Below are 109684 nucleotides of genomic sequence, written 5' to 3'. Positions count from 1 at the left end.
ATAGTCTGAAATAGTATCATCTATTACTTTCCTTCGATACTTTACGACTAACACAAGATGGTAATACATCGAGAACACCGAATGGTTATTACTGTCCAACCTCATTATAATATCAACCCCTATACTTTATATGACTGATTATACCATATTGAGCAAAAAGGCAAAAGAAAAAGACTTTGGGCTGTCACCCAACCGAAATTCATCTCCCCCTTACCGTTGGGCTACGCCCTTCACACGCTTGAAGAGGGAGACTTCTTTTGGAAGTACGTTAAAAACCAAAATGTTAATTTGTACGGGAATTTCACGCCACCTGCACGCATCATTTTATATTGATCATATGCTTCTAATACGAGAAGTGTAAGCGGGATAATCTCAAGCGCACTAAAGACCGCACCAATAGCAATCCATGCTTCTGGTGAACCATTATAATAATAGTGGTGCCCAATTCCTAATACTCCCGTACCTAACAATAAGATGATTTGAAAATAAAACATACGTACAACAGATGATTTTGTTACTAGTTTCATATTAACGAGCATATAACCTATCATGACGACAGCAAATACTTCAAAAATACCTTCCACCCAAAGGTGTACTACCCACCAACGCCAGTAATCCGACATTGTAAAACTCACTTCAGGATTAATGAAAAATGCAAATGCATAAAAAGCAGGTACTGCGATAGATGCATAGAACAGTAGGTGAATAAGTCCACCTTTGTCACGTTCCTTTTTCAATCCTGCACGAATACCACGATATAAAATAAATAGCCATATTGCCATTCCAATAAAGAATGCAATTTGCCAAATACGGCCTAACTCTAGGTACTCCCAACCTTGGTGACCAAATAGGAACCAAAGATTTCCCAAATATCCGTTTATTCCTAACCATTCTCCAACCATAGAGCCACCAACAACAATTACCAATGCCCAAAACAGAATATCAACGAGCATCCCTTGTCGTTTTGGTTCGAGTCCTCCTACATTTGGTGCTAAATATATCCCCATTCCAAGCCAAGCTGTTGCAATCCAGAAAATAGCTAACTGTAGGTGATAACTTTTTGCTACTCCAAAAGGTAACAATTCATAGATCCATTTTATACCAAAGAATGAATCAGGTTCTGTATAGTAATGTGCTAGTAATGCGTCAAACATTACTTGGACGAAAAACATTAAAACTACAATTAAGAAGAACTTCGCAGATTTCACTTGGGAAACAGAGACTTTCTTTTTAGCTAAATCGTATACTGGATAGGAATCTTTCGTAAAGGCAGATTTCATTCCAAAGCGATATTTATAAAATATATATAATACAATTGCCATGAATAATCCCAAAATAGTAAAACTTAAACCTGACCATAGCACTGCAGAATAGGACATTGTATTCCCAGCTTCTTCATAAAATGGCCAGTTATTTGTATAAGAAACTGTATCACCAATTCTGTTTGTGCTTGATAGCCAAGCAGACCAAAAGAAGAAATCGGATATTTGCTCTATTTGATCATTGTCTGCTACATAAGCACGATTTGTTTCAGGTAGATGGGATTCCTGGATCAAGCCTGCCTTCAATCCCCAATTATCTCCTTTTTTAAAAATAGAACGGTAATAAGCCTCCACTTGTTCAATGCCATACGCTTGTGCATCTGTTACATATAATTTATTTTCCTTTTCATTAAAGCGATTTTTCGCATTTCCTTTATAACAAAATCTTTTATGACCCCCTCATTATTTTAGACATATAGTATTCATCAATAAATTCGCCATCAATCTGCAATGATTTTCTTTTTGTACCTTCTATTTCAAATCCTGCCTTTTTATATAATGCAATGGCTGGTTCATTCTTCTTCACAACCGTTAACTCTAACCTGGTAAAACCATTCTTAAACGCCCATTGTTCTAATGTACTAAATAATTTTGAGCCTATTCCCTGTCCACGATATTCCTTTAAAATTCCAATAACAATGTAAACTACATGTTTGTTTCTCCGTGCACTTCCACCTTTTGCGAAAAGGTAACCAGCTAACTCTTTATTTTTTTCAGCTACAAAAACTGTAGCATTTCCACTGCTTTGCATACTCTGTATCATCTTTAATAGATCCTCAGCTTGAACATTCCTTTCTCCAGGTTCCCAAAGCATATACTGTGAACTTTCGTCAACCCGGTTCATAAGCTGTGCCAATTTATCAACATCTGATGTTCTTACTTTTCTAACCTCCAATGACTTCTCCTCCATCAAATCACCTATGATTACATGTCCTACACGTTTTTATCTTCACTATTAAAAATCAATTCATTCTTTATATCGATCAATCTTGATTACATCATCAATCGGAGTTAGATACTCCTTTTCACCTACTGAAAAATCCGCACCTTGACGCTTTAATTCTGCATATTGAATAACCTTGTCATCTTGAATGAACACAATTAAATATATATCATCTCTCATGTTCATATTGCTTTTATCCTTAAACGAAACACCTATCTGCTTCTCTATACTTTTTTGATCACTATAGGGAGTTATCAGATAAGCCTTTTCCCAATCGAAATCTGTCAGTGACTTTATATGTATCTCACTTATATCTTCATCCATCATAATTGACTGAACAGACTTCTCTAACCCTGTACGATCTTGCATATCATCTTGATTACATCCGACCAACATTAGAATCAAGCTGATAAAAACCATCAACTTCTTCAAAGTAATTCCCCTTTCACATCATGCTGCATTTTGTAATCTTATTGAATAAATGGTAAGTTAATATCCATTGTTATTCAAAGAATTTAATGAACCGTAATATAAAGGAAAGATATAAAACCTAATAAGACAAACAATTGAATCACAATCCCAACTATACTGCAAACTAATCCAGAAACTGCAAGTGCCCCACCAGTTTCATCTGTCACCTGAATATCTTTTGTACTTTTCAAAGATAAAAGAATTCCGATAATACCTAGTATAAATCCAATAAATGGTATCAAGATGGATAAAATACCAAACGTTAAAGAACTAACTGCTTTCCCGTTAGTTTTACTTTGTTCAACCACTCTTCTCCCTCCATTCGTCATGTTACCTTACGCGTTAAGATTGAAGCATATTCCATATTTTAAGATAAAAGTACCTCACAGATTTTTCACTAAAAAACTAGCAATCATTCCCTCATGCTGATTATTTACATGACATACGTTTATTACGATAAATAGTTTCATTTTTCATATTCCTTTTGCCAGTATAAAGGGACAACAGAGAAGCCATTTCATAGTCCATCCAAAAAAGCTGACTTCTTTTTATACAAGAGTCAGCTTTTTGGTTTTTTATTGTTCTTAACAAAGAGGCGCATCACGTTATTTTTCTACTTTAACAAGTAGTTGCTTATCAAAGAAGTATAAATAAACATCTGTGACTGGTTGTTGCCAAATTTCTTCAATGGCATGACGATATAAATTCATTTGTACTTCATAGCGCTGTTTGAGCTTGATAATCATATCATCTGAAACCTCACCACGAATTGTGTCTGTTTTGTAATCGACGATAATCCAGCCATTTTCCGTTGGTACCACGCAATCAAGAACTCCCTGAATTAATACTTGTTCGGATTGCTCACCTTCCCAATTTGCATATATATCTTTAGCTTGTAAAGTTAAACTAAACGGAACTTCTCGATAAAGTTTATCAACTTCCATCATATATAAAGCAATGTCGGATTTGAAAAAACTAGCGATTGCTTCCGCATCTATTACATCCGCTGCCTCTTGACGTAATATTTCTCTATCTACCAGTGACTGTGTAAATTCCTTTATTTCGTTCATTGTCCATTGTTTTTGAAAAGGAATATGTTGCATAACCGTATGCAGTGCTGTACCTTTTTCAGCCGCTGAAAATGTCTTCTCTTTTTGCATAAAGTTTGGTCTTCTAACGATTGGAGTCCAATCATGGTGAACCATCTGATCACTACTATACGCATCTTTCATTTCCTGCTGTCTTTTAATTTCAGTTACAGTCTGTTTTGCTCGGGAGTGCGTTGCTTGTTCATATCCATACTGAAATTGCAGTCGATGCTCAACATACGCTGCCAGTTCTTCGCTTTCTACTTTCACTTGCTGCCATTTTTCAAGGTTATCTTTTAATTTCTCATCTTTTTCTTTTGATTCATCCGCAATATTTGTTAATTCACTTCCATGCATAATGGTGATTGTCCATTTTGATGGATCTACACGAATCTCATCTAAGACGGTATCACTAAGTTCTTCGGTGCGTAAAGCCTCTGCAGCTTCATGGCGAATTAAAGCTGGACCAACCCAATCTAAGTATGTTTTGGATTCACCTCTAAAATGTGCTGGTAATACCCATTCCGCATGTTCTACCATCGTCTGCCATTTTGTAATTTTCTTTTCGAATGAATTTACATTGCTAATCATGACGAGCTTTTCCTTTGCGCGTGTTAAAGCAACGTATAATACGCGCATTTCTTCAGCAAGTTGTTCGCGTAATGCTTCACTTTTTAATGCTTGAAAATACAATGTTGGGTACGTAATACGTTTTACAGGATCAATATAATGACTTGCAAAGCCCAAATCTTTGTGCAATAGATATCGCTTATTTAAGTCTTGTAAATTAAATTGTTTGTCTAAAGCACCTACAATGACGACAGGAAACTCTAATCCTTTACTTTTATGAATGGTCATAATACGGACAACATCTTCCTGTTCACTTAATGCTTTGGCTGCTCCTAGATCATCACCACGTTCTTCCATTCTTTCAATAAAACGTAAGAAGCGAAATAACCCACGAAATGACGTTGTTTCATACCCTCTAGCTCGATCAAATAGTGCGCGTAAATTTGCTTGACGCTGGCGTCCACCAGGAATACCACCTACATAGTCGTAATAGCCACTTTCACGATATATCTGCCATATCAAATCGGAAAGCGCACCTTGTCTGGCAGCAATACGATACCGTTTTACCGCCTCTAAAAATGTGCTTATTCTTTCAGCTGTATCATTATTTGTCGTTGCGACATATTTTTTTAATGCATCATAATACGAATGTTTCGGATCAGCTAAGCGAATTTTCGCTAATTCATCTTCATTTAGACCGACAATAGGTGATTTTAAAACGGATGCTAACGGAATATCTTGTCGTGGATTGTCGATTGTTTTCAAATAACTAATCATCACTTTAACTTCTATTGCATCAAAATATCCTGTAGATAATTCTGCATAGACTGGGATTCCTTGTTGTTTTAGTTCATCTACAATAACAGGTGCCCATGACATAGAACGTAATAAAATGACGATATCCCGATAACGAATCGAACGCTGGACTTTTGTATCCGCATCAACAACTTGCATCGAAGCTGTTTCATCAGTCCCAATCCACTGTTTAATTTTTTGTGCATATGCTCGCGCTTCAAGTTGTGCCTTTTCCAGATCAAGATAATTTTCATCTTCATCCTCATTTTCTTCGTGAGTATCCGTTTGCTCGCGGTCAATAATAATCAATTCTGGATTTTCATCCGCATACGGTAAAGTATCGTACATCTTATTTGCATAAATTAATTCTGCATCAGTGTCATAATTTATCTCTCCAAGTTTTTCGTCTAAAATTTGCCGGAAGATATAGTTTGCACCGACTAAAACTTGTTCACGACTTCGAAAGTTACGTGCTAAATCAATTCGGACACCAGGATCTTCTTGCATTGCAAAATGCTTATATTTTTCAATGAACAAAGAAGGTTCTGCATGGCGAAAACGGTAAATACTTTGTTTTACATCTCCTACCATGAACATGTTTCCATATTCTTCTTGGTTACTCACTAATTGTAAAATCGTCTCTTGAACTAAGTTTGTATCTTGATACTCGTCTACTAACACTTCCGTAAATTGATTTTGCATCTGCTTTGCAACAGATGATGGGAGTATTTTTTCATTTGTAGATTGTTCATCCATTAATAAGCGTAAACAATAATGCTCCAAATCCGAGAAATCCACGACTGCTTTTTCTGTTTTTAATTTCGTAAAGCGATTTCTAAATTCCTTCACTAATTCGGTTAATTGTTTTATAACAGGTGCAAGTTCACGCATATCTTGCACATGCCCTGCTAAGTTTCTCATAAAGTATGTGCTCGCTAATTTCCCCCAACGGTCTTTATAGCTATTTCGAATTGCCTGCACCCGTTTCTTTTTGTCTTCATTACATTCTGTTCTCTTTCCCGACAATCGGCCAAATTTACTTTTTGCCATAAAAGTTTGCAAGTCATCCCATGAATGGAGGTTGGCACGTGCATCTTTTAGCAATTTCATATCTTCTTCTATCGTATCTACATATTGAAATGGACCATCATTTTCACGTGCCAGTTTCATTGCTACATCCATTTCCTGTTGCATTGCTGAGAATTGATCTACTATTTCACGCTTAATTAAATCTAGCCAAGGAAGATCCTGTTCCTCCCAATCCTCCTGTAACATATAGGCGTCACTTACTTGATCTAACCAAACATCTGGCCATGGATTTTGAATCGAAAATGTATAAATCTTTAAAATTAATTGTTCTACATCAATATCACTACGATCACTTGAAAATCGATCAACAACTGCAAAGAAACGGTCCTGTTCTTCCCCTTCTTTGCCATACCATTCTTCAAATAAATCATCGATAACTTCTTGTTGCATTAAATCTGCTTCCATATTATCTGCTATACGAAAGTTTGGATCGATATCGAGTAGATAGGCATATCGCTTTACAATATCTAAACAAAAGGAGTGCAACGTCGAAATAGATGCACGCTGTAATAACGATAGTTGCCGTTTTAAATGAATCGATGATGGGTCACCGACCAAAGCTTTTTCCAAAGCAACTCCAACCCGATTACGCATCTCTTGTGCTGCCGCATTCGTAAAAGTAACGACAAGTAATGAATCAATATCAACTGGATCTTGCTTATCTAATAACTTTTGAATAATTCTTTCTACAAGAACAGCTGTTTTACCTGACCCTGCAGCCGCTGCTACAAGTACATCGCTGCCCTTTGTATAGATAGCCTTTTCTTGTTCCTTCGTCCATTTAACCAATTAATTTTCCTCCTCTTTACGGAGACTTGCCAAAATCTCATTATCTTTCATATCCTGTAACTTCCGATATTGATTTCCTTCCACAAGCGGGTCAAACTGACAAACAGATAGAAACGGACAAAATGTACATGCTGTTTTATTCTTATATTGATATGGATTTAATTCCACCCCACCTGATGTTATATCTACACCAGCCTGAATCATTAGTTCATGAATATGATGCTGTAAAGTCGCAAATGTTTCAGGACTTGCTACTTTTGAATTGCTATAGAATCCTCCATTTCGTTTTAAACCTACTGGGATCATTTGACTATAGCCACTATCAACAGAAGTATCCATTTGCTTGACAACATCTTCATTTGCTAAAAGTAGTCCTTGCATTTTATATTTTTTAAATAATTCTCGTTCAATCTCTTCTTCCGTTAATTGATATCCTCCGGAGATAAGCGGATTGTGCACATGAAAATATAATACACCAGCAGGAGTAGCGCGTAAGCCTAACCATGTCTCGGATTGTGTCAAGATTACGTCTAAATACGTAAGCATTTGTAAAGCTAATCCATAATATACTTCCACCAAATTCAGCCCATGTGCGCTTGACTTATAATCAATAATTCTTAAAAACAATTGATCTTGATACATCGCTTTGTCGACCCTGTCAATTCTTCCCCCCAACACAAGCTCAAATCCATTAGGGAGCTCTAGACGTACCGGGTCTAATGTTTGATTTTTTCCAAATCCCAGTTCTAAACCAACAGGTGAAAAGTCACTTTTTCTTGCTTGTTCACCTAATACAAATGCCGCTCTTGCGATGACCTCTTGTAATTTCTTTTGTATATATTTATAGCGATTCGAACTATGCAAAATTTGATGTTGTAATACCGGTGCTAACTGTTGTATCGCACGATTTGCATAGTGACGAGCATCTACTTTTGAAAGCTGTGTGAAGTCTCGGCCTTCCTTCTGCACCCATTCCGTAATCATTTTTAACGCTTCATGAAACAGCTGACCAATATCTGGCGCATCTAATTTATATGTTTTACGTTCATTTAATTTTAAACTGTAACTAGCGAAATGTTGATAAGAGCAGCGATAATACGATTCTAGTCGTGAGACACTTGCAGGGATTTCTTTCGGATACATCTTTTCTGCTGTTTGTGTCGACAATGAACTTGGCTTATTTTCATAAAATAAGCTTTGTAGCACATGGTAGGTAGTCCCATGCATAGCATGATTTTTTATATACCAATTCAAGACATGCCACCATACTTCATGCATCGGGTATCCACGTCGATAGCGTGCAAGTTGTGCTGTTAGCGCTGAACGAGTCTTTTGCGGTGTCGTAATGAAGCGTGCAGCATCTTCTAGTTCATCTGGTTCTTGTAATAAAATAAGTTCTTTACGTATTGGAAACATTTCTTCTATCCGATGAATGAGTTGTGAAGGTATTGTTGCCTTTCCTTCCTCATTACTAATTGTGTAGCTTATCCACAAATATTGTTCACTTGAAGTAAATGCAAGATATATATAGAACCAATCATCTAATAATTTCCGTTTACTAGAATCTGCTAATTTCATTCCATGAATCGCTAACAATTCCCGTTCTTCTTCATTTATTACACTATCTGCTGCTGGCTTCATTGGCCAAATCCCATCATTTACACCTAGTAAAAAGGAACACTTAATACCACTTATGCGCGAACGATCTACTGATCCAACGATTGTATGATCGATACTTGGTGGAACATGTGCAAACTTTAATGTTTCAAAACCCGCCTCAAGGGTCACACGAAAAGTCTGGAGGTCTAATGTTTCATCACCTGTAATTTCTACAATTTCTTCAAATAATTGGATTACTGCATTCCATACCTGCTCCTGTTCCCTTCCCTTTTCAAGTTGGCCTTCTTCATCATAAAATGTCCGTAACTGCTCTAATTTTTCAGGAACATGCAGTTTTTCTAACCACGTATATACAATTTTACACTTTGCTTCAATTGTATCTGCTGCTCTTATTTGTTCGTCGAATGTTGCCATTGCTTGTACAATTTGATTACGATATGCGTTAATACGTGCTTGAGTTTCCAACTCCTCATCTGTTTGTGCCGTTTGATCAAATCCATGAAATCGTTGGAATATCCATTTTTCATCTTTTAACCACCGGGATCTAGAACGAATACCGTATTCTAATACATAGTTTTCCAATTCATCAATTGCATCATCTGTTAGTGGATATGTTGCATCTGTTGCAGATATAAATCCTGTTTTCAACATACGAAAAACAGCATCGTACCGCCAATTTCCATCAACCACTTCTAATGCAGAACGAATAAATTCAATGAGTGAATGATTAAGCATCGTTCTCTTTTCATCAATAAAGACAGGTATGTGATAATCTGGAAAAATAGTTTGAATTAAATCGTGATATACTTCTGGCTCTCGTACCAAAATGGCAATATCACGGTAGCGATAACCTTCTTCTCGGACAAGTCTTCGTATCTCTTGTGCAACGCCTTCTATCTCCGCACGTGGATGTACCGCTTCTGCAATTTGAATGTCCGTTTGTTCAGCATATTCCGGTGCTGGACGCGCATCAAAATATTGCTCCAAGTGTAATAAATCTGGCTTATCATGGAACTGACCATGTTCTGGTCGCAACATAATTGACTGTTCAAGCTGTATACCATTTTCCTCCGCCATTTGCTTTAATATGTGGTACGTTTCCGTTGTTTGATAAAATAAGTCTAAATCTGATATATCGTCTGCTTCCGGATCAGCAACGGTTAATGCTACGGTTACTTGCTTACATTTTAATAATAGACTTTGAATAACAGACAACTCTGTCGGCGTAAAACGGTGGAAACCATTTAAATAAATTTCAGCACCCTCTAATAACGTAGACTCCTTAATTTTTTCCGCTAATAATTGAAGTTGATCCTCACTATCGATATAGGAATCTTGTAAAGCGATATTTAGCTTTTCATAGATATAAGATAGGTCACTTAATTTATGGATTAATGATTGTTCCCCAGGTTCTCTATGCTTAAATTGTTCCAATTGATTTTTCTGTATAAAAAGCATCTCTGGTGTAATTAAATATCGTTTAAACTCTGTTATAATCGTTTCTAATTGTGTTAAAAATCCTTGTTTTTCAGTTGCCTTTTGGAAAATCTCCCAATTCCCTTGTTTTTCTTCAATAATTTTTCTCAGCATCATCTGAATCCCGACTGAACTAATAAACTGTCTTGTACTTCCACCAGTTTCTTGGAGTATGTGCCATGCTAAACGAGATAAACTTGCTACCTGTGTACGGATACTACCCTTAAACTCCGGATCGCGGAATAATGTATATTCTTCTTCAAAAGTCATTTGATCTGGAACAAGATAGAAGATTGGTCGACCTTGGGGATGACAGAGAGATTTTTCTTTTATCTTTGAATGAATATATGCATTTTTATTAGCGCCAGCTCTTCCTAAAATAAATTGTAGTCCCACCTATGTGTGCCTCCTTTTTCGAGCAGCAAAAAACGATGTAATAAAAGCTTCTACCTTTTATTTTAACAAAAGTAGAAGCTTCTATATAATTAAATATCCTGTGTTACATCTTCTGAGCTTTTTAATAAAGATTTTTCCTGTAACCGTTTTTCAATAAACTTACCTAAAACCCATAACAATACGATACATACACCTACGACAATTGCACGAGTCGGGTGTTTCGCAAATGAGAATATACTTACTCCAACATAAGCCATTGAAAAAATCATGACAGCTTTTCCTAAAATAATCGCAAGTGCATACTGATAAAAGTTAATTTTAGATATCCCTGAAACGACGTTAATTACCGAAGATGGAGAAAATGGAAAACATAGCAATAAAAAGACCGGACCAAAACCATGTCTGCCAATCCACGTCGTTACTTTTGCCACTTGTTTATTCTCTAAAAGTTTGCGAAATATACGACGGTTTCCCAATCGGCGAATAATCATAAATACACTGATATCCCCAAGTATTGCCCCAATCCATGATAGTAAAAAGCCTTGCCATAACCCGTAAGCTGCGGCATTCGCAAACACAAACGCAAACAGGGGTAAAAATGGTAAAAATGATTCAATAAATGGAAGTAATATTCCTGGTAATGGACCTAAACTACGATATTTCTCAAGCAATTCTAAAATTTGTTCTTCATCTAAAATTCCTTTTAAGTCAGTTAAGATGTTTAAAAAATACATATGTATAATTCTCCCCATATAGCGCAATAATTAGTTCTTTTTTTTGAACGGTAACCATCCTTAGTTTACACTTCTTATCTATTTTAATGTAAACTTTGGAGTCTGTATAGACTTAAATATAAAGTTTTGCCTCTTTCTTTTCAATATACACACTTATATTATTTCTTGCATTTTATTTAGATAATAGCATATAATAAATTAGAACAGATGTTCCTATCTAGGAGGTGTAATGATTGCGCTATCTGGCAGAAAAAGAATTAAACTTAGCTTCTCGTTTTCTCTTCCTTTCCATGGCGATTGTTGTATTAAAACAGGACCTATTACTCATTCAAAAAGGTAACTTTAAAATTAAACAACCTTATCTAAACTTAATTGAACAAATGATTACTTTAGCTTTGACCGAACGAAGACAACTTCGCAAACAAATGGAAGATTTACAGTTAAAAGTAATCTTACTAAATAAAAACGACTCAGTTTCATCCTATTTATTTATTTGCCGAGGACGCGAGGAACAGAGAAATTATTTTAATCCCGCTATTCGCAACAAAGTAGAAGCATTATTGCAAGAGCTTATGTGTAAGATTCCGCAACCATATTCGACACATGTTTCTGCAAGTTTTTAATACGATTGTCAAGTAAGTATCGAAATTGTGCGGTACGCTGAATTTGGTTTAACATTGATCCATATGAAACATCTACTACTACATTCCTTCCAGTTTGAAAAGTAATTTCAGTGCGATTATCTTCGGTTTTATTTATGACGTCAATATGGGAATGTGCAATCCAAATGCAACTTTGGTTTGCGGGTGATGAAGTAGGAAAGAAATACATACCACTTTGAGGATCAATACAAATCGGTGCCTTATGTGTGATACCACATACATCAAATGTACCTTCCTGTCTGCCTTTCAGACTTGCCCCAAAAAACTTACAGGCACGATCGATCAACTTGCTCGGAGTATGTTGGATGATGAAGTGTTCCGTTTCCTCTTCCATAATGATTGAACCTAAATTTCCATATCCATCGAGTTTAGGAATAACGGCCATTGTTAAGGGAGTAATATCTTCAGATGGGGATTCCTGATAAATAATATTCTTTATCAATTCATTCATTCCTTTCAATATGTTTATTTGCATAATCAATTAAAATAATATATTGAAAAGAGAGAGGCTTACAACATAATTTAACAAATTATCAGTTATATGTACAGTAAAAAGACAAAATAGTATCAATAAGCGCGAAAAGTGCATTTTTTACAACGGTTATTATATCTAAATCTACTAAAAAGCGCAGAGAAAACAACTTTTATCTCTGCGCAATCTATTTATTATTGTTATTTTTTTATTAAATCTCGTAAACTTCCACGTAATATTTTCCCTGTTGTATTCTTCGGCAACTCTTCTAAAAAGTCGAGTGAGCTTGGAATTTTATAAGATGCTAAATGTGATTTACAGAAGTCTAAAAGTTCCTCTTTCGTTATTGCATCGTTTTTTGGTACCACAAAAGCATATACTGCTTCACCTGAATTTGGGTCAGGTTTACCAATTACAGCGGCCTCTGCAACTTGTGGATGTGAGAATAATACTTCTTCTACCTCGCGTGGATAAACATTATATCCACCGACTATAATTAAATCCTTTTTACGGTCAACAATATAAAAATACCCTTCATCATCGACACGCGCCATATCACCAGTATATAACCAGCCATCTTTAATTGTCACTGCAGTATCTTCAGGCATTTTATAATACCCTTTCATTACATTTGGCCCACGTACAATTAACTCCCCAACTTCTCCTACCGGTAGTTCTTCCCCAAATTCATCAACTATTTTATTTTCTACACGTACAATACTCGTTCCAATTGAACCTGGTTTACGTGGTCTATCTAATGGATTAAATGTTGTAACTGGGGAAGCCTCTGATAAACCGTATCCTTCAGAAATCATCACATCAAATTCCTGTTCGAAATTTTTCAATAGGGCTACAGGCATAGAAGAACCACCGGAAATACATAAGCGAATAAAGGAAAAATCATCCTTCGTTCCTTTTTTACTTTGTAACAAGTAGTTATACATCGTTGGTACCCCAGCAAAAACAGTAGATTCATATTCCCTTGCTAAACGAAAAACTTCTTGTGGCGAAAATTTAGGCATAATTAATACTGTCCCACCATTCATTAATGGTGCATTTAATGCAACTGTTAGACAAAAAACATGAAACATTGGTAGCGCTGCAATCACGCGATCTTCCCCATTAATCTGTAAATAATCTGCCACGTCTTTTGCATTACAATAAATATTTCGATGTGTTAGCATCGCGCCCTTTGGTTTTCCAGTCGTTCCAGAAGTATAGAGAATTAATGCTAGATTATCTTCATCTAATTCTGGTCCTTGAAACATTGGATTTCCGGCCCGAACGATTTGTTCAAATGATTCCACTTTATCTTCTGTAGAAACTTTTGCTGCCCCTGCTTCCCCTGTTTGACAGACAAAATAATGTTGCACATGTGGTAACTCATCCATAATCTGTTGTATTTTTGGCATCATAACATCCAATGTAATAACTGCTTTTACATCCCCATTTTTTAAAATATATGTTAATTCATTCGGTGTATATAGCGGATTAATCGGTATTACTACTGCCCCTAAACGTAATGCTCCATATAATCCAATGACATAGTGTGGCGTATTGCCAACTATTAACGCAATATGATCCCCCTTTTTATACCCCAGACGTTCAAGCTGAGATGCAAACATATTAACCGCTGCATTTAGTTTTTGATATGATGTTTTATCATCGTTAAAAATAAAGGCGGTTTTATCAGGATGTTCGAGTGCTGTAAGAGATAACTGTTTACTAATATTCATTAAAAAACCCCCTGTTCAATCATGATGAATGAATAGTCATTCATCATATAGCAAAAAAAATACCATAAAAATATAGCAAACGTGTAAGTTATATATTTTCAGTATAAAAGAATATTTATATAATTTCAAGTAAGCGTTACCATTGTATTTGCAATAAAAAGCTTGAAATAAAGTTGTTTCAAGCTTTTTATTATCATTCTAATCGCGTTAACCTACATTTTACATGTTGTAGTTCGTTATTTTATTTAGTATATCAAATCAATAAACTGTTCTTTTGTAATTTTACCTAAATAATAGGATACATCTATATTTGCTAATGCTTCTTCGATTGCATGTTTATCATGGCGGACACCAATTAAGAGATTTTCAAGATCTGTAATTTCACCCAAGCCAAAAAAGTCACCATAAATTTTGCAATTTTCAATTTTACCTTTTTTCACATCAAGCCGAACATCAACTAGTCCTGAATCAAATTTATGAGATTCTTTCACATTAAAAGAAGGTGATTTTCCATAATTCCAATCCCAACTACGATAACGTTTTTCAGCTAGTTCATAAACGTTTTTCCAATCTTCTTCCGTGAGTTCGTATTGTGGAACATCTTTCACATCTTCAACAGCAAAAATATAGCGCAAAATCATATCCTTAAACTGTTCCATCGTCATGCTTTCCTCAAGAAATTCAGTAATATTCGCTACACGACTACGAATGGATTTAATTCCTTTTGATGCGATTTTTGCTTTATTTACATTTAGCGCTGCTACCACATGGTCAATTTCAGAATCAAACATCAATGTTCCATGACTAAACATGCGACCCTTCGTAGCAAACATTGCATTACCCGAAATTTTTCTTTCTCCAACTACAAGGTCATTACGCCCTTTTAATTGGGCAGGTACACCTAATTTATTTAATGCTTGGACAACTGGTTCAGTAAATTTTGCGAAGTTATGGAAACTATCGCCGTCATCTTTCGTTATAAAACTGAAGTTTAAGTTACCTAAATCATGATAAACAGCTCCACCACCTGATAAACGACGTACTACTTTTATGCCATTTTCTTCTACATAATCCGTATTAATTTCTTCAATTGTATTTTGATTTCTACCTATTATAATTGAAGGTTCATTAATGTAGAACAATAAATATGTATCTGTTTCACCAAAATTTTGTAACACATATTCTTCTAAAGCTAGATTAATAGTTGGGTCTGTTATGCCTTTATTGTCTATAAATTTCATCATTTTACCTCCCATTGCCAATTTTCGACACTATCCATAACTAGTGTAATGGATAGTCATATAACTGGCAATATATTTGAAACATAAAACAGTTTTTTATTTTATCCAAACGAGACCTTTTTCTGCAATTTGAATACGATTATGAAATTGCTCGCTTGCCTCCTTTAATAACTGTTGATGATCTCCATAATGAGGTAGGTGACTAAGGATTAATTCTTTTACATTTGCCTCGCTAGCGATGGTCCCTACTTCCTTACTCGTCAAATGCCCCGCACTCGCTCCATCTTGATTCGCATAAAAATTACAATCGGCAATAAGTAAATCAACATCTTTGCAAAAATCAGTCCACTCTTTTTGATAGCTTGTGTCTGCAGTATAAACAATACTTGATTCACCATCCGTAATGCGCATCCCATAACATGGGGCAGGGTGCACGGTCTTTAAAAACGTTATATTAAATGGTCCCACTTCTAATGTTTCTTTTGGATCATAAGCAATCCCTTCCGTGTTTTCTGATGTCAAATTTGAAAACCCCTCTTTATCCTCCGCATGTCCATAGATAGGCAAAATCTCATCTTGTTCACGTAAAATTGATTGTACTAACCATGCATATTGTAAAACACCTATATCCGCAACATGATCATGGTGATAATGTGATAATATAACTGCATCAATATCCATTACATCTACATAATTTTGTACAGATGATAAAGCACCACTTCCCACATCGATTAATAATGTAAAATCATCCTTTTGTAATAAATATGCTGATGTTGCTTCATTCGCAGCTGGATATGCTCCCCATCGTCCAATAATCGTTAATTTCATAAATTACACCTCATTTTATTTTTGTTATAAAACAGTATTGACATTTCAATCTATGTTATAATACAATATACAAAAGTCCTGTTATGTTACAGATTAACCTTTTTTTGACCTGTATTATATCAACACGCATAAATGTTAGCAAAGGGGGAATTTTATGATCAATGTTTTAGAGTTTTTCCGAAATCTTCCTATGAAAAATTGTTACAAATGTGGGGATACCATTACCGAAAAAGCAGACTGCTACGGTAATATATGCGACGATTGTGATCATCCAGCACGCTAGATTTAGTATGTCCAATTAAAGTTTTTCAATCTGTATCTATAACAGTATACTTCCTTTCTACGAATGCTTGTATTCTTTGATGACAGCTAAACCCATTAGCTGTCTTTTTTTATTTCTTTAACCTCTAATTGGTATTCCCACCCAAACTTTTATTTTATTACAATCAACATCCGGTTAATTATACTTTAAACGAAATAAATCATGAATGCTCATAATAAATATTAAATAATTTTTAAAAATAATTTGTGAATTATAATGCGCTTTATTGCAAAATATCATATAATTAATTAGAGTATCGAAATATTATCTAGCAAAAGAAAGGGGTTTTTTTAATGGCTAAACGATTAGATAGAGCCGATGTTCCGGTTATGGAGACGTGGGATCTATCAGACTTATTCCCTTCGCACGCAGATTGGGAAACTGCATTGGTAAATCTTTCAGAAGAGGTAGCAACAATTACGGCATTTAAAGGAAAAATGACAACGCATGCGCGTGTATTATTAGATTGTTTAACTGCCTATGAAAAATTTTCCGAGCAAATGATTCGTGTTAGCACTTATGCAAGTTTACGAGCAAGTGCAGATGGGAGTAATCCTGAAAATCAGCGCGATGCTGCTAAAGTATCTGCAGCAATGGCTAATATTCAAGCAAAACTATCTTTTATCCAATCCGAATTATTAACGTTGACAGAAAAGGAACTTACACAATTTATAAAAGATGTACCTGAACTAGAAAACTATCATAAATTACTATTCGATATTCTGGAGAAAAAGCCTTATACCTTAACTCCAGAAGTAGAAGAAACACTAGCTGCTTTGGGACAAGTCCATGATGCACCATATATGATTTATGAACGAAGCAAATCATCTGATATGGAGTTTGATGCAATTACAGATACGGATGGAAACAAGCTCCCTATGTCTTTTGCTTTGTTTGAAGATCGTTACGAATTTTCGGCTGATACAGACATTCGTCGTGCCGCATACGCTTCGTTTACACGCACATTAGAACGTTATCAAAATACATATGCAGCGACATACGCAACAGAGGTAACAAAACAAGTAACGTTAGCTAAACTTCGTGGCTATGATTCAGTTATAGATATGTTATTACTACCACAGCAAGTGACAAAAGAAATGTATACGAACCAACTGGATGTCATCCAAAAAGAGCTTGCACCACATATGCAGCGGTTCGCAAAATTGAAACAAGAAAAATTAGGTTTGGATAAGATGTATTTCAGCGATTTGCAAGCACCACTAGATCCCGATTTCAATCCTAAAACAACATATGAAGAAGCGAAAGCTACAATATTAGAAGCTTTACAGGTAATGGGGCCAGAATATACAAAGATAATGGAAAAAGGCTTAAATGATCGCTGGGTTGATTACGCAGATAATGTTGGAAAGGCAACTGGGGCATTTTGTTCTAGTCCTTATGGTGTACATCCGTATATTTTAATTACATGGACAGATACAATGCGTGGTGCATTTGTTTTAGCTCACGAGCTTGGGCATGCGGGACACTTTTATTTAGCACAGCAAAACCAATCCTTATTTAACACTCGCCCTAGCATGTATTTCATTGAGGCGCCGTCTACAATGAATGAAATGCTTTTAGCGAATCATTTACTTGAAAAATCATCTGATAAACAAATGAAGCGTTGGGTGATCACACAACTACTCGGCACCTATTACCACAACTTCATCACACATTTACTAGAAGCTGAGTTTCAACGTCGTGTCTATAAATTAGCTGAGGCTGGCACGCCACTTACAGCAAATATATTAACAAAGGAAAAACGTGAAGCATTGACAAGCTTTTGGGGAGATGCTGTCACACTGGATGAAGGCGCAGGATTAACATGGATGAGACAACCACATTATTATATGGGGTTATATCCGTACACGTATTCCGCTGGCCTAACTGTATCTACTGCTGTTAGTCAAAAAATAAAAGAAGAAGGTCAACCAGCGGTCGATCGCTGGCTACATGTTTTAAAAAGTGGCGGGACGATGAAGCCGCTTGAATTAATAAAAAAAGCAGGTGTAGATATGTCTAAACCTGATGCAATTCAAACAGCGGTCGCTTATGTTGGTTCACTAGTAGATGAACTAGAGAAAACATATCAATAAATAAATAACTATAAAATGCAGAGGCTGTGACAAAAGTTGACCCTACTACTATATTTAGAATTAAAAATTCTACTCATTATCGTAGTGAAACAGGGTCAATACCTTTATCACTTGCCTCCTTTTTCATCAAAAATTATGATCTAGTGTTTGAGAAAATCACGTTTTAAATTTATTTTTAGCTTTTAGTAGCGAATCATTGGCATTTCTCGGTTGTACAATAAGTGACGTTGGTGGTCAAATCTCGCCAGCGTCGTTTTCTTGTTTACACGAATTAATTTCATAGGCCAAAAGTAGTTGTTTGAGGATGAATATTAAATGGCGCGTACATACCGTTGTCCTACATGATAATTGACACGCTTTCCGTGGGCACGGCTTCAGCCTCCTCGGAAGCAAAATCCGCTTCCTGTGGGGTCTTCAGACTCGTGCTGTTCCCACAGGAGTCGGTCACTTTTCATTCCGGACAACTAGTATTGTGGGATGATGTTTATGAAAATGATTTATAAATAGAAAACAAGTGAGATTCCCTGTAGAATTAAAGTCATAGAGCCCATTTCTCATGGTGTCAGCATCTCTATCAATTTAAAGATAACTCCACAATCTCTGACGGTTTACCTTCAAGCTTTGTTAGCGGATCATATGGTACAACATAATACATATTTTTCGAAAGTAGTGAGAAATCCCGAATGTCATATTCTGTAATTCCTGTTACTTCCCCAATCATCTCATCTATTTCGTCTTGTTTACGATATATTCGATAAACAACGCGCTCATCATCTGAGCCCGACCAAGTTAGTTTTCCTTTTACAATCGTCATACCACCAAACACGATATTCGCTGTCATGTTTTTAATAGTAGGTAGTTTTATAGGATCTGGTAAATCAACCACATCATCTGGTTTCCTAAAGGTAGTGGTCAAATCTTCTTCCTTATCTAATTCTGTTAATATCTGTTTTGTTAACTCAGTTGGAAAACTACTATTTCCTGTCAAATAATGGTCTTTATCTGAACGGTCATATCCCATCCATGTCACAGCGGTATACGTTGGTGTATACCCAGCAAACCATAGATCTTTACTCTTTCCTTTCACAAATGGGTGTTGCGTTGTTCCAGTTTTTCCTGCTAAATCATGAGGATACGTACCAGCACTTGCAGTACCCTCTTCCACTGTCTTTTGGAGCATTTTTGTCATATTCCAAGCAACTTGATGCGAAAAAACTTCTGTACGATTTTCATTTGATTGGTAAATACGTTCATCATTCGTGTTGTAAATTTGCTTAATAGTGGATGCTTCCATAAAGGTTCCTTCATTTGCGAACGTGGCGTAGGCATTTGCGATTTGGAGTGGTGTAACACCAGATTCCAAGCCCCCTAGTGCTATAGCTAATCCTTCATCAGGTATATTCATTTGCATCTTTTCTAAATATGCTTTTGCATAAGGAATACCTAGTTGCTGTAACAACCAAACGGCTGATGTATTTTTAGACTGCATAAGCGCTTCATACAATGAAATGTTTTTTACGTATTCATTGTTACTATTACTTACCTCATACCCATCAATTGCCATCTTTTCGTCTGGCAGAACGGAAAACGGATCAAAAGAGCCTTTCATGAGTGAAGGTCCATAAACCACTAATGGTTTAAAGATCGACCCTGGCTGTCGTTGTACCAACGTACGATTTAAATCACCTATTTTAAATTCCCTTCCACCTACTGCTGCAACAATTTTCCCAGTATGATGTTCAAGTAATAAAAACGCACCTTCTACTCCTGCCACATTACCTGGGAAATAATCTTCTTTTTTAAATTGATCATAGGCAGTTCGCTGTGCCTTTTCATCAAGATTCACAACAATTCGATAGCCGCCATGTTTTAATTCATCAATCGATAAATCAGCATGTTCCCCCGCTTCTTTTAACACCAAATCAATATAACTATCTAACCATGGGGATTCTTTTACTTCTTGAACTTTTAAACCAAGCTTTCGTCTTTGCTCTCTAACTCTTTCTTCCGTTTGAAGCACACCGGCTTGCTCCATTAATTTTAAAACTGTATTCCGTCGCGTTAATGCTTTATCAGGGTGATTAATCGGCGAATAACCGTTTGGGGCTTTTACAATTCCTACCAGCATTGCACCTTCCGCAACTGTAAGGTCTTGCACGGATTTTGAGAAATATTTATTTGCTGCTGCTTCAATCCCGTATACACCATGACCAAAATAAATGCTATTCATATATAGTTCTAGCAATTCCTTTTTAGAATAATGCCGGTCTAAATAAATCGCAATCATCACTTCTTTTGTCTTTCGCATCCATGTCTTATCATTCGTTAAAAATAAATTTTTCGCAAGTTGTTGTGTAATCGTACTTGCGCCTTCTGTCTTACTACGTGCAATAATATCACGAAATACAGCTCTCGTTACAGATTTCATATCTACTCCAGCATGTTCATAAAATCGTCGATCCTCTGTTGCAACAAATGCATCTTGTACATATGTAGGCACTTCTTTTATCTCTACAGGAAAGCGAAGTTCGTGATATACTTTCGTTACTTCCTTACCATCACTTGTTTCTATAACAGTAGCGGCATTCAAAATTAGCTTTTCTTCATTAACAAGCATTTTTCCGCCATATAATATTACAAAATAACCACTTACACTTAAGCATATAATAGAAATAACAGTAAAAAATAATATTTTTATATATAATGGCCAAGTAAGAATCGTATGTATTACTTTTTTCGCATAGTCTTTCAATTTCTTCACCTCTCATCGATCAATACCATTGCTTATCTCTAGCTATTATACACATTTTTGGTAAAGTAAAAAGCAGTAGAGTTTTTGCTTGTTGTTGATTCCTTACTGATCATTCCCTCAATACCTGCGAACTCTTAAAAAATGGACTCTTACAGCCAGTTAGCCTGCTAATAGGTAAATTAAAATTTTTCATTGCTGGTGTAATAACCATCTATCAAATATATTAAACTAATCATTTGGAAGGCAGGTGATAAGTATGAAAGCATATATGACAAATGGTACGTATTCCTTTTTAAAACAACTAGAACAAAAATACCACCATAAACAATTTCTTTTTATGGAAAATGAAGCGAATACACTTGCTTATTATGAGGGTGAAGGCAAAAGTATTTTTGCTTCTGGGCGAACTTACGATATTTTACAAGGAACTGGGACATGTTTGAAACGAGGATTTGTTGCGATGCACCATATTCCCGTGACAGAGGAAGGACAACCCGTTTTCGAACATCAAATGCAACATCGCGATAACATCCTAGTTACGACCCCTGGCTTTCAAGCTTTTCGATTTCTCAAACCAACAAAAGGGCATGTTTATGTTATCCTTACGCAGTGGAGTACAAAAGCCGCCTATGAAAGCTGGAAGGCCACTGAAACATATACAAAGCTATATCAAAACCATCATGTCAAACTACCTGCTTATTTTGCTGACCGGCCATTTAATGCTTTGTATCATATGGTAAAAGAAGACGATGAAAAACAATAGTAACAATCCTTTTTGTTTTGTAACTGTAAACAAGAAAGAGGCCATGATGCACGATCATGCCTCTTTCCTAAAATTTAAACCACTACATTCTTACGTAATTTCAACTTACTTTTTATCCAATACTTCTTCAGATAAAAATGTTTTGAAGTCTTCCTCTTCTTGTAATCCTACAAGTCGATCTGTTTCTTGTCCATCTTTAAAATGAATTAAAGTTGGTGTACCCTCTATTTTAAACTTACTCGCTTCATCTGGATACTCAAGTAAGTTCAATTGCTGTATATCTACATCCATACTATCTGCCAACGGAAATAATATTGGCGTTGTTTCCATGCAATAAGAACACTCAGGACTAAAGAAATAAACCGTAATATCTTCTTTCTTATCTAATTTTTCTTCTAACTTATTAGGTGTAATAATGTGCTGATATAACGGATTATCTAGTAAATCAATGGTTGATTGTTCTAAATCATCTTTGCCATACGGATTCCCCTCTACCGCACGGTTATTTTTAGCTGATACAACGAAATATAGCGCCACAAATAAGATAACAATGACACCAATAAATGCAATCATTTTCTTCTGCATGCTATTCCCCCTTTCTAGTAAGCAAATATACATGAAGTGAAAAAATCATGATAAAAGCTGTTCCTGCTAAAAATGGAATTGTCACAAACCCAAAATAGTTTACATATTGGGTATGACATGGAACAGTACCACATGTTGCTCCGACTTCACGTAATGCTGGTAATTTTTGTAGTAAATAATGATATGTAGAAATAACCATTCCGATTCCACTTAAAATAATTCCCGGTAATGCAATGGAAAGATTTTTCTTCCATAATGTAACACCATATATCACGACAAGTGGATACATCAATATTCGTTGCACCCAACAAAGTTCACATGGTGTGTATCCCATTACTTCAGAATAAAACAAACTCCCCGCTGTCGCAACAATTGATATTCCCCAAATAACAAAAGCGATATTTTCATTCCATTTTGTTCTACTCATTCATCAATTCCTCTCTAACCAATTACTGATTAAATTATACTAGTATCTATAATAAAAGACAAAAAAGAAACCAGGCTTGCCTTCCATTTACGGTGGTTTCTATATCTACTTCCATACGTGTACGTGAACACGTATATCTATTCATAATCTATTCTGCAAGAACTTCTTAAATGTCCAACTATTGTAGCAACCTATTTTTATGAACATAAACTGCTGCTTGTGTCCGATCATTCACTTCAAGTTTTGCCAAAATATTACTTACATGTGTCTTCACTGTTTTGATTCCAATATATAGTTTTTCACTAATTTCTTGATTCGTCATTCCATTGCCTATACAAAGCAAAACTTCCATTTCTCTCTCTGTTAAATCATCATGCAGCTTTTTCGTTTCACGGCGGAAATTCGTCATCATTTTACTCGCTACTTTTGATTCAATTACATTTTCGCCTATTGCGGCTTTTTTAATTGCCCCAACAATTTCATCTGCTGAAGATGTTTTTAATAAATAACTAAATGCCCCTGCTTCAATAGCTGGAAATACTTGTTCGTCATCATAAAAGCTCGTCAAAATAATGATTTTACATGACGGATATTCTTCCATTATTTTTGCAGTCGCTTCAATTCCATTTCCATTTTCCATCATTAAATCCATTAACACAACATCTGGCTTTTCTTTTATAATAAATGCAGCCCCTTCATTACCACTGCTCGCCTCACCAATTACATCAATTTCATCATCTGTTTGTAAGTATGCTATAATTCCTTTTCTTACAACATCATGGTCATCGACAACAACAACACGAATCATTTCCTTTTCCCCTCTCACAATTTACTTGGTATTCGAATATCGATATACGTACCTTCATCCTTATTCGATCGAATCGTAAATGTACCACCAAGTTCTTGACTTCGCTCTTGCATTGTTTTTAAACCGTAGGAAGCCTTTTTATTTTTATCACGATTTATATCAAAGCCAATTCCATTGTCTCTGATATGGACAAATAATTCCTGATTCCGCTGGCTAATCTCAATTTTTACATCTGTTGCATTAGCATGTCGTAATGTATTGGAAAGTGACTCCTGAACGATGCGAAATATGTGATCTTCCACTACTTCACTTAAAATTAAATCATCCTCAATCAAAACTTGAAAATTAATTTGACATTTTTGTTTTAATTCCGCAATTAATTTATGAATTCCCTTAGCTAAAGGTTCACCAGATAAATGGACTGGCCGTAAATGTAAAAGCAATGCACGCATTTCTGTCTGTGCTTGAAGTGCAGCTTGCGCAACCTCTTTTATTTGTTTTCTAGCAATCTCTGGCTTTTTATCAAATTGCTTCACCGCCGCTTCTGACATCATTGTGAGCGCAAAAAGCTGTTGACTTACCGCATCATGTAAATCACGTGCAAGTCGCTGTCTTTCTTCGATTACAGCAGATTTATGTGCCGTTTTTGCGTATTCAGCTTTTTCATCTGCCATTCGTTGTAATGATTTAACTTGCCTTTGTAATTTTTTTCCTAATTCATTCAATTCTGTTCCAATTCGCGTAATCTCATCATCTTCTACAAAATGAACACTAGATTGATAATTTCCATTTGCATATTGTGTTATTAATACAGACAATGAATCGAGTCTATTTTTCACATTACTACTCGATTGAAAACCGGCATAGAAAGAGACAACTAAACTGATAACAGCATAGAGAATAATAAACACAAAAATATTAATCGTGTTCAACCATGTAGGTTCTAATAAAACATGAATAGATAATAAAATAGCGAGCAATACGACTGTTGTTAGAAATACACCGTACAAATGGGAGCGGATATATACATAACGAATACTATTTAATCGTTTAAACATTGATATCCCCTCCTATACATAATCAACACGGATTGATCCAGCTTTTAAATTGATGAAAAAGTCCAACTTACGTTCTGCTGATGTAAAATGGGGTGTTTCAAATAGTAGTGATCGATTAATTCCATCGACTGACTGCCCCACTACATCAATATCACCGGCTTTTACAGATGCTTCTACTCTAAACTCAATATTTTCTGGAATAAGAATATGCACATCGCCTGCTAATGAATGAATCGATATTGGTATTTTTTTCTCGGGTATATATGCTTTAGAAAAGTCAAAGTAAAAATCCCCCGCCATACTTTTCAATGTCATTGGCTCTACTTTCCAATTCGGTTGATTATATTCATAATTACCTACGGAGAAAAAAGTACCTTTATCATGATATACAGTTTGTTTTTTACCCGTTGAATTCCCTTCATCATGTGGTGATTCATAAATAAAGTCTTTTTCATCTACACGATGAGTAGAAGGTTTGTAAACAGTTATTCGATTGCGTCCAATAAATAAAAAACCAAAATAAATGATTAATAATGGCCACAGTTTAAAGACATCTTTAAAACCAAAAGTCATCATTTCAAACCGATCTAACATGAGCAACGTACCAAAGATAAGGAAAAATGAACCAAATGTCCAGCTTCCTCCACGGTGTCGTAAACGATCTATTATCCATTTTAAACCCATTATGATAAACAGCAGTGGAAAAAGAAATGTCCATCCAAACTTCAATTTGAATTGCACGAGACCAAGATTCTCAAGAACAAGAACTGCCCCTATCGAAATTAGTAAAACTGCTATAAAATAACGGAATACGCCTCTTTCCATTTTCATTCCTCCCAAGCTTAGTAAATGATTGTCCTTGTACTTCTATTTTATAGGGAAGGCAATGATGATAAAACCACCTTGAGCATGCTTTTTACTCCGTCTTAAGTCGGAGCCTTTCACCCCTACCACGCCGTTTTTCAATTTTTTCAAATATGTACACGAGTATAACAAGAAAAGTATAACCTACAAAAAAACCAGTTAAAATATCAGTCAAATAATGCACATTTATAAAAAATCGACTCACTCCGATTAATAAAATGAACGTAATAAAGCTCCATTCAATTATTAGCTTTTCTGCTCTTGTTTTACATTCTCTCGCAATAAAGTAAGCTAATAAACCATAACAAACAATTGATACCATAGCATGTCCAGAAGGAAAACTATATCCTTCCGCATTTGCTTCAACTAATATACGAGGCCTTTCTCTCGCTACAATGTGCTTAATCGAACTATTTAATAAGTGACTTCCTAATGTTCCAACAGCAAAAAAGATTGAAGGTAACCAGTCACGTGTAATCCACACTAGTAAAAAAGCCATAAACACGGTAAATGGTTCCACAAAAGAACGAGAACCAAAATTGGTTATAAAGAAAAATGCATCATAAATAACGGTTCCGTCTACTAGTGGAACAACGAAGCGAGTCCAAGCATCAACAAAAGGTACTTTGTCATGCATGAGTTCAAATATCCATATCGTAATAATAATCGCAAACAGTGCTACTAATAATAAAAAGCGTTTATGTCGACTTAATAGCATATTATGCTCCTTTCTCATTCCAATATAAAGTGCCTGAAGGTTTGATATATTTAAAACACATTCATGATATAATTCATTTATCAAACAAATGGGGGGGAGTTTTTTTGTTACGGAAAATTTGCCAACAAATTGATCAATCCTTTTCTGAAATGGTACAAATTCGTCGCCATTTACATCAGTATCCTGAGCTTTCTTTTCAAGAATACAAGACTGCACAATATATTGCCAACTTTTATGAAGAATTAAATATACCATATCATAAAAATGTCGGTGGAAATGGTGTGATTGCGACATTAACTGGTGGAAAACCTGGAAAAACAGTTGCATTACGTGCCGATTTTGATGCATTACCAATTCAAGATGAAAAAGATGTTACCTACAAATCAACAGTCGATGGCATCATGCATGCATGTGGTCATGATGGTCATACAGCATCCTTACTTATCTTGGCGAAAGTTATGAAACAATTTCAAAGTAAGCTTTCAGGTACGCTCGTTTTTATCCACCAGCACGCGGAAGAATATGCACCAGGTGGAGCAAAACCGATAATTGAATCAGGCCTCTTAGACCATGTAGAGGCTGTGTTTGGCTCACATCTATGGGCAACAGTACCAGTTGGGACGTTGCAGATTTCTAAGGATATTCTTATGGCAGGGACTGATCGATTTGAAATAATAGTTCAAGGTAAAGGTGGTCATGGTGGGTATCCACATGAAACAAAAGATGCCATTGTGATTGGAGCAGCACTCGTTACACATTTACAACATATTGTCAGTCGGCAAATTGATCCATTAGCTACTGCTGTCATTTCTGTTGGGATGTTTCACGGTGGGAATGCTTTTAACATTATTGCTGACAAGGCAACTTTAACAGGTACAGTTCGTTATTTAGATCAGACAATTCAGCAACAAATTATCACGGAAATAGAAAATATCGTCTATGGTGTATGTAAAACTTACGGTGTAACTGCTTCAATTGACTATCAAAAAGGGTATCCTCCACTTATTAACCAACAAGCTGAAGCGGAACTTGTATTAAAAGCGAGTAAACAGATTCCAGAAATAAAAACTGCTGAATTAATTCCCCCTGTTATGGGTGGAGAAGATTTTGCTTATTATATTCAAAATCGTCCTGGAGCCTATTTTTTCACAGGTGCAGAAAAAGAGGGGTATCCACACCATCATCCTTTATTTGATTTCGATGAAAGGGCGATGCCGATTGCTGCCAAAACACTCATTCATGCTTATTTTGCTTTTCAAAAATAGTGATAAAAGCCACTTCAAAACCATGTTCATTTGTAAATAGATTAAATTATTTTCGATGTTCGATTTATATAAAGCACACATTTAAAAAGCCTTTCATGCATGAAAGGCTTAAGATGCTATCGTAACTTTTTTTCTAACGTATCCATTAATAAACAGATAAGTAAATACAATTCCCCCACCAAGTAAAATAACTGCACCTTGATAGTTAAATTGCATTAAAAAAATCAAAGCAAAAATAATTGTTTGTATCATCGATAGTTGTGTCATAAATTGTAATAACGCCTTTTGTCTTTCGGCTAAGCTTACCGGATATAAATCAATCCAAATTAACATGCGATGATGTCTGTACAAAGTCGTCATTTGGAAGATACTCATGTACAAGAACAATAAGCCAAAAATAACTTTTAGCCACATATTTGGAACGAAATATATTGCCAAACCACCGATAATAATTAAGCGAATATACATTCCTAAATAATCTCCACTACGGATGAAAGTAATACGATACAAATATTCATACGTTCTTTGCTTTTCAAGTGGAATACGATTTGTCAACAACGATACAAGCCAATGACGCTTTTTAGTCGTATTGCGTAAATGTGGAACATCTGTAAACAAGTTTGCAATACGATAAAATGTATACATTCTTTTTTGGTCTTTCTCGATTAATAATGTCCAATTTATTCCAGCTCTTTTTCTGGAAATCGTCATCACTCCAAGAAATAACGCAATAAAGAGTATTGTCATTACTCCGGCTAGGAGAAACTCACCTTCTATAATAAAGTAAAACACTGCAAAGTTTAGAATAAAACGAATAACTTGTTCCGCATACCGGGTTTTTTTCTCATGTACTTTTAACATCCACCAATTAGCAATGAGGTTCCAACCTTTAAAAATGAGTAAAGCAACGAGTATCAGTAAGTATGTTCTTCCGCTTATGTTTGGATACGTTGCAAAATAAAGTGGTCCAACAGCAGCGAAAAGAAAAATAACGATATACAATTGCATCAAATAACTGTAAAAAAGCGCATTTCGAAAATATGAAGTCATTTTCTTCTCTGCAGCAATGAGAAAAACGAGGTCAGGTTCTTTCAAATATGTCTGGACAGGACTATATAAAACAACCAAACCAAATAAAATGCCGACGACAAATGCAGTTGGGAAATCTGCTGGTAATGTAGCAAGCCACCCTTGATAATAATAAGAGAGTGCTGCTAGGAAGAATAATAAAGCAACCGCAATATGTCCATTGAATATAAACCGCAAGTAACGACCTGTTTCCTTAAAATATGCCAATAACCGCTGCTTAAATAACTGATTCGCATCAAACATGATCATCTTCCTTTGTCAACTGTACATATAGCTCGTCCAATGCCGCCTTTTCCATCTTAAATGCTGTGCGTAGCTCTTCTAATGTACCTTGTGCACGAATTAATCCATCATGTAAAATAACAAACCGATCACAATAACGTTCTGCTGTTGCTAAAATATGCGTAGACATTAACACTCCCGAACCATTTTCTTTCATTTGGTTCATTAATTGTAAATACGATTGAATCCCTAAAGGATCAAGACCTACAAAAGGTTCATCAACAATATATAAAGGTGGTTCTAATAAAAATGCACACATTATCATGACCTTTTGTCGCATCCCTTTTGAAAAATGAATCGGGAACCATTTTAATTGCCTTTCCAAACGAAATTCTTTTAATAAAGGATGTAAACGAGCTTCAAATACTTCTTCTGTAAGGCCATACGCCATTGCGGTTAGGCGGAGATGCTCGTATAATGTAAGTTCATCATATAAGATGGGAACTTCCGGGATGTATGCTAATTGGGTTCGATAGCCCTCTGGATTTTCACGAAATTTTATTCCATTCACTTCTATTTGTCCTTTTTTAGGTTGCATCACACCAATAATATGTTTAATTGTTGTACTCTTCCCTGCACCATTTAGACCAATTAGACCAACAATTTCTCCAGGATGTACATCAAACGAGATACCATGTAAAACATTTTTATGTGTATATCCACCTTGTAAATTTTCTATATGTAATAACGAATTCAATACTTTCGTCTCCTCTCTTTCAAAGACAACCTTCTTAAAATTTTATCATGTATTCCCATGCAAAGCCAAAAGAATTAAAATAAATCAATCGACAAAATCAAACATTTTGTGCATAAACTTTTTGAAACCGCTCATACTAATTATTGAAGAAAGAGGATGTTGTATCACCACTACAATGAGCGCAATCGCGCAAATGAGGTGTTTGTGATCGAAAACCTAATGATTTAACCCTTTTGTCAGAAAAAATCTCACCGCAAGGGATACTGATAAAACGGTTCCGTGATGTAGTTAAAGTGATTTAACTTCATTTACAAAGTCCCCAACATTAGATTTACCATCCTTTTTCTTCTTATAGCAGGCTGACTCTTAAATGAGTTAGCCTGTTTCCTTTTGTACAAAATGCCTTAAGGACGAAGACACGGTTTGCTTTACATCAGCACCCCTTTCTTCATACAATGAATATAAATGATATAAGGAGTGATGGATGATGGCGCATGAAGATTGTATTTTTTGTAAAATTATAGCTGGAGAAATCCCTGCAGCAAAGGTATATGAGGACGAGCATGTCTTAGCATTTTTAGATATTAGCCAAGTAACAAAAGGACATACTTTAGTCATACCAAAAGAACACACAAAAAACATTTATGAAACCCCTGCTAACATTGCCCAGCAATTATTTGCACGCATACCTAAAATTGCAAATGCAATTAAAGAGGCTTATCGCCCTGCTGGATTAAATTTACTAAATAATAATGAACCAGCAGCTGACCAATCCGTTTTCCATTTGCACATACATCTTATTCCAAGATACGGAGAAGATGATGGTTATTCTGCAAACTGGACAGTCCATAGTGACCAATATAGCTCAGATGATTTACAACAAATTGCAAATGAAATTACACAGAACATAGATTAATTAGAAAATGTTTATGATGTATTTATCGTTTTAGCGTATCTGAAAATTAGTTCTTTTGATTTACCGCTTTCTTTGGTATACTTAAGATACATCTCGCAACTGACGATGAGCGTACAGTTGGAGATAAAAATAGTTGAGAATAGAAGAGGAGAGATGAGTTTTGAAGACGAGAATTTTAGTTATTTTATCATTGTTGGTAGGTATTGGTGCTGTGTTACACGCAGTTGTTCCACCCATTTTATTTGGAATGAAACCTGATATGCTACTGTCTATGATGTTTTTAGGAATACTTTTGTTTCCTAAAATGAATTATGTGTTATTAGTATCGATTGTCACAGGAATTATATCTGCTTTAACAACGGGTATGGCAGGAGGTCAAATTGCTAATATAGTTGACAAACCAGTTACGGCATTATTATTTCTTGGCCTATATCTATTCATTAGAGATAAAGTAAATGGAAATATTAGCGCTCCAATATTAACCGCAATTGGAACAATCATTAGCGGTACTATATTTTTAACGGTTATCCTTTCGATAGGTGCAATGCAAGGTGCATTTATCCCATTATTTATCGGGATAGTGTTACCTACTGCAGTAGTAAATACACTTATTATGATCGTGATTTACCCAGTAGTTAACCAAATTATGAGTAGAATGCAGCCAATATCGATTTCGTGAGTTACGTTAAAGAGTAATACACCATCCTCTGGCAAACGAATAGCTAGAGGATTTTTCTTACATAGCATTCAATTTGACATATATTTCTACACTTTGGGGTAAAGATAAGTAGATAAGCGTAACTATTAGGAATGACATCATTGCAAGCAATGAACATACTAATTCTTAAATAGAATATTTTTATTTTATTCGATACCACTACTGTCCACCCTGTGCTGTAACTTTATATCATTTACAGATTTCAGGTGAAAAGCTTACTTTAAGTCAAACATAATAAGACCTGTACATCGAGACTAGAAAAATAATCAAGTTTAAGAAAGGAGCAAAAATAATGGCAAGAAGTAAATCATTATTACTTGGATTTGTCGTTGGAGGGGTTGTTACGGCAACGACTACGTTGTTAAGTACACCTGCTTCTGGAAAAGATATGCGACTTCGAATGAAACAACAAAGCTTAGAGTGGAAGGAACTATTCGAAAACTTAATGCGTGATAGTTTCAAATTGAAAGATCAACTTACAAAAACGTCAAAAGAAGGTTCATCCCTCATTAAAAATTTAACAAAAGAAATGAAGGTTTCTATTACAGAGTGGAAAGCTTCAGTTCAACCGCATCAAGAAAATATTAAACATTACTTAGAGGAAATTGAATCAAGTTTAAAAGACTTAGAAGATAAAATTAAAAAAGATTAAAGAAAAAGGAAGTAATAGGAGTTAGTCTCCCATTACTTCCTTTTTATATGCTTTACTTAGCTGGTTTTAAATCTTCAATTGAATCAATATCCATGTAAGCTGGTACAACTAAACCAATTTTAGCACCTGCTAAGTTTTCTCCTAGATCTTCAAGGCTATCTTTATATTCTTCATATAAATCACCATGCGTTGCCGGTAACCAAGCAGCTACCATACCATCTGCTTCTCCATTGGCAACTGCTTGCCACATAACAGCATTATCTAATGGTGTTAAAGATACGTCAAAACCTAAATCTTCTAAGACTTTTCCAACTACATGCGTTGATGAGATTTCAGAATCCCACTCCACATACACTAGTTCGATACTCTCACCGTTACCTTTTTCAACACCTTCTGTCCATTCAGCAACTTTATCTGCATTTTCATCTACCCATGCAGCTGCAGCTTCAGCCGGATCTGCACCATCAGAAATTTCTAGCATAACTTCTTCCATATCTTCCGTTGTCCAATGGAATTGATCTAGTAATTTATATGCATTTGGCATATCTTCTTTTAATCCTTCACGAACCATTGTGTTAATTGTTTCTTCATCACCAAACACACCTTTTGGATCTTCTAAATATTTCAAATCATATTTTGCAAATTTCCAGTGTGGTGTCCACCCTGTTACAATAATTGGTTCTTCTTTAGAAACTGCCTCGCCTAAAGCTGTTGCCATTGCTCCACTTGAGGAAGCTAATACTTCCCAACCTTTAAGATTATCATATTCCTCAGTTGCATCTTCTGCAGCTTTAAATACGCCGGCTCCAGCTTCAATTCCTGTAATAGAATAATCGACTTCCTTACTATAATTTACCTCATCTGTGCCATCTGCATTAGAATCAGAGTTTGAATCGGAATCACTTCCACAACCTGCTGCAACTAATGTAAGTGAAAGTCCCGCAATTATACCGAGACGTTTCCAGTTAAATGTAAACATATAATTGAACCTCTCCCTTTTTAATCTTTGTTATATATGGAAACTTTTCGTCAAGAAAAGATACCATCAATCCTCTGCTTTTCTATTTGCACTCTGTGTAAATCGGTCAATAATGATTGCCAAAATCACAATGCTTAAACCGGCCACAAAACCAGCACCGACTTGTGCGCGTTGCAAGGCCGAAATAACTTCTTTACCTAGTCCGGGAGCCCCAATCATCGAAGCAATTACAACCATAGATAAAGCTAACATAACCGTTTGGTTAATCCCTGCCATAATGGTTGCCTTCGCCATTGGTAACTCAACTTTGAACAATTTCTGAGCTCCTGTACTACCAAATGCCTCCGATGCTTCAACTAATTCTTGTGACACCTGTCGAATACCTAGATTTGTAAAGCGAACGGTTGGTGGTGCCGCGAAAATTAATGATGCAAAAATACCTGGTACCATACCGATACCGAAAAATGCAACTGCTGGAATTAAATAAACAAATGCTGGCATAGTTTGCATAAAGTCTAAAATAGGTTTAATAATTGCCTCCGCTGTCCTACTTTTCGACATAAGAATTCCTAATGGAACCCCTATAATAATAGATAGGAGACTTGCAATTAGGACTAATGTAAATGTATCCATTAACTCTTCCCATAAGCCTTGATTATATACAAGCCATAAACCAACTATAGAGAACACTGCTAATCCTAACCTTTTTCGGCTAAGGATAAAAGCAATTACAGCAACTAATATAATCACAATGATTGGTGGGATTGCTGAAAGTTCACCCGAAAAGAATTTCATAAAGGAACCAAAATGTTCTTTTATTGGTGTAAATAAAAATGAAAATGTTGTGGTCAACCAATCAACAAAACGCTTGGTTACATCTGCTATCGGTATTTCTGGAATAAAATCTAATAATTTATTCATCGTCACTCACCTCATGATCTCCGGCAAGTGCAGCAATGACCGCCCCACGGACAATAATCCCTGCTAACTTTCCATTTTCTACTACTGCTACTGGTATTGGTGAACCATTGATGATATTAAAAATATCATTCATTGGTGTATCTTTTTCTACCTTGGGTATGTCAGTTTGCAATATATCATTTAGATTTCGGATATCTTTCTTTCTAGCAGCTGATGCCTCATCTGCTGTAACATATCCGCGTAAATTCCGTTCATTATCAACGACTAAAATACTGGAAATCCCTTCCTCACGCATACGTTCTAACGCAACACGAGGACCATGTCTATCAATATTCACCGTTTCTGGACGTTTCATAATTTGATGTGCTGTTAATACTTTGGAACGATCAACATCCTCAACAAATTTCTCAACGTATTCGTTTGCTGGTGAAATAAGTATTTCTTCTGGTGTTCCTACTTGTACAATACTTCCATCACGCATGAGGGCAATTCGATCACCCAGTTTTAAAGCTTCATTTAGATCATGCGTAATAAAAATAATTGTCTTTTTCATCGTTGCTTGCAATTCAATTAATTCGTCTTGCATTTCTTTCCTAATTAACGGATCCAAGGCAGAAAATGCTTCGTCCATTAGCAATACTTCTGGGTCATTTGCTAATGCCCTGGCAAGTCCAACACGCTGTTGCATTCCTCCTGATAGTTGATCAGGCTTCTGATGAAGATAATTTCCCAATCCTACCATTTCTAATGCTTCTTTTGCCTTCGCTTTTCGTTCATCTTTAGAAACCTTTTGAATTTCTAGACCAAACTCCGCATTTTCTAGAATCGTCCGATGTGGGAATAATGCAAAGCGTTGGAAAACCATGCTTAGTTTTTTACGACGAACATTGAGTAAGTCTTGCTTGTTCATATTCGCTAGATTTTCACCATCAATAAGAATACTACCTTCAGTTGGCTCAATTAATCGATTTAATAGCCGAACAAGCGTCGATTTTCCACTTCCTGATAATCCCATAATTACAAATATCTCGCCAGCATGTACCTCGAATGAAGCCCGATTTACACCAACAGTGCTACCAGTTTCTTGTAATATTTCAGCCTTTGTTGCGCCTTTTTCTAAAAGTTGTATTGCTTGTTTCGGATTTTTCCCGAAAACCTTCGTTAAATTTTTCACTTCAATTATTGGCACACTTTGCCCCCCTCTTTTCTTTTTGTCGTAGCCATTCTTTTATTATACAAGTGCTTGTCATATTTTTTACACCGATCATATCGTATAAAAAAAAGATACATATGATTATTTTTTACTAATACTTCTAAAATAGTTTCATAGAATTTTACTATCCCGAATGGTAACGCCCTTTTAACTATATAACTTATCCTATAATCCACACAAACTTTATATACCGTTAATTTGTTTCATATTTTACGTACAGTTTAAACTGTACAAACTTACACCTGTTTTTTCTTAATAATACTACTTAATCCTCCAATTTCCATAGCAATCCTCAATTTCCATTTCAAATCTATTTATTGTAACCTTTATATAGTAGGGTTTTAGGAGGATTGTATGATCACTCACGAAAAGCAAGTACTGATGAAAAAGATCATGAATGAATTTGCAAAAACAGTGGAACTATTTGGATTAACTCCCCTGGAAGCACGACTCTTTGCTTATTTATATTTAACGGAAGATATTATGACATTGGATGAAATGAGTGAAGCATTAGGGAAAAGCAAAACATCTATGAGTACGAGTATTAGAGGATTAGCCGAATTAAATTTAGTTTCCCGTGTATGGCGTAAAGGTGTTCGAAAGGATTTATATAGAGCAAACACACAATTATTCAAGTTATTTATTACCTCTTATATGAATAAATGGGTAGATGCGACAAATCATCGTAAGGAAGGGTTGTATGAAATTAAAAAATGGTTACAAACGCAGGATAAAGATGCTATTCATTCAGATGACACAGCTCCAGATTTAGACGAAAAACTTGACCAAATTATTACATTCCATAAACAAGTAGCTACATTCTTTAATAATTTACAAAAATGAATGAATGAAGCGATTATCAAAGACCCACTAATTTTACAATTCTATATGAATTTGTTACCTACCAAAAATGTTACAGTCTGTATAAATGGAGAAGGCGGTAAAAATGATTGCGCTTATAGGAATCACTTTTACCGCCTTTTTTTATTTCTGGACAATGCTTGATCCTGTCCTGTAAATTGCATAATGCCTATAAACTCCTCCATGAGTTCTGGGTAATACCCTTCCTTGTGAAGTGCAAAAACAAGCTCATTTGGTTGCAATTTTTCACTTAGCTTCTCGGCAAGCAACATAAGAAGTGAGGAAAAGTCTAGTAGCCCTTCATCTTTTTGTAGTTGATACTTTTCATTTAATATCGCCAAAAGATGCATCAGTTCATCATACTCATTTTTTGACAAATTTGCTTGTATCACCATTCTAATGAATGGATAAGCTTCCATATCAATCACATTTGCTAATAAATGTAGATGAAAGACTGTTGTTTCATTTTCTGAGACACGCTCCACTATTACGTCCCCCCTCTTACTTCTTTGTATTATTTTGTATTTTATTCCACTGGAAAATCATCAATTTAACTATTGCATTTTAGATGGAAACGTACTATTATCATTAAGTATTTTATTACAACTAGATTATCTCATAATATTTGAAGGAGAATAACGTACAATGTATTGTTGGAAGTCCATTAACTTGTCAAAAGACTTTGGTTTATTTCGTATGTATACGATATCTTGCTTTATAAGTATTTTAGCATTTATTCTCATGTATGTCCCTACATCTATATTTCATGGCCTGCATCATGTGAATGAATATGCTTTGCTTGGTTTACTACTTGCCTTATATTTATTACCAACAATTCATACAGCGGCGCATATTTTATCATTAATATTTTTCAAAAAACGTGTGAAAGTAACATATAGTTCAAAATCAAAAGTAATTCCGGCTTTTTCATACATGCCGTATCAATGTTTGCCAAAAGGTATATCAATCGTTGTTGCACTTGCACCAACTTTATTCATCACAGTACCGGCTATCGTTGCAATATATTTATATAGTAGCGCCTATATTCATATTTTGCTTTTCACTTCTATTCATCTTGGGTATTCATTCTATGACTTTTTATACATTAGTCATATTGTCAAAGCACCTAAGTGCGCTTTTGTTGATCACAACAACAGCGCCTTAAATTTTGACATTTTATTAAAGAAAAATTAATAATCTGCTAACGTATAACGTGATTCGTATAAAGTGAAACTTTAATCAGTAGGGATTTTCACACTTCCCCTACTGATTGTTAGTTCTACAAATCAGGAATTTATTGGCTGGTGTTTCCGAACTTATCATGCTCCATCCCCTTGTACGCTTGATGTGGCAGCTTACAACCAGTTAAGCTAGGATAAATTGCCCAACATCTTTTATAAAGATTACGTTTTTTGACTGTTCAGGACTGTTAAGTTTTGATAAAGTTAGTGGTAAGTCTTTTGGGGCTTGAGTTTTACTTCATAGGGGGCTTTATCATGATTATAACTTATTTTATATACAGTGGCATTGTTTTATTTGTATTCAACTTATTAGCAGATCGTTTTTGTACTAAATTTGAATTATCCAGGGAGAAGCAAAAAAACATGTTTTTTTATACAAATACTGCTGTTTTTGTTTTATTAGTCTTATTTTATTTACGGATATTAAATGCAATGGTATAGTATACATACTTGAAAATTATGAGAAAAGAAATGTGAAGCATGCATACAGGAGGAACAAAGGGGTAAACGACATAAAGGTAAGGGAATAGTATTTTCTTACGAACAATGTTATCCTGCCGTACCCTACCTTTGCTTGATGCAATCCCTGTTCTACCACGTACTGTACGCGAAAACTAGATATGGATTTCTCAGAGGACCATACATAACGAGGCAATGTCCTATGTACTCATAACAACCAGTTTCAATTTAGGGAGTTTTTAGGTAGCACTGACTTTGCCGAATATCTATTTTTTTTACGTGTAAAATGTGTTATATTTATCCTTAGTGTATTAAAATTTAGTAATTAGATTAGGAGTGTTCACAAATGAAGAAATTAGCAATTGCAGCTACAGTTTCAATTGGAATATTAGCACTGTCTGGATGTTCATCGAGTAATTCAGATGTTGTTGTCCAAACAAAATCTGGTGATATTACAAAAGACGATTTTTATAATGAGTTAAAAACCCGTTATGGTGATAATCTCATTCAGCAATTAGTTATCTCGAAAGTGTTAGATGATAAATTTGATGTAAGTCAAAAAGAAGTCGATAAAGAGGTTAAAAAATATAAAGACCAAATGGGTGACTCTTTCACCATGTGGATGCAACAAAATGGTTTTAAAGATGAAGCCGACTTTAAAGATCAAGTTCGTGACTCACTACTATATCATGAAGCAGTATTTGGTGATACAAAAGTTACAGATGATGAATTAAAGCAACAATATGACCGTATGAAAACAGAATTAAAAGCTCGACATATACTTGTTGAAGATGAAAAGACTGCAAATGAAGTGAAGAAGAAATTAGATGATGGTGGAGACTTTGCAAAACTTGCTAAAGAATATTCCACTGACGGTACTGCCGAAAAAGGTGGCGAACTAGGTTGGTTCTCTACGGGAGATATGGTCGCACAATTTGAAGATGCAGCTTACAACATGAAAAAAGGTGAAATAAGTGAACCAGTAAAGTCTGACTTTGGCTATCACATTATTTTACTTGAGGACAAGCGTGATAAAGAAGATGACGTTGGTTCGTTCGAAGATAATAAAGAACAAATTGAAACACAAATATTAAATAAAAAAGTTCCACAAGATGAGCAACAAGCTAAAATGGAAAAACTTATGAAAGACGCTAATATCGAAGTAAAAGATAAACAATTTGATGAGTTATTCCAGTTCGATACTGAAAAAGATACGAAAGAAAATAGCAAAGAAGATAAATAATAAAAATGGTGAATGTAGCTTGTATACATTCACCATTTTTTATCCCGCATTAACTGGCTGTAAGACCCCCACTTCAAGAATTCGAGTATAATCCAAGAAATGTAAGTTGGGGATCAACAGCCAGTAAAAGCCCGATTCTGTTTAACTAACATTCAGTGGGGGAGATAGGGAAACCCCCACTGAATGAAGTTTCACTTTATTGACATAGATTCAGTAGCCTACTCATGATCCCGACATTTGCTGATTCGCATTAGACTTTTTTTGACGTTCTGCTTCTATTCGTTCAAGAAATATTTTTCCTTCTCTTTCAATGTACTGTTGTTCCAACTCTCTTTCTGCGCGCATGGCTCGAAACGCCATATAACCAGTCGTGAATATTAATAAAATAATAAGTAATACCCACCAAGGTAGTCCAAATAATACCATCGTTACGCCCCCCTTGTCCTTCTTACCATTCATATATATGAAGAGGGGTTACAATTCATGACTGGATATTTTCGTTAAAATCTATGTCCTATACGCTTTCTTTTATTATCTCTTTTTCAAATAGCGGTTTATAAAAGGCACGATTGTCCATCGCAAATAAGCGTTCAGTAAATTCTCCCGGATTCACATTTTCCAAAGCACGATTTAGCATATTCATTTTAGCATCAATTAAATCAATAAGATGTAATAATTCCGCTTCACGCACAAGTGGTGGTGTAGGACTACCCCATTCCGCCTTTCCGTGATGACTTAATACAAGATGTTGTAATACGGTTACTTCTTCGCCCTCAATTTGTAATTCCCGTGCAACATGGCCGATTTCTTCCACCATCATCGGAATATGACCTAATAATTTACCTTCCACTGTATAAGTTGTCGTTACAACACCAGATAGCTCTCTTATTTTTCCTAAGTCATGTAAAATAACACCTGCATATAAAAGGTCTTTATTTATTTCAGGATACAACATAACAAGTTGACGTGCTAACGCAAGCATGCTGACAACGTGATGGGCAAGACCTGAAGCATAGTTATGATGATTTTTTGCAGCCGCCGGATACGTAAACAAATCATGATCATATTTCGTAGTAAATGCTTGTACGATACGTTGCAATTTTATATTTTCTATTTCATGAACTGCTTCTGTTAACATTTCTTGTAATGTTTCACGTTCTACTGGTGATCTTTCAATAAAGTCAGCAATTTGTACTTGATCTGTCACCTGTGCTGGACGGATAGAATTTATTTTTAATTGGGATTTTCCACGAAATTGAATGACTTCTCCTTGAATCCAGACAATCTGTTCTGCAACAAAAAGTTCCTCATCTTCTTTTGTTACATCCCATAGTTTAGCGTCTATTTCACCAGTTCGATCTCGTAAAATCAATGTTAAAAAAGGACTACCATTTGATGTAGTACCTTTCGATGCTTCTTTAATTAAAATAAAGTTGTGGAACAGATCACCAGTCTGATAGTCTTTAATTCCTCTTTTCATCTCACTACCCCCTTACGAAAATTCCCTTACATTATGATTTGTTTTTCGGTATATAATGAAATATTTCACCAGTTTCGATTACGTTAATAAATTTCATTAACCATTCATAATACGCCTGTGCATATTGAAGGCGTTCTAAATCTTTTTCTATTTTATCACGTAACGTCTCGTCTAATGTACTATTTTTGATTCTCTGTAAATCTATGATTGCTTCGTCTGCTTCTTCTATATTTGTTTCTGTATGTTTTCTCCAACGATTACCAAATAAAGAAGTAAAGGATTTATACCAATCTTCTTCCGATTGATATAAATCTTTTCGAATACCCTTTTTAAAAGTAGACTCTACCATTTTCATATCTGATAATGTGCGTACACCTGTCGACATACTCGTTTTACTCATTTCGAGTGCTTTTCCCATTTCATCTAATGTCATCGGCTCATCCGAAAAATATAATACACCATATAACCGTCCAATGGATGGGGTAATACCGTATAGGTTCATATTTTTAGCAATCGCTTGAATAAACTTTTCAATTGTGTGTTCATAGTTATGCCAATTCATTATTTCATTATTGTCTGCCAACGCTATCCCCCTAACTCTGTTATCATCTTCATCTTTACACTGTTACAACTTGATTTAAATAAATTCCTTTTCCTTTTTGATCACGTACGATATGTTGATGACATGTAAAGACAATAACTTGCTGCCTTTTGGCAACTTCCAACAATATATTCATCATTCGCTTTTGACGAGTTGAATCAAAATGAACAAATCCATCGTCGATAATAAAAGGAAATCGATGTTCTTCATTCATCACTTCACTTATTGCTAAACGCAATGACACATATAACTGATTCATCGTTCCTTGCGACAATTCATTCACAGTATAACGTATTTTATCTTTTCCTTCTACTGTAAATGGTTTGTCACCTTGAGGTGCATGTATTTTTACATAGCCTCCATTCGTCAGCTTATAAAAATAATTCGTTGTCTTTTCAAGGATTTTCGATAAATATTTATTTTTAAATGTCCGAATCGTTTCTTGTAACGTTTCTTTTGCTATTTTATATGTTGCCCATTTTTTAGCCATCTCATTTAGCTCACTCTTCTCTATTTGATAGCGCTGAATAAGTGTAGAATGTGTTTCCGACTTTTCCATCTGTTGTACATTTACTTTTGCTGTCGCATATTGTGCACTTTTTTCTTCTAATTCAACTTGTAATTTTGCTAGATCCGCTTGTAATGTTTCCTCTTTTGCTTGAATAATTGACTTTGTAGGCATTTCCTCTTGTAGTTTTTTCCATTGTTCATCGGTGAATATCATCGCGTATTGTTTGCGCATACGTAATTCAGTAGCAAATAACTGCTCTCTTTCCTCAAGTTGTTTCGCTGTTTTGTAAAATTCATCTTCATTTTCTACTTCTGCTTTAGCAAATAATTTATGCTTCTCCTGTTCATAAGCATGCAATCTTTCCATCATATTTCGTTGCTTTTCTTCTATCTCTATGCTAAGTTTTGTCTCATAATCAATTTGCCCTTGGATTTTTTTATGTTGCTCCGCTTGTTTTTTTATATAAGTAAAAGCATGCAATAAGTCTGTTTGTTGGTTATTCTCTTTTGTCTGGCTCAATATGCGCTGGACAACTTCTTTTATTGCTTGTCTTTGCTCATTTAATTGAACAAGCTTCTTTTCAACATCTGTTTTTCCCTTTAAAAAATGCATCATTTCTTTCAAATCTTGGTAAAGCATCGGCCAATATGCTATCTCATAATCTTTGAAAAATGGATAACTTTCCATATGGATTTGTTGTGTTTGTATATGTTCCTGTTGTTTTTGTTCATGTTGTAGCCGCTTTTCCTCTAATTGTAATAGTTTTACATCAAGCTTTTTTAATCGTTCGAATAGATGCGTTTGTTCTCGTTCATTTTCCTCATTGATCTTTAACTTTTCCTGTATTTTACTCCGTTCCTCATCCGATAAAGTTTCACTTTTTACGTATGGTGTAACGAAATCGGCTATCATTTGCACCGTTTCTCTTTCAGTTGCTCTTCTTAATATCCATTGACCAAAGCCTATCCCGAAACTAACCAAGGCTAGATAATAAAATAGTGGTGCATGTAGTTGCCTTCCTAATATTACCAAAACAATTGTAATCGGAAAGGACAAGAATAAAAATAGCCTACTTTGTTTTTTTCTTAATTGTTGGTTTTGGAAAATTGCACTTTGTTTTTGTTTGGCATCTTTTTGCAGCTTCATTTGTAGTTTCGTATGATCATAGAACGCAAGTCTATCTTCTAATGCTAATTTCTGTTCTTGTGATAGAACTTCCTCAGCCAATTCCTGTAGTTGCGTTTCCACGTGTTCCTGTTCCGTAATTAATTGTCTCTTTTCCAAGTCCAATTGTTTTTTTTCACGATTTATTATTTGGTCCATCTCTTTTATTTCCGTTAAGCTTTGTCCCAAATAAGCGGAAAAATGTGTAGCTTTTAATTCATCTTCCGTTATAGAAACGTTTAACCTATCTAATTCAAATTTAATTTGGTTGGATAACTTTTCTATCCGTTCGTTTAGTTCCTTACGTTCGGCTTCGATTTGGATAAATTTATTTTCATATTCTAAAACGGTCATTGCTTCCTCAAATGGTAATAGTTCTTGGAGTTCCTCTTCCCATTTCTGAATTCTTTCTTTGCCGTTTTGTTGATTCGCTTGTAAAACGGTGAGTTCACTTTGCAAAGGTATAACATAACTATTGATTTGTTCCATTCGCTTTATTCCTTCCTCAGGGAATGGAATTATTTCTGGATAGCTTTCTAATTGTTGTATTACCAATTGATATTCATATAATAAAGGCAATATTTGTCGCCTTTTTTCCAATACAAGTAGTTCTTTACGTATCTTTTCAACTTCAATTTGCTTCACTTCAATCGATTTCTCTATCTCCAATAGTTGTAACTTTAAATCTTTATATTTTTCTTCTTCTCTTTCATATTCCTGCATTTTTTTAGTTATTTCTTGTAACGATGTTATTTGTTGATTAAGAAGAGGCTTTTTTCCAAATGGTTTAAAAAGCTCACCAAGCTTCTGATCTAGTCGTTTATCCACTTCATAAATTTGTGTGGAACCAGTTAATCCAATACCTAATAAGATTTCTCCAATATCGCCTTCTCTTAAATCCTGAATGCCAACAAGGTCTAAAGCCGAAAAGGAATAAATAGATTCATATGTTTTCAATGTCATTCCATGTAAATAATCGCGAAGCCAGTTGTCTTCTTCTATTTCACCATTGGGTAAATAGATTGTTGCTGCGCCATTTTTCACATGATCCATACGTTCTATCGTAAACTCCCCTATTTTGTCATCTTTAATTATTAGCCTTCCACCCATTTTACTACTCGTCTTCGGTCGATAAAACGTCCGCTCTTTTGGATAAAGACCAAATAACATAAACATCATAAATTTTTGTAATGTAGATTTTCCAGACTCATTTTCACCATATATACAAACAAATCCACTGTCATTAAATGCAATCGTTTGATCGACCCATTTTCCAAATCCATAAATATTTGCCTCTTTAATAAACATCCGTTTCACCCCCGGCCGCTTTTCATCAATTCATGTAACAATAATTGCTTCGCCGCTTGCCTTATTTCTCGTTCTTCTTTCACTGCTAATCGTTCCAAATATTTTCTTGCCTCCCGATGTCCATATAATTCCTGGACATGTTTAGATAATGTGATATCACTAATAATCTTATCCAATTCACCAATAAAATGATCGTGTTCATGAATACGATGCTCGTCAACTAAACGTAACGTATAATGATACATATACATCCACGGTTTTCTTTCCATCCATTGTTCATTTATAAATTCAATCATATCCGAAAAATAATGTTGTAATTCCCATTCCAGTATATCCGGGTTGTTACTCGTAAATGTAATGGAAATTAGTCGGGATGTCGTATATTGATCATTTGTGATTTCCTCCATCAACCGTGCTTCCAACCCCCCTGCTTCCGTTACGTCTGAAATATCTATCATATGATTATAAAATTCAATTTCCTGTAATGGTAGAAACTGTATATCATTGTTATTTTTCGTCATATTAATGTAATAACAACCTTTTTTACCTGTTTCTTTCCGGTTTCTTCCCTGTATATTACCCGGATAAATGATGGGAGGATCATTTTTCAAAACTTGCCTTTTATGTATATGTCCTAATGCCCAATAATCAAAAGACTCTTTTACTAAATCTCCAAGATGAAATGGCGCATATTTATCATGCTCTGTATCGTTGGCAATACTACCATGTAGCATTGCAATATGGAACGGAATATGAGATTGCTGAATTGTATATGCATCTGTTTTATTTACAGTTACTGCACGATTTTCATAACTAAATCCATAAATAGCTGCGGCATCTTCACCGTGCTTTTTGTGTATCACATGACGCACTGTTTCATCTGGAAATACATAAACATTGCTTGGATACGTAATCGGATGGATATTTCCATTTATAAAGTCATGATTTCCATATGATACATACACCGAAATTTGATGCTCTTGCAATGTTTCAAACGCCTGTTTCAATCTTAATTGTGCTTTTAGACTTTGTTTTTCATTATCAAATAAATCTCCAACAATGAGGACAAAGTCCACATCTTTTTCTATTGCATATTGCACCATGCGATCTAGTGCACGGAATGTACTATTTTGTATTTCATTAAAAATGTGATCAGGAACTGACGATAATCCAGTAAAAGGACTATCTAAATGTAAATCAGCCACATGAATGAATGATATATTCGTCATCATCATTTCACTCCCTCTTAATATCTTTACATTCAGTTTAACAAAACAAACTTGCGAATGCACGTTCGGAGGTAACTCGCTATACATATTGTTTAAATAGCGCAAAAACAGATAATAGGCTAAAATAAAATTGTATCATGAGATCATGCACGAATCTTGAGGGGGAGAAGATTAATGAAAAAATATGTTTTAACAGTTTTTGATAAAACAGGTGAAAAGCTATTAGAGGAAACTTTTGAAGCTAAAAATGATGCAGATGCAAAAACGATGGGCCAAGCAAAATTAAAAGAGCACCAATATGAAGAACATACCCACCGTTGTGTATCACCTGATGCTAAACTCGTACTTTTCCATCGCTAATAACGAAAGGGAATGAGATAGTCTCACTCCCTTTCCATTTCAATACACTATTTTCCTATAAAAACAGGACTTCTCTTTTCCAAAAATGCCTGTACTCCCTCACGATGGTCGGCAGTATGACATAATAGCCATTGTGTTTTCTTTTCCTCATTTAAATAATATTGTAATTGTTCTTTTCCTTCTCTATGATACATACTTTTTGTTTGTATCATAGATGTGATCGGCGACTGCTTCATTTTCTTAGCAAGGTGTTCAGCAAATGCTACTGCTTGTTGTTCAGTTGAAAAATCAATTAAGCCCATTTGTTTTGCCTCTTCACCTGTCACTTGTTCCATATTCCAAATAAACTGTTTAGCCTGTGGTACACCTAATCGTTCCTTTAACCAGAAGTGTCCGCCACCATCTGGTGCTAAGCCAACTCCTAAAAATAACATACCAAGTTTTGCCTTATTCTCAGCAATTACATAATCCGCTGCAAGTGCTAAACTCAGCCCTAATCCAGCCGCAGATCCTTGAATTGCACTAATGATAATTTTTGGCATTTCATACAATTTCATCATCACATTACTAATTGTATCCATTACCCCGCCAAAATTAGCCTCATCTGCCCAATCATTCATCATACCGATATCCCCACCAGCACAAAAAGCTTTTCCTTTTCCGGCCAAAATAACTACCTGATCTTCATTCTGTCCTACTTCTTCCACTACAAGCAATAGTTGTTGCAAGGCCTCTACATTCAAAGCATTATATCGGTCGGGACGATTCAAATAAATATACGAAACCCCATCTTTTCTTTCATATAAAACAGTACGCATCTTTATCCCCCTATTAAGCAAAATATGTACCAACTCTATTCTATATTTTTTCTAATATTCCTGCAAATACGAATAGATTTTCGTTGCATTCATCGGCAATATAGGTGCAAACAAAAAGCCCACAAATCAATATCGACTTGTGAGCGAAATGTTTTCTCTTATTCTTCTTCCTCTTCAAAACCGCCATATAATTCTTCAAGAGGTTTCGTAATGATACGGCTAATGTCACCAATAATAATATTTAATCTTTGTTCTTTTTCCATCAAGTTGGCAATCCCTTGATGCTGTTGAACATTATTTACAATATTACGCGCCGAATCTAATTCAGCTTCAGTTATTTCCATTCCTTGCATTTGCTTTTCCTGCAAATCTAATTGCACATCACGAAATTCTTCAAACATCGCTTTTGAATTCGGATCATTCATTACCGATTCGTACGCCTCTTGCAATGATTTAAATTCTTCACTTTCGCGAATTGCTTTTTCTAAAACATATGCGCTATCATACATATTAGGCATTATATAATGCCCCTCCTTTTTACACAAGCTTATTTTCTGAACAAATCGTTTATACGATTTATTTCATCCTAAAATCCACTATAACAAAGGATTTATCTTCTGTATAGCCATAAGAAAATGATAAACTAGTATAAATAATTACTTTTATGTGCTCAAATTAAGACAAAATTCATTTATATAAGGGGATACGAGGTTTTCGCCATGTTAAATCAACTAAAAAAAGTATTTTCATCATTTTTAACTTTACAGGAAAATAACAAACATCTTTCACAGGATTACCATTGGTTCAAAACAAAGGAGTCGGAGGAGGTATTTGGTATCGCAAAAGAAGAGCTAACGAAACGTGATTTGGTCATTTTGCATACCTTTCTCGAATCCTATAATCCAATCTTTCCACCGCTCACGTCACAAGAAAAAATGTGGAAAAAATTGATTCATGAAAAAGATCCGATTCCACCGGACATTTTCGATACTTCTTTTCGGTTCGTTTATTTTACAATGCCCGAAAAGACAATGGGCCCAAATGCTTTTAAAGAGGCAATCTATGAAGTTTTTGAATACTCTGTTCCAATTATATGGGAAAATGAACATGAAGGAATTATAATTGAAGACCAATTAAATATCCGCCCACAAATTATGTATTCATCTATAATCGATATTTTAATGAGTGATTTATATATCAAAATCAATTTATTTGTCGGGCCTATTCAGCACAACTTATCCATGATTCACACATATTACCAAACAATCATGAAACATGCACATACTGTATTTGCTATTTCAAAAAATCATGTCATTTCTTACATTGATGCATTTCCTTATTTATTATTACAGCAAAGCGATATCGCGTATAAGGACTTTTTTGTAACATCCACCTTACAAGAATATGCGGACGATAAAGACATGTTACACACATTGCAAACATTTTTCGAATGTAATTTAAACTTATCTGTCACTGCAAAGAAGCTGTACATGCATCGTAATTCGCTACAATATCGTTTAGATAAATTTACAGAGGTAACCGGTATCGACATTCGAAACTTCCAACATGCACTTACCGTTTATTTAGCAATATTAAGCGATAAAATATAACAACGAAAAGATATGTTTTAAGTGAGTTTCTAGGTGAATTGAACAAATTAGCTTATGTTTTTTGTGCATGTTGTCCATTACATTTTGGTAGCGTTTTCTTTATACTATAATCATAAGCTTCTTAAAAATGGAGGGAATTGAATTGGCAGAACTACGACTTGATAATATAAAAAAGGTTTATGACAAAAATGTTGTGGCAGTAGAAGATTTTAATTTACACATACAAGATAAAGAATTTATTGTTTTTGTTGGTCCATCCGGTTGCGGTAAATCAACTACTTTACGTATGATTGCAGGACTAGAGGAGATATCTGACGGAGAGTTATATATTGATGATAAGAAAATGAACGATGTGGCACCAAAAGATCGTGACATTGCAATGGTATTCCAAAACTATGCATTATATCCACATATGAATGTTTATGATAATATGGCTTTTGGATTAAAACTTCGTAAATTTAAAAAAGACGAAATTGAAACGCGTGTTAAGAATGCCGCAAAGATTTTAGGTTTAGAGGCTTATTTAGATCGTAAACCTAAAGCACTTTCAGGTGGACAACGTCAGCGTGTTGCGTTAGGACGTGCTATTGTTCGTGATGCAAAAGTATTTTTAATGGACGAACCGCTTTCTAACCTTGATGCGAAATTACGTGTACAAATGCGTGCAGAAATTCAAAAATTGCACCAAAGACTACAAACAACAACCATTTATGTAACACATGACCAAACTGAGGCTATGACAATGGCTACACGCCTTGTTGTAATGAAAGATGGTATTATTCAACAAGTTGGAGCTCCAAAAGAGGTCTATGATTTTCCTGAAAATATTTTTGTAGGTGGTTTTATCGGATCCCCTTCCATGAACTTCCTAAATGGAAAATTAACTGACGGTTACTTATTAATTGAAGACACTAAAATTAAAGTTCCTGAAGGAAAAATGAAAGTATTACGTGAACAAGGTTATGTCAATCAAGACATTGTATTAGGAATCCGTCCTGAAGATATTCATGATGAACCTGTCTTCATCGATTCGACACCTGAAACAAAAATAACAGCTACAATTGAAGTTGCCGAGTTAATGGGTGCAGAGTCTTACTTATATTCCAAACTACATGGCCAAGATTTTGTAGCTCGCGTTGATTCTAGATCTGACATTCAAGGCGGCACAAAACTCGATTTAGCATTTAATATGAACCATGCACATTTCTTTGACATAAAAACAGAACAAAGAATTCGTTAACGATAAAATGCAGTATACTAAGATTAGTGGGCAAGATCATCGTGAGGTGATTTTACCCACTTTTTTATATGTAAAGGGTGATAAGTGACGGTTCGAATTTTTCCATTTCATATTGGTATTCATCATTTTACAATTGTTTTATTATATTGCATGCAAAATAAATAGAGGGAAAGTCTATAATAGACCTTCCCTCTAATCCTATTCAGAAGAGGCTTCTAACCTCTCATAGCCATATTATTGATGAAATTGTCCACCTAGTTGTTGCTGTGCAGTTGCAACTAAGCGCTTTGTGATTTCTCCACCAACAGAACCGTTAGCGCGAGAAGTTGTATCAGGACCAAGGTTAACACCGAACTCCTGAGCAATTTCCTGTTTCATTTGATCTAGTGCTTGTTGAGCACCTGGTACTACTAACTGATTTGAGTTGTTGTTTGCCATGTCTTATCACCTCCTGTACTAACTATTCTTTGCAAAACGCGAAAACTTATCACAAATATCTACTGGTAATTTGTTCTTGATTTGCTACATTTTTTTTACAAGCTTATTTCAACACTTTTTATTTAAAAAAATGTAACTTCAATCAGAGGAGTTTAAGTACTTCCCTTACTGATTGTTAATTGAACGAATCAGACTTACTGGCTGTTAATCTCACAACTATCTTTCTAAAATCTCCTCGAAAGCTTGGTGGGACACTTACAACACGTTAAACCTGCATGAAAAAAGGCAAAAAAACAGCGCTTACTTTGTGTATCATCATCAAGTAAGCGCTGTTCTTAGTACTTATTTCGGTTGTGTCATTTCCTTTGGTATCACATATTGATCAAATTCCTCTTCTGTTAATAAATTTAAAGCTACTGCGGCCTCTTTTAATGTTGATTGGTCAGCAAAGGCCTTCTTGGCAATTTTTGCAGCATTTTCATAACCAATATGCGGATTTAAAGCTGTAACAAGCATTAATGAATCATTTAAGTTTTGGTCAATTTTTTCACGGTTTGGCTCTAATCCTTGCATGCAGCGCTCATCAAACGAAAGCATGCTATCTGCGAGTAATTGACAAGACTGTAAGAAATTATATGCCATCACTGGCTTAAACACGTTCAATTCAAAATTACCTTGACTTGCCGCAAATCCTATTGTTGCATCATTCCCCATCACTTGCGCTGCAACCATCGTGATTGCTTCACTTTGCGTTGGATTTACTTTTCCTGGCATAATAGAACTTCCCGGCTCATTCGAAGGAATTGTAATTTCACCAATTCCACAACGAGGACCACTTGCAAGCCAACGAACATCATTGGCGATTTTCATTAAATTTGCTGCAAGCGCTTTTAAAGCACCATGTGCGTAAACTAATTCGTCATAACTTGTTAAGGAATGAAATTTATTCTTTGCTGAGATAAATGTTTTTCCAGTAAACTCGCTAATTGCCTTACATACAAGATTAGAAAACTCTGGATGTGCGTTTAATCCTGTACCTACTGCAGTTCCGCCAATTGCTAATTCTTTTAAATGATGTGCACTTTCTGCTACAAATCGTTCAGCTTTGACAAGCATTTCGTACCAACCACTAATTTCTTGCCCTAATGTAAGTGGTGTGGCATCTTGCAAATGTGTTCTACCAATTTTAACGATATCCATATATGCTTCCATTTTTTCTTTTGTTGTTGCTTTTAATTGCTCAATAGCTGGTAATACGATATCTTCCATTTTAAGTACAGCTGATACATGTAAGGCTGTTGGATATGTATCGTTAGAACTTTGTGATTTATTTACATCATCATTTGGATGCAGACGTAACTTGCTTCCTTTTTCTACTAAATACGTATTTCCGACATGCGCCAATACTTCATTTACGTTCATATTTGACTGTGTACCACTTCCAGTTTGCCAGACGACAAGCGGAAAATGGTCATCTAGTTTACCCTCTAACACAAGATCAGCAGCGTAAGCAATAGCGTGATATTTCTCTTCTTCTAATAAGCCAAGCTCACTGTTTGCCTTAGCTGTACTCTTTTTCAAAATAGCAAATGCGCGAATAATCTCTTTCGGCATTTTTTCATTACCAATTGGAAAGTTTTGTTTGCTTCGTTGTGTTTGTGCACCCCAATATTTATCAGCTGGAACTTTTACTTCCCCTAGTGTATCATGTTCAATACGATAATCCATTATCTAATTCCTCCCCATTGTCTATAACTAACTCGTACCCAATACTATTGTATCAAATTTTTAAAATCACGCTATTCGTATGTTTTATATTTTAAAAAATAATCTCGGAATCATATATTCAAAAATTTGTACACATTTGGGCATGCACAAATCGTAATTTCATTTATACTAGTACATGTTCACTATTTTTGATAACATTTAAAAAGGAGGGATGATGCTTGCCATCTGTTTGGACACATATGCTTTTTTGCGAAAATATCATTGATCTTTTAGACAGAAAAGCAATCCCTAATGTTAAAAATGAAACATATTTAAAACTTGGTTCCTTGGGTCCTGATTTATTTTTATATTATCATTTCTGGAGGCCCGCAAAACATAAAACTTATATGGAAAAAATGGACTTTTTACGTAAAAAGAATTACTTGCCATATCTCATCGATCTTGTTGAACAGATGAAAGGCAAAGAATCCCATTTATTAGCCTATACTTTCGGGTTTATTACACATCTTGCTTTGGAACATCGTACGTATTCGTTTATATCCTACTTTGCAAATGAAAGGAAAATACCAGAACGGAAACTCGAAACAATCATCGATACAATTTTGATGAAAAAATATCATAATTTAAATACGTGGAAATCTAAAATAGATAAAGAAATTGATGTTGGCTTCAACTTGGATAAACAGCTTTGTGAAAGCTTTTATCCCTTATTAGCGAATTCCCTTTTGTCTACTCACGATCATGTACTACCTGCTGATTTTATGCAAAGAGCATACCGTGATACGAAATTAGCTTTAAAATTACTTGCCGATCCACATGGTTGGAAAAATACGTTTCTATCCCGGTGGACAGCCGCCTATTCACATCGTCCGGTTATAACGAATCAAGATTATTTAAATTTAAAACAGCGCACATGGCATAATGTGAATACAAACGACACTGCAGATCTTTCCTTTATTCAACTCTTTGAACAAAGTAAAATAGAAGCTGCTTCACTCATGCAATCCATCAACCACTACTGGTCTAATAAAAATAATATGACAATCGATGATATAAAATCTATTATGCATACGTATTTTAAGCAATAAAGCCTATCCTATATATGGATGGCTTTTTTGATGTTCTTTTTGCTACTTGAAATGTGGACGCCCAGTCCTTTTTTTAGTAAAATATGTAAGTTGTCAATTGTAATGGAGGAATGATGATGATTGAGACAAATGCAAAACTAGGGGAAAAAGGTGCTTGGCTAAGCATCATTACATATATTGTATTAGCTTTATCAAAATTAATCATTGGGCATGTTGGCCATTCTGATGCATTACGTGCAGATGGTTTAAATAACTCAACAGACGTCATTGCATCTATTGCGATATTAATCGGATTACGCATTTCCCAAAAACCACCAGATCAGGACCATCGTTATGGTCACTATCGTGCTGAGACAATCGCCTCATTATTTGCTGCATTTATTATGATGTTTGTCGGTATCCAGGTTATGATAGATACATTCCAGAAAGTATTTGCACACGAAATCATGCAACCTAATATGATTACTGCTTGGACGGCACTCGGTTCTTTTATCATGATGCTCCTCGTCTATCGTGTTAATTTAATTTTGTCCAAAAAAGTAAACAGTCGTGCACTTTTTGCAGCTGCCCAAGATAATAAATCTGATGCCTTAGTTAGTATCGGGGCTTTTTTAGGAATTGTTGGGGCCCAGTTTGGTGTTTTTTGGCTCGATCCTTTAACTGGATTAATTGTAGGCTTGATCATTTGTTTTACAGCTTGGAAGATCTTCAAAGAAGCAACCCATACATTAACAGATGGATTTGATGAAACGTTGCTCGAACAGATGAAGGAAACCGTATATACTGTTCCACAAGTTAAAAAGGTAAAAGATATCAAAGGAAGAATACTTGGTAATCAGCAGTTTATTGACATTACCATTTTGGTTGATTATTATCTAAACGTAGAAGAAAGCCATGATATAACAGTTCGAATTGAAAAACTGCTATATGAAAAGCACCATATACCATATGCACATATTCACATCGAACCGTATAAAGAATAATACGTAAACAGCTTACACAAGTCAATTCAATATTATGTATGCAAGATGAATGAAAAAATAATCAGCGAGTAGATAGAAGCTTTCTATCTACTCGAAAACAAGTAATGGTCAAAATATAGAGAATATTCCTATGTACCCGACTTAGTTAAATCAAAAAGATTACATAGGATATTTTTCATCCCTATACATTTGAATATTTTAATTTCTTCACAAGGCCTTCCAAATCTGTCCAACCATATGCTGTTTCCCGATATGTGCCCTCACCTATCGTTGTTTCCTCGTAGCCCACTGGTTTTGCTTCATATCGCTCATAAAATCTGCTAGAGGGATTTTGTTTTAGGATCCAAACCAAAAGGGATTGATGCCCAAATGCCAACATCTTTTTCGAAAAGGCCGCTAAAAGCTGTGCGCCTAATCCCTTTTTTTGGTGTTCATCTAATATGTAAATCGTATAAATTTCCGCATCATAGTTAAATCTCTTTGTACGCTCTGGTCCACCAGAAATAAAACCAATGATTTGTTCATTTTGGTGGATGACAAGTGTAACTCTGTCCTCTGTTTGCGTTTGCAAAATTGTTTGCCATAATACTTTTCTATTTTCATATGTCATATTTGAAATGTCTTTTTCATCAATTAAGTCTTGATATGTATTTTTCCACGTTCGTACATGAATATTAGCAATAGCTGTTGCATCTTCGTAACTTGCTTGACGAATGGTATACATCGCATCGTATCCCCCTATGTTCAGCTTAAGTACAGCTTCACTTTTTAACACTAATTTCATTTTACCATGTTGTAAGGAGGAAAACAGTACAGATTGCTCCTAATACGACAATTATAGTATTCACACCAAAATAAGCTAATGTAATCGCAACCAATCCGCCGATTAAACCAATATATTGTTGTTCGGGAATCACAGTTAAAATACTTGGAAATATTAATGCACCAAGTGCAGCGAAAGGTATCGCACTTAACCAGCGATTTACCCAACTACGAAATATTAATTTATCAACAATAAATGCTGGTATTATCCTTGGAACCATCGTTACGAAGGCCATTCCTATAATGATGAAGTAAATCATTGTATCACCTTAACTTTCCTGTTCTTTCATCAGAAACACACCACTAAATCCGCCTAATATCGTCGCAATAACGATTGCCCAACCAGTACTCAAGTGAAAAACTTCGCTACACAACGTATGAATAAGCATAGCAATGATTGCAATACATGCTAGTTTTAATTCCTTTTTGACTGTTGGCACTAATAACCCGATAAACATTGCATAAAGGGCAATTCCCATACTTTGACTTAGCTTATCAGGTATGATTTCCCCTAATACCCCACCTAAAAAGGAGCCAAAAATCCAGGATAGATAGGCAGTGAAAAACAAAGAAATATAAAACCATTTGCCATGCTTCTTACTTACCGCATCTGTATGCATCGATGAGACTGCAAACGATTCATCTGTTAATGTCAACGTTAACGGAAATCGCCATGCTGTTTTCATATCACGAATTGCATGCATAAATGACAAACTCATCACAAAGTGGCGTGAGTTTAGAATGAATGTAGCAATGATAATTTCCATTGCTCCTACCCCTACCGCAATCATGTTTACTCCCATAAATTGACTTGCTCCGGCATATACCAAAACACTCATCATCGTTAATTCCAAAAGTGATAACCCTGCTTGTTTTGCTAAGACTCCATATGTAATCGCAATAGGAAGGTAGCCGAGTATAATTGGTATTCCAACGGTTAACCCTTGTTTCAACATCATCGTACTCGTTGCACCTTGCTTCTTCTCTACCAGCTCCATCTTTATTTCACCACCTTTGCGGGAAATTTCATTATATTATAACTGTTTTTATTAAAATAACAAAGTATGACGGCTCTGATAAGTGTTACTTTTTTACTTTGAGGAAATACCCTATAAGCAATGAAGGCATTTCGGGTCGGAGAATATGGGAAATGTTTTCGTAATAGGTATGTCTTTTTATTCAAATAAATATGTAGCTTAGGATCACACGATTTTAATCATAGGAAACAGTTGGAATAAAAAAGGATCAGACCCCCTTCAAGCTAATCGAGGGGTCTGATCCTTTTATCCGTGCTAAGCCGCTTCATTATTGTTCATCTTGTTCCGTTAGAATAATCGGTTTATCCTTTGTAATCACGATAGTATGTTCATATTGTACAGAACGCCCACCATCAATTGTTCTTGCTGTCCAACCATTATCATCCATTTGGCTTCTCCAGTCACCTTCATTAATCATCGGCTCAATCGTAATTGTCATTCCTTCTTTTAAACGAACTCCTTTGTTTGGTAAACCGAAGTGTGGGACATGCGGATTTTCGTGAATTGTTGGACCGATGCCATGACCAGTAAAATCACGTACAACGGAAAATCCTTCCCCTTCCGCATACGTTTGGATAGCGTGACCGATATCACCAATTCGCTTTCCGTCTCGTGCTTGTTCAATCCCTCTGTATAGCGCTTCTTTTGTAACTTCCATTAATCGTTTCCCTACTGCATCTACATTTCCAACAGCATAGGTCCAAGCAGAGTCAGCAAGTCCGCCATTTAAGTTTACGACCATATCTATTGTTACGATATCGCCATTCTTTAATTTTTCATTGCGTGGGAAACCATGGCAAATTTCATCATTAATAGAAGCACATGTAGCATATTGATAACCATTATATCCCTTTTGTTCTGCAATCGCACCATGTTCTGCTAGAAATTTATCAACAAAAGTATCGATTTCCATCGTCGTAATTCCTGGTTTTATCATTTCCGCAATTTTTTTATGTGTTAACACTAACAAGTCAGCAGCTTTCTGCATTTGTTCTACTTCGCGTTCACTTTTTCTCGTTATCATTTTATTCTTCCTTTCATCTTCTATAAAACCTAACAATATTATGATATTCTCCAATTTTGTGATTTACGCCTTTTACAAAACTCAATCTAAAGTGTATCACAATCTAATTATTCTTGCAGGTACGAAACGCTAAAGAAGGGAGAAAGGATCGTTTAAAAATAATCTCTTGCATGATAAATAGTTCCATTTTTAATTTGCTCACAATCATTTAAGATGTCAAATAAAATTGTTGCAATTATCTCAGGTTGCTTTAATTTGTTTGTCTCTTTATAATTCCTAAATGACTCAATCTCGATAAATTCTTCATGGGAACGTGTTCTTATTTGCCGTTGCATTTCCGTGTCCATTATTCCAGGACTAAAGGCAATTATTTTATTGTCTGTGTTTAATTCTTCTTGCTCAAGCGCTACTGTTTTTGTATACATATTTAGTGCTGCTTTTGTACTACAATAAGCACTCCAGCCATAGACAGGTCTTTCCGCTGCTCCTGATGTAATAGTAGCAATCTTGAACGGTATTTTTTCTTGGCTAGAAAATTGTAATAAGGCATTTGTCATGAGCATTGGTGCTGTTACATTTACTTGTATATGTGTTGTTAATTCCTTTTCATCAAGTTCACCCGCTTGATGGATAGGTTCTACCATAGCCGCGTTATTGATTAAGAAAACTTCTGTAGGTGCAACGTTCGTCATTTTTTCCTTTATCTTAAATATCGTTGATTGTACCGCAGCAATATCTTTTAAATCACAAGTTATATGTTCATATTTTGTATTGTTTACCTCAGCAATGTTTTCCAATCTATCATTTGTTTTTCTACTTATTCCTATAACTGGAATACGTTGTTTTAAATATAAAATTGCAAGTGCTTCCCCTAGTCCACGTGATGTGCCCGTAATAATGGCTATCTGCATACAGATCCTCCCCTCTATTTTTAGGCCCTCTCGTTTATTTTTCTAATGCTGACCAATAGTGAGCAAGTGTTTCCATCCCTTTATCAAAACTATCTAAAGGAAAGCTTTCATTTGGAGAGTGAAGTCTGTCATCTGGTGTTCCAAAACCCAAAAGGACGATTGGAATATTGTAAATATCGTCAATCCATTCCACAACTGGAATCGATCCACCCATACGGACATATACCGTTTCTTTTCCAAAAGCTTTTGTATAGCTGTCTGCAGCTTTTTGAATTAGGGGATGGTTTGGTTCTACCTTATATGCTTTTGACGACAGTTTTTCTTTTTTCACATCAACCGTCACACCTTTTGGTGCAATACGTTTCATATGTTTTTCTAATAAATCTTGAATATGCTCTGGATCTTGTCCTGGTACTAAACGACAAGTAATTTTCGCTGTTGCAGTTGATGGGATAATTGTTTTCGTTCCTTCTCCTTGATATCCACCATATATTCCATTTACTTCAAATGTTGGGCGCGCCATCGTATGTTCTTTTGCAGTATATCCTTTTTCTGAAACAACTTCACTTACGCCAGTAGTTGCCGCATAATCCTCTCCTTCTACTTGATCAATCAATTGTCTTTCTTCATCAGTTAACGGTTCTACACCGTCATAAAATCCAGGAACCGTAATCACTTCATCTTCATTTTTAATGGAAGCAAGTATATGTGATAAAGCCATGACTGGATTTCGAACTGCTCCACCATACATTCCGGAATGAAGATCATGGTCGGGCCCTTTTACTGTCACTTCAACACCAGTAAATCCTTTCAAACCATATAAAATAGTTGGCTGGTTTTCAGCAACCATACCTGAATCAGAAATTACAGCGAAATCAGCAGCAAACTGTTCTCTTTTATCCTGCAATACTCGATATAAGTTCTCACTGCCTATTTCCTCTTCACCCTCGATACATACTTTTACGTTTAACGGAATGCGCCCATTCGTTTTCATAAATGCTTCAAAAACGGCAAGATGCATAAAAACTTGTCCTTTATCATCACTTGCGCCTCGTGCATATAAACGTCCATTACGAACTTCTGGTTTAAAAGGCTCACTTTCCCATAATTCTAAAGGATCAGCTGGTTGTACATCATAATGTCCATAAAATAATACCGTAGGCGCATCAGGCCCTGCCTGCTTATAATGCGCATAAACTAATGGATGTCCACCTGTTTCCTGTACTTCTACCTCATCAAAACCAATATCCTGTAAATATGTTTCTAAAAATTGCGCAGCTTGTTCGACATCCTGTTTAAAACTACTATCTGTACTTACACTTGGGATTGCCAAAAAGTCATTTAATTTTTTTAAAAGACGTTCACGATTTTCAGTTAAATATGTAATCACCTGATTCTGCATACAAGTCTACCTCCATTTAATTATTAGAATATATACATATTATCATAAAAACAGTAAGCGACGTATACAAACGCATAGATGATTTGGTAAGAGGTCACCGAACAGGGTAAACATTACATTTGGCCTATAAAGGAGAATATATTATAAAAGTGCGATGAAATGAACTTATGTCTTGGAATAAAATTACATTATGATCATTTGTAGTTAAATTAATTTTTACTGTTAAAGCCTTTACATCCATAAAAAAAGAGCAAGTGTAGATATAAAATATATCCACACTCGCCCTTTCATTTGTTACCTATTTTGAGGGAATAAACGCTCAATCATATTACCGAATTGATCAAAGAAGCCACGTACAGGACGGCCTTGATCCATATCGTCTACATAATTGTTTGTTAAATTATAAAAATCCGGGTTTGTTGAAACATATACATTATCTATACGATTGTCCACAGACTTTACAATATCAGATACTTTACGTTTTACACTATCTGTTAATTTATCCCCATTATTATTTTTGTCTTTTACACCATCGCGGTTATCATTTGTGTCAAGTTGTGCTGCTACATATGCATTATTATTTGTAGTTAATACATATGCACGGTCAATTTCTGGAACATCACGAACGATTCGGTCAGCAGCTTCTTTTGCAACATCATAACGCGTATTGTTATTTACATTACCACGATTGTCATTACGAACATCTCGTGTATTGTAATTGTCATCATTGTAACGGTTCGAACCATTAAATCGATCATTACCTCGATAACCGGTTCGTTCCATGTTACGATCAATTACATTATCGTTTGCATTTTGATGGTAACGTGTCGGCTCTGCACCGTTATTTGTACCCTTATTATTTGTCGCTCCATCATTGTTTGCGTTACACCCTGCTAATGCAATTGTAGCTACTGCCGCTAAGCTAATAACTTTTCGTTTCAAAATTAATTCCTCCTTTGCCCGTTTGTTCATTAGTATGGGGTGTTTTAAAAACAATATTCTTTTTTGCGTAAGCCTTTAAATGGCAAACACACCAATTTTGTTTTTGTAAATATATATATACTAGGGGGAAAGCTAAAGGTAGCTTCACTTTTAAGGAGGGGATAAAGATGGATATTCCAGATTACGACAAAGCCTTATATTATACGATGTGGGGGCAATGGGACGACTTACTTGTATTAATGGTACGCACAAAAGACGATATTTTATCAAAAAAGATCCAACACTTTTTACACTCCTTTAACTTTTCATTAGATGAATCGACAATCATCCAATCCCATGATAATTTACTGTATTATATTGACCATGCAATGAAAAACACAATATCTGACAGTGCCGTAAAAATGTAGCGCTACAACTTGAAACAAAGAAAATGAAACAAAAGGGTCTGACCCCCCAAACGACGGGGTCAGACCCCTTCTTTTATTTTTTTATAATAATAATCAATTGGGATAAATAATCCAACCTTTCCATATGATTCATGATCCAAAGTTGCAAAAATAACACCGATAACTTGCCCCGCTTTATTAAATATTGGGCTCCCACTATTCCCTCGATAAACCGGCGCTTGGATCATTAACACAGGTTCTTTCCAATCTCGAAGCTTTGTATATCCCAAAATTGATCCTTCATTGGCAATCCCCTGAAACCTCAAAGGATTACCGATAAATTGGATTTGTTCTCCTTCAACGAATAACGTCTCTTCCGCTAACTCCAATGTAGGTAGCGCGGAGCCCTTTTCCACTTGTAGAACTGCTAAATCAATGTCCGGATAAGATACAATGACATCAGCCATAAATAAACCATGTTCTGGAAAAGCAACTGTTACGCGTTCATTACTTTTAACGACATGCGCATTCGTTATGATTTTTCCATCTTCTGTTATGGAAAATCCCGTCCCTCTACTTTCATCTGTTTCAATCACGACAACTGCTTGTTTATGCGATTGAATGATTTCTTGTTTCGAAAGCTTCGCAGATGTCGTTAAAAAGTCAATGGCCGGTATAGATAACGTTTGAGGTAACAGTGCAATCACTTGAAGAAACATTGCAAATGAAATGAGCCAAAATGCCCATTTGGGAAATGGACGTTTTGGCTTTCCTTCTTGCTGTTTGGCTTCAATTTCCTTTTTTGCTTGTTGAAGAAGTTCATACATTTCTTCTTCATCAATGTCTTCAAACAAATCTTCATCTATTATGTCTCTATCTTCGCTCACCTATGTCACCACACTTTATCAATTTAACTAACGTGTGCTGTCTTCCCTAGCTGCATTTGATACATTTGATAATAAATTCCCTTTTGCGATAATAAATGTTCATGATTTCCACTTTCTTTGATTTTACCATGTTCCAACACAAAAATCGTGTCTGCTTGCTGAATCGTAGATAATCGATGTGCGATAACGAGTGTCGTTCGTCCCTTTTTCAACACGTCTAATGCACTTTGGATTATACTTTCTGTTTCTGTATCGATATTTGCGGTTGCTTCATCCAATATTAGAATTGCAGGGTCAAAAGCTAATGCACGCGCAAAAGATATGAGTTGTCTTTCTCCTAGTGAAAAAGTCGTTCCACCTTCTGTCACTGGTTCATCAAAGGAATGGGGAAGTTTTTCAATAAAACGCTCAGCTCCAACAGCCTTTAATGCATGAATTGCTTGTTCACGAGATATCTTAGAATCATTCATTGTCACATTCGAAATGATTGTTCCGGAAAATAAAAACGGATCTTGTAAAACAATTCCCATATGACTTCTTACTTGTTGGCGTGACCAACCTAAAGTATCTTGCCCATCAATCGTAATCGTTCCATATTGCGGATCATAAAAGCGAAAAAGCAAATTCATAATCGAACTTTTACCAGAACCAGTATGACCGACAAATGCTGCCGTCTGTCCAGCTTCTACTTGAAACGTTATATTTTTTAGTACAATATCTTCATTATTATATGAAAATGTCACATTTTGAAAAGCTAGTGCCCCATTATATCGTGGAATCAACGTATGATTCATTTCTTCCCCTTCATGATCCATTAACTCAAACACTCTCCCACCTGCTACACGCGCCTGTTCAAGTAATGGTAGTTGATTCACAATATCTGTCACCGGTTCAAAAAGTCTCGTTAAATAATCGACAAATGCATAAAGCATACCGATTGAAATAATTCCACTAGGTTCCAAAGACTGCGAACCAAAATACCAAATGAAAACAACAAATGTCATATTTCTAAAAAATGTAACGAGATTATAAGATGTTAATGCACTCAGTTTAATTAATTTTCTTTGATACGTAAAATGACGTTTATTTAATACTTCAAAATCGTCATTTGTTTTCTTTTCACGACGAAATGCTTGAATAATCGGCATTCCTTGAATTGCTTCATTTATATTCCCATTAATTTCACTAACTGTAGCACGAATGACTTTATTATATTTTGAACCGAAATATTTATATACTTTCATCCATCCTAAAATAAGTGGAATAACTAATAAGCAAAATGCCGCTAATTTTGCGTCTAAAATAAATAGTGCAACGAAAATCCCTAGCATATAGATAGCACTTGTAATGATAATAGATAGAACCCGTTCATATAAGTCGCGGATTGCTTCTGTATCATTGGTAACTCGTGCAACTATTCTTCCAGCAGGTTGATCTACAAAATAATTAATTGGTACTGTATGTGTATGGGAAAATATATCATTCCGCATCTTTTTAACAATTTGATTTGAAGCTTTTTGTAAGCTAAAAGTTTGATAAAATTGGAAAACTCCAGCGATTATTAGGAGCAAAACATACAGTCCTAATAGTAAGAGAATTGGGCGTTGTTCTGGTTGAAAAAACGGATATAATTCCTTTAGGTCCATCTTAACAGCTTGAAACGTAGCCCTTGTATCAGATGTTACTATCGATATCATGCCGTTTTGAACTGATCGTTTCCCTTTTAGTGGTACATCATCATTTACAAAGTAATAACTTTTTCCAACTTGAAGTAATGTTGCTGTTCCTAATTTCTCTTCATCTTCTTTTACTCTATCTGCACGCTTATAAAAGCTACCTTGATATGATACAGTGTAACGATCTATCTCTTCCGGAACCTCTTGCCAAATACCTTCAATGCCAACAATATGCTCATCAATTACCTTTTTGGCAATTAACGGACCTGCAAGTTCTAACGTTGTTGCAATCATTAAACAAATAATTCCAATCATGATCCCGCGTTTAAATTTCAGCGCATATTGAAACAATCTTTTTTCTGTTGACCCTTTCATTAGGAAATCCCCTCCTCATGCTGCAGCTGTTGTAACTCGTATTGTTCTTTATACCAACCACCTTGTTGCACTAATGAATCGTGGGTACCATGTTCAACAATTTTACCATCCGCTAATACAATTATTTGATCGGCATGCATAACAGCAGACATCCGATGCGCAGCTATAAATGTCGTTTTATTTTTACGTTCCTTTCGTAAATGTTCCAAAATTTTTGATTCTGTTTTTCCATCCACCGCTGACATCGAATCATCCAAGATTAAAATTTCTGGCTTCTTAATAAACGCACGTGCCAATGCAACCCGTTGTTTTTGTCCCCCTGATAAAGTGACACCGCTCTCACCAACTTGTGTATCAAGCCCTTTTGGTAATTGTTTCATGTCATCTAAAAAGTGTGCTAATTCCATCACACGGTAAATTTCTTCATCCGTTGCATCAGCTTTTCCAAACTGGATATTTTCACGTATTGTTTTAGAAAATAATATTTGATCTTGAGGGACATATCCTATAAACTCCCGTAATTTTTGTAAATCCAGGTTATTAATGTTCACATTTCCAAATGAAATGGAACCATCCATCCCCGGATATTGTCGTAGCATCAATTTAAATAGTGTCGTCTTACCCGCACCAGTTTTTCCTACAATCCCAATTGTTTCTCCTTTTTTAACTTGTAGCGAAAAGTCTTCCATTCGTATCATGCTACTTGTTGGATATTTAAAAGAAATGCGGTTGAAATCTATTTGGTCAACCGTTTTTAATTGTTTCGGTTGTTTTGGACTTTTAACATCTGGCTGATAGTCGAGAATTTCATGAACACGATCTAATGACGCATTTCCGCGCTGTAAAATATTAATTAATTCTCCTACAGCAAACATCGGCCAAATGAGCATTCCTAAATAAACGTTAAAACTAACTAGTTCACCTAGTGTAATGATATTGTTAAATACGAGCATAGCGCCGTATCCTAAGCCAATCGTATAGGACATGCCTACAAGAATTTTCATCGTCGGCTCGAATAATGCATCGATTTTCGCAACCGCCATATTTTTCTCATAAACATCTTCTGTCATCTGAGCAAATCGCTGTTCATCTTGTTTCTCCTGCACAAAAGCACGGATAACGCGTACACCACGAATGGACTCCAATACTTCATTATTTAAATCACCAAAAGCTGCCTGTGCTTTTGTAAAACGAGCATGAATCGCCGCACCATACTTATTCATCACAATCGCCATAATAGGAAGCGGGATTAACGCTGCGAGTGTTAACTTCCAACTAATTGTAAAACCCATCACTGCAATAATCATTAGCATAAAAATACTTGAATCAACAAGTGTTAATACACCAAATCCAGCTGTTAATGCGATTGCCTTTAGATCATTTGTGCTCCTTGCCATTAGATCTCCTGTTTTAAACTTTCCAAAAAATGTTGGCGTCATTTTCAAATAATGGCCCATTAACTTACTACGAATCCATCTTTCTAAAATGACCGCTCCACCAAACAATGTATAATCCCATAAAAAGGAAATGATATAATGCATAAGCGCTAATACAACATAAGCTGATATAAGCATGACTAAAATTCGCGTCGTTAATGTTTCAAATTGAATCTGATCTATCACAAAACCAACAAATTTCGGTGGAATTAGTGCTAAGGTACTTGCACAGATTAATGCAATAATTGCAAATAAATATCGCTTCCAATAATGCTTAAAAAACCAATCTAACTTTTTAAAAACTTGGAACATGCATTCACCTTCTCTTCTCTCTATTGGTAAAATTTATTTAACCTTTTTCAAACTATTACAAGCAGGTCATCAACCCTTTTTTACATGTTCATAACTCCTCCCAAACGAATATGATTCGTTTTTATCAAATAAAAAAAGCACACGTCTATGCGTATGCGATCAAACAAAAACAAAAATGTTCACAAAAAAAGCACAGACAAGCTGTGACCATTTCTCTTTTGTTAAATGTATTCCATTGCATCAATCGTTACAATCAGAACCCATAAACTGTATAGAAATTAAACCTAAAAAACCCGATAGGAGGTCACAATAAATATTGAATTGTTAGTAAATACCTGATCCTTAAACACTTTCATCATCATCATGACCTCCCTTCTCCTACTCATTATTGATAATTATATTATTTGAAATTTTAAAAGTCAACAACTATTTTTGAAACACTGAAACATGGGTGAAACATGGGGACGGTTCTCTTGTGTCAGTAACCTTCCCAACAAATAGGTATAACGATAGTAACCGCACAATCTCTGGTAATGACACATGCTCTATTCCATTAGGCTATTTAAGCTTTTCCTATGATTGGAAAAACTGTTATACTTATAAAACATAAAAATTCACACTAGTAGGAGACGATATGAATGCGTTTAGATGAAATGCTAGCTTTTAACAAACAGTTTGTTGCCGACAAAAAGTACGAGCCGTACAAAACGGACAGTATCCCGAACAAACGAATGGTCGTTTTTACCTGTATGGAGTCACGTTTAGTGGAACTTCTCCCTAGAGCATTAAACATCCATAATGGCGATGTTAAGATGTTGAAAAATGCCGGGGCGATTATTCGGAAACCTTTTGATACAATGGTAAAAAGTATTCTTGTTGCAATTTATGAGCTACAAGCAGAGGAAGTAACTGTAATCGGTCACCATGATTGTGGTATGTCTCATATTGACCCCAAAAGTTTTACAAACAAGATGATAGAAAAAGGAATTGACGAACAAATAATTAAAACATTAGAAAATGGCGGTATCAATTTCCACGAAGAATTTCACGGCTTTGAAACAGTAGAAGAATCTGTTATGCAAAGTGTAAATATTATTCGAAACCATCCATTGCTTCCGAGCTATGTGAAAGTTCATGGGCTTGTCATTGATCCAGCCACTGGAAAAGTAGATGTTGTTACAAGACAAGATTAAAGTTTAGAGGGGGCAGATTCCAAAAGGGTCTACCCCTTCTTCATTTTCCCACACATATTCTTCCCGCATTGTCACATACTACCATTATGATTCTTTTTTCGTGGAGGCTCCAACTGTGATAAGAAGGCGTGCAACCAAACAAGGCAAAGAAATTTTCCCAATTAAAATAGATGAATTAAAAAAAATATTACAGTCCCATTTCGAAATGAACAAGGATGATTTATCTTTTACAACATATGAAAAACAAGGAAAAAAAATTGCAGTTTTCTTTATTGCAACTGTGGTGAATTCAGATAAAATAGATCAGTCTTTATTGCAACCTCTTTTACAAATGAAAGAGAGCTGGACCGCAAATTCCATAGCAAATAACATTCCGATTGAGTCTAGCCAAAAATTGAACTCTTTTGAACATATTCTAGAAATGATTACGTATGGAACCGTAGTTGTATATGTAGAAGATGATCCAGAAGCTATCACTTATCTACTACTTGAAAAGGAAAAAAGAGGATTAGCTGAAGCTGAAACTGAATCACTCGTAGTTGGCCCTAAAATTGCATTTACAGAGTCTATTAATACTAATATGAATATCGTCCGTTGGCGGATTCGCTCTACAGATCTTGTCATGGAAGAATTACACATTGGAAAAACAGTTCCAAGAGAAGTTAGACTCGTTTATATGAAATCAATTGCGAATGAAGCTGATGTAAATACGATGCGGCAGCGATTACAAGACTTAGACGTTGGTGAAATAGAAGATGCTTTTGTTCTTACTCAATACATAGAGGATGACCAACTGAACTTATTCCCACAGTTTGATACTACGGAATTACCTGACCGTTTTACATATGCAATTACAAAAGGTAAAGTTGGTGTTCTTGTAGAAAATAGCCCAACAGGATTTACCGGGCCGACAACTTTTTTTAGTCTTCTTGAATCTACAGAAGATTTATATATGCGTTGGCAAGCTGGTACATTTTTACGTCTATTACGATTTATAGCTGTCTTTTTTTCCATCGTGGTAACGCCATTGTACGTTGCTATTATTACGTATCAGTCCAACATATTACCTGTCGAATTACTCGTTTCAATTGGGCAATCAAGAGCCGCAGTACCATTTCCACCGCTAATCGAAGCATTGATTTTAGAATTATTAATTGAGTTTCTTCGTGAAGCCGGGGCAAGACTCCCAACAAAAGTTGGACAAACAATGGGGATTGTCGGTGGTATTGTAATTGGTCAGGCTGCTGTTGAAGCTGGTTTAACGAGTAATATTTTAATAATTGTTGTAGCAATGAGTGCATTGGCTTCTTTTACAACACCAGACTACTTAATGGGCACAACCATTCGCATTGTACGTTTTCCATTAATCCTCTTATCTGGATTTTTTGGCCTAGTTGGACTGATGTTTGGGTTATGTTTTTTAGTCATTCATCTCGTCCGGTTAACGTCAATGGGACGCCCTTTTTTGACACCGCTATATCCATTACAAATAAGTGATTTTAATAAAGTGTTTTATCGTACACCACCAAACGTTGATGGCAAACGTGCAAAATCATATCGACCTAAATTTATGTTTCGATATGGGAGTAAAGAAGCAGAAGAAAAACATGATGTCGATGAGTAGGTGAGGGAATTTGGACGTTAATCTTACAGTTAATAAAAATGCCACCATTCGAGCCTCTTACATTTTTTTTATCATGGCGACGGTTCAGTTAGGTGTAGGAATTTTGGGAGGCCCAGCTTACGTCTTTCAAGTAGTAAAACAAGATGCATGGCTATCAATTATAATCGCCACTGTAGCAATAATGCTCAATTTAACCATCATGTTTTTTATTTTAAAACAGTATAAAAATGCAGATATATTTGGCATTCACATCGATATATTTGGAAAATGGCTAGGTAAATTAATAGGCTCCATTTATATCGCCTATTTTATGCTTAGTATCATATCTGTATTATTAACCTATTTAGAAGTTGTCAATATTTTCCTTTACCCAACGTTGTCCCCATTTATCATTGGGTTACTCATCATCACTTTGATCGTTTATAGTGTTAGTGGCGGTTTACGAGCTACTGTTGGCACATGTGTAATTTTCTTTTTTCTTACGCAGGGGGTGTTATTATTTTTATATGATCCTATTCAGAGAATTGAGTGGGACCATTTCTTCCCGATGTTTCAAGCCTCCTTTCCAGAATTATTAAAAGGGGCACAAAAATCTACTTACACCTTACTTGGCTTTGAGTTTATCCTTTTAATATATCCTTTTATTGATAATAAAAAGCATATAAAATTACCGACTTACTTAGGTGTACTATATTCTTCTATTATCACTTTAGCATCAGCAGTAATTATTATCGGTTATTTTAGTTTAAAAAGAGTAACTGTCGTTGAATGGCCTTTTTTAACTGCATTTAAAAGTGTTTCCCTACCATTTGCTGAACGATTAGATTTTATCGTCGTTATGCTTTGGATGATGGTTGTCTTACCAACTTGTGTACTTCTTACGTGGATGATTAGTCAAGGATTACACCGTGTGTTTGCAATCAATTTAAAAATGGCAGTATATGGCGTCTCTATCATCTTATTATTAATCGTGAGCTTTTTGAAATACGATTATATTATTTTAAAAGTTACCGATTACGTAGCAAAAATTGGCTTTTGGCTTATTTTCGTCTATCCTTTTATATTATTACCAATTGTTTTATTGAAAAATAAAATAAGGGGGAACAAAAAATGAGACTCCTTAAACTAACATTATTATCTACATTATTACTTCTCACGGCATGTCTTGAAAGTCGTCAAATAGAAGATTTAGGTGTGATTATCGCAAGAGGTACTGATAAAGCAGAAGATGATAAAATTGAAACCTCATTAGTTATTTTTCAATTTGAATCTCAATCACAAGAAATAGCGAAAGTTGTCACCGGTAAAGGACATACTTTTAAAGGTGCCATGGTAAACGCCAACTATGAAACAAATTTTTTATTAGATGAAGGTAAAATTCAAGTTGAATTATATGAAAAAGAGTTAGCCAAGCAAGGCCTAACGCCATATATCGATATGATTAGTCGCGATCCGAATACACCTGATACGCTCTACCTAGCAATAAGTGATAAAAAGGCAAAGGATATTATTAATTTACAATACCAAGGTATTTCCGTAAATATCGGACAATATTTACATGGTGTTATTGAGCAAAATTCAAATCAAGAATCACTATTCCCAAAAACTACACTTGTATCGTTTACACGAATATTAAACGATGTTGGAATTGACCCCGTCCTTCCTGTCTTTTCCTTTGATAGTGAAGGTGGCATACCAAAAATTACACATATCGGTTTACTAAAAAATGATAAATTTGTTGGTCAAATACCAATTGAGAATAAAACAATGATAAATTTAATTAATAATAAACTAAAAGATGTAATGATTGAGTTTACGATACCTGCTGAACCATTTAAAAATAAAATAAAACATCGCAATCTGGATAGTGAGAAACTTTACGTATCTTTCATGATTTTAAAAAGCAAGGGGGATATCGAAGTAATCGATAAGGAACAACTTCGCTTTAGAATTAATTTAAAAGCTAAGTTAGTGCTTTTGGAAATATTAGAGGAATTGGATCTATCCGACAACGAAACATTGCATTTAATAGAAAAGGAAATTGAGAAGCGCCTTCAGCAAAGATACAAAAGGCTATTAACTTATTTCAAAGAACTAAATGTCGATCCATTAGGTTTTGGTACAGAATATCGTAAAGTATATCGTAAAGGTGAATTAACTGATAAACAATGGCGTGCAAAGTACCCTAATATCAACGTAGATTACAATTTTGACGTGAATATCATCCGTCATGGTGAAACGTATTAAGGAGTATACTACGCTTTCCAAATTTTAACGATGCGTACTTATGCATTTCATGAAATCCACCCATCTGATAATTTTCGGACAAACCGCGGGATCTTTCTATAAAGCTTTTCACAATATCACATTTCCATCAATTTTTCACCATATGCCAATAATTAAAAGACAGCCTCTAACGAACATAGGCTGTCTTCCTTGTTTATTATATTAAAGCAGTTAAGCCATTTTCGTAATGTAGCGGATACCCATGATAAATATCACTTTCACTAACATCATCTGATACGAGGCCCGATAAGACATGTACGCGTAAAATAAAGCCAATTAATCGTTCATCTTCATTCACAACCGCTAATGGATATTTAGACTCTAACGCTTTTGGAATTAAATCATTAATATATTCCTCTTTGTCTACCACCATATAATCTTGACACAACACATCTTCAAGAGATTTCTTTTCCTTAATACCTTTAATTGCATCATCAATTGTTAATATTCCTTGGATTTTTCGACTTCGATCTACAGCAAACACACTTGAAATCCCATTTTGCTCCATTTCCTTTATCGCAACATTTAAACCATCTTTTGTTGAAACTAATGCATTTGGTTTAATCATGATATGTTCTGCTTTAAACACCTTTGAGCGATCAATATCTTTGATAAACTCAGAAATATAATCGTTTGCTGGTTGCTCAATAATTTCCTCTGGCGTACCAACTTGCACAACATGGCCATCTTTCATTACAGCAACACGGTCACCAAGCTTGAATGCTTCATTCACATCATGCGTAATAAAGACAATTGTTTTTTGTAAACGCTCTTGAATATCAAGAAGTTCTAACTGCATTTCACGACGAATAAGTGGATCAAGGGCACTAAATGGCTCATCCATGAGCAATATATCAGGATCATTTGCAAGTGCACGCGCCAATCCTACACGCTGTTGCATACCACCTGATAATTCATCAGGATATTTATCTTCATAACCCTTTAAACCAACAATTTCGATATTCTCCAAAGCTATCTTACGACGTTTCACTTTGTCAATATTACGAATTTCTAATCCATATTCCACATTTTCCAAAATTGTTCGATGACTAAATAAGCCAAAATGCTGAAATACCATTGCTATTTTTTCTTGGCGGATTTTTTTTAGCTCTGTTTGATTATACTGTACAATATTCTCGTCATCTATATAAATTGCGCCTGCAGTCGGTTTATTCAATAAGTTAAAACAGCGAATAAGTGTTGATTTCCCACTACCAGATAAACCCATTATTACAAAAATCTCACCTTTATTAATATGAAAAGAAGCATCATAAACACCAACGGTATGGTTTGTCTTTGCTAGTATTTCCTCTTTCGTTTTTCCATCTTTAATTAACGGAATAACAGATTTCGGTTTTGAACCAAAAATCTTTGAAACATGTTCTAATCTTATTTGCGTTGTCATTCCAACTCCCCCTTCACTCGTTGAAATTTACCTGCGATTCCATTTGTTATCCGATCAATAATAATTGCCAAAAATACGATACTAATACCAGCCTCAAAGCCTAGCGCGATATCAATACGATTTATTGAAACAAGAACTTGTTCTCCTAATCCTTTCGCACCTACCATGGAAGCAATAACAACCATTGCCAATGCCATCATTGTCGTTTGGTTAACTCCAGTCATAATGGTCGGCATTGCTTGTGGCAATTGTACTTTACGAAGCATTTGAAATTTTGATGAACCAAATGATAAAGCAGATTCGACTACTTCTTTGTCAACACCACGAATAGCTAATTCTGTAAGACGAATAACAGGAGGCAATGCATAGATTAACGTCGCAAAAATAGCTGACACGTTACCAAGTCCGAAGAAAAATATCGCGGGAATCAAATAAACAAAACTTGGCATTGTCTGCATCGCATCTAGTAATGGGCGCATGACACTTGAAAATCCTTTACTAAATGCCATCCAAACTCCAAGTGGAATACCAATAATCAAACAAATAATGACTGCAAAAGTTATAATCGCAATCGTTGTCATCATATCTTCCCATAATCCAAACGTTCCAATTAGAAAAATAAAAACTCCAAATAACAATCCTGACCAAATCGATTTAAAATACCATCCTAATCCAATAATAATTAAAATAAACAACCACCATGGTAACCATACTAAAAAATCATCAATACTATTAATCATTCGAGAAGTTATAAAAAATATAAATTGAAAAAACCCTTCTAGTGAACGATCTAAAAATCCAACAAAATCTTTTACATATTCTCCTATATTCGTTGATATATCAGGAAAACTCCCCATAGGCAGACTGCGAATCGCAGTCCTTTCACCTCTCTTATTAAATTTTTTTGACACATAAAGTAAGCTTTTTTATAAATGTTGCACCAATTTCTTATACTACTCTCTGAATAGTAGATACATAAGCAGCTAACCGCTGAAGGTCAGCCGCCTATCTCACTTTATATTTTATTTCAATGTGTCCTTAACTTTTTCAGCAATATCATCTGAAACCCATGCTGTCCAGACATCTTCATGCTCTTTCATCCACCAAATAGCTGCTTCTTCTGCAGATGCATCATGTTCTTCCATATAATTTAAAGCTTCCTCTGTTAAATCATTACTAGTTTCATATTTTTCTAGAAACTCAACTACCTCTGGTGCTTGTTCTGGCATATCTTTATGAACAGCAACGACTACATCATTCGGTGGGAATGTAGTACCACGATTTTCATCCCAAATCTCCTGGTCAAATGCTGGCTCTTCCAATAATGTTAAATCATATTTCGCTGTAACCCATGTCGGAGACCAATAGTATCCTACCCATGCTTTTCCACTTTCATAAGCTTTTACTAGATCTGCAACAGCCGCAGAGTCTGATCCTGGGATAAAATTCTCCATTGTTTCTCCCAAACCATATGTTTCAAATTTTTGTGTTATTGTTTCTTCAACAGCCCATCCACTTGGACCATTAATAATACGACCTCTACCTGGCTTTTCAGGATCTGGGAAAATATCAGGATATTTTTTCAAATCTTCCACTGTACGTAAATCTGGCGCCATTGGCTCAATGCCACGTTCAGGATCTCCTTCTATCACATATGTAGGTACGTATAACCCTTGGTCATTATCCGCAAAGTTCGTAGATGTCCTCACAATATCTCCACTATCAATTGCCTCTTCATAAACTTCCTTTATATTATCGGTCCAAATTTCCATGTAGACATTAATGTCGCCTTCACGTAATCCTTGGACAGTTGCTGCTGTTGACCCTGCTGTAACATCTGTATCATATCCGAATCCTTCTTCAATAATTTTCCCTGCAATAAAATTATGCACACGAATACTATCCCACCCTGCATCCGCAAATATAATTTTATCCAACTTTCCGTCCGCATCCGAACTACAAGCTGCAAGAAAAATAAGCAATGTTGAAAAAATAATCATTGTAAGTTTTCTCATAAACTAATATAACTCCCCTTTTTTGAAATAATGTCGTTTTCTACTAAAAATGAGCACAGAAATCCGTTTAATGGTTTTTCATCCCCTTTTACTAACGGCAATGCACATTCCGAAACAGTACGATCCTGAGCTTAAATATAAGCTATCCTTCAACCAATTCATACAAAGTTAAAAATAAATTCTTTTGAATTTGACAGTGTGGAAATAACAACAGCAAATATGAAGTAGTAATGTTAGGAAGATAACCAAGCAATCAAACCATACCTTATTAATGCTATCGAACAGGCTTTTATTTCGCAAATCGAATAATTGGCTATATCTCAAGGTATAACGCGATTAATCGTCCTAGCGTGGATATAATTCATTAATATGTCATAATAGAATGATATTCTCGTAATTTCATCTATTTCTAACATTTCTTTCTAAATAAACTCTCCTGATATACCCCAACTTTCCTTCTAAATATTCCAATAATTGATTACCCAAAATAGCGTCCATGTAAACATTATTTCTGTAAATACACGACATTCTTTTCTTTACACCTATTCCATTCTTTATGTTAAAATTGATTCATCCCGTGAACTATTCACGAATTAAACTACTTTCCCCATGGAGGTGAAATGATAAATGGAACTTAAAGTATTAGCAGATCGGTATCAAGTGGCGATGAATACTGTATTTCGTGGTGTCAATCACATTATGAAAGAAAAAGTTCACTCCGATATTACGACAGATCAATTTGCCACTTTACAATATATTCAACAACATGATCAATGCACAAGCACTGAAATTTCCCATGCATTTGGCGTTGGCAAAAGCGCCGTTACAAATCAAGTGAACCGATTAGTGAACAAGGGGCTTGTTTATAGAACACGTGATGAAAGTGATAGACGTAATGTCTATTTACATATTACCGAGAAAGGTTCTGAACTTGTTCAGTATACAGAAAAAGAATTATATACAGTCCTTGAACCATTACTCGGGCACTTTTCTAATGAGGAAATACTCACCTTTATCGAAGCTTTAGAAAGACTTGCATTATTAATGGAAGACTATGACAAACGAAATTAAAGGGAAATTTTAAACGAAGAGAAAGGGGAACATGTATGAAGCAAATTATTCGTTTACGGTGGACTGTCGCAGTAATTTGGATCATTATTGCAGTAGGTTTATTTATTTTTGCACCAAACTTACAAGAACTCGTTCGTGAAAAAGGGCAAATTAGTGCACCAGAAGGTTCAGCCTCTATGGAAGCCAGCAAATTACTAAAGAAAATGTCAACCGAATACGATGAACATACCCATGGTGCTGTTCTCGTTTTCCATGAAGATAAAAAAATGACAGGTAACCAAAGAGCTGAAGTTGAATCAGCCATTGATGCTTTAAAAAACAACAACAAAGAATTAGCTGTAACAAACATTTTAGATTTCCGTGATGACCCTGCCATTGCATCACAAACTGTTGCAGAAGATGGTAAAACGATTATTGTTCCGTTCGATGTTTCATTTAAAAATCAGGACATTGAAGAATCTAAAGCTAAAATTAACTCTGTCTTGAAAGATATTGAAGTGCAACACTTCCTAACTGGAGAAGAATATATAAACCAAGACATCATTACAAACTCAGAAGAAGGATTGAAAAAAACAGAGATTATTACAGTAGGGCTCATTCTTATCATTTTATTTGCTGTATTCCGTTCAGTTGTCGCACCATTTATTCCATTATTAACGGTCGGGATTAGCTATCTTGCAGCACAAGGAATCGTTTCTATTTTAGCCGATACAGTAGACTTCCCTCTTTCTACGTTTACACAAATATTTATGGTTGCAGTTATGTTTGGAATTGGGACTGATTATTGCATACTAATCATTAGTAGATTTAAAGAGGAACTTACCGAAACTGACTCAGTTAAAGAAGCTGTAATTGCAACTTATCAAGGGGCAGGGAAAACCATTATTTATGCATCACTAGCTGTCTTAATCGGTTTTTCAACAATCGGATTGTCTACATTCTCTCTCTATCAATCTGCTGTTGCTGTAGCAGTTGGTGTAGCAGTTGTGCTTCTTGCATTATTAACACTTGTACCATTTTTCCTTGCTGTATTGGGCAAAAAAATATTTTGGCCATTTAATAAGCAGGTTGAACATAAGGAAAGTAAAATTTGGGGTGCTGCAGGACATTATGCTTGGACACGACCAATCATCGCAATTGTGATAATTTTAGTCATTACCTTACCCACACTCTTAACTTATGATGCTAGCAAATCATATGACTCGTTGGCAGAAATTGGTGATAATTATGATTCAGTTAAAGGCTTTAACGCTGTAGCAGATAGTTTTGGACCTGGGCAAACAATGCCTACTTCCGTTGTTCTAAAAACTAATAATAAAATGGAACGTACAAAGGACTTTCAAGATATTGAAAAGATATCTGCTGAAATAGCAAAAATGAAAGGCGTCAAAGAAGTGCGTAGTGCTACCCGCCCTGCAGGAGAGGTCATTGAAGATTTCCTCATGGATAATCAAACTGAGCTATTAGCGGATGGGATTGGCAAAAGTGCTGATGGACTAAAAGAAATTCAGATGGGGCTACATGAAGCTGCTACTGAACTAGAAAAATCTAATCCACAGCTTGACGAAGCAAAAGATGGCGTGAATCAGCTCATGTCTGGTACAAATGATGCAAAAGAAGGCATTGGCGATCTCAAAAGTGCGCTAACCGAAATTCAGAAAGGTATCCAAGCAGGTTCAGCTGGCGCTGGAGAAGTAAAGAAAAATCTACAAACAATAAAAACGAACTTAGATAAAACTATTACAGGAAACAAGCAGTTACTTGGTGGCTACAAGGCAATTACAAAAGGTTTAGAGGGATTCGGAAATATTGATGTAAACTTTGACAAACTAGGTAATACCGAGGAATTAGATCAACTAATCGCTACGCTAGAAGGCGCAATAGAAAACGTTGAATTCGTTCATAAAAAAGCCATCGATTCTGATCCAAGCTTACAAACTAATCAAGCATATATGACCGCTTACCAAACTGCTCACGCTCAAATTAGCGGTTCTATAAAAGGAGTTACAGAACTAAAAAAACAACTCGATACAATTACAAAACAGGTTGGAAAACTTGGAGATGTAACAACACAATTAAAAACTGAAGTCGTTGTTCCTTTAAATGAACTAAACAAGAACTTTGCTACGACTATTTCTGGTCAAGAAGAACTTGCAAATGGAATTGGCCAGCTTATTTCCGGCATAGATGAACTACAAGGGGGCTTAAACGAGGCAGCCAATGGGCAAGGTCAAGTTGCAGGAAGTTTACCTAGCTTACAAGAAGGCCTAGCGCAAATATATGGCGGACAAAAAGAATTGAAAACAGCATTTTCCGAGATGCAAGACCAACTCACTGAATTAAGTGATGGCTTAAGTGCTAGTTCAGTCGGTCTAAGTCAAATACATGACGGATTAAATGAGGTAAAAAACTATCTCGGCGAATTTGATATAGACACCACGAATCCAATCGTCGTTATTCCCGATGAAGCACTAGAAAACGAGGATTTCATCGAAGGTATTAAACCATATTTATCTGATGATAAAACAATTACAAAACTTGATGTCGTACTTGATATTAATCCATATTCAACCACAGCAATTAAACTTATGGATCAAATTTCGCAAAAAGTTGATGACGTAAAACAAGGAACTACATTTGAAAATAGCACACCAAAACTTGGTGGTGTAACAAGTACGAATAACGACTTGCAAAAAGTTTCGGATGAAGATTATTCCCGTACAGCCATTCTAATGATTATCGGTATCTTCATTATTTTAGTTATATTACTAAAATCAATCACGATGCCACTTTATTTAATTGGCTCTTTGCTCGTAACATATTTTACGTCAATGGCATTTGCTGAATTTATTTTTGTAACAATTGGTGGTCACGATGGATTAACATGGGCAGTTCCATTCTTCGCGTTTGTTATCTTAATGGCGCTTGGTATCGACTACAGTATTTTCCTAATGGACCGTTTTAATGAATATCGTAACGGTGACATGAAAGTAGCATTACTGTCCGCTATGAAAAATATGGGAACGGTTATTATTTCAGCAGCTGTTATTCTCGGTGGTACATTCTCAGCAATGCTCCCATCAGGTGTATTATCAATTTTACAAATTGCTACGGTAGTTATAACAGGCCTATTCTTATACGCATTTATTATGCTGCCTTTATTTATTCCAGTCATGGTAAGACTATTTGGTAAAGCAAACTGGTGGCCGTTTATAAGGAAAAGCTGAAGGGCCTGGTCAGACCCCGACAAGCTTAAGTAAGAACTCCTTAGTGTGTAGTTAGACCCACAAATAGCACAAAGTGAAACTTCAACCAGTAGGAGTTTTTGTACTTCCTCCTACTGGTTGTAAGTTGAACGAATCTGACTTTTACTCTTTACTGATGCCCGCTTATCAGCCTGAAATTCCCTCTATTTCTTAAAGTGGAGGTAATAATGCCAGTTATCCAGCGATAAGATTAATATTATATATTAGCTTTTCGCAAAATCCTTAATCAATCTCATCACATGATCACGTGCATCTTCACTTTTATACGACTCCATTGCTTTTTTAATGGTAGCTTCATCATTTTTTAACTTTAACAATTCTTCTACAAGTGAATCTTTTGTTACTTTCTCTTCCTCTAATACATTTGCATAACCTTTTTCTTTAAAAGACCGCGCATTTAAAATTTGGTCCCCTCTACTTGCAGCTTTTGATAAAGGTATTAATAGCATCGGCATACGTAATGCTAAAAATTCAAATATCGCATTTGCACCAGCACGGGATAAAACAAAATCAGTGATTGCAAATAAATCATTCAATCCTTCGTTTACATATTCAAATTGCACATACCCTTTTTGGTTCATTGATTCGTCAGTTTTTCCATGACCACAAATATGAACTATTTGGAATACTGCTAATAAGTCATCTAAACTTTCACGAACAGCACGATTTATGTTTTCAGATCCACCACTACCACCCATAATAAGCAACACAGGTTTTTCTTGGTGAAATCCGCATGTTGCCCGACCTTTAACGGGATCCCCCTGAAACAGCTCATCCCGAATAACTGCACCAACAAACTCCGCCTTCTTTTCAGGTAAATATTGCATCGTCTCATTAAATGTTGCCAACACTTTTTTGGCAAAAGGGAAAGCAATTTTATTAGCGAGTCCTGGTGTGTAGTCTGACTCATGAATAAGGGCTGGGACACCACGTAGTTTCGCTGCTAACACTACTGGAACAGATACGAATCCACCTTTTGAAAAGATGACATCCGGCTTTCTTTTTCCAATGATCCGCCATGCTTGCATTGTACCTTTTAATACTCTGAATGGATCTTTCATATTTTCAATCGACATATACCTACGTAATTTCCCGGTACTAATCGGATAATATGTTACATTTTCTAACTCCTCTATTAATTTTCGTTCGATTCCATTATGCGAACCAATATAATTTATCTCCCATCCTTCTTTTTGAAAAATTGGGATTAACGCCATATTTACAATCACATGGCCAGCAGTTCCACCGCCGGTAAATAATATGCTTCTTTTTTTCATGACTATAATTTTCCCCTCTATCGCTGTTATTCACTTTATATCGTGCACTTTTTATCAATCATAAACTTTATCATAAAATCCATTATTTTTCATGTGAAACTTTCTTAATTAAGCACAGATGAACTTCACATGAATATCTTATGAAGAATCCTAACCATTTTTAGTATAGACACAAACTCCATAGCATAGAACAGTCCGATGTGACCACGTTTCTATTTTTATTACATTTTAAAGATCAACGAGTCCACGTAAATCGTTTACTATCAAACTTATATTTTAGGAAATTCCCATTATCTCTATTTTCTTTTACAGTAAAACTTCTATTGTCCTATTAGCTTTATTCCTCCATTTACTAGTATAATATAGAAGGTTTCATTTAGAACAGAAACTTGAGGCAAAATAATGAAGAAGGAAGAGTTTTATGTACGTAACAACAACATTTAGAGAAAAGCTAAAATTGTTTTCATTTATTTTAGTTCCAATTTTAATTACACAAGTAAGTATGTATTTAATGAATTTTTTCGATACTATTATGTCTGGACGAGTGGCTGCTATTGATCTTGCTGGAGTTGCAATTGGCTCTAGTTTGTGGGTTCCTATATTCACAGGGGTAAACGGCATTTTACTTGCAATTACTCCCATTATCGCTCAATTAACAGGGGCAAAAAATACTGATGAAGTTCCTAACCGTGTTCAACAGGCAATCTATTTGTCCGTTATCTTAGCTTTTATTATTTTAATTATCGGCATGTTTACATTAAATCCGATTTTGAACATGATGGACCTAGAAGCCGAAGTACGACACGTCGCAAAATATTATTTAATTACTCTCATCACGGGAATTATCCCATTATTTATTTTTAATACACTACGCTGCTTTATTGATGCACTTGGAAAAACGCGTATTTCTATGTTTATCATTTTAATATCACTACCAATCAACATTGTATTTAACTATATCTTTATTTTTGGAAAACTTGGAGTTCCAGCATTCGGTGGAGTAGGTGCCGGTATTGCCACTGCCATCACGTATTGGATTGTTTGCATATTAGCAATTATCATTGTCATTCGCGTTTCACCATTCAAGCCATATCGTATATTTGCAAACTTTGTAAAACCACAAGTTACCGCATGGTGGGAACAATTAAAAATTGGTGTCCCAATTGGACTGTCTATTTTTTTTGAAACGAGTATCTTTTCTGCTGTTACGCTATTAATGAGTGTATATAGCACATATACAATTGCTGCACACCAAGCAGCCATGAATTTTGCATCCCTTTTATATATGCTGCCACTTAGTATCGGCATGGCACTTACAATTACAGTTGCTTTTGAAGTCGGGGCAAAGCGCCACCATGATGCTAAGGTTTACAGTGTAATCGGAATTTACAGCGGATTAATTATTGCAATTTTTGCTGGAATTATCCTTTATGTATTTGATGACTCTGTTGCGAGACTGTATAACACCAATCCAGAGGTTGTTGCATTAACAAAGCAATTTATCTATTATGCAATTTTCTATCAATTTGCTGATGCAATTGGAGCACCAATTCAAGGTGTGCTTCGCGCATATAAAGATGTGAATGTCACACTCATTACTTCACTCGTGTCTTTTTGGGCTGTTGGTTTACCTTTAGGGTATATTTTGGCTAATTATACTGCACTAGAACCTTTTGGCTATTGGGTCGGAATTATTGCGGGATTATTTAGTGGTGCAATTGCCTTATTGTCTCGTCTCCTATATGTACAAAAAAAAGTACGTCATGTTGTTGAAGTAAACAAATAAGTGCAGTAGCTAACTATTGATTATTTATTCATATCCCACTTGACGTAATATACACCAAAAAGCAGAGCAATTCATTATAAATTGCTCTGCTTTTTTTCATGTGAAATGATTCTATTCAGCAAGTTTTTTGCCGTTTGAGAAACCCGGTTAACAGTACGGGTAACTTGTGGTTATCCCTTTACGATGGATATATCCGATGTTTAATCTACCGTTACGGCTAAACTTTTTATTTTCAGTGAAGGTGACCCAATATATCCACCCATTGGCGAAAACTCTAAATCACGACCTACCTTCTCCACATCCTTTAATAGATCAAAAAAGTTTCCTGCGACTGTCATTTGATTTGTCGGACCAACTATCTTGCCTTCTTTTACAAAATAACCTTCTGCAGCAAGTGAAAAATCACCAGAAATCTGGTTTGCACCTGAATGAAGCCCTGCCAAATCGGTAATAATGACACCTTCTTCAAGCTCACTGTACAAGCTTTCGTAACTTTCATCTGACTTTTCAACAAAAAAGTTGGAAGGGCTCACGCCGATTGTACCTTTATAAGATGGCTTATACCCATGTCCAGTTGATTGGACACCATCTTTTTCAGCAGTTTTTAAATTATGGAAATATGTTTTTAATTGACCATTTTCCACGATGGCATGTTTTTTAGTTGGAACCCCTTCAGAATCAAATGTGCCACTACCCATTCCATCTTCCAAAAATGGATTATCCACAAGTGTGACACAGCTTGCAGCAATTTGCTCCCCAATTTTATCCTTCAGACGAGATTGCCCTTTTTGAACAGCATCCGCTGAAAAGGCTGAAGTGAATGTTGCAAGTAATTGTGCTGCTGCACTATTTTTCAAAATAACAGGATAATTTTTATTCGGATAAGTCTTCCCACCTAAGAACCCTAAAGCTTTCTCCACCGTTTCCTTCGCAAGTTCATCACTATTTAACGTATGAAAATCTTTTGTTACTTTAAAGTGAAATCCCGATTTCACTTCTTCCCCGTCTTTCACCATTACAGAAAACATCACATAAAGAAAATTATTCCGATCTTGTAAAGCTAAACCATCATGATGGAATAGTGCCTTTTCGGATATTTCATCACGCAACGAAACATGGTTTGCTTGGACAACTCGTTTGTCGTATGCCAATATTTTTTTCTCGACTTCTTTTAAAAAGGAGATTTTTTCTTCTGTCGTCACATCCTCTATGGCTGGAGAATAAAAGTCCTTTTCCATATAGGTTGCCTTTTCAGTAAATAACTTTTCTCCTTCTTCCTCAATTAAGAGAGCATTTTCTTTTGCATTGGTTAATAGAAAGGTAATCGATTCTTCGTCTAGTTTTTCCGTATATGCATACCCCATCTTTCCTTTGTAAAATCCTCGAACAGAAACACCATTTACTGTTGATGACTCATATTTATCGATTTCACCTTTATATATGTTACAAGAAAAACTGTCCGACTTTTCATAATAAACCTCTAAAGCAGAAAAGCCAAGTTTCTCCCCTTCCACAAATACTTGTTCTTTAAATTTTAAAATATCCATTTCTTATGCCTCCCTTCCGCCAACTGTAATTTCACTTACGCGCAATGTCGGTTGCCCAACGTTAACTGGCAAACTACCACTAGAAGCACCGCACATTCCTGCTCCATGGCCTAAGTTGTTTGCCACCATGTCTACATGTTGAATAGTTGTAGCACCATTTCCAATTAATGTTGCCCCACGTAATGGCTTATCAATTTTTCCATTTTTTACAAGATACGCCTCTTCTACCGCAAAGTTATAATCACCTGTTGCTGTATTTACAGAACCACCACCCATATATTTTGCATAAATACCATGTTCCGTGTTGGCAATAATCTCTTCTGGTGTTGATTTACCTGGTGCAATATACGTATTAGTCATCCGAGATGTCGGAGCAAATTTATAAGACTCACGACGACTAGAACCCGTCGACTCCATATTCATTCTTCTACCATTTAATTTATCAATCATGTATCCTTTTAAAATACCATTTTCAATAAGCACATTTTTACGAGACTTTTCTCCCTCGTCATCAATATTGATGGAACCCCATTCATTCGCAAGTGTACCATCATCAATATATGTAACGAGATCAGAAGCTACTTTTTTACCAACTTTATTTGCAAAAACAGAACTGTTCTTTGCAACAGACGTTGCTTCTAAGCCATGACCACATGCTTCATGGAAAATAACCCCACCAAATTCATTATCAATGATAACTGGAAATTTTCCACTTGGCGCAGGATCTGCATGAAGCATCGTCACTGCCATGCGTGCTGCTTCCTTCGCATAATGGTTTAAGTCGAGATTTTCAATAAACTCAAAACCCGCGTGAGCTCCTGGTCCGTAGAATCCGCTTTGCATATCATTGCCGTCGGTTGCTACTGCTGCAATGGCTAAGCGACTACGCACCCTTTGGTCTTCAACAAATTTACCTTCTGAATTTGCAATCAGTACATTTTGCTCTTCATCAAGTAAACGTATCATTACTTGTGATATTTCTTCATGATAATTTTTCGCAATTTCATTCGCCTGTTTCATCACTGCCAGTTTACGAGATTTTTCTATAGTGTTTGGCATGAATTTAATTGGGTTTATTGTTTGAATTTTTTCTTTTACAAGTGGCAAGATAAGTGTCTTTTCATCCGTTGCAGTTTGAATTGCTTCTGCCGCTGTTCTTGCAGCTTTTAATAATCCTTCTTTAGAAAAATCGTTTGTATAAGCATATACACTTTGCAATCCTTTAAAAATACGAATACCTACACCAAAATCACGACCAGATAAGCTTTGTTCCAGTCGTCCACTTCGTAAGCTCATATGATTAGAATAAAGATCTTCCACAAAAACTTCTGAAAAGTCGCCACCAGTTTCTAATGCTGCTTGTAAAACTTCTTCGATTAACGCTTTATTTAACATACTGAACCTCCCCATTTAAAAGTAATTTGAAAATAATAATACTTTCATTATACTTTAATTGATTAGAATTGCATCCTTTTTATGATTGAATTTTCCTCAGACTTTAGGCGGAGATAAAATCGAGTTGTGGAAGTTATGTTTAAAATTTAAGCAAACACTTAGTATTATTGAACCTATGCGTAGTTAATTAAAATAACCCTCATTCAAAATGAATAAGGGCGATTTTAGTATATATTATTTCGTATAGAGAATTGATGAAGCTGGACCAAGATCAATACCGAATAACATCCAAACAATCAGCATAATTGTCCAACCAATTAAGAAAAATAGTGAGTATGGAACCATCACTGATATCATCGTTCCAATTCCCATCTTCTTATCATATTTCTGTGCAAATGCAATAATCATCGCAAAATATGTCATAAGTGGTGTAATAATATTCGTTGACGAATCAGCAATTCGATAGGCCATTTGGGTAAGTTCTGGTGAATATCCTAATTCCATCATAATCGGTACAAACACCGGGGCCATCATTGCCCACTTTGCTGAAGCACTTCCAATGAATAAGTTAATAAATGCGGTAATGATAATAAACATTAAAATTAATGGAATCCCTGTTAACTTTACACTATCTAAAAACTCCGCACCATACACACCTAGTACAAGACCCATATTCGATTCATTAAAGTAAGCGATAAATTGCCCTGCTGTAAATGCAAGTACAATAAACATTCCCATAGACGCCATCGTGTCTGTCATTTGTTGCGCGACATCTTTATCATTTCGTATTGATTTTGTAATAACTCCGTAAACTAGCCCTGGGATGAAGAATAAAATTGTAATGATTGGTACAAGGGAACTCATAAATGGAGATTGAATGATTGCATCTACTCCACTACCTTCCCCACGCATCGGTGCATTTTCCGGAAGTACCAATAAAGCCATTAATCCAGTTGCAACTACCATTGAAATAATAGCCCATAAAATTCCCTTTTTCTCTTCACTTTTCAATGTATCTATTTTTTCCCGATACTCGCCTTTATATTCTCCCAGGCGAGGCTCTACTATTTTTTCTGTAACCCATGCCCCAATTAATGTTAATAGAAAAACAGAAACAATGATGAAATAATAGTTCATTGCAATATTCATAGATTCCGCATATGCAGGATTTATAATTGAAGCTGCTGAAATAGTTAGTTCACCTAACAATGCATCTGTACCAGATAAAAATAAGTTTGCACTAAATCCTCCTGATACCCCTGCAAATGCTGCTGCTAAACCAGCCAACGGATGACGCCCTATTGCGGCAAATATAACAGCCCCCAGTGGTGGCAATACAACATAACCAGCATCAGATGCAACACTTGACATGACACCAGCAAAAACTAACCCCAATGTAATCAGTCTATTAGGTACAGATAAAACGAATCCACGTAAGACAGCACTAATTAAACCTGAACGTTCTGCAACCCCAATACCTAACATCGTTAATAAAACGACACCTAGTGGCGCAAAACCAATAAAATTATCTGTCATACTTGTAAAAATGTACTCGATTCCCTCTGCACTTAGTAAGTTTTTCACTTCGACTATTTCTCCTGGTTTCCCAGGATGTTCCACGCTAATACCAAACATCGACACAATCGCTGATAATCCAAGAACAATCAACGCCAATAATCCAAATAATGTAGCGGGATGTGGTAATTTATTACCTACAGTTTCGATACCATCAAGCGACCGTTGGAAAAATCCCCTTTTCTGCTTAACCATGAAATACTCCTTTCACACTGTTATAATTTTCTGTTAAATCAGGTTTTTAAAACACAGATACTTGCTATTATATAGCGTGTAGTAAAATAAATAAATAGATTGGCAATAAATAAAAATAGTTACAAATGTGACAATATTTTCTATATATGAAAGGGAATTTGAAGCAGTCACAATTTTAGTTATGGGACAAATTCGTAATAAATATAATGAAGTAAGGTGGTGAGCTGTGATGAAAAATATTGACTGGAACATGGCGATTTTCGTTGGAGGATCACTTATTCATGAATACTGGGTATTTTGGGGACTTCCACGTGTATACTATTGGGACTTGAAGCGAGAATATACGCCTCCTAAATAAACGGATGATTAATAAATATGATGTATGAAATATATTTTGATTTTAAAATACTTGATGCTGTGAATATTTTGGAGGGAAACAGCCCGGAATAGACTCTACAGCCATCCATAGCAAAGTGAAGCGTATGTCAACCGAGAGACCATAGAAACAATCCTTATGTATAGTATTTATAGGCCAACGAATTGATGATTGAGTTTCATCATATATGAATGGAACAGCGTGTAATTTTTAAACATAAAAAGAGCATTCACCCTCATTTTACAAGGGCAAATGCTACATAATAGATTGTGGTGGTTTTAATGTGCGGGGAAGAAGATCATCTGTAATAAAAAGACAACGCCAAAGAAATAAATAATCCAGTGAACATCTTTTCCTTTTCCGCTTACTAATTTTAATAATGGATACGTAATAAAACCAATTGAAATTCCAGTAGATATGCTGGAAGTTAATGGCATTGCTAAAATTATTGCAAATGCTGGAAATGCTTCATCAAATGTTTTCCAGTCGATTCGTGCTAAGCCTTCCATCATAAAACAACCTACAATTATTAACACTGGTGCTGTAATAGCTGGCAAATCAGCAATAGCACTAATTACCGGTGTGAAGAAAATCGATAGAATAAAAAACCCTGCTACAACAACGGATGTTAAACCAGTTCTGCCTCCCGCTGCTACACCTGATGTAGATTCTACATAAGCAGTTGATGGACTTGTCCCAAACATTGAGCCTACCGTTGTAGCCGTTGCATCAGCTAATAATGCAGCTTTTGCACGTGGTAACTTTCCATTTTTCATAAAGCCAGCCTGCTCTGCTACCCCAATCATTGTACCTGTCGTATCAAAAATCGTTACTAATAAAAACGCAAACACAACCGCATATAAATGATGCGTAAACACTCCAGCAACATCTAAATCAAAAAATACTGGAACAGGTGGGATTGATGTTACCTTTGTAAAATGCAACTGACCTGTAAAATAACCAATTACAGCAGTGATAATCATCCCAATAAACAATGCGCCTTTTACATTTCTTGCTAATAACGCCAATGTAATAAACAAACCTGCGAGTGTTAATAGTGTTACAGGTTGATGTAAATCGCCAAATCCGACCATATTAGCTTCATTTGGAATTACAATACCAGACATTTTAAGTCCTAGGAAAGCGATAAATAATCCAATTCCAGATGTAATTCCAAATTTTAATGAAGGAGGAATCGCTTGAATCAATGTTTCACGTAGTTTTGTTAAACTTAATAAAATAAAAATAAGTCCGGCAACAAATACCGCTCCAAAAACAGCTTGATAAGATAAACCGTGTGATGCTACCACACTGGCAAAATAAGCATTTAATCCCATTCCAGGTGCAATAGCTATCGGATAATTTGCGCCAAAAGCCATAATTAAAGTCCCCACAACTGCTGAAATGATAGTAGCCATAAAAACTTGATCAAAAGGAACACCTGCAGCTGATAATATAGCCGGGTTTACAATGATGATATATACCATTGTTAAAAATGTCGTCATACCTGCAATAAATTCCGTCCGTATTGTAGTTTGCTTCTCCTCGAGCTTGAAAAACTTTTGCATTTCAGCCACCTTGCCTTCCGAATATTTATATCAACATGTTATATAATATTCGTTTTTAACCTGAATTTCAAGTGTAATACTAATATTTTCATATAAAATATACACACTTTCGCTTAAAAACCCGTACATTATATAAATGGATGTCTAATAATGAGTTTAAAAACCCGAACAATTATTTGATTCTATTCACACGTAATAAATGTCCGGAAAAAACATAGCCTTACATTTTTTATTATGCTCCATTTTATTTTTTCCATTAAATAAGAAATAACCAACATCTTTTTCTCTTGAATTAAAAGCAAAAACCCTGCCTTCATCATGAAGACAGGGTTCTTTATCGCTTTCCATTATCCTTCTAATAATAAATCATATGGATCTTCTAATAATTGCTTAATACGTACTAGGAATTGTACGGCATCTTTTCCATCCACAATTCTGTGGTCATATGATAGTGCTAGATACATCATTGGACGTACCTCAATTGAATCATCTGGCATAACCATCGCACGTTTTTGAATTGTATGCATGCCTAAAATTCCAACCTGTGGTGCGTTTAAAATCGGTGTCGACATCATCGAGCCGAATACACCACCGTTTGTAATTGTAAACGTGCCACCTTGCAGGTCATTTAAGCTTAATTTATTATCACGAGCTTTTAATCCTAAATCACGGATTTCTTTTTCAATACCAGCAAAATCCATACGATCTGCATCACGTACGACTGGTACAACAAGTCCTTCTTCAGTTGATACGGCGATACCAATATCATAGAACTTTTTAATTACGAGTTCGTTCCCTTGAATTTCCGCATTCAATAATGGGAATTCCTTTAATGCGCCAATGACGGCTTTAGTAAAGAATGACATGAAACCTAACTTCACATCATGCTTTTTCACAAAGTTTTCTTGGCGTTCTTTACGCAGCTTCATTACATTTGTCAAATCTACTTCATTAAATGTTGTAAGCATCGCAGCATTGTGTTGTGCTTCAACCAAACGATTTGCAATTGTCATACGTCGACGTGACATTTTCACACGTTCTACTGGTTTATCAAATTCAGTCTCAACAGCTGCTTTTGGTGTTTCCTTTTTAGCTGGTGCAGATGCTTTTTCTTGTGTACCACGCGCAGCAGCTTCAACATCTTCTGGACGAATCCGACCTAATGGATCCCTTGAAGTCACTTTGCTTAGGTCTATGTTTAATTCCCTCGCACGTTTTCTTGCTGCCGGAGAAGCAATCATATCTAATTCTGCATTTGCATCTTCTGCTGGTGCTCCAGCAACCTTTTCAGCAGCTGGAGTCACTTCTTTTTCTTCAGCTTTTACTGATTCTTCTTTTGCTGGTGCAGCATCTGTAACAGCAGCTTTACCACTTTCATCAAGTTTTGCGATTACATCACCGACAACTACATCCTCACCTTCCCCTAAGAGGATTTCGGTAATGACCCCATCAAAGTCAGAGTTTACTTCGACGTTTACTTTGTCTGTTTCTAGTTCAACAACTGGGTCTCCTTTTGAGATTTGGTCCCCTTCTTTTACTAGCCATTCTGAAATCGTGCCCTCTGTAATTGATTCTGCTAGTTCTGGTATTGTAATTTCCTTCACTCTGAATCTCCTCCTATTGTTGGGTTAATCGCTTCTAAAATAATTTGGTTTTGTTCAATTCTATGAATATTTGGTTCTCCTACTGCTGGTGACGAACGATCAGGACGACCTACATAACGCAACTTTTGCTCCCCCTCTAAAAGTTCACGTAAATATTCATGAACAAATTGCCAAGCACCCATATTTTTCGGTTCTTCTTGTAACCAGATAATTTCTTTTAAATTTGGCAATTGTTTTAGTTCCTGAAGCAATTCCTTTTTTGGAAATGGATAAATTTGTTCCATACGTAAAACACGTAACCAATCGTATTTCTCTTCGGATTTTTCCAATTCCTCTTCTAAATCAATCATGACCTTTCCGCTACCTATTATTAATCGTTTTGCATTTTTCTTACTAACTTTTAGATTAGGCTGATTACGGATTGGTTCAAATTTCCCGTGCACAAATTCTTCAGCTGTCGATGCAATTCGTTGGCTTCTTAATAGTCCGCTCTTTGGTGTCATCATAATAAGTGGTCTTGCTTCTTCGCGTCCCTTTAAAGCTGCTTGACGGCGCATCAAATGGAAAAACTGCGCTGCTGATGTCACATTTGCAACTGTCCAGTTATTCTCTGCAGATAGTTGTAAGAAACGTTCCAGTCTTGCACTCGAGTGCTCCGGTCCTTGCCCCTCATAACCATGTGGTAACAACATGACCATGTTGGAAATGTCTCCCCATTTTGCCCGTGCAGAAGAAATAAATTGATCAAAAATTACTTGTGCTGCGTTAGAAAAATCTCCAAACTGCGCTTCCCAAATTACTAATGTTTCCGGTGAATGAATACTATAACCGTATTCAAAACCAAGTACACCAGTTTCTGATAATGGGCTATTACGAATATCAAAAGAAGCTTTCACTTCTGGTAAATGATGTAATGGACAATATTTTTCCCCGGTATCCGCATCATGTAATACAAGATGACGATGCGCAAAAGTTCCCCGTTCCGTATCTTGACCAGTAATCCGAATTGGGATCCCTTCATGCAGAATAGTTGCATATGTTAATGCTTCAGCTGCTCCCCATTCCGCAAAGCTACCTTCATCCAAAATGTTTTTACGACGTTTAAAAACACGATTTAATCCTTTAAATTGTTTAAAACCGTCAGGCCTTGCATTGATTGCCTCATTTAAGTTGTCTAAAACTTCTAAAGGTACAGCGGTTTCAAATTCACTTAAATCATGATTGAGTGCATCAGGCATAAACTGCGGTTCTAGTTTACTAGCATCTTGCTCTGACATACTATCATAGATATGTTTTAGTTCTTTCTCACGATTTTCGACCATTTTTGCGAAGTCCGCTTCGACAATGACACCTTCATCAACTAGTTTACTAGCAAAAACATTTGCTGCAGTTGGATGTTGGTCAATTTGCTCATACAATTTCGGTTGTGTTACTCTCGGCTCATCCATTTCGTTATGACCGTAGCGACGATATCCGACTAAGTCAATTAAAAAATCTTTATGAAATGCTTGACGATATTCATACGCTAGTTTAATTGCCGAAATACATGCAACTGGATCATCTGCGTTTACGTGAATAACCGGAATTTCGAATCCTTTTGCTAAATCACTCGCATACGTTGTCGAACGACCATCCTCTTGATCCGTTGTGTAACCTACAAGGTTATTTGCAATAATATGAATCGTACCACCCGTTTTATATCCAGGCAAACCACTTAAATTTAACGTTTCTGCAACAACACCCTCACCAATAAATGCTGCATCTCCATGGATAACAACTGGAATTGCCTTTGTAACATCTTGTGTTGGATAGCCAGGCTCTGTGCGTTCATCTTGAGCTGCACGTGCAATTCCTTCTACAACAGGGTTCACAAACTCTAGATGTGAAGGATTATGTGCCATCATTATTTTCGTCGTTGCCACATCTCCACCAGTTACTTCCCTTACAGCTCCAAAATGGTATTTCACATCACCAGTCCAACCATAATTTATTCCCTTTGAACCTTCTGATGGAATCAGTTCCTTATTTGGTGAGTGATGAAATTCTGAAAATATTTTATCAATCGGCTTTCCTAATACATGTGCCAACACACTTAAACGACCACGGTGGGCCATTCCCATCATAATATTTTCGATTTTATCTTGAGACGCATATTTAACAATATGATCTAGCATCGGTACCATTGCTTCTAAACCTTCAATGGAGAAACGTTTTTGCCCAACAAATGTCTTTTGTAAGAAGTTTTCAAAACCTTCCACATCAGTTAGTCGCGCAAGTAATTGTTTTTTCTCATCAGCAGATAAAGATACAGTTGCATGTTCTGTCTCAATTTTTTCTAATAACCATTCACGTTCTTCTTGACTGTTTACGTGATCATATTCATACGTAATTGTTCCAGTATAATATTTACGTAGTTCTTTTATTACATCTAAGCCGTTTTCAACATGGCTTGGCGCTTTCTCCCATAGCCACGAAGCAGGTATCTGTTGTAAATCAGCTTCAGTCAGACCATAAGTGTTAGGGTCAACTAATGATGACTCACGATTTTTATTACGACCAACTGGGTATATATTTGCTTCTAAATTTCCAAAACGACGAACAGCCTCAACAAGTTTCATCGCTGAGGTAAGTCTTTTAACATCGTTTTCAGAAGGTACTGCACTTCCTTCTTGCATTGAAATTTGTCTTTGATGCATCCATATAGGGGCCCCATATTGATCAAAAATTTCCTTTATTGATGGATCAACTGCTTGCGGATCCACTTTGTATAGCTCATATTGTTCTTCTACATACCCCATATTAGGTCCATGAAATCTTCCCCAGAATCTTACAGTAGATTCGTCATTCTGTGCCACATCCTATACCCCCATTAGAAGTTAACATTATCTGTATGTTACAATCTCCTCCATACTCCAAATCCATTATAGATATAGAGTATGGCTTCATCAACTAATATACCTTATTTTATGCGTTGAAACAATAGATTGGAAAGCGGTTGCGAAGAAAGTTTTTAAATTGAGAATTTCAATGTTTGTATAGAATAGCTATTTTTTATCTAAATGACACATTTTGATGTTTGAAAACGACTTGCACAGAAATTTCCTATGTACTTGTTTTGATATATTCATGACAATTTGGTTTTAGGCATAGCTGAGATCCTAAAAAGCGTCATAATGCGCTAGCGCTAGTTAGCATTTTAGTTTAGAAGAAGGATTTTTGATAAGGAAGAGGGCGCTCTCGGTACATTGTTAGCGGAGGAGGGTGCGAATCTGCTTTTATACGGCTTCTCCCGGCACATTGTGAACGGAGGAGGGTGCGAATCTGCTTTGATAAGGCTTCTCTCGGTACATTGTTAGTGGGGTTTGGTCAGAATGCGCCTTGACAAGGCTTCTCTCGGTACATTGTTAGTGGGGTTTGGTCAGAATGCGCCTTGATACGGCTTCTCTCGGCACATTGTGAGCGGAGGAGGGTGCAAATCTGCTTTGACAAGGCTTCTCTCGGTACATTGTTAGTGGGGTTTGGTCAGAATGCGCCTTGATACGGCTTCTCTCGGTACATTGTGAGCGGAGGAGGGTGCGAATCTGCTTTGACAAGGCTTCTCTCGGTACATTGTTAGTGGGGTTTGGTCAGAATGCGCCTTGATACGGCTTCTCTCGGCACATTGTTAGTGGGGTTTGACCAGAATGCGCCTTGACAAGGCTTCTCTTGGCACATTGTGAGCGGAGGGTGGTACGAATGCGCCTTGACAAGGCTTCTCTCGGTACATTGTTAGTGGGGTTTGGTCAGAATGCGCCTTGATACGGCTTCTCTCGGCACATTGTTAGTGGGGTTTGACCAGAATGCGCCTTGACAAGGCTTCTCTTGGCACATTGTGAACGGAGGAGGGTGCGAATCTGCTTTGACAAGGCTTCTCTTGGCGCGTTGTTAGTGGGGTTTGGTCAGAATGCGCCTTGATACGGCTTCTCTCGGTACATTGTTAGTGGGGTTTAGTCAGAATGCGCTTTGACAAGGCTTCTCTCGGTACATTGTTAGTGGGGGGTGGTGCGAATGCGCCTTGATATGGCTTCTCTCGGTACATTGTTAGCGGAGGATGGTGCAAATCTGCTTTGATAGGGCTCCTCTCGGCACATTGTGAGCGGAGGGTGGTACGAATGCGCTTTGATAAGGCTTCTCTCGGTACATTGTTAGTGGGGTTTAGTCAGAATGCGCCTTGATAGGGCTTCTCTCGGCACATTGTGAGCGGAGGGTGGTACGAATCTGCTTTGATAAGGCTTCTCTCGGCACATTGTGAGCGGAGGGTGGTGCGAATGCGCTTTGATAAGGCTTCTCTCGGTACATTGTTAGTGGGGTTTAGTCAGAATGCGCCTTGATAGGGCTTCTCTCGGCATATTGTTAGTGGGGTTTAGTCAGAATGCGCTTTGACAAGGCTTCTCTCGGTACATTGTTAGTGGGGTTTAGTCAGAATGCGCTTTGACAAGGCTTCTCTCGGTACATAGCTAGTGGATTTTTAATATAAAAAAACTGATTGTTTTAACACTCTTAGTTCACAATTTGAATCTTTTCCGTTATAATGAGGAATGATAAGTATGAATAGTACATTCATATTAGGCGTAACCTAAGTACATACACATCATTTAAGGGAGGCTGCTCATATGAAATTAGCACTCATTATGGGAGTAATTCTCACATTCATTACATCATTCTTTACATCAGGCTATGAAGCAAAACCTGGAGTACCAAAAGATAATCAGTAATACTACAGAGTAAAGAAAAACCGTCATCTCATGGGATGGCGGTTTTAAACTTATGTTAAATTTGGAAATCCTTGTTGACGCAACACTTCATAAATCAAGATTGCAGCTGTATTAGATAAATTCAACGAACGAACTTTATCATTCATATGAATTCGTAAACAATGATCTTCTTTTCCAACAAGCAGCTCCTTGGGAATGCCACTTGATTCACGTCCAAAGACAAAAAATAAATCAGCATCCGACTTATTGAAGTCATAATCCGTGTAATGTTTCGTACCAAAGTTTTCAATATAATAAAAAATACCTTCAGGAAATTCCTGATACAATGCTTCTATTGAATCATGTTCTTTTACGTCGACATGCTTCCAATAATCAAGACCTGCACGTCGAACCATTTTATCATCGAGAGAAAAACCAAGTGGATGAATAAGATGTAAAGTCGTATCAGTTGCTAAACATGTCCGTGCAATATTTCCAGTATTTGCTGGTATTTCTGGTTGAAATAATACTACATGTATACTCACTTACCATTTCTCCTTCTAACCGATGTTCAAAAATCTGAACAATTGAACCCTCCATTATTACATTCTTATTGAAGAATACGAACCATTCAGTTTTAAGAAACATCTTCTTACATAAACTTTAACTTCTCTATTATAACATGAATTAGGTAACACTTTGTATATGGAAAAACTTATATTTTATATTTGGCGTCCAAGCAGTCGAATCTTCGTAAGACCAATACCTGTGTCGGCTATTATCTGTATGTGCATTAACAAGAGGCATGCCATATGCATCTTTTGCTACAACAATGGTTGTATGATCCCATCTGCCATCACCTTGAAAGTCATAACAAATTACATCCCCTGGCAATAGTTCTTCGGGACTTTCCATCTCTACCCCTTTTACACCCTGTGTTGCTCCGCTTAAATACCACCGCATGCTATGAGCAACAGCCCAACTATAGCTCCAATTATTGCCTTGATACCACCAACCTTTTGACCGATTTGGCGTTCCCCACATTGGTGCCCCACCGGCATGAAGACATTGTGATATAAAATTTGTGCAATCAACATCAAATACACGATAAGTTGGATTATAACTATTCCACCAGTGCTCCGCATATTGTACTGCCTGCTGTCGATTATAAGTGAAGCGTTCCGACACTTGGGTTGAATCTGTTACTAATTCCATTGCTTTTGCATTTACAGAGTCTTCACTTGTATGATCAACATTCAAAATCTCTTCATGCTTCACAATATTGCCGTCTCTAATCGTACAAGTAAATGGAGTGACTCGCTCTTCAACATAAAGATGTTCATCTTGTTTAATTAAAAAAGTAAGGTGCATCTGATAATGACATGTATCTATATTTTCTTGGCGTAATTGATGAAAAATATGTCCTTGACCATTAATTTTTACAATCTCAGCATTTCGCTTTTTACACAAATTGTCTAATCGACTCCACCAATCATCCTGTCGTTTACTTAACTGGACATTATTAAATGAATCCATCCAATATTGCTGTAAAATTTCCATAAGAAAATTCCCCTCCTCGCACATTATATGAAGGGAACATAAAGAAATATCTCTCGTAGCATCATTTTTATCACCGTTCATCCATTAAAATTACTTTGTAAGACTTTTTCAAGTTCTAACTGTAGTAAAAACTCCTTTTTGTCAAGCCCGCCATTATAGCCAACTAACTTGCCAGTTGCACCGACTACACGGTGACATGGAACTACAATTGATAATGGATTTTTATTGACGGCACCACCAATCGCGCGTACAGCTTTTACATTACCAATTGCTATGGCAATATCTTTATAAGATTTCATTTGGCCATATGGAATTTCTTCTACAAGTTTTTCCCAAACCTTTTGTTGAAATGGTGTACCAAACAATTGATAATCCATTTGAAAATGAGTCGTTCGCTTTGTAAAATAACTATCAAGTTGAATTAGTTCCTGTTCAAACTGACTAGCATCATGCTTAAATGTATATTTATCCACAGGAACAAACCTATCCAACCATATTGCCAATTCCACCTCTAAATCTGCAAGAATTCCAAAATCGATTCGTATGATTTTGCCTTCATATTTAAGCAATAATAATGGACCTATTGGAGAGGCCATCTCCTCATAATAAATTTCAGACACGATACATCCCACTCCCATATTTGTTACACATTTTGGAATTGTAATCCTTTTTCCATCTCATATAATACTTGTGGGTCTGTTTCCTTTTCCATCGCCATTTCAATCGCGACAAATGCATCTTCCGTGCCAATTTTCCCTAAGGTCCAAGCAGCAGTACCACGAATATCTGGTCTTACATCATGCTTCATGACATCGATTAAATCATTGACTGCTGTTTTATCTTTAAAATGTGCTAGTGCAATCATCGCATTACGTTGAATCGGCTTTTTCCCTCTCCATGATCCAGATACCTCACCAAACTTTTCTTTAAACTCACGATTCGACATTTTTAAAAATGGCTTTAGTTTCGGTTTTGCAAGTTCTGGATCAGGCTCAAATTCTGGATGATGATGAAAATCAATCTGTTTATTTCGTGGGCAAACTTGTTGGCATGTGTCACAACCGTACAGACGATTACCTAATTCTACACGAAATTCATCTGCTAAAAAGGACTTTGTCTGCGTTAAAAATGCTAGACATCTTTGTGCATTTAACTGTCCGCCTTGCACAAGTGCCCCTGTTGGACATGCATCGATACATTTTCTACAATCCCCACAACTATCCTCGATTGGAGAATCAGGAGGAAACGGAATATTTGTTATCATTTCTCCTAAATATACAAATGATCCAAATTCTGGTGTAATAATAGAACAATTTTTGCCACTGAATCCAATACCAGCTCGCTCAGCAACTGCGCGATCAGATAACTCACCTGTATCAACCATTTCCTTTGTAATCGCATCTGGTACAAGTTCCTTAATATAGTCAGAAAGCTTTTTTAATCGTTCGCGCAGAACAACATGATAGTCTGTCCCCCATGATGCCCGACAAAATATTCCGCGCCTTTCTTCTTTTGTCCCTCTAGGGGCATTTTTCATTCGGGTAGGATAGGCTAACGCAATGGCAATGATGGATTGAGCCTCTGGTAAAAGTCTACGTGGTTCTGTCCTTTCTTCAATCGTTCCTTTTTCAAAACCTGATTGGTATTGGAGTTCTTCCTGTCTTCGGAGTCGTTCCTTTAATTCACCGAACACATCTGCTGTTGTAAAGCCAATTTTATCAATACCAATTTCTTTACTATATGCTATAACTTTTTGTTTTAATTCTTCGACATTCACGTTTCCTCACTCCTCTCTTTTTATTATTTTTATAATAAAAGTTCTGCTTTTAACGTGCAGTCTATGATGATTGATATAAGCATACTATTGATAATTTGTTCATATCAAGTTTAGTGTTTATGCCATAAAAAAACGCAACGCTTCGATATATTTGCGAAACACTGCGTTAGCACATAAGTATGGAGCGGGTGAAGGGAATCGAACCCTCGATGTCAGCTTGGGAAGCTGAAGTTTTACCACTAAACTACACCCGCATCATGTACATTCAATTAAAATTTATAACAAAAATTATACGCCCTATAAAATGAAATTTCAACTGGAAAATATTAGCTACCGTACATTTCTACTTTATTTGCATATGTTATGGTAAACATATCATTTACTTTCTTTTCTAACATATATAAAATATAAGATTAAAGGGGGAGAAAAGCTTGACTGTTTATCCAGTTGTTTTATCACAATCTAAATTTATTCATCGCGATAATTTGAGCTATCCATTTGAAGAACGAGGATTGCAATTTGGTGATGGTGTTTATGAAGTCATCCGTGTTTATCGTGGTACGTATCATTTATTAAAAGAACATGTTGACAGGTTATTTCGCTCTGCAGAAGCGATTAAACTTGCACTACCATTTACAAATGAGCAATTAATCGCATCTCTACTCGAATTATTAAAAAGAAATGATATGAAAACGGACGGAAAAGTATACTTACAGGCCACACGTGGATCAGCCCCGCGTGATCATGTTTTTCCTAAAGGAGTAGTAGCAAATGTCTATGCTTACGTACAAAATTTAGATCGTAATCTAGTCAATTTGCAACAAGGGGTTTCTGTTTTGACACACGAAGACATTCGTTGGGAATATTGTTTTATTAAAAGTTTAAACTTGCTACCGAATGTACTAGCAAAACAGACTGCAAAAGAAAAAAACTGTTATGAAGCAATTTTACACAAAGATGGTAAAGTTACGGAGTGTAGTTCATCCAATGTATATCTTGTAAAAGACGGCACGATATATACGCATCCGACAACAAAACAAATTTTGCATGGTTGTGTCCGTATGGCGGTTGAACGTTTTGCAAAAGATTTAGATATACCTTTTGTAGAAGAGGCCTTTATGTTAGATGACATTCAAGATGCAGACGAATTATTTTTAACGAGTACAACATCGGAAGTTTTGCCAATCATTACTGTTGATGGAGAAACTATTCGTGACGGTAAGCCCGGTTCTATAACACGACGTTTACAAAAAGCATATGAAATGGATGCTAATATTAGCTAATTCATCTCCCTTGTAATTGTTTTTATAATGAATGGATATGAAGTTTTTACTTAGGAGGCGAGGTCAAAAGGGTCTGACCCCCTCAAAAGGTTACATGTATCGTTCACTATTCCGAGGCCTTTTTGGAATGCATGTAGATTTTTTATTATGAAATCAGAAAGAGTAAGAACCGCCAAACATGGCGGTTCTCCTAAATATTAATAATAAATTTGTTTTAATTTCCTATCATGAATAGCGAATTGTAAATCAGCTACATTTTCTATAAACCTTTTATCATGTGAGACAAATAGAATAGTGCCACGATATCCAGTAATAAAGGTTTCTAATGCTTTAATAGCGTGGATATCCAAAAAGTTAGTTGGTTCATCTAATAAGAGTATATTGTATTCTCCTAAAAATACTTGGCAAAGTTGGAGTCGAATTGCTTCCCCACCACTTAATGACTTAACACTTTTTTGTATATCTGTACCCACAAACTGCATCGCATGTAAAATACTTCTCAAAAAAGACCTTTCATATTTTGATCGATTTACCACAAATTGTAATACTGTTTCATCGGTAGTAAATTGATAGCTCATTTGTCTAAAATATCCTATTTTTGCTTTCGGTGAAATGATAAGTTTATCATCCTTATTTGCAATTTCATTTAACAATGTACTTTTACCACTACCATTACTACCCGTTATCGCGATTTTCTGACCCAGTGGGAACTGAAAACTAACTTCTTCTAGCAATGCAGTATTCGCACATTTTAATGTATATCGATCTGCCATAATAGGGAATTTATTATGCAGTTCGATTGCTTTTGATTGATAGAATACAATAGGTCTATCTTCTTTAACAGCTTTGACTTCCTCGAGCTTTTCCATTCGATTCTCAATCGCCTTTGCTGCACGTTGCATAGCTTTTTGGCTTGTACCTTTAGATTTTGTCATAAACGATTTATTTGGTTTCGCATTGGCTTCTCTTTTTGACATTCTCCCTGCTTGGGCAACTTTCTGCGCTTTTTTCATTTTTTCCTGCGCCGCATTTTCGAGCCGTTTTCTTTCTTTAATGAACTGTTCATGGGCTTGTTGCTGTTGTTCAAGTTCTAACTCTTTTTGCACCATGTATTCACTATAATTTCCTGAATAAACATGTACCTTGCCCTCATGAATTTCCCATATCGTCGTGACCAATTCGTCTAGTATAGCACGGTCATGACTAATTAATACGAGCGCACCATAATAATAGCGAAGTTCTTCTAATAAAAAAGATATTCCATCCTGATCCAAGTGCGTTGTCGGTTCATCTATTAGTAATGACTCATAATAATGAGTAAATAACTGTGCAAGTTTTAATCTAGTTTTTTCGCCTCCACTTAGTTGAGCCGAATTCTTTGGAATTTCCAATTTACCAATCCATGCTGGGTCAGCCTCAAGAGATGATGGTACTTCAAGTTGTTCAAAATATCCGAACTCAACATGACGTAATACCTTCCCTTTTGTTGGCTCCATATTTCCTGCTAATAAGTTCAAAATGGTACTTTTTCCTGCACCGTTTTTACCTACTATTCCGATACGATCAAATTGATGAATGGCTAATCGGTCAATTTTTAAAATTTCTTTATCTAAATAAGTAATTTCAACATTTTCTAATTCAAAACATATTTGTTCCATATTTGCTACCTCCCGAAATTTTATCATTTCGTATCGATAGCAATATCGATACGAGCTTATCAATCAAGCCCGTATCAATAAAATAATAAGTATTGCATTACTGCTTCCTCCCATTTTCGCTTCATAAAGATAAATAAATACCTAACATAATAATATCTATTGCCAAAATAGTTGTCTATATTTTCATTTGAAACGATATATTTATATTAAAAGTTTATAAAAGGCAACCTGTCTGTGAAAGTAAAGTGGACTTAACGATTGAAGATGATGGAGCCGGTTATGAAGATATGTTTCATCAATTAAATCCCTCTCTAAGGGAAAGGACATGATATCAAATAAGAGGATCAATTCATATGATTAATATGAAACCCTCTCTTTAATAGGATCTAGTGGAACTGCTCGAGAGTAGTCATGTTCCTTACACAGCAGCAAGATGAAGAATCTTCGTTTTATTGAAGGGAATGAGAATTCTTCATTTGCTGCATAACTCAATATTCCAATTGACGCAGTGATAAGAGAATTTCATTTTCATTTAACTTATTTAAGTTGTAATTGCGTATTTTACTATCAATTTTCTTCTGCTGTTTGCTTCCCTTACCAGCTACATTGATTATTTGATAAAATATTTCACTCCAAATTCCTGCAGTACCTTGGAATCCCAAGTCAAAGCCCATTCGTTCATTTTCTGAAAGTGGTAATTGCGTATTTTCCACAAATTCTTTTTTAAAGTCTCCCCCGATGAGAATGTGAGATTCTTTATTTTTTAAAGCGTGAAGTAATTCTTTAGCATTATTCACTTTCAAGTAATCATTTTTCTCTTTCAATCCCAATAAAATTACCTCCTTCCATTATATTAAAACTTACATTAATTTTAGCATCATTCACACAATTAATTCAACAGTCTTATTTTTTATAGAGATCACTCACTTACCATACTTCATTAAAATTTCTAGTATTTATTTTATTTGATGCACGTCTGAAATAGAACGCTCCTCTAGATATTCTGTTAGTCCCAATATTCCCTAACACAAATGAACACAAACAATACCCCATTTTAATTAGGTTATTTCTTTTTACATACATAAATTAATTCATTGCTATTTTGCTGTACAGGGGACTCTTTCCAATCAGCGTATACATGTAAAATCTCAAATCCATTTCCCTCCAAAATCCGCTCCATTTCTTGCGGGAATACAAAGCGCAAGCGAATATTCGTTCTTTTCTCATCCACTACCTCTCCAAATTTGTTTATCCACTTACGAATAGTTATATTATGTTGAACTTGTGTGAATGGATCATATTCACTTTTCATATAAATGTCTATCTTATTTTTTGTTACATCGTCCGTATCACTTCTCCAATACTCCTCTTTTCCTGACACAAATAATTCATCCATTGACGGAAATCGCGTGCCAAAAATAAATATTCCCCCGGTTTGTAAATGGTTATTTACTGAAGTCAAAAATGCATCTTGCGCCTCATTAGTAAGAAAATGTTGAAATGAATTTCCAACTGAATAAATAAAATTACTTGATAATCGTAAATCTAACTTCGTGCAATCTTGTTCCACCCAGTCAATGTGTACAGGTAGTGTTTTTGATTTTTGCTTTGCTTTTTCTAACATTGCGCGATACACATCCACACCTATAAGCTCAAACCCTTCTAAAGCAAGTGGTATCGTTGCTCTTCCAGTACCACATGCTAAATCGATAATGGGACCTGTTGTTTTCTTCGCCCATTTTAATAGAAACGGGATGTCCATTTTATATTTTTCATTCTCTCGATCGTATAAATTCGGGTCATCATATTCTTCAAAGTTTGTACTCTCCAACTAACTTTCCCCCACACTATTATATTTTTAATTGATAGTTTACCACTTTTACATATTAATTTATATTGATTCGCGTGTCGAAATAGTTTAAAATAGTAAAAACTTTATATATTTTAAATAATAGGTGGAGGTATTCTAATGTCCCAACAAAAACGTGCCGTACAGACGGAGGATTTTACAAGATTACAAGTGTATAGTGACCCACAATTGTTACAAAATGAACATGCCTTTCTTTTTGTATCTACAACAATTAATGAAGATAAAAATTATGAGGCCCACATTCACCATTATGATTTGGACAAAAAACAATCAAAACAATGGTCATTTGGTAAATCAAAAAATAATAACCCACGCGTTTCACCCGATGGTACACAAATAGTATTCCAATCTAACCGAAGTGGTACAACCCAATTATGGCTTTTACAAGTTGATGGTGGTGAAGCAAAACAACTGACAACTTTTAAAAATGGGGCAACAAATCCACATTGGACACCTGATGGGAAAGGAATCATTTTTACTGCTAGATTAGAAGAAAATGAAGATGTACATCATCAAAAAGAGCTTTCAAAAGAAGAACGCAAAAAAGAGCAAGATGAAAAAAATAAAGAGCCACTTGTTGTTTCTAAATTAAAATATAAAGCAGATGGTGTTGGTTTTCTCGACAATAAACGAAGTCAAATCATGCTTTATCACCTTACAGATGGCTCTATAGAACAACTTACTACCGGTGATGCTGACCACCATTTCCAAGATATTTCGCCAAATGGCGAGACTATTTTATTTGCAGGAAATTTAAATAAAGATGCCGACTATGAATTAATCACGGATTTATTTACTTTAGATATAACGTCGAAAAGTATAACGAAACTTACGGATGGAAATGGCTCTTATTTTCAAGCAAGCTTTTCACCTGATGGAAAAAGAGTCGCCTGTTTCGGCCATAACTATGAATTTGCTGGCGCCACACAAAATAAGCTACTCACAATTGATGTAGCGTCCAAGATTCAATCTGAATTAAGCACAGGCTGGGATTTTGAACTTGGCGATGCGATGATTGGTGATACGCGCCTCGGTTCATCTGAAGTAGGTCCAGTCTGGTCAAAATGCGGGAAAAATATATACTTTATCGCAACTGACCATGGCGCTACTGGATTACACAAAGTAACGCTAGAGGGTGAAATCCAAGTATTATATCAAGACCACAATCACGTGTTTGGCTTTTCATGTGCCAACGATGGTACGTTTATTTTAGGTATTAGTAGTCCGATAGATCCAGGTAATTTTTATGCTTTACATCAAGATGGGGAACTCAAAAAACTGACAAATGCAAATACCGATTATTTGGATGAAGTGACACTAAGTGTTCCTGAAGAATTAACGATTACAGCTGAGGATGGTTGGGAAATTCAAGGTTGGATCATGCGCCCATATGGCTTTGAAACAGGCAAGAAATATCCATTTGTATTAGAAATTCACGGTGGCCCGCATGCAATGTACGGACAAACATATTTTCATGAAATGCAATTACTTGCAGCAAGTGGCTATGTCGTCCTTTATACAAATCCACGCGGAAGTCATGGTTATGGACAAAAGTTTGTTGATGCTTGTCGCAGTGACTACGGTGGAAAGGACTATACTGATTTAATGACAGCTGTCGATTATGCACTTAACAATTATGATTTTATTGATGAAACTCGCCTTGGTGTAACAGGAGGAAGTTATGGAGGCTTTATGACAAACTGGGTCGTTGGTCACACAAACCGTTTTAAAGCAGCTGTCACCCAGCGTTGTATTAGTAACTGGTTGAGTTTTTACGGTGTCAGTGATATTGGCTACTTCTTTACGAAGTGGGAGCTCGGTCACAACTTATTAGAAGACCCGAAACAATTATGGGACTTTTCACCACTAAAATACGCAGAAAACGTAGAAACACCGCTTTTAATTTTACACGGCGAACTCGATTATCGTTGCCCAATTGAGCAAGGTGAACAATTTTATGTTGCATTGAAACATTTAAAGAAAGATGTGGAATTTGTCCGATTCCCGGGTGCCGACCACAACTTAAGTCGTACAGGTGATCCTGTAATGCGAATTGAACGTCTAAATCATATCGTTCGTTGGTTTGCGCAATATTTAGACGCTTAATGAAAGAAAACTACGAAAGAGAATACTTTCGTAGTTTTTATTTTGGCATGTATCGAAAAACTTTAAGAGAAGGTGGCGTGTCTATTTTTCTGGGCTTCCTCTGTTCATTTTCCTAACCAAATAGATTCTCCCTTGCATATGCGCTTATATTTGTACTAACTCGTCCGATGACAAAGAAATATATCAAAAAAATGCATACATATCCAAAAAGTTTCTGCTACAATATCTTTAAAGATATACAGATTGGTGGACAAACGAAATGTCGAAAAAGCGAATCCTTCTTTTTATACTCATTATTTTTATGATCGGTATTGGATTTTGTGGCTATGCCCATTATTTGATCACAAAAACGGCCGAAGAAAAAACGCCAGGAGATATTCCATATGTTATCGTGCTTGGAGCAAGAGTAAATGGTAGCGAACTATCCCTTAGTTTACTGTACCGAATGCAAACGTCCCTACAATATTTACAAGCGTATCCCGACTCTCAAGTTATTGTGACGGGTGGTAAAGGTACTGGTGAAGATATAACAGAAGCTGAAGCGATGAAACAATATTTGTTGGAAAATGGTATCACGGAATCGCGTATCCTTTTAGAAGATCAATCTACATCCACTTATGAAAATTTAACTTTTGCAAAGGAATTATTCGGTGTCGAGGAAGCAGTCATTGTGAGTAATGACTTTCATCTTTATCGCGCCATCCAAAATGCGGAATCTCTAGGCATTACAGCTTTTCCTTTAGCTGCTGAAACACCTGCAATTGTGAAATGGAAATTATATATAAGGGAATATGCTGCGATTTTAAAATTAAAGTTAACAGGGAAATAGTATAATTGAAAAAGAGGTTGGGACAGTCTGACTCCTGCGTTCAACTACTATAACGAGTAAAAGGTTCAGCGTTTCATACTGAATGTAGATGTAGTAGTTGAGGGGTCTGACACTTTGGTTTTGTCCCAACCTCTTATTTGACTTTATTGTACATATTGCTTTAGAAACTTATTCAACCGTTTTATATATTCCTCTTTTGCAATAACAAAAGATTCTCCATGATTCGCATTGTCAACAAGCCACATTTCAGCTGGACTTTTCGTATGAGAATATAATTCTTTTGTCATTTCAGTAGGTACAAATGTATCGGCATTTCCATGAATGTAAAAAATTGGAACTTTCGCCTTTTCCACTTGATGAAGAGATGAAGCTTCTTTTAAAGAATAATCTGCTTTAAATTTTGTTACAACACTTGTACTATCTAGAAATGGAAATGCTGGTAAATGAAACATCCGCTTCATTTGATACGCAAATAATCCGTAAACATCTGAATATGGACTATCTGCAATAATCGCCTTTACTTGATTTGGTAACTTTTCACCACTTGCCATTAATACCGTCGCTGCCCCCATTGAAAGACCATGGTAAACAACTTCCGTATCATCACCTAATTTTCCTATCAGCTGTTGTGTCCAATCAATTAAATCAAGGCGATCATGCCAACCAAACCCATAATAATCCCCTTCACTATTTCCGTGACCGCGGGCATCAGCCATAAAAATGTTATAACCAAGTTGTTCATAATAATATTGGCCGTATAGACCCATTTGCTTTGCATTTCCTAAATAGCCATGTGAAAAAATAACTAATTTATTTGAAGGCCTTTTTGCTGGTAAAAAATAGCCTGCTAATTTTAATCCGTCATAAGACGTGAGTTCCATTTCTTCAAACGGCTGATTTCGCACCCAGTTTCGCCAATCTCCTTGTGTGAACTCATCCATAGCTTGTGCAGAAACTTCCAAATCAGCATTATCCTGCAAAAATTCCTTTTCACCACGTTTTATTGCTAAATTATAAAAAAAGAAACTCGCTATTATATCTATCATTAAAAAAAGTGCTAGTACCCCTATGAGGACCTTAAGCCATCTCTTTTTCCGCTTCATATCCAGCTCCCCTATCCTCTAAAAAAACCAATCTATAAAACTATTATACAAAAAATGTGCAACATATGACTATGGAAGTTATTTCATGCAAAAAATGCATCCACACGTTTTGGAATTGCTGAGTTATATAGAATATCATGACACTTTGGATATGACATTCATTAATATATATGATTGGCTAGGTATTTTGTAATACTTCTTTCATGCACGAATTACATCATCCTCAGTTTTTATGGTTACGAGACCATAATTAATTCATTTTAAATTTTAAAGCACCGGGATACATATGTATACATGTCGAAGTTATACCATTTTCACAAAAAAATATACGTGGTTCCCCTCCTGTCACCACGCACTCCTCTAACGTAAAAAAGCCAAAATATCTGTAAAAGTGATATTTTGGCCACATCATCTATTTACTTTTAATGAAACAATCCAGATTCCTCTGATTTAGCTTTTAATTTTCGTGAATGTTTATTTATCGGCTCTTTCAGAAATACCCCAAATAATACAACGGCAATCCCAATGACTGCAAGAAACATCATATCGTGCAGAGCTTTTTCCCATACGATTCCACCAACCGCTTCCCGCATTAGACCAACTGCATATGTGAACGGGAGGAATGGATTAATTGCTTGAAAGAACTTCGGTAACAACACAACTGGATAAGTTCCTCCTGATCCCGCAATTTGAAGGACGAGCAATACAATTGCTAAAGCTTTACCAACATCTCCAAATACGGAGACAAGTGTGTAGATGATTAAAATAAATACAATACTAATGAAAATCCCAAATATAACAAACCACAATGGATCATGTACGGTGACACCTACAATGATCATGTCTCCAATCGTTACAATAAGCGTTTGTAAGATGGCAATGGTCATAAAGGTGAATAACCGACCAAAATACATCACCCTACCTGTAAAAGCCTCCCTTGCGTGTACATCCGTGGATAATAATGAAATGAGTAAAAGTCCTCCTACCCATATTGCTAGTACCGTATAAAATGGTGTCATCCCTGTCCCATAATTTTTTATTGGAAATACTTTATTTGCATCTAACACAACTGGTTCTTTAAAAAATCCCCGTTCTGCTTCGGGATTATTCCGCAACATCTGAATAATTTCGTGGATATCTGCTTGCTCTCCTAAAGTTCGAATTCTGTCCGCTATCTCCTGAACTTTTTGATTCACATATGGATATCCCCCGAGCGCTTTTTTCAGCATTTCATTTCCTTTCACTATCTTGCCAGAAGTGCTTGCCAATAAAGACTCTACCTGGGGCATTATTTTATCAATATTCGTTAACATTTTTTCTGTATTTGCCAATAAATCTTTCGCATTTACCATCGTAGTTTTAATTCTCGGTTCAATTTTTTCATCGAATTCATTTACAAACGTGTCCAAGCGATTAGATGTCTTCTTAGCTAAGTCTTGAATTAAGGCAAAATTTTCTTTTGCCTCCACCTCTTTATCGTTTAAAAATGTTGTAATTTCCGCTGCCTGATCACGTAATTGCTGTAAACCCGTACGTAATGTCTCGAGCTTCTGTACAGCATCAGCTATATTAGCGTTATTTCCCTGCTCTGTTCCTTCCCCCTTCATATCACCTAATAGTTGATCAATGACATTTACAACATCATGCAACTGCTTATTTGAATCTTCTGGTTGCCCTATATCTTCACCGGGGAGAGCAGCATCATTTCCACCTTTTTCTTGCGTCTTTAATTGTTGTGAAATTTCATTTAGATGTTCCATGATTTCATTTAATTTTGTATCAATTGTATCCCCAAGTTCATTTTTAACTGGTGGGACCGCAGACTCACCAGGTGTTTCCTGCACATTACTTAAATTCGCCACAATTGTATCGATTGTTTCTATCGTTTCAGCTAATCTTTTGTCTAATGATGCGACCAACTCCTTGCCAGGGGTTAAATCTACGTTAGATTCATCTATTGATGATAAAAACTCATTAACACGCTGACTGAGGTCCTGCACATTTCGAACATCTTCCTTTACCAATGGTGCCAATTCATCTAACTTCTTTTGAGATACATTTAAGTAGTCCTGGGCGTCTCTCACAATCTTTAAACCGTCTCGCACACCTTTTTTCACTTCCGGTACAGCTTTTTCAGCCTTAGCAATGAGATTCATTGCCGAACTCGCGTCTTTAGATGTGTCCTCTAACATATGGTGAATATCAGGTAATTTATCTTCTAAAGTAAACACATACTTTTCAAAGTTTTGAATGTCTGGTAAATCCTTTTCCAATTCAATACCGATTTGGTTAAAAATATCAAAAATAATCCCATTTACTGTAGATATAAACTCACTACTTATTTGTTCTACAATTACGCTTGCTCCCTTATCGGTAATCTTTGGAGCAATTGCATTAATCTTTTCATTTACAAAATATTTGACGTGGGCTTTTTCTGGATGGTCTGAAATAACTGTTGCCAGCTTTTCAGAAAAGTCTTTCGGAATAATCACTGTCGCATAATAGTCCCCATATTCTAATCGATCCATCGCATTTTCTTCATTAACAAAATGCCATTCAAACGAATTGTTCTTTTTCAACGTATCTACTAGTTGGTCTCCTACATGAATGTCATCATCTCGTACTGTTGCCCCGACATCTTCATTTACTATTCCTACGGGGATTTGATCTGTTTGCGCATACGGATCCCATGAAGCTTTAATATTAAACCACGCATATAAAGAAGGTAGAATAATAAGTCCACCGATAATTACACAAGCAACCCAATTCACAAGTAGTTTTCGAATATCCGTACTAAATATATGCCAACTTTTTCGCATGTCACTCTTCCTCACTCTTTCTTTATGTATTTCATTTTCCCCCATTACATCATGATAAAACTAATCTCTTTCCTTTATTTTATTAGCATACCCAACTATTTACATTCATTGAAAGGTAATCTTTTCAAATTTCATTTATGTCATACAAAATAAAAAAACTCGCAATCAGCGAGTTTCCATTTGTTATCGTGATATTCTTTTTCGTATTAGTGGGATTCCTAATGTAAGACCAAAAATAACGATTTGTCCAATCAATAAAAACATAGCACCTAATTGTTGTTCATGAACTGGTGAAGATGGAATGAGCATTTCATAATATTCCGGTGGTAATGACTTATTAGCTGGAAAACACGCTTCTAATGATTGAATAAAATAGGACAAATCAGAATAAACGGTGTACAAACTAGTTTTTGCAACATAGAAAAAGATACTTAATGGAATAAAAACAACCATACTTGCCCCTGCATAAATCGTCTTTTGTTTTATGTTTAACTTTTTTTCTGATATAAGTGGAATCCAAAATAAAAGAGCTACGATAAATAACCCTAACATATAAAAGTAATTCGTGTAAATGTCCATCCGAACTGCGTCAAACAAAAATGGCATATGGACTGCGTATAGTAAAATAAAAAACAAAGTGAAAGTAAGACTTGGCCTCGTTAACAGATCACACATTTTCTGCAAAAATGGTTTAGATGCAACATTTTTTAAAACTTCTGTTTTGAATCCAATAATTAATAACGGTGGTGCTAATAACAGCAATAAAATCAGTTGTAAAATATGCCTACTAAATTGAATACGAGCAACAATATTAAGCGGACTTCCGATTGCTAA

The 109684-nt window shown here is 35.8% G+C and carries 91 protein-coding genes, 1 tRNA gene and 1 pseudogene (1 of these 93 cut by a window edge); 28 read left to right on the top strand and 65 right to left on the bottom strand.

The features are described from left to right. The 8 genes and pseudogenes from ACFFIS_RS07780 to ACFFIS_RS07745 all read right to left on the bottom strand — a co-directional run. On the bottom strand, nucleotides 1-105 hold a 105-nt coding region (locus tag ACFFIS_RS07780), incomplete at its 3' end, for a transposase (RefSeq protein ID WP_390187096.1). 164 nt (nucleotides 106-269) lie between these two features. Then, nucleotides 270-1717, bottom strand: a pseudogene (locus ACFFIS_RS07775) (cbb3-type cytochrome c oxidase subunit I); the annotation flags it as partial. Beyond that, a complete protein-coding gene (locus ACFFIS_RS07770; protein ID WP_320378627.1) occupies nucleotides 1711-2217 on the bottom strand; it encodes a GNAT family N-acetyltransferase in 507 nt (168 codons plus the stop codon). The pseudogene ACFFIS_RS07775 and the gene ACFFIS_RS07770, both read right to left, overlap by 7 nt. Nucleotides 2218-2289: 72 nt before the next feature. Next, a complete protein-coding gene (locus ACFFIS_RS07765; RefSeq protein WP_320378626.1) occupies nucleotides 2290-2697 on the bottom strand; it encodes a hypothetical protein in 408 nt (135 codons plus the stop codon). Between the two features lie 83 nt (nucleotides 2698-2780). Beyond that, complete coding sequence (locus tag ACFFIS_RS07760) at nucleotides 2781-3044, bottom strand: DUF4190 domain-containing protein (RefSeq protein WP_320378625.1); 264 nt, start codon at nucleotides 3042-3044, stop codon at nucleotides 2781-2783. Nucleotides 3045-3341: 297 nt separating this feature from the next. Beyond that, nucleotides 3342-7067: a helicase-exonuclease AddAB subunit AddA gene (addA, locus tag ACFFIS_RS07755; protein WP_390186870.1), complete on the bottom strand. Its 3726-nt coding sequence runs from the start codon at nucleotides 7065-7067 to the stop codon at nucleotides 3342-3344. After that, nucleotides 7068-10559 carry a helicase-exonuclease AddAB subunit AddB gene (gene addB, locus ACFFIS_RS07750; protein WP_390186868.1) on the bottom strand — a complete coding sequence of 1164 codons (3492 nt, stop codon included), beginning with the start codon at nucleotides 10557-10559 and terminating at the stop codon, nucleotides 7068-7070. It abuts the gene before it with no gap. 89 nt (nucleotides 10560-10648) lie between these two features. Continuing rightward, nucleotides 10649-11293 carry a TVP38/TMEM64 family protein gene (locus ACFFIS_RS07745; protein WP_390186866.1) on the bottom strand — a complete coding sequence of 215 codons (645 nt, stop codon included), beginning with the start codon at nucleotides 11291-11293 and terminating at the stop codon, nucleotides 10649-10651. A gap of 233 nt (nucleotides 11294-11526) precedes the next feature. Here ACFFIS_RS07745 and ACFFIS_RS07740 point away from each other — a divergent pair, with 233 nt between their 5' ends. Then, complete coding sequence (locus ACFFIS_RS07740; protein WP_320378622.1) at nucleotides 11527-11916, top strand: YhjD family protein; 390 nt, start codon at nucleotides 11527-11529, stop codon at nucleotides 11914-11916. On the opposite strand, the gene ACFFIS_RS07735 is transcribed toward ACFFIS_RS07740, so the two are convergent. From ACFFIS_RS07735 to ACFFIS_RS07720, 4 genes are all read right to left on the bottom strand, one after another. Further along, entirely contained in the window at nucleotides 11864-12397 is a 534-nt protein-coding gene (locus ACFFIS_RS07735) for a competence protein ComK (RefSeq protein ID WP_320378621.1), read from the bottom strand. The two genes, ACFFIS_RS07740 and ACFFIS_RS07735, sit on opposite strands and share 53 nt — an antisense overlap. Nucleotides 12398-12627: 230 nt before the next feature. After that, nucleotides 12628-14163 carry a fatty acid--CoA ligase family protein gene (locus ACFFIS_RS07730; RefSeq protein WP_390186863.1) on the bottom strand — a complete coding sequence of 512 codons (1536 nt, stop codon included), beginning with the start codon at nucleotides 14161-14163 and terminating at the stop codon, nucleotides 12628-12630. A 245-nt stretch (nucleotides 14164-14408) separates the two neighbouring features. Further along, nucleotides 14409-15404, bottom strand: a complete 996-nt coding sequence (gene lplA, locus ACFFIS_RS07725; RefSeq protein ID WP_320378620.1) for a lipoate--protein ligase — start codon at nucleotides 15402-15404, stop codon at nucleotides 14409-14411. Nucleotides 15405-15500: 96 nt separating this feature from the next. Next, entirely contained in the window at nucleotides 15501-16232 is a 732-nt protein-coding gene (locus ACFFIS_RS07720; protein ID WP_320378619.1) for an MBL fold metallo-hydrolase, read from the bottom strand. Between the two features lie 154 nt (nucleotides 16233-16386). Here ACFFIS_RS07720 and yhfH point away from each other — a divergent pair, with 154 nt between their 5' ends. Then, entirely contained in the window at nucleotides 16387-16515 is a 129-nt protein-coding gene (yhfH, locus tag ACFFIS_RS07715) for a protein YhfH (RefSeq protein WP_320378618.1), read from the top strand. A gap of 332 nt (nucleotides 16516-16847) precedes the next feature. Beyond that, nucleotides 16848-18650, top strand: coding sequence for an oligoendopeptidase F (pepF, locus tag ACFFIS_RS07710; protein ID WP_390186860.1), 1803 nt, complete (start codon nucleotides 16848-16850; stop codon nucleotides 18648-18650). A gap of 574 nt (nucleotides 18651-19224) precedes the next feature. Here pepF and ACFFIS_RS07705 read toward each other — a convergent pair. Beyond that, nucleotides 19225-21369 (bottom strand): transglycosylase domain-containing protein, encoded by a 2145-nt coding sequence (locus ACFFIS_RS07705; protein ID WP_390187094.1) that lies wholly within the window; start codon nucleotides 21367-21369, stop codon nucleotides 19225-19227. 289 nt (nucleotides 21370-21658) lie between these two features. Here ACFFIS_RS07705 and ACFFIS_RS07700 point away from each other — a divergent pair, with 289 nt between their 5' ends. Continuing rightward, nucleotides 21659-22165 carry an antibiotic biosynthesis monooxygenase family protein gene (locus ACFFIS_RS07700; RefSeq protein WP_320378614.1) on the top strand — a complete coding sequence of 169 codons (507 nt, stop codon included), beginning with the start codon at nucleotides 21659-21661 and terminating at the stop codon, nucleotides 22163-22165. A gap of 105 nt (nucleotides 22166-22270) precedes the next feature. On the opposite strand, the gene ACFFIS_RS07695 is transcribed toward ACFFIS_RS07700, so the two are convergent. The 6 genes from ACFFIS_RS07695 to ACFFIS_RS07670 all read right to left on the bottom strand — a co-directional run bounded on the left by ACFFIS_RS07695 (nucleotide 22271) and on the right by ACFFIS_RS07670 (nucleotide 26625). Then, nucleotides 22271-22750, bottom strand: coding sequence for a thioredoxin family protein (locus tag ACFFIS_RS07695; protein ID WP_320378613.1), 480 nt, complete (start codon nucleotides 22748-22750; stop codon nucleotides 22271-22273). A 1-nt stretch (nucleotide 22751) separates the two neighbouring features. Continuing rightward, a complete protein-coding gene (locus tag ACFFIS_RS07690; protein ID WP_320378612.1) occupies nucleotides 22752-23177 on the bottom strand; it encodes a disulfide oxidoreductase in 426 nt (141 codons plus the stop codon). 178 nt (nucleotides 23178-23355) lie between these two features. Continuing rightward, nucleotides 23356-23985 carry a response regulator gene (locus ACFFIS_RS07685; protein ID WP_320378611.1) on the bottom strand — a complete coding sequence of 210 codons (630 nt, stop codon included), beginning with the start codon at nucleotides 23983-23985 and terminating at the stop codon, nucleotides 23356-23358. A 14-nt stretch (nucleotides 23986-23999) separates the two neighbouring features. Then, nucleotides 24000-25043 carry a sensor histidine kinase gene (locus tag ACFFIS_RS07680; RefSeq protein WP_390186857.1) on the bottom strand — a complete coding sequence of 348 codons (1044 nt, stop codon included), beginning with the start codon at nucleotides 25041-25043 and terminating at the stop codon, nucleotides 24000-24002. 12 nt (nucleotides 25044-25055) lie between these two features. Next, nucleotides 25056-25868, bottom strand: a complete 813-nt coding sequence (liaF, locus tag ACFFIS_RS07675) for a cell wall-active antibiotics response protein LiaF (protein WP_390186855.1) — start codon at nucleotides 25866-25868, stop codon at nucleotides 25056-25058. Between the two features lie 91 nt (nucleotides 25869-25959). Then, nucleotides 25960-26625, bottom strand: coding sequence for a phosphatase PAP2 family protein (locus ACFFIS_RS07670; RefSeq protein WP_390186853.1), 666 nt, complete (start codon nucleotides 26623-26625; stop codon nucleotides 25960-25962). A gap of 104 nt (nucleotides 26626-26729) precedes the next feature. Here ACFFIS_RS07670 and ACFFIS_RS07665 point away from each other — a divergent pair, with 104 nt between their 5' ends. Further along, nucleotides 26730-27890 carry an amidohydrolase gene (locus ACFFIS_RS07665; RefSeq protein WP_320378604.1) on the top strand — a complete coding sequence of 387 codons (1161 nt, stop codon included), beginning with the start codon at nucleotides 26730-26732 and terminating at the stop codon, nucleotides 27888-27890. A 108-nt stretch (nucleotides 27891-27998) separates the two neighbouring features. On the opposite strand, the gene ACFFIS_RS07660 is transcribed toward ACFFIS_RS07665, so the two are convergent. Together ACFFIS_RS07660 and ACFFIS_RS07655 are read right to left on the bottom strand one after the other, a co-directional pair. Next, nucleotides 27999-29222 (bottom strand): ABC transporter permease, encoded by a 1224-nt coding sequence (locus tag ACFFIS_RS07660; protein WP_390186850.1) that lies wholly within the window; start codon nucleotides 29220-29222, stop codon nucleotides 27999-28001. Beyond that, entirely contained in the window at nucleotides 29215-29958 is a 744-nt protein-coding gene (locus tag ACFFIS_RS07655; protein WP_320378602.1) for an ABC transporter ATP-binding protein, read from the bottom strand. Before ACFFIS_RS07655 ends, ACFFIS_RS07660 begins: the two co-directional genes overlap by 8 nt. A 487-nt stretch (nucleotides 29959-30445) precedes the next feature. Here ACFFIS_RS07655 and ACFFIS_RS07650 point away from each other — a divergent pair, with 487 nt between their 5' ends. The 3 genes from ACFFIS_RS07650 to ACFFIS_RS07640 all read left to right on the top strand — a co-directional run bounded on the left by ACFFIS_RS07650 (nucleotide 30446) and on the right by ACFFIS_RS07640 (nucleotide 32244). Next, nucleotides 30446-30874 (top strand): HIT family protein, encoded by a 429-nt coding sequence (locus ACFFIS_RS07650; protein WP_320378601.1) that lies wholly within the window; start codon nucleotides 30446-30448, stop codon nucleotides 30872-30874. Between the two features lie 160 nt (nucleotides 30875-31034). Beyond that, a complete protein-coding gene (locus ACFFIS_RS07645) occupies nucleotides 31035-31553 on the top strand; it encodes a tryptophan transporter (protein ID WP_320378600.1) in 519 nt (172 codons plus the stop codon). Between the two features lie 331 nt (nucleotides 31554-31884). Further along, complete coding sequence (locus tag ACFFIS_RS07640) at nucleotides 31885-32244, top strand: YtxH domain-containing protein (RefSeq protein WP_320378599.1); 360 nt, start codon at nucleotides 31885-31887, stop codon at nucleotides 32242-32244. A gap of 52 nt (nucleotides 32245-32296) precedes the next feature. On the opposite strand, the gene ACFFIS_RS07635 is transcribed toward ACFFIS_RS07640, so the two are convergent. The 3 genes from ACFFIS_RS07635 to ACFFIS_RS07625 all read right to left on the bottom strand — a co-directional run bounded on the left by ACFFIS_RS07635 (nucleotide 32297) and on the right by ACFFIS_RS07625 (nucleotide 35333). After that, a complete protein-coding gene (locus tag ACFFIS_RS07635; protein WP_320378598.1) occupies nucleotides 32297-33223 on the bottom strand; it encodes a glycine betaine ABC transporter substrate-binding protein in 927 nt (308 codons plus the stop codon). Between the two features lie 66 nt (nucleotides 33224-33289). Beyond that, nucleotides 33290-34144, bottom strand: coding sequence for an ABC transporter permease (locus ACFFIS_RS07630; RefSeq protein WP_390186849.1), 855 nt, complete (start codon nucleotides 34142-34144; stop codon nucleotides 33290-33292). Next, a complete protein-coding gene (locus tag ACFFIS_RS07625) occupies nucleotides 34137-35333 on the bottom strand; it encodes a quaternary amine ABC transporter ATP-binding protein (RefSeq protein WP_390186847.1) in 1197 nt (398 codons plus the stop codon). Before ACFFIS_RS07625 ends, ACFFIS_RS07630 begins: the two co-directional genes overlap by 8 nt. 378 nt (nucleotides 35334-35711) lie before the next feature. On the opposite strand from ACFFIS_RS07625, the gene ACFFIS_RS07620 reads away from it, so the two are divergent. Then, nucleotides 35712-36200, top strand: coding sequence for a GbsR/MarR family transcriptional regulator (locus tag ACFFIS_RS07620; protein WP_320378597.1), 489 nt, complete (start codon nucleotides 35712-35714; stop codon nucleotides 36198-36200). Nucleotides 36201-36328: 128 nt separating this feature from the next. Here the strand turns inward: ACFFIS_RS07620 and ACFFIS_RS07615 are convergent, their stop codons facing one another. Beyond that, nucleotides 36329-36703, bottom strand: coding sequence for a DUF1878 family protein (locus tag ACFFIS_RS07615; RefSeq protein WP_320378596.1), 375 nt, complete (start codon nucleotides 36701-36703; stop codon nucleotides 36329-36331). A gap of 160 nt (nucleotides 36704-36863) precedes the next feature. Here ACFFIS_RS07615 and ACFFIS_RS07610 point away from each other — a divergent pair, with 160 nt between their 5' ends. Further along, nucleotides 36864-37412, top strand: coding sequence for a DUF3267 domain-containing protein (locus tag ACFFIS_RS07610; protein ID WP_320378595.1), 549 nt, complete (start codon nucleotides 36864-36866; stop codon nucleotides 37410-37412). An 852-nt stretch (nucleotides 37413-38264) separates the two neighbouring features. Continuing rightward, a complete protein-coding gene (locus ACFFIS_RS07605; RefSeq protein ID WP_320378594.1) occupies nucleotides 38265-39161 on the top strand; it encodes a peptidylprolyl isomerase in 897 nt (298 codons plus the stop codon). Nucleotides 39162-39383: 222 nt separating this feature from the next. Here the strand turns inward: ACFFIS_RS07605 and ACFFIS_RS07600 are convergent, their stop codons facing one another. The 5 genes from ACFFIS_RS07600 to ACFFIS_RS07580 form a co-directional block, all read right to left on the bottom strand. Next, nucleotides 39384-39587, bottom strand: coding sequence for a sporulation YhaL family protein (locus ACFFIS_RS07600; RefSeq protein ID WP_320378593.1), 204 nt, complete (start codon nucleotides 39585-39587; stop codon nucleotides 39384-39386). 88 nt (nucleotides 39588-39675) lie between these two features. Beyond that, entirely contained in the window at nucleotides 39676-40641 is a 966-nt protein-coding gene (gene yhaM, locus ACFFIS_RS07595) for a 3'-5' exoribonuclease YhaM (protein ID WP_390186845.1), read from the bottom strand. Between the two features lie 31 nt (nucleotides 40642-40672). Beyond that, complete coding sequence (locus tag ACFFIS_RS07590) at nucleotides 40673-41203, bottom strand: GbsR/MarR family transcriptional regulator (protein WP_390187092.1); 531 nt, start codon at nucleotides 41201-41203, stop codon at nucleotides 40673-40675. Between the two features lie 55 nt (nucleotides 41204-41258). Next, nucleotides 41259-44225, bottom strand: coding sequence for an ATP-binding protein (locus ACFFIS_RS07585; RefSeq protein WP_390186843.1), 2967 nt, complete (start codon nucleotides 44223-44225; stop codon nucleotides 41259-41261). A 5-nt stretch (nucleotides 44226-44230) separates the two neighbouring features. After that, nucleotides 44231-45457 (bottom strand): metallophosphoesterase family protein, encoded by a 1227-nt coding sequence (locus tag ACFFIS_RS07580; protein WP_390186841.1) that lies wholly within the window; start codon nucleotides 45455-45457, stop codon nucleotides 44231-44233. A gap of 171 nt (nucleotides 45458-45628) precedes the next feature. On the opposite strand from ACFFIS_RS07580, the gene ACFFIS_RS07575 reads away from it, so the two are divergent. Next, a complete protein-coding gene (locus tag ACFFIS_RS07575; RefSeq protein ID WP_320378587.1) occupies nucleotides 45629-45814 on the top strand; it encodes a YhzD family protein in 186 nt (61 codons plus the stop codon). Nucleotides 45815-45861: 47 nt separating this feature from the next. Here ACFFIS_RS07575 and ACFFIS_RS07570 read toward each other — a convergent pair whose 3' ends face one another. Both ACFFIS_RS07570 and ACFFIS_RS07565 read right to left on the bottom strand, forming a co-directional pair. Then, nucleotides 45862-46632 (bottom strand): enoyl-CoA hydratase-related protein, encoded by a 771-nt coding sequence (locus tag ACFFIS_RS07570; protein ID WP_320378586.1) that lies wholly within the window; start codon nucleotides 46630-46632, stop codon nucleotides 45862-45864. Between the two features lie 158 nt (nucleotides 46633-46790). Further along, a complete protein-coding gene (locus ACFFIS_RS07565) occupies nucleotides 46791-47150 on the bottom strand; it encodes a YlbF family regulator (protein WP_320378585.1) in 360 nt (119 codons plus the stop codon). Nucleotides 47151-47351: 201 nt separating this feature from the next. Between ACFFIS_RS07565 and ACFFIS_RS07560 the strand changes: the two genes are divergently transcribed. After that, entirely contained in the window at nucleotides 47352-48242 is an 891-nt protein-coding gene (locus tag ACFFIS_RS07560) for a PucR family transcriptional regulator (RefSeq protein ID WP_320378584.1), read from the top strand. A gap of 142 nt (nucleotides 48243-48384) precedes the next feature. Further along, nucleotides 48385-49482, top strand: a complete 1098-nt coding sequence (locus tag ACFFIS_RS07555; RefSeq protein WP_320378583.1) for an oligosaccharide ABC transporter ATP-binding protein MsmX — start codon at nucleotides 48385-48387, stop codon at nucleotides 49480-49482. A 234-nt stretch (nucleotides 49483-49716) separates the two neighbouring features. Here ACFFIS_RS07555 and ACFFIS_RS07550 read toward each other — a convergent pair whose 3' ends face one another. Beyond that, the gene (locus ACFFIS_RS07550; protein WP_320378582.1) at nucleotides 49717-49920 is read right to left on the bottom strand and encodes an alpha/beta-type small acid-soluble spore protein; all 204 of its coding nucleotides are present in this window, start codon (nucleotides 49918-49920) and stop codon (nucleotides 49717-49719) included. A 342-nt stretch (nucleotides 49921-50262) separates the two neighbouring features. Next, nucleotides 50263-51648 (bottom strand): class II fumarate hydratase, encoded by a 1386-nt coding sequence (fumC, locus tag ACFFIS_RS07545; RefSeq protein WP_390186839.1) that lies wholly within the window; start codon nucleotides 51646-51648, stop codon nucleotides 50263-50265. Nucleotides 51649-51866: 218 nt separating this feature from the next. On the opposite strand from fumC, the gene ACFFIS_RS07540 reads away from it, so the two are divergent. Together ACFFIS_RS07540 and ACFFIS_RS07535 are read left to right on the top strand one after the other, a co-directional pair. Further along, on the top strand, nucleotides 51867-52736 hold the full coding sequence (locus ACFFIS_RS07540) for a zinc dependent phospholipase C family protein (protein WP_390186838.1): 870 nt from the start codon (nucleotides 51867-51869) through the stop codon (nucleotides 52734-52736). 113 nt (nucleotides 52737-52849) lie between these two features. Beyond that, entirely contained in the window at nucleotides 52850-53719 is an 870-nt protein-coding gene (locus tag ACFFIS_RS07535; RefSeq protein WP_390186837.1) for a cation diffusion facilitator family transporter, read from the top strand. A gap of 181 nt (nucleotides 53720-53900) precedes the next feature. On the opposite strand, the gene ACFFIS_RS07530 is transcribed toward ACFFIS_RS07535, so the two are convergent. The 7 genes from ACFFIS_RS07530 to ACFFIS_RS07500 form a co-directional block, all read right to left on the bottom strand. After that, on the bottom strand, nucleotides 53901-54443 hold the full coding sequence (locus ACFFIS_RS07530; RefSeq protein WP_390186836.1) for a GNAT family N-acetyltransferase: 543 nt from the start codon (nucleotides 54441-54443) through the stop codon (nucleotides 53901-53903). Nucleotides 54444-54504: 61 nt separating this feature from the next. Further along, nucleotides 54505-54801 carry a branched-chain amino acid transport AzlD family protein gene (locus ACFFIS_RS07525; RefSeq protein WP_320378579.1) on the bottom strand — a complete coding sequence of 99 codons (297 nt, stop codon included), beginning with the start codon at nucleotides 54799-54801 and terminating at the stop codon, nucleotides 54505-54507. A 9-nt stretch (nucleotides 54802-54810) separates the two neighbouring features. After that, the gene (locus ACFFIS_RS07520) at nucleotides 54811-55539 is read right to left on the bottom strand and encodes an AzlC family ABC transporter permease (protein ID WP_390186835.1); all 729 of its coding nucleotides are present in this window, start codon (nucleotides 55537-55539) and stop codon (nucleotides 54811-54813) included. 307 nt (nucleotides 55540-55846) lie between these two features. Continuing rightward, nucleotides 55847-56602, bottom strand: a complete 756-nt coding sequence (gene map, locus ACFFIS_RS07515) for a type I methionyl aminopeptidase (protein ID WP_320379758.1) — start codon at nucleotides 56600-56602, stop codon at nucleotides 55847-55849. 152 nt (nucleotides 56603-56754) lie between these two features. Next, the gene (locus ACFFIS_RS07510) at nucleotides 56755-57513 is read right to left on the bottom strand and encodes a (S)-benzoin forming benzil reductase (RefSeq protein ID WP_320378576.1); all 759 of its coding nucleotides are present in this window, start codon (nucleotides 57511-57513) and stop codon (nucleotides 56755-56757) included. 34 nt (nucleotides 57514-57547) lie between these two features. Then, complete coding sequence (locus ACFFIS_RS07505) at nucleotides 57548-58915, bottom strand: dipeptidase (RefSeq protein WP_390186832.1); 1368 nt, start codon at nucleotides 58913-58915, stop codon at nucleotides 57548-57550. Nucleotides 58916-59209: 294 nt separating this feature from the next. Continuing rightward, on the bottom strand, nucleotides 59210-59857 hold the full coding sequence (locus ACFFIS_RS07500) for a YhcN/YlaJ family sporulation lipoprotein (RefSeq protein WP_320378575.1): 648 nt from the start codon (nucleotides 59855-59857) through the stop codon (nucleotides 59210-59212). A 167-nt stretch (nucleotides 59858-60024) separates the two neighbouring features. On the opposite strand from ACFFIS_RS07500, the gene ACFFIS_RS07495 reads away from it, so the two are divergent. After that, on the top strand, nucleotides 60025-60264 hold the full coding sequence (locus ACFFIS_RS07495; RefSeq protein WP_320378574.1) for a YhdB family protein: 240 nt from the start codon (nucleotides 60025-60027) through the stop codon (nucleotides 60262-60264). Between the two features lie 59 nt (nucleotides 60265-60323). On the opposite strand, the gene ACFFIS_RS07490 is transcribed toward ACFFIS_RS07495, so the two are convergent. The 3 genes from ACFFIS_RS07490 to ACFFIS_RS07480 are packed head-to-tail and all read right to left on the bottom strand — an operon-like array spanning nucleotide 60324 to nucleotide 64929. Beyond that, nucleotides 60324-61130, bottom strand: coding sequence for a S1 family peptidase (locus tag ACFFIS_RS07490; RefSeq protein ID WP_390186830.1), 807 nt, complete (start codon nucleotides 61128-61130; stop codon nucleotides 60324-60326). 23 nt (nucleotides 61131-61153) lie between these two features. After that, a complete protein-coding gene (locus tag ACFFIS_RS07485; RefSeq protein WP_390186827.1) occupies nucleotides 61154-63181 on the bottom strand; it encodes an ABC transporter ATP-binding protein in 2028 nt (675 codons plus the stop codon). Further along, nucleotides 63181-64929 carry an ABC transporter ATP-binding protein gene (locus ACFFIS_RS07480; RefSeq protein ID WP_320378571.1) on the bottom strand — a complete coding sequence of 583 codons (1749 nt, stop codon included), beginning with the start codon at nucleotides 64927-64929 and terminating at the stop codon, nucleotides 63181-63183. The genes ACFFIS_RS07485 and ACFFIS_RS07480 overlap by 1 nt, the downstream gene beginning before the upstream one ends. A 638-nt stretch (nucleotides 64930-65567) precedes the next feature. Here ACFFIS_RS07480 and ACFFIS_RS07475 point away from each other — a divergent pair. The 4 genes from ACFFIS_RS07475 (at nucleotide 65568) to ACFFIS_RS07460 (ending at nucleotide 69993) form a co-directional block, all read left to right on the top strand. Beyond that, on the top strand, nucleotides 65568-66122 hold the full coding sequence (locus ACFFIS_RS07475) for a beta-class carbonic anhydrase (protein ID WP_320378570.1): 555 nt from the start codon (nucleotides 65568-65570) through the stop codon (nucleotides 66120-66122). Between the two features lie 115 nt (nucleotides 66123-66237). Further along, nucleotides 66238-67746 (top strand): spore germination protein, encoded by a 1509-nt coding sequence (locus ACFFIS_RS07470; protein WP_390186825.1) that lies wholly within the window; start codon nucleotides 66238-66240, stop codon nucleotides 67744-67746. A gap of 10 nt (nucleotides 67747-67756) precedes the next feature. Then, nucleotides 67757-68860 (top strand): GerAB/ArcD/ProY family transporter, encoded by a 1104-nt coding sequence (locus tag ACFFIS_RS07465; protein ID WP_390186823.1) that lies wholly within the window; start codon nucleotides 67757-67759, stop codon nucleotides 68858-68860. Next, a complete protein-coding gene (locus ACFFIS_RS07460) occupies nucleotides 68857-69993 on the top strand; it encodes a Ger(x)C family spore germination protein (protein ID WP_320378565.1) in 1137 nt (378 codons plus the stop codon). Before ACFFIS_RS07465 ends, ACFFIS_RS07460 begins: the two co-directional genes overlap by 4 nt. A 196-nt stretch (nucleotides 69994-70189) precedes the next feature. On the opposite strand, the gene ACFFIS_RS07455 is transcribed toward ACFFIS_RS07460, so the two are convergent. The 3 genes from ACFFIS_RS07455 to ACFFIS_RS07445 all read right to left on the bottom strand — a co-directional run bounded on the left by ACFFIS_RS07455 (nucleotide 70190) and on the right by ACFFIS_RS07445 (nucleotide 73452). Continuing rightward, entirely contained in the window at nucleotides 70190-71437 is a 1248-nt protein-coding gene (locus tag ACFFIS_RS07455; RefSeq protein WP_390186821.1) for a quaternary amine ABC transporter ATP-binding protein, read from the bottom strand. Continuing rightward, nucleotides 71434-72294: an ABC transporter permease gene (locus ACFFIS_RS07450; protein ID WP_320378564.1), complete on the bottom strand. Its 861-nt coding sequence runs from the start codon at nucleotides 72292-72294 to the stop codon at nucleotides 71434-71436. Before ACFFIS_RS07450 ends, ACFFIS_RS07455 begins: the two co-directional genes overlap by 4 nt. 165 nt (nucleotides 72295-72459) lie before the next feature. Then, nucleotides 72460-73452 carry an ABC transporter substrate-binding protein gene (locus tag ACFFIS_RS07445; RefSeq protein ID WP_390186820.1) on the bottom strand — a complete coding sequence of 331 codons (993 nt, stop codon included), beginning with the start codon at nucleotides 73450-73452 and terminating at the stop codon, nucleotides 72460-72462. Nucleotides 73453-74079: 627 nt separating this feature from the next. Between ACFFIS_RS07445 and ACFFIS_RS07440 the strand changes: the two genes are divergently transcribed. Together ACFFIS_RS07440 and ACFFIS_RS07435 are read left to right on the top strand one after the other, a co-directional pair. Continuing rightward, on the top strand, nucleotides 74080-74523 hold the full coding sequence (locus ACFFIS_RS07440) for a MarR family winged helix-turn-helix transcriptional regulator (protein WP_320378563.1): 444 nt from the start codon (nucleotides 74080-74082) through the stop codon (nucleotides 74521-74523). 35 nt (nucleotides 74524-74558) lie between these two features. After that, nucleotides 74559-77750, top strand: coding sequence for an MMPL family transporter (locus tag ACFFIS_RS07435; protein WP_390186819.1), 3192 nt, complete (start codon nucleotides 74559-74561; stop codon nucleotides 77748-77750). A 242-nt stretch (nucleotides 77751-77992) separates the two neighbouring features. Here ACFFIS_RS07435 and murG read toward each other — a convergent pair whose 3' ends face one another. Then, complete coding sequence (murG, locus tag ACFFIS_RS07430) at nucleotides 77993-79066, bottom strand: undecaprenyldiphospho-muramoylpentapeptide beta-N-acetylglucosaminyltransferase (protein ID WP_390186818.1); 1074 nt, start codon at nucleotides 79064-79066, stop codon at nucleotides 77993-77995. Between the two features lie 421 nt (nucleotides 79067-79487). Between murG and ACFFIS_RS07425 the strand changes: the two genes are divergently transcribed. Continuing rightward, entirely contained in the window at nucleotides 79488-80852 is a 1365-nt protein-coding gene (locus ACFFIS_RS07425) for an MATE family efflux transporter (RefSeq protein WP_390186817.1), read from the top strand. Nucleotides 80853-81052: 200 nt separating this feature from the next. Here the strand turns inward: ACFFIS_RS07425 and ACFFIS_RS07420 are convergent, their stop codons facing one another. The 3 genes from ACFFIS_RS07420 to ACFFIS_RS07410 all read right to left on the bottom strand — a co-directional run bounded on the left by ACFFIS_RS07420 (nucleotide 81053) and on the right by ACFFIS_RS07410 (nucleotide 85564). Continuing rightward, on the bottom strand, nucleotides 81053-82399 hold the full coding sequence (locus ACFFIS_RS07420; RefSeq protein WP_390186815.1) for a TldD/PmbA family protein: 1347 nt from the start codon (nucleotides 82397-82399) through the stop codon (nucleotides 81053-81055). Nucleotides 82400-82402: 3 nt separating this feature from the next. Next, nucleotides 82403-83794: a TldD/PmbA family protein gene (locus ACFFIS_RS07415; protein ID WP_320378561.1), complete on the bottom strand. Its 1392-nt coding sequence runs from the start codon at nucleotides 83792-83794 to the stop codon at nucleotides 82403-82405. 234 nt (nucleotides 83795-84028) lie between these two features. Continuing rightward, nucleotides 84029-85564, bottom strand: coding sequence for an AbgT family transporter (locus ACFFIS_RS07410; protein ID WP_390186813.1), 1536 nt, complete (start codon nucleotides 85562-85564; stop codon nucleotides 84029-84031). Between the two features lie 226 nt (nucleotides 85565-85790). Here ACFFIS_RS07410 and ACFFIS_RS07405 point away from each other — a divergent pair, with 226 nt between their 5' ends. Then, nucleotides 85791-85922 (top strand): hypothetical protein, encoded by a 132-nt coding sequence (locus ACFFIS_RS07405; RefSeq protein WP_390187106.1) that lies wholly within the window; start codon nucleotides 85791-85793, stop codon nucleotides 85920-85922. Between the two features lie 296 nt (nucleotides 85923-86218). Here ACFFIS_RS07405 and ACFFIS_RS07400 read toward each other — a convergent pair whose 3' ends face one another. The 8 genes from ACFFIS_RS07400 to ACFFIS_RS07365 all read right to left on the bottom strand — a co-directional run bounded on the left by ACFFIS_RS07400 (nucleotide 86219) and on the right by ACFFIS_RS07365 (nucleotide 97436). Then, nucleotides 86219-87508: an NCS2 family permease gene (locus ACFFIS_RS07400; RefSeq protein WP_320378558.1), complete on the bottom strand. Its 1290-nt coding sequence runs from the start codon at nucleotides 87506-87508 to the stop codon at nucleotides 86219-86221. Between the two features lie 347 nt (nucleotides 87509-87855). After that, nucleotides 87856-89112 (bottom strand): 2-oxoglutarate dehydrogenase complex dihydrolipoyllysine-residue succinyltransferase, encoded by a 1257-nt coding sequence (gene odhB, locus ACFFIS_RS07395; RefSeq protein WP_390186812.1) that lies wholly within the window; start codon nucleotides 89110-89112, stop codon nucleotides 87856-87858. Beyond that, nucleotides 89109-91967, bottom strand: coding sequence for a 2-oxoglutarate dehydrogenase E1 component (locus ACFFIS_RS07390; RefSeq protein WP_390186811.1), 2859 nt, complete (start codon nucleotides 91965-91967; stop codon nucleotides 89109-89111). The genes odhB and ACFFIS_RS07390 overlap by 4 nt, the downstream gene beginning before the upstream one ends. A gap of 1949 nt (nucleotides 91968-93916) precedes the next feature. Then, nucleotides 93917-94390 carry a tRNA (uridine(34)/cytosine(34)/5-carboxymethylaminomethyluridine(34)-2'-O)-methyltransferase TrmL gene (gene trmL / locus ACFFIS_RS07385; protein ID WP_390186809.1) on the bottom strand — a complete coding sequence of 158 codons (474 nt, stop codon included), beginning with the start codon at nucleotides 94388-94390 and terminating at the stop codon, nucleotides 93917-93919. Between the two features lie 142 nt (nucleotides 94391-94532). Further along, a complete protein-coding gene (locus ACFFIS_RS07380) occupies nucleotides 94533-95405 on the bottom strand; it encodes an amidase domain-containing protein (RefSeq protein ID WP_320378557.1) in 873 nt (290 codons plus the stop codon). Nucleotides 95406-95482: 77 nt separating this feature from the next. Further along, on the bottom strand, nucleotides 95483-96025 hold the full coding sequence (locus ACFFIS_RS07375) for a methylated-DNA--[protein]-cysteine S-methyltransferase (RefSeq protein ID WP_320378556.1): 543 nt from the start codon (nucleotides 96023-96025) through the stop codon (nucleotides 95483-95485). Between the two features lie 23 nt (nucleotides 96026-96048). Next, nucleotides 96049-97182, bottom strand: a complete 1134-nt coding sequence (gene queG, locus ACFFIS_RS07370; RefSeq protein ID WP_390186808.1) for a tRNA epoxyqueuosine(34) reductase QueG — start codon at nucleotides 97180-97182, stop codon at nucleotides 96049-96051. A 180-nt stretch (nucleotides 97183-97362) separates the two neighbouring features. Further along, nucleotides 97363-97436, bottom strand: a tRNA-Gly gene (locus ACFFIS_RS07365). Nucleotides 97437-97613: 177 nt separating this feature from the next. Between ACFFIS_RS07365 and dat the strand changes: the two genes are divergently transcribed. Further along, nucleotides 97614-98465: a D-amino-acid transaminase gene (dat, locus tag ACFFIS_RS07360; RefSeq protein ID WP_320378555.1), complete on the top strand. Its 852-nt coding sequence runs from the start codon at nucleotides 97614-97616 to the stop codon at nucleotides 98463-98465. Between the two features lie 197 nt (nucleotides 98466-98662). Here dat and ACFFIS_RS07355 read toward each other — a convergent pair whose 3' ends face one another. From ACFFIS_RS07355 to ACFFIS_RS07345, 3 genes are all read right to left on the bottom strand, one after another. Further along, a complete protein-coding gene (locus ACFFIS_RS07355; RefSeq protein ID WP_320378554.1) occupies nucleotides 98663-100123 on the bottom strand; it encodes an Msr family ABC-F type ribosomal protection protein in 1461 nt (486 codons plus the stop codon). A gap of 488 nt (nucleotides 100124-100611) precedes the next feature. Further along, a complete protein-coding gene (locus ACFFIS_RS07350) occupies nucleotides 100612-100953 on the bottom strand; it encodes a hypothetical protein (RefSeq protein WP_320378553.1) in 342 nt (113 codons plus the stop codon). Nucleotides 100954-101186: 233 nt separating this feature from the next. After that, nucleotides 101187-101954, bottom strand: coding sequence for a class I SAM-dependent methyltransferase (locus ACFFIS_RS07345; RefSeq protein WP_390186807.1), 768 nt, complete (start codon nucleotides 101952-101954; stop codon nucleotides 101187-101189). 138 nt (nucleotides 101955-102092) lie between these two features. On the opposite strand from ACFFIS_RS07345, the gene ACFFIS_RS07340 reads away from it, so the two are divergent. Both ACFFIS_RS07340 and ACFFIS_RS07335 read left to right on the top strand, forming a co-directional pair. Continuing rightward, the gene (locus ACFFIS_RS07340) at nucleotides 102093-104099 is read left to right on the top strand and encodes a S9 family peptidase (protein WP_390186806.1); all 2007 of its coding nucleotides are present in this window, start codon (nucleotides 102093-102095) and stop codon (nucleotides 104097-104099) included. A 259-nt stretch (nucleotides 104100-104358) separates the two neighbouring features. Next, nucleotides 104359-104928, top strand: a complete 570-nt coding sequence (locus ACFFIS_RS07335) for a YdcF family protein (protein ID WP_320378549.1) — start codon at nucleotides 104359-104361, stop codon at nucleotides 104926-104928. 143 nt (nucleotides 104929-105071) lie between these two features. Here the strand turns inward: ACFFIS_RS07335 and ACFFIS_RS07330 are convergent, their stop codons facing one another. The 3 genes from ACFFIS_RS07330 to ACFFIS_RS07320 form a co-directional block, all read right to left on the bottom strand. Beyond that, nucleotides 105072-106031 (bottom strand): alpha/beta hydrolase, encoded by a 960-nt coding sequence (locus ACFFIS_RS07330; protein ID WP_390186804.1) that lies wholly within the window; start codon nucleotides 106029-106031, stop codon nucleotides 105072-105074. Nucleotides 106032-106453: 422 nt separating this feature from the next. Then, entirely contained in the window at nucleotides 106454-108850 is a 2397-nt protein-coding gene (locus ACFFIS_RS07325) for a YhgE/Pip family protein (protein WP_390186802.1), read from the bottom strand. Between the two features lie 183 nt (nucleotides 108851-109033). Continuing rightward, nucleotides 109034-109684 carry the 3' portion of a cytochrome c oxidase assembly protein gene (locus ACFFIS_RS07320; protein WP_390186801.1) on the bottom strand. Its footprint extends 231 nt past the window's final position, so 651 of the gene's 882 nt are visible here — the last part of the coding sequence; its start codon lies beyond the right edge, outside the window — the gene reads right to left on this strand; its stop codon occupies nucleotides 109034-109036.

Origin of the sequence: Paracerasibacillus soli, from assembly GCF_042432965.1 — a bacterium.
In the GTDB taxonomy this organism is placed as follows: Bacteria; Bacillota; Bacilli; order Bacillales; family Amphibacillaceae; genus Paracerasibacillus; species Paracerasibacillus soli.
This window is presented reverse-complemented; position numbering and strand designations above follow the sequence as displayed.

Bases quoted from the DNA above. Each gene is read 5' to 3' on its own strand.
- ACFFIS_RS07745 (WP_390186866.1), bottom strand. From the start codon at position 11,293: ATGTATTTTTTAAACATCTTAACTGACTTAAAAGGAATTTTAGATGAA.
- ACFFIS_RS07730 (WP_390186863.1), bottom strand. From the start codon at position 14,163: ATGAATATTAGTAAACAGTTATCTCTTACAGCACTCGAACATCCTGAT.
- lplA (WP_320378620.1), bottom strand. From the start codon at position 15,404: ATGAAATTTATAGACAATAAAGGCATAACAGACCCAACTATTAATCTA.
- ACFFIS_RS07720 (WP_320378619.1), bottom strand. From the start codon at position 16,232: ATGAAATTAACGATTATTGGACGATGGGGAGCATATCCAGCTGCGAAT.
- yhfH (WP_320378618.1), top strand. From the start codon at position 16,387: ATGATCAATGTTTTAGAGTTTTTCCGAAATCTTCCTATGAAAAATTGT.
- pepF (WP_390186860.1), top strand. From the start codon at position 16,848: ATGGCTAAACGATTAGATAGAGCCGATGTTCCGGTTATGGAGACGTGG.
- ACFFIS_RS07700 (WP_320378614.1), top strand. From the start codon at position 21,659: ATGAAAGCATATATGACAAATGGTACGTATTCCTTTTTAAAACAACTA.
- ACFFIS_RS07695 (WP_320378613.1), bottom strand. From the start codon at position 22,750: ATGCAGAAGAAAATGATTGCATTTATTGGTGTCATTGTTATCTTATTT.
- ACFFIS_RS07690 (WP_320378612.1), bottom strand. From the start codon at position 23,177: ATGAGTAGAACAAAATGGAATGAAAATATCGCTTTTGTTATTTGGGGA.
- ACFFIS_RS07685 (WP_320378611.1), bottom strand. From the start codon at position 23,985: ATGATTCGTGTTGTTGTTGTCGATGACCATGATGTTGTAAGAAAAGGA.
- ACFFIS_RS07680 (WP_390186857.1), bottom strand. From the start codon at position 25,043: ATGTTTAAACGATTAAATAGTATTCGTTATGTATATATCCGCTCCCAT.
- liaF (WP_390186855.1), bottom strand. From the start codon at position 25,868: ATGGAAAGAGGCGTATTCCGTTATTTTATAGCAGTTTTACTAATTTCG.
- ACFFIS_RS07670 (WP_390186853.1), bottom strand. From the start codon at position 26,625: ATGCTATTAAGTCGACATAAACGCTTTTTATTATTAGTAGCACTGTTT.
- ACFFIS_RS07660 (WP_390186850.1), bottom strand. From the start codon at position 29,222: ATGTTTGATGCGAATCAGTTATTTAAGCAGCGGTTATTGGCATATTTT.
- ACFFIS_RS07650 (WP_320378601.1), top strand. From the start codon at position 30,446: ATGGCGCATGAAGATTGTATTTTTTGTAAAATTATAGCTGGAGAAATC.
- ACFFIS_RS07640 (WP_320378599.1), top strand. From the start codon at position 31,885: ATGGCAAGAAGTAAATCATTATTACTTGGATTTGTCGTTGGAGGGGTT.
- ACFFIS_RS07635 (WP_320378598.1), bottom strand. From the start codon at position 33,223: ATGTTTACATTTAACTGGAAACGTCTCGGTATAATTGCGGGACTTTCA.
- ACFFIS_RS07630 (WP_390186849.1), bottom strand. From the start codon at position 34,144: ATGAATAAATTATTAGATTTTATTCCAGAAATACCGATAGCAGATGTA.
- ACFFIS_RS07620 (WP_320378597.1), top strand. From the start codon at position 35,712: ATGATCACTCACGAAAAGCAAGTACTGATGAAAAAGATCATGAATGAA.
- ACFFIS_RS07610 (WP_320378595.1), top strand. From the start codon at position 36,864: ATGTATTGTTGGAAGTCCATTAACTTGTCAAAAGACTTTGGTTTATTT.
- ACFFIS_RS07605 (WP_320378594.1), top strand. From the start codon at position 38,265: ATGAAGAAATTAGCAATTGCAGCTACAGTTTCAATTGGAATATTAGCA.
- ACFFIS_RS07600 (WP_320378593.1), bottom strand. From the start codon at position 39,587: ATGGTATTATTTGGACTACCTTGGTGGGTATTACTTATTATTTTATTA.
- yhaM (WP_390186845.1), bottom strand. From the start codon at position 40,641: ATGAAAAGAGGAATTAAAGACTATCAGACTGGTGATCTGTTCCACAAC.
- ACFFIS_RS07590 (WP_390187092.1), bottom strand. From the start codon at position 41,203: ATGAATTGGCATAACTATGAACACACAATTGAAAAGTTTATTCAAGCG.
- ACFFIS_RS07585 (WP_390186843.1), bottom strand. From the start codon at position 44,225: ATGTTTATTAAAGAGGCAAATATTTATGGATTTGGAAAATGGGTCGAT.
- ACFFIS_RS07580 (WP_390186841.1), bottom strand. From the start codon at position 45,457: ATGATGACGAATATATCATTCATTCATGTGGCTGATTTACATTTAGAT.
- ACFFIS_RS07575 (WP_320378587.1), top strand. From the start codon at position 45,629: ATGAAAAAATATGTTTTAACAGTTTTTGATAAAACAGGTGAAAAGCTA.
- ACFFIS_RS07570 (WP_320378586.1), bottom strand. From the start codon at position 46,632: ATGCGTACTGTTTTATATGAAAGAAAAGATGGGGTTTCGTATATTTAT.
- ACFFIS_RS07565 (WP_320378585.1), bottom strand. From the start codon at position 47,150: ATGCCTAATATGTATGATAGCGCATATGTTTTAGAAAAAGCAATTCGC.
- ACFFIS_RS07560 (WP_320378584.1), top strand. From the start codon at position 47,352: ATGTTAAATCAACTAAAAAAAGTATTTTCATCATTTTTAACTTTACAG.
- ACFFIS_RS07550 (WP_320378582.1), bottom strand. From the start codon at position 49,920: ATGGCAAACAACAACTCAAATCAGTTAGTAGTACCAGGTGCTCAACAA.
- fumC (WP_390186839.1), bottom strand. From the start codon at position 51,648: ATGGATTATCGTATTGAACATGATACACTAGGGGAAGTAAAAGTTCCA.
- ACFFIS_RS07535 (WP_390186837.1), top strand. From the start codon at position 52,850: ATGATGATTGAGACAAATGCAAAACTAGGGGAAAAAGGTGCTTGGCTA.
- ACFFIS_RS07530 (WP_390186836.1), bottom strand. From the start codon at position 54,443: ATGTATACCATTCGTCAAGCAAGTTACGAAGATGCAACAGCTATTGCT.
- ACFFIS_RS07525 (WP_320378579.1), bottom strand. From the start codon at position 54,801: ATGATTTACTTCATCATTATAGGAATGGCCTTCGTAACGATGGTTCCA.
- ACFFIS_RS07520 (WP_390186835.1), bottom strand. From the start codon at position 55,539: ATGGAGCTGGTAGAGAAGAAGCAAGGTGCAACGAGTACGATGATGTTG.
- map (WP_320379758.1), bottom strand. From the start codon at position 56,602: ATGATAACGAGAAAAAGTGAACGCGAAGTAGAACAAATGCAGAAAGCT.
- ACFFIS_RS07510 (WP_320378576.1), bottom strand. From the start codon at position 57,513: ATGCAGATAGCCATTATTACGGGCACATCACGTGGACTAGGGGAAGCA.
- ACFFIS_RS07505 (WP_390186832.1), bottom strand. From the start codon at position 58,915: ATGCAGAATCAGGTGATTACATATTTAACTGAAAATCGTGAACGTCTT.
- ACFFIS_RS07495 (WP_320378574.1), top strand. From the start codon at position 60,025: ATGGATATTCCAGATTACGACAAAGCCTTATATTATACGATGTGGGGG.
- ACFFIS_RS07485 (WP_390186827.1), bottom strand. From the start codon at position 63,181: ATGAAAGGGTCAACAGAAAAAAGATTGTTTCAATATGCGCTGAAATTT.
- ACFFIS_RS07480 (WP_320378571.1), bottom strand. From the start codon at position 64,929: ATGTTCCAAGTTTTTAAAAAGTTAGATTGGTTTTTTAAGCATTATTGG.
- ACFFIS_RS07475 (WP_320378570.1), top strand. From the start codon at position 65,568: ATGCGTTTAGATGAAATGCTAGCTTTTAACAAACAGTTTGTTGCCGAC.
- ACFFIS_RS07460 (WP_320378565.1), top strand. From the start codon at position 68,857: ATGAGACTCCTTAAACTAACATTATTATCTACATTATTACTTCTCACG.
- ACFFIS_RS07455 (WP_390186821.1), bottom strand. From the start codon at position 71,437: ATGACAACGCAAATAAGATTAGAACATGTTTCAAAGATTTTTGGTTCA.
- ACFFIS_RS07450 (WP_320378564.1), bottom strand. From the start codon at position 72,294: ATGGGGAGTTTTCCTGATATATCAACGAATATAGGAGAATATGTAAAA.
- ACFFIS_RS07445 (WP_390186820.1), bottom strand. From the start codon at position 73,452: ATGAGAAAACTTACAATGATTATTTTTTCAACATTGCTTATTTTTCTT.
- ACFFIS_RS07440 (WP_320378563.1), top strand. From the start codon at position 74,080: ATGGAACTTAAAGTATTAGCAGATCGGTATCAAGTGGCGATGAATACT.
- ACFFIS_RS07435 (WP_390186819.1), top strand. From the start codon at position 74,559: ATGAAGCAAATTATTCGTTTACGGTGGACTGTCGCAGTAATTTGGATC.
- murG (WP_390186818.1), bottom strand. From the start codon at position 79,066: ATGAAAAAAAGAAGCATATTATTTACCGGCGGTGGAACTGCTGGCCAT.
- ACFFIS_RS07425 (WP_390186817.1), top strand. From the start codon at position 79,488: ATGTACGTAACAACAACATTTAGAGAAAAGCTAAAATTGTTTTCATTT.
- ACFFIS_RS07420 (WP_390186815.1), bottom strand. From the start codon at position 82,399: ATGGATATTTTAAAATTTAAAGAACAAGTATTTGTGGAAGGGGAGAAA.
- ACFFIS_RS07415 (WP_320378561.1), bottom strand. From the start codon at position 83,794: ATGTTAAATAAAGCGTTAATCGAAGAAGTTTTACAAGCAGCATTAGAA.
- ACFFIS_RS07410 (WP_390186813.1), bottom strand. From the start codon at position 85,564: ATGGTTAAGCAGAAAAGGGGATTTTTCCAACGGTCGCTTGATGGTATC.
- ACFFIS_RS07400 (WP_320378558.1), bottom strand. From the start codon at position 87,508: ATGCAAAAGTTTTTCAAGCTCGAGGAGAAGCAAACTACAATACGGACG.
- ACFFIS_RS07380 (WP_320378557.1), bottom strand. From the start codon at position 95,405: ATGGAAATTTTACAGCAATATTGGATGGATTCATTTAATAATGTCCAG.
- ACFFIS_RS07355 (WP_320378554.1), bottom strand. From the start codon at position 100,123: ATGGAACAAATATGTTTTGAATTAGAAAATGTTGAAATTACTTATTTA.
- ACFFIS_RS07340 (WP_390186806.1), top strand. From the start codon at position 102,093: ATGTCCCAACAAAAACGTGCCGTACAGACGGAGGATTTTACAAGATTA.
- ACFFIS_RS07335 (WP_320378549.1), top strand. From the start codon at position 104,359: ATGTCGAAAAAGCGAATCCTTCTTTTTATACTCATTATTTTTATGATC.
- ACFFIS_RS07330 (WP_390186804.1), bottom strand. From the start codon at position 106,031: ATGAAGCGGAAAAAGAGATGGCTTAAGGTCCTCATAGGGGTACTAGCA.
- ACFFIS_RS07325 (WP_390186802.1), bottom strand. From the start codon at position 108,850: ATGCGAAAAAGTTGGCATATATTTAGTACGGATATTCGAAAACTACTT.